General features: G+C 69.3%; 111 protein-coding genes and 6 pseudogenes (2 of these 117 only partly in view). 73 read left to right on the top strand and 44 right to left on the bottom strand.

From position 1 onward, the window contains the following. Together ABZ893_RS29475 and ABZ893_RS29470 are read right to left on the bottom strand one after the other, a co-directional pair. Window positions 1-802, bottom strand: partial view of an ABC transporter permease gene (locus ABZ893_RS29475; protein ID WP_361409573.1) — the 5' portion only. The gene continues 152 nt to the left of window position 1, outside the view; only the first 802 of its 954 coding nucleotides appear in the window; its start codon is at window positions 800-802; its stop codon lies beyond the left edge, outside the window. Continuing rightward, window positions 799-2,454: an ABC transporter substrate-binding protein gene (locus ABZ893_RS29470; RefSeq protein ID WP_361409570.1), complete on the bottom strand. Its 1,656-nt coding sequence runs from the start codon at window positions 2,452-2,454 to the stop codon at window positions 799-801. The genes ABZ893_RS29475 and ABZ893_RS29470 overlap by 4 nt, the downstream gene beginning before the upstream one ends. A gap of 299 nt (window positions 2,455-2,753) precedes the next feature. Here ABZ893_RS29470 and ABZ893_RS29465 point away from each other — a divergent pair, with 299 nt between their 5' ends. The 9 genes from ABZ893_RS29465 to ABZ893_RS29425 all read left to right on the top strand — a co-directional run bounded on the left by ABZ893_RS29465 (window position 2,754) and on the right by ABZ893_RS29425 (window position 15,024). Continuing rightward, window positions 2,754-3,434: a pyroglutamyl-peptidase I gene (locus tag ABZ893_RS29465; RefSeq protein ID WP_361409567.1), complete on the top strand. Its 681-nt coding sequence runs from the start codon at window positions 2,754-2,756 to the stop codon at window positions 3,432-3,434. Window positions 3,435-3,441: 7 nt separating this feature from the next. Continuing rightward, complete coding sequence (locus ABZ893_RS29460) at window positions 3,442-4,656, top strand: amidohydrolase family protein (RefSeq protein ID WP_361409564.1); 1,215 nt, start codon at window positions 3,442-3,444, stop codon at window positions 4,654-4,656. Next, complete coding sequence (gene allB, locus ABZ893_RS29455) at window positions 4,653-6,035, top strand: allantoinase AllB (RefSeq protein WP_361409561.1); 1,383 nt, start codon at window positions 4,653-4,655, stop codon at window positions 6,033-6,035. The genes ABZ893_RS29460 and allB overlap by 4 nt, the downstream gene beginning before the upstream one ends. Continuing rightward, window positions 6,023-7,093, top strand: coding sequence for an aminopeptidase (locus ABZ893_RS29450; protein ID WP_361409558.1), 1,071 nt, complete (start codon window positions 6,023-6,025; stop codon window positions 7,091-7,093). The genes allB and ABZ893_RS29450 overlap by 13 nt, the downstream gene beginning before the upstream one ends. Window positions 7,094-7,121: 28 nt before the next feature. Continuing rightward, window positions 7,122-7,883, top strand: a complete 762-nt coding sequence (allE, locus tag ABZ893_RS29445; RefSeq protein ID WP_361409555.1) for a (S)-ureidoglycine aminohydrolase — start codon at window positions 7,122-7,124, stop codon at window positions 7,881-7,883. Then, the gene (locus tag ABZ893_RS29440; RefSeq protein ID WP_361409552.1) at window positions 7,870-9,162 is read left to right on the top strand and encodes an amidohydrolase family protein; all 1,293 of its coding nucleotides are present in this window, start codon (window positions 7,870-7,872) and stop codon (window positions 9,160-9,162) included. Before allE ends, ABZ893_RS29440 begins: the two co-directional genes overlap by 14 nt. 119 nt (window positions 9,163-9,281) lie before the next feature. Further along, a complete protein-coding gene (locus ABZ893_RS29435) occupies window positions 9,282-10,313 on the top strand; it encodes a LacI family DNA-binding transcriptional regulator (RefSeq protein ID WP_361409549.1) in 1,032 nt (343 codons plus the stop codon). Window positions 10,314-10,408: 95 nt separating this feature from the next. Beyond that, a complete protein-coding gene (locus ABZ893_RS29430) occupies window positions 10,409-12,820 on the top strand; it encodes a PQQ-binding-like beta-propeller repeat protein (RefSeq protein WP_361409546.1) in 2,412 nt (803 codons plus the stop codon). Further along, window positions 12,817-15,024, top strand: coding sequence for a PQQ-binding-like beta-propeller repeat protein (locus ABZ893_RS29425; RefSeq protein WP_361409543.1), 2,208 nt, complete (start codon window positions 12,817-12,819; stop codon window positions 15,022-15,024). Before ABZ893_RS29430 ends, ABZ893_RS29425 begins: the two co-directional genes overlap by 4 nt. Before the next feature lie 6 nt (window positions 15,025-15,030). Here the strand turns inward: ABZ893_RS29425 and ABZ893_RS29420 are convergent, their stop codons facing one another. Beyond that, window positions 15,031-16,494: an MFS transporter gene (locus ABZ893_RS29420; protein WP_361409540.1), complete on the bottom strand. Its 1,464-nt coding sequence runs from the start codon at window positions 16,492-16,494 to the stop codon at window positions 15,031-15,033. A 60-nt stretch (window positions 16,495-16,554) separates the two neighbouring features. Here ABZ893_RS29420 and ABZ893_RS29415 point away from each other — a divergent pair, with 60 nt between their 5' ends. From ABZ893_RS29415 to ABZ893_RS29405, 3 genes are read left to right on the top strand one after another with little or no spacing between them, the layout of a single operon-like run. Further along, a complete protein-coding gene (locus ABZ893_RS29415; protein WP_361409537.1) occupies window positions 16,555-17,334 on the top strand; it encodes a helix-turn-helix domain-containing protein in 780 nt (259 codons plus the stop codon). A gap of 49 nt (window positions 17,335-17,383) precedes the next feature. Further along, a complete protein-coding gene (locus ABZ893_RS29410) occupies window positions 17,384-18,154 on the top strand; it encodes an SDR family oxidoreductase (RefSeq protein WP_361409534.1) in 771 nt (256 codons plus the stop codon). A gap of 26 nt (window positions 18,155-18,180) precedes the next feature. After that, the gene (locus ABZ893_RS29405) at window positions 18,181-18,552 is read left to right on the top strand and encodes a MerR family transcriptional regulator (protein WP_361409715.1); all 372 of its coding nucleotides are present in this window, start codon (window positions 18,181-18,183) and stop codon (window positions 18,550-18,552) included. A 25-nt stretch (window positions 18,553-18,577) separates the two neighbouring features. On the opposite strand, the gene ABZ893_RS29400 is transcribed toward ABZ893_RS29405, so the two are convergent. Beyond that, window positions 18,578-19,507, bottom strand: a complete 930-nt coding sequence (locus ABZ893_RS29400) for a LysR family transcriptional regulator (RefSeq protein WP_361409532.1) — start codon at window positions 19,505-19,507, stop codon at window positions 18,578-18,580. An 89-nt stretch (window positions 19,508-19,596) separates the two neighbouring features. Between ABZ893_RS29400 and ABZ893_RS29395 the strand changes: the two genes are divergently transcribed. The 3 genes from ABZ893_RS29395 (at window position 19,597) to ABZ893_RS29385 (ending at window position 22,443) form a co-directional block, all read left to right on the top strand. After that, window positions 19,597-20,520: a zinc-binding dehydrogenase gene (locus ABZ893_RS29395; RefSeq protein WP_361409529.1), complete on the top strand. Its 924-nt coding sequence runs from the start codon at window positions 19,597-19,599 to the stop codon at window positions 20,518-20,520. Next, entirely contained in the window at window positions 20,517-21,509 is a 993-nt protein-coding gene (locus tag ABZ893_RS29390) for an alpha/beta fold hydrolase (protein WP_361409526.1), read from the top strand. Before ABZ893_RS29395 ends, ABZ893_RS29390 begins: the two co-directional genes overlap by 4 nt. A 121-nt stretch (window positions 21,510-21,630) precedes the next feature. Next, the gene (locus tag ABZ893_RS29385; protein WP_361409523.1) at window positions 21,631-22,443 is read left to right on the top strand and encodes a MerR family transcriptional regulator; all 813 of its coding nucleotides are present in this window, start codon (window positions 21,631-21,633) and stop codon (window positions 22,441-22,443) included. A gap of 101 nt (window positions 22,444-22,544) precedes the next feature. On the opposite strand, the gene ABZ893_RS29380 is transcribed toward ABZ893_RS29385, so the two are convergent. Beyond that, the gene (locus ABZ893_RS29380) at window positions 22,545-23,168 is read right to left on the bottom strand and encodes a TetR/AcrR family transcriptional regulator (RefSeq protein ID WP_361409520.1); all 624 of its coding nucleotides are present in this window, start codon (window positions 23,166-23,168) and stop codon (window positions 22,545-22,547) included. 140 nt (window positions 23,169-23,308) lie between these two features. Here ABZ893_RS29380 and ABZ893_RS29375 point away from each other — a divergent pair, with 140 nt between their 5' ends. Both ABZ893_RS29375 and ABZ893_RS29370 read left to right on the top strand, forming a co-directional pair. Next, entirely contained in the window at window positions 23,309-24,070 is a 762-nt protein-coding gene (locus tag ABZ893_RS29375; protein ID WP_361409517.1) for an SDR family oxidoreductase, read from the top strand. Between the two features lie 81 nt (window positions 24,071-24,151). After that, window positions 24,152-24,673, top strand: a complete 522-nt coding sequence (locus tag ABZ893_RS29370) for a GNAT family N-acetyltransferase (protein WP_361409515.1) — start codon at window positions 24,152-24,154, stop codon at window positions 24,671-24,673. Window positions 24,674-24,767: 94 nt separating this feature from the next. Here the strand turns inward: ABZ893_RS29370 and ABZ893_RS29365 are convergent, their stop codons facing one another. Both ABZ893_RS29365 and ABZ893_RS29360 read right to left on the bottom strand, forming a co-directional pair. Continuing rightward, window positions 24,768-25,991 (bottom strand): family 1 glycosylhydrolase, encoded by a 1,224-nt coding sequence (locus ABZ893_RS29365; protein ID WP_361409512.1) that lies wholly within the window; start codon window positions 25,989-25,991, stop codon window positions 24,768-24,770. Window positions 25,992-26,055: 64 nt separating this feature from the next. After that, window positions 26,056-27,201, bottom strand: coding sequence for an MFS transporter (locus ABZ893_RS29360; RefSeq protein ID WP_361409509.1), 1,146 nt, complete (start codon window positions 27,199-27,201; stop codon window positions 26,056-26,058). Between the two features lie 228 nt (window positions 27,202-27,429). Here ABZ893_RS29360 and ABZ893_RS29355 point away from each other — a divergent pair, with 228 nt between their 5' ends. Further along, complete coding sequence (locus tag ABZ893_RS29355) at window positions 27,430-28,059, top strand: TetR/AcrR family transcriptional regulator (RefSeq protein ID WP_361409506.1); 630 nt, start codon at window positions 27,430-27,432, stop codon at window positions 28,057-28,059. Window positions 28,060-28,125: 66 nt separating this feature from the next. On the opposite strand, the gene ABZ893_RS29350 is transcribed toward ABZ893_RS29355, so the two are convergent. After that, window positions 28,126-29,430, bottom strand: a complete 1,305-nt coding sequence (locus ABZ893_RS29350) for an MFS transporter (RefSeq protein ID WP_361409503.1) — start codon at window positions 29,428-29,430, stop codon at window positions 28,126-28,128. Window positions 29,431-29,500: 70 nt separating this feature from the next. Here ABZ893_RS29350 and ABZ893_RS29345 point away from each other — a divergent pair, with 70 nt between their 5' ends. Further along, complete coding sequence (locus ABZ893_RS29345; protein ID WP_361409500.1) at window positions 29,501-30,052, top strand: CGNR zinc finger domain-containing protein; 552 nt, start codon at window positions 29,501-29,503, stop codon at window positions 30,050-30,052. 31 nt (window positions 30,053-30,083) lie between these two features. Here ABZ893_RS29345 and ABZ893_RS29340 read toward each other — a convergent pair. Both ABZ893_RS29340 and ABZ893_RS29335 read right to left on the bottom strand, forming a co-directional pair. Next, a pseudogene (locus ABZ893_RS29340) lies at window positions 30,084-30,701 on the bottom strand (SDR family oxidoreductase); the annotation flags it as partial. A gap of 121 nt (window positions 30,702-30,822) precedes the next feature. After that, entirely contained in the window at window positions 30,823-31,401 is a 579-nt protein-coding gene (locus ABZ893_RS29335; protein WP_361409497.1) for a TetR family transcriptional regulator, read from the bottom strand. Window positions 31,402-31,470: 69 nt separating this feature from the next. Here ABZ893_RS29335 and ABZ893_RS29330 point away from each other — a divergent pair, with 69 nt between their 5' ends. Next, on the top strand, window positions 31,471-32,064 hold the full coding sequence (locus ABZ893_RS29330) for a dihydrofolate reductase family protein (protein ID WP_361409494.1): 594 nt from the start codon (window positions 31,471-31,473) through the stop codon (window positions 32,062-32,064). 47 nt (window positions 32,065-32,111) lie between these two features. Here ABZ893_RS29330 and ABZ893_RS29325 read toward each other — a convergent pair whose 3' ends face one another. The 4 genes from ABZ893_RS29325 to ABZ893_RS29310 all read right to left on the bottom strand — a co-directional run bounded on the left by ABZ893_RS29325 (window position 32,112) and on the right by ABZ893_RS29310 (window position 35,818). Beyond that, on the bottom strand, window positions 32,112-32,489 hold the full coding sequence (locus ABZ893_RS29325) for a nuclear transport factor 2 family protein (protein ID WP_361409491.1): 378 nt from the start codon (window positions 32,487-32,489) through the stop codon (window positions 32,112-32,114). A 98-nt stretch (window positions 32,490-32,587) separates the two neighbouring features. Then, the gene (locus ABZ893_RS29320) at window positions 32,588-33,373 is read right to left on the bottom strand and encodes an alpha/beta hydrolase (protein ID WP_361409488.1); all 786 of its coding nucleotides are present in this window, start codon (window positions 33,371-33,373) and stop codon (window positions 32,588-32,590) included. A gap of 220 nt (window positions 33,374-33,593) precedes the next feature. Then, a complete protein-coding gene (locus tag ABZ893_RS29315; protein WP_361409485.1) occupies window positions 33,594-34,034 on the bottom strand; it encodes a VOC family protein in 441 nt (146 codons plus the stop codon). A gap of 113 nt (window positions 34,035-34,147) precedes the next feature. Continuing rightward, window positions 34,148-35,818: an FAD-dependent oxidoreductase gene (locus tag ABZ893_RS29310; RefSeq protein ID WP_361409482.1), complete on the bottom strand. Its 1,671-nt coding sequence runs from the start codon at window positions 35,816-35,818 to the stop codon at window positions 34,148-34,150. Between the two features lie 332 nt (window positions 35,819-36,150). Here ABZ893_RS29310 and ABZ893_RS29305 point away from each other — a divergent pair, with 332 nt between their 5' ends. From ABZ893_RS29305 to ABZ893_RS29280, 6 genes are all read left to right on the top strand, one after another. Then, window positions 36,151-37,017: an aldo/keto reductase gene (locus ABZ893_RS29305; RefSeq protein WP_361409479.1), complete on the top strand. Its 867-nt coding sequence runs from the start codon at window positions 36,151-36,153 to the stop codon at window positions 37,015-37,017. Window positions 37,018-37,213: 196 nt separating this feature from the next. Further along, window positions 37,214-38,377 (top strand): permease, encoded by a 1,164-nt coding sequence (locus ABZ893_RS29300; protein WP_361409476.1) that lies wholly within the window; start codon window positions 37,214-37,216, stop codon window positions 38,375-38,377. Window positions 38,378-38,425: 48 nt separating this feature from the next. Next, on the top strand, window positions 38,426-38,965 hold the full coding sequence (locus ABZ893_RS29295) for an AAA family ATPase (protein ID WP_361409472.1): 540 nt from the start codon (window positions 38,426-38,428) through the stop codon (window positions 38,963-38,965). A 45-nt stretch (window positions 38,966-39,010) separates the two neighbouring features. After that, on the top strand, window positions 39,011-39,721 hold the full coding sequence (locus ABZ893_RS29290) for a hypothetical protein (protein WP_361409469.1): 711 nt from the start codon (window positions 39,011-39,013) through the stop codon (window positions 39,719-39,721). A gap of 145 nt (window positions 39,722-39,866) precedes the next feature. Next, window positions 39,867-40,490, top strand: a complete 624-nt coding sequence (locus ABZ893_RS29285) for a DUF6232 family protein (RefSeq protein WP_361409466.1) — start codon at window positions 39,867-39,869, stop codon at window positions 40,488-40,490. Then, window positions 40,487-40,825: a hypothetical protein gene (locus ABZ893_RS29280; RefSeq protein WP_361409463.1), complete on the top strand. Its 339-nt coding sequence runs from the start codon at window positions 40,487-40,489 to the stop codon at window positions 40,823-40,825. The genes ABZ893_RS29285 and ABZ893_RS29280 overlap by 4 nt, the downstream gene beginning before the upstream one ends. A gap of 6 nt (window positions 40,826-40,831) precedes the next feature. Here the strand turns inward: ABZ893_RS29280 and ABZ893_RS29275 are convergent, their stop codons facing one another. Next, complete coding sequence (locus tag ABZ893_RS29275; protein WP_361409461.1) at window positions 40,832-41,440, bottom strand: TetR/AcrR family transcriptional regulator; 609 nt, start codon at window positions 41,438-41,440, stop codon at window positions 40,832-40,834. A 134-nt stretch (window positions 41,441-41,574) separates the two neighbouring features. Here ABZ893_RS29275 and ABZ893_RS29270 point away from each other — a divergent pair. Beyond that, window positions 41,575-42,164: pseudogene (locus ABZ893_RS29270) on the top strand (aldo/keto reductase). Window positions 42,165-42,346: 182 nt separating this feature from the next. Here ABZ893_RS29270 and ABZ893_RS29265 read toward each other — a convergent pair. After that, the gene (locus ABZ893_RS29265; RefSeq protein ID WP_361409458.1) at window positions 42,347-43,240 is read right to left on the bottom strand and encodes a hypothetical protein; all 894 of its coding nucleotides are present in this window, start codon (window positions 43,238-43,240) and stop codon (window positions 42,347-42,349) included. A gap of 73 nt (window positions 43,241-43,313) precedes the next feature. Between ABZ893_RS29265 and ABZ893_RS29260 the strand changes: the two genes are divergently transcribed. After that, window positions 43,314-43,481, top strand: a complete 168-nt coding sequence (locus tag ABZ893_RS29260; protein WP_361409455.1) for a hypothetical protein — start codon at window positions 43,314-43,316, stop codon at window positions 43,479-43,481. A 45-nt stretch (window positions 43,482-43,526) separates the two neighbouring features. Continuing rightward, complete coding sequence (locus ABZ893_RS29255; protein WP_361409452.1) at window positions 43,527-43,931, top strand: PPOX class F420-dependent oxidoreductase; 405 nt, start codon at window positions 43,527-43,529, stop codon at window positions 43,929-43,931. Between the two features lie 117 nt (window positions 43,932-44,048). Here the strand turns inward: ABZ893_RS29255 and ABZ893_RS29250 are convergent, their stop codons facing one another. Beyond that, entirely contained in the window at window positions 44,049-44,495 is a 447-nt protein-coding gene (locus ABZ893_RS29250; protein ID WP_361409449.1) for a hypothetical protein, read from the bottom strand. Window positions 44,496-44,606: 111 nt separating this feature from the next. On the opposite strand from ABZ893_RS29250, the gene ABZ893_RS29245 reads away from it, so the two are divergent. Beyond that, on the top strand, window positions 44,607-45,038 hold the full coding sequence (locus tag ABZ893_RS29245) for a DUF6188 family protein (protein ID WP_361409446.1): 432 nt from the start codon (window positions 44,607-44,609) through the stop codon (window positions 45,036-45,038). Between the two features lie 26 nt (window positions 45,039-45,064). Here ABZ893_RS29245 and ABZ893_RS29240 read toward each other — a convergent pair. Then, window positions 45,065-46,035: pseudogene (locus ABZ893_RS29240) on the bottom strand (aminoglycoside phosphotransferase family protein). Window positions 46,036-46,051: 16 nt separating this feature from the next. Beyond that, window positions 46,052-46,792, bottom strand: coding sequence for a hypothetical protein (locus tag ABZ893_RS29235; protein WP_361409443.1), 741 nt, complete (start codon window positions 46,790-46,792; stop codon window positions 46,052-46,054). Between the two features lie 373 nt (window positions 46,793-47,165). Here ABZ893_RS29235 and ABZ893_RS29230 point away from each other — a divergent pair, with 373 nt between their 5' ends. From ABZ893_RS29230 to ABZ893_RS29175, 12 genes are all read left to right on the top strand, one after another. Next, window positions 47,166-48,338: an alcohol dehydrogenase catalytic domain-containing protein gene (locus ABZ893_RS29230; RefSeq protein WP_361409440.1), complete on the top strand. Its 1,173-nt coding sequence runs from the start codon at window positions 47,166-47,168 to the stop codon at window positions 48,336-48,338. Next, window positions 48,335-49,294: an ROK family protein gene (locus ABZ893_RS29225; protein ID WP_361409437.1), complete on the top strand. Its 960-nt coding sequence runs from the start codon at window positions 48,335-48,337 to the stop codon at window positions 49,292-49,294. Before ABZ893_RS29230 ends, ABZ893_RS29225 begins: the two co-directional genes overlap by 4 nt. After that, window positions 49,287-50,327, top strand: coding sequence for a phosphotransferase (locus ABZ893_RS29220; protein ID WP_361409434.1), 1,041 nt, complete (start codon window positions 49,287-49,289; stop codon window positions 50,325-50,327). The genes ABZ893_RS29225 and ABZ893_RS29220 overlap by 8 nt, the downstream gene beginning before the upstream one ends. Window positions 50,328-50,542: 215 nt before the next feature. Continuing rightward, window positions 50,543-51,070, top strand: a complete 528-nt coding sequence (locus tag ABZ893_RS29215; protein ID WP_361409431.1) for a hypothetical protein — start codon at window positions 50,543-50,545, stop codon at window positions 51,068-51,070. Between the two features lie 104 nt (window positions 51,071-51,174). Next, on the top strand, window positions 51,175-52,533 hold the full coding sequence (locus ABZ893_RS29210; RefSeq protein ID WP_361409428.1) for an aspartate aminotransferase family protein: 1,359 nt from the start codon (window positions 51,175-51,177) through the stop codon (window positions 52,531-52,533). A 34-nt stretch (window positions 52,534-52,567) separates the two neighbouring features. Next, window positions 52,568-53,533 (top strand): inositol monophosphatase family protein, encoded by a 966-nt coding sequence (locus tag ABZ893_RS29205; RefSeq protein ID WP_361409425.1) that lies wholly within the window; start codon window positions 52,568-52,570, stop codon window positions 53,531-53,533. Next, window positions 53,530-54,468: a diiron oxygenase gene (locus ABZ893_RS29200; RefSeq protein ID WP_361409422.1), complete on the top strand. Its 939-nt coding sequence runs from the start codon at window positions 53,530-53,532 to the stop codon at window positions 54,466-54,468. Before ABZ893_RS29205 ends, ABZ893_RS29200 begins: the two co-directional genes overlap by 4 nt. Then, on the top strand, window positions 54,461-55,336 hold the full coding sequence (locus tag ABZ893_RS29195) for a hypothetical protein (RefSeq protein WP_361409419.1): 876 nt from the start codon (window positions 54,461-54,463) through the stop codon (window positions 55,334-55,336). Before ABZ893_RS29200 ends, ABZ893_RS29195 begins: the two co-directional genes overlap by 8 nt. After that, window positions 55,333-56,361: a nitronate monooxygenase gene (locus tag ABZ893_RS29190; protein WP_361409416.1), complete on the top strand. Its 1,029-nt coding sequence runs from the start codon at window positions 55,333-55,335 to the stop codon at window positions 56,359-56,361. Before ABZ893_RS29195 ends, ABZ893_RS29190 begins: the two co-directional genes overlap by 4 nt. A 1-nt stretch (window position 56,362) precedes the next feature. Continuing rightward, window positions 56,363-56,602 (top strand): acyl carrier protein, encoded by a 240-nt coding sequence (locus tag ABZ893_RS29185; protein ID WP_361409413.1) that lies wholly within the window; start codon window positions 56,363-56,365, stop codon window positions 56,600-56,602. Window positions 56,603-56,609: 7 nt separating this feature from the next. Continuing rightward, entirely contained in the window at window positions 56,610-57,125 is a 516-nt protein-coding gene (locus ABZ893_RS29180; RefSeq protein WP_361409410.1) for an MOSC domain-containing protein, read from the top strand. 88 nt (window positions 57,126-57,213) lie between these two features. Next, window positions 57,214-58,557 carry a sialidase family protein gene (locus ABZ893_RS29175; RefSeq protein WP_361409407.1) on the top strand — a complete coding sequence of 448 codons (1,344 nt, stop codon included), beginning with the start codon at window positions 57,214-57,216 and terminating at the stop codon, window positions 58,555-58,557. A gap of 24 nt (window positions 58,558-58,581) precedes the next feature. On the opposite strand, the gene ABZ893_RS29170 is transcribed toward ABZ893_RS29175, so the two are convergent. The 3 genes from ABZ893_RS29170 to ABZ893_RS29160 all read right to left on the bottom strand — a co-directional run bounded on the left by ABZ893_RS29170 (window position 58,582) and on the right by ABZ893_RS29160 (window position 61,543). Next, on the bottom strand, window positions 58,582-60,183 hold the full coding sequence (locus tag ABZ893_RS29170; protein WP_361409404.1) for a N,N-dimethylformamidase beta subunit family domain-containing protein: 1,602 nt from the start codon (window positions 60,181-60,183) through the stop codon (window positions 58,582-58,584). A gap of 169 nt (window positions 60,184-60,352) precedes the next feature. Next, complete coding sequence (locus ABZ893_RS29165; RefSeq protein WP_361409401.1) at window positions 60,353-60,844, bottom strand: MarR family winged helix-turn-helix transcriptional regulator; 492 nt, start codon at window positions 60,842-60,844, stop codon at window positions 60,353-60,355. A 69-nt stretch (window positions 60,845-60,913) separates the two neighbouring features. Next, window positions 60,914-61,543 carry a helix-turn-helix domain-containing protein gene (locus ABZ893_RS29160; protein ID WP_361409398.1) on the bottom strand — a complete coding sequence of 210 codons (630 nt, stop codon included), beginning with the start codon at window positions 61,541-61,543 and terminating at the stop codon, window positions 60,914-60,916. A gap of 99 nt (window positions 61,544-61,642) precedes the next feature. Here ABZ893_RS29160 and ABZ893_RS29155 point away from each other — a divergent pair, with 99 nt between their 5' ends. Continuing rightward, the gene (locus ABZ893_RS29155) at window positions 61,643-63,019 is read left to right on the top strand and encodes a cytochrome P450 (RefSeq protein ID WP_361409396.1); all 1,377 of its coding nucleotides are present in this window, start codon (window positions 61,643-61,645) and stop codon (window positions 63,017-63,019) included. Between the two features lie 46 nt (window positions 63,020-63,065). Here ABZ893_RS29155 and ABZ893_RS29150 read toward each other — a convergent pair whose 3' ends face one another. The 5 genes from ABZ893_RS29150 to ABZ893_RS29130 all read right to left on the bottom strand — a co-directional run bounded on the left by ABZ893_RS29150 (window position 63,066) and on the right by ABZ893_RS29130 (window position 66,629). Further along, a complete protein-coding gene (locus tag ABZ893_RS29150) occupies window positions 63,066-64,292 on the bottom strand; it encodes a PP2C family protein-serine/threonine phosphatase (RefSeq protein WP_361409393.1) in 1,227 nt (408 codons plus the stop codon). A gap of 331 nt (window positions 64,293-64,623) precedes the next feature. Beyond that, complete coding sequence (locus tag ABZ893_RS29145) at window positions 64,624-65,052, bottom strand: SRPBCC family protein (RefSeq protein ID WP_361409390.1); 429 nt, start codon at window positions 65,050-65,052, stop codon at window positions 64,624-64,626. After that, on the bottom strand, window positions 65,049-65,825 hold the full coding sequence (locus ABZ893_RS29140) for an SDR family oxidoreductase (protein WP_361409387.1): 777 nt from the start codon (window positions 65,823-65,825) through the stop codon (window positions 65,049-65,051). Before ABZ893_RS29140 ends, ABZ893_RS29145 begins: the two co-directional genes overlap by 4 nt. 161 nt (window positions 65,826-65,986) lie before the next feature. Then, window positions 65,987-66,418, bottom strand: coding sequence for a helix-turn-helix domain-containing protein (locus tag ABZ893_RS29135; RefSeq protein WP_361409384.1), 432 nt, complete (start codon window positions 66,416-66,418; stop codon window positions 65,987-65,989). Beyond that, window positions 66,381-66,629 (bottom strand): hypothetical protein, encoded by a 249-nt coding sequence (locus ABZ893_RS29130; RefSeq protein ID WP_361409381.1) that lies wholly within the window; start codon window positions 66,627-66,629, stop codon window positions 66,381-66,383. The genes ABZ893_RS29135 and ABZ893_RS29130 overlap by 38 nt, the downstream gene beginning before the upstream one ends. A gap of 3 nt (window positions 66,630-66,632) precedes the next feature. Here ABZ893_RS29130 and ABZ893_RS29125 point away from each other — a divergent pair, with 3 nt between their 5' ends. Further along, entirely contained in the window at window positions 66,633-67,379 is a 747-nt protein-coding gene (locus ABZ893_RS29125; RefSeq protein WP_361409378.1) for an MBL fold metallo-hydrolase, read from the top strand. 69 nt (window positions 67,380-67,448) lie between these two features. Here the strand turns inward: ABZ893_RS29125 and ABZ893_RS29120 are convergent, their stop codons facing one another. From ABZ893_RS29120 to ABZ893_RS29105, 4 genes and pseudogenes are all read right to left on the bottom strand, one after another. Further along, window positions 67,449-68,081 (bottom strand): M15 family metallopeptidase, encoded by a 633-nt coding sequence (locus ABZ893_RS29120; protein WP_361409375.1) that lies wholly within the window; start codon window positions 68,079-68,081, stop codon window positions 67,449-67,451. A gap of 55 nt (window positions 68,082-68,136) precedes the next feature. Then, on the bottom strand, window positions 68,137-68,931 hold the full coding sequence (locus ABZ893_RS29115; RefSeq protein WP_361409372.1) for a hypothetical protein: 795 nt from the start codon (window positions 68,929-68,931) through the stop codon (window positions 68,137-68,139). A gap of 28 nt (window positions 68,932-68,959) precedes the next feature. Then, window positions 68,960-69,061 (bottom strand): annotated as a pseudogene (locus ABZ893_RS29110) (IS5/IS1182 family transposase); the annotation flags it as partial. 106 nt (window positions 69,062-69,167) lie between these two features. Next, window positions 69,168-70,676: an MFS transporter gene (locus ABZ893_RS29105; RefSeq protein ID WP_361409369.1), complete on the bottom strand. Its 1,509-nt coding sequence runs from the start codon at window positions 70,674-70,676 to the stop codon at window positions 69,168-69,170. 39 nt (window positions 70,677-70,715) lie between these two features. On the opposite strand from ABZ893_RS29105, the gene ABZ893_RS29100 reads away from it, so the two are divergent. Beyond that, window positions 70,716-71,105, top strand: coding sequence for a helix-turn-helix domain-containing protein (locus ABZ893_RS29100; RefSeq protein WP_361409366.1), 390 nt, complete (start codon window positions 70,716-70,718; stop codon window positions 71,103-71,105). 26 nt (window positions 71,106-71,131) lie between these two features. Here ABZ893_RS29100 and ABZ893_RS29095 read toward each other — a convergent pair. Both ABZ893_RS29095 and ABZ893_RS29090 read right to left on the bottom strand, forming a co-directional pair. Further along, window positions 71,132-71,446, bottom strand: a pseudogene (locus ABZ893_RS29095) (transposase family protein); the annotation flags it as partial. Between the two features lie 102 nt (window positions 71,447-71,548). Further along, window positions 71,549-72,076 carry a DUF6584 family protein gene (locus tag ABZ893_RS29090; protein WP_361409364.1) on the bottom strand — a complete coding sequence of 176 codons (528 nt, stop codon included), beginning with the start codon at window positions 72,074-72,076 and terminating at the stop codon, window positions 71,549-71,551. 386 nt (window positions 72,077-72,462) lie between these two features. Here ABZ893_RS29090 and ABZ893_RS29085 point away from each other — a divergent pair. After that, a pseudogene (locus ABZ893_RS29085) lies at window positions 72,463-73,533 on the top strand (protein kinase family protein). Window positions 73,534-74,481: 948 nt separating this feature from the next. Next, window positions 74,482-75,141 (top strand): LysE family translocator, encoded by a 660-nt coding sequence (locus ABZ893_RS29080; protein WP_361409361.1) that lies wholly within the window; start codon window positions 74,482-74,484, stop codon window positions 75,139-75,141. Between the two features lie 77 nt (window positions 75,142-75,218). Here ABZ893_RS29080 and ABZ893_RS29075 read toward each other — a convergent pair whose 3' ends face one another. After that, complete coding sequence (locus ABZ893_RS29075; RefSeq protein ID WP_361409358.1) at window positions 75,219-75,452, bottom strand: hypothetical protein; 234 nt, start codon at window positions 75,450-75,452, stop codon at window positions 75,219-75,221. Between the two features lie 234 nt (window positions 75,453-75,686). Beyond that, a complete protein-coding gene (locus ABZ893_RS29070) occupies window positions 75,687-77,264 on the bottom strand; it encodes an MFS transporter (RefSeq protein ID WP_361409355.1) in 1,578 nt (525 codons plus the stop codon). 130 nt (window positions 77,265-77,394) lie between these two features. Here ABZ893_RS29070 and ABZ893_RS29065 point away from each other — a divergent pair, with 130 nt between their 5' ends. The 6 genes from ABZ893_RS29065 to ABZ893_RS29040 all read left to right on the top strand — a co-directional run bounded on the left by ABZ893_RS29065 (window position 77,395) and on the right by ABZ893_RS29040 (window position 82,991). After that, window positions 77,395-77,706, top strand: a complete 312-nt coding sequence (locus tag ABZ893_RS29065; protein ID WP_361409352.1) for a helix-turn-helix transcriptional regulator — start codon at window positions 77,395-77,397, stop codon at window positions 77,704-77,706. 270 nt (window positions 77,707-77,976) lie between these two features. Beyond that, window positions 77,977-78,909, top strand: a complete 933-nt coding sequence (locus ABZ893_RS29060) for a ricin-type beta-trefoil lectin domain protein (RefSeq protein ID WP_361409349.1) — start codon at window positions 77,977-77,979, stop codon at window positions 78,907-78,909. Between the two features lie 276 nt (window positions 78,910-79,185). Then, entirely contained in the window at window positions 79,186-80,424 is a 1,239-nt protein-coding gene (locus ABZ893_RS29055) for a hypothetical protein (protein WP_361409346.1), read from the top strand. Between the two features lie 152 nt (window positions 80,425-80,576). Beyond that, window positions 80,577-81,140 (top strand): dihydrofolate reductase family protein, encoded by a 564-nt coding sequence (locus ABZ893_RS29050; RefSeq protein ID WP_361409343.1) that lies wholly within the window; start codon window positions 80,577-80,579, stop codon window positions 81,138-81,140. A 154-nt stretch (window positions 81,141-81,294) separates the two neighbouring features. After that, window positions 81,295-82,389 carry a hypothetical protein gene (locus ABZ893_RS29045; protein WP_361409713.1) on the top strand — a complete coding sequence of 365 codons (1,095 nt, stop codon included), beginning with the start codon at window positions 81,295-81,297 and terminating at the stop codon, window positions 82,387-82,389. 59 nt (window positions 82,390-82,448) lie between these two features. Continuing rightward, window positions 82,449-82,991 carry a GNAT family protein gene (locus ABZ893_RS29040; protein WP_361409340.1) on the top strand — a complete coding sequence of 181 codons (543 nt, stop codon included), beginning with the start codon at window positions 82,449-82,451 and terminating at the stop codon, window positions 82,989-82,991. 69 nt (window positions 82,992-83,060) lie between these two features. Here the strand turns inward: ABZ893_RS29040 and ABZ893_RS29035 are convergent, their stop codons facing one another. Beyond that, window positions 83,061-83,897, bottom strand: a complete 837-nt coding sequence (locus tag ABZ893_RS29035) for an endonuclease/exonuclease/phosphatase family protein (protein ID WP_361409337.1) — start codon at window positions 83,895-83,897, stop codon at window positions 83,061-83,063. A 258-nt stretch (window positions 83,898-84,155) separates the two neighbouring features. On the opposite strand from ABZ893_RS29035, the gene ABZ893_RS29030 reads away from it, so the two are divergent. From ABZ893_RS29030 to ABZ893_RS29010, 5 genes are all read left to right on the top strand, one after another. Next, entirely contained in the window at window positions 84,156-85,388 is a 1,233-nt protein-coding gene (locus ABZ893_RS29030) for an ROK family protein (protein ID WP_361409334.1), read from the top strand. A 47-nt stretch (window positions 85,389-85,435) separates the two neighbouring features. Further along, the gene (locus ABZ893_RS29025) at window positions 85,436-86,809 is read left to right on the top strand and encodes an extracellular solute-binding protein (protein ID WP_361409331.1); all 1,374 of its coding nucleotides are present in this window, start codon (window positions 85,436-85,438) and stop codon (window positions 86,807-86,809) included. Next, window positions 86,796-87,788, top strand: a complete 993-nt coding sequence (locus tag ABZ893_RS29020; RefSeq protein WP_361409328.1) for a sugar ABC transporter permease — start codon at window positions 86,796-86,798, stop codon at window positions 87,786-87,788. Before ABZ893_RS29025 ends, ABZ893_RS29020 begins: the two co-directional genes overlap by 14 nt. Window positions 87,789-87,880: 92 nt before the next feature. Then, window positions 87,881-88,678, top strand: a complete 798-nt coding sequence (locus ABZ893_RS29015) for a carbohydrate ABC transporter permease (RefSeq protein WP_361409325.1) — start codon at window positions 87,881-87,883, stop codon at window positions 88,676-88,678. Between the two features lie 8 nt (window positions 88,679-88,686). Beyond that, entirely contained in the window at window positions 88,687-90,438 is a 1,752-nt protein-coding gene (locus ABZ893_RS29010) for a beta-N-acetylhexosaminidase (protein ID WP_361409322.1), read from the top strand. Here the strand turns inward: ABZ893_RS29010 and ABZ893_RS29005 are convergent. Beyond that, window positions 90,410-90,781, bottom strand: coding sequence for a hypothetical protein (locus tag ABZ893_RS29005; RefSeq protein ID WP_361409319.1), 372 nt, complete (start codon window positions 90,779-90,781; stop codon window positions 90,410-90,412). The two genes, ABZ893_RS29010 and ABZ893_RS29005, sit on opposite strands and share 29 nt — an antisense overlap. 187 nt (window positions 90,782-90,968) lie before the next feature. Then, window positions 90,969-91,418 carry a hypothetical protein gene (locus tag ABZ893_RS29000; protein ID WP_361409316.1) on the bottom strand — a complete coding sequence of 150 codons (450 nt, stop codon included), beginning with the start codon at window positions 91,416-91,418 and terminating at the stop codon, window positions 90,969-90,971. Between the two features lie 519 nt (window positions 91,419-91,937). On the opposite strand from ABZ893_RS29000, the gene ABZ893_RS28995 reads away from it, so the two are divergent. Together ABZ893_RS28995 and ABZ893_RS28990 are read left to right on the top strand one after the other, a co-directional pair. Beyond that, entirely contained in the window at window positions 91,938-93,308 is a 1,371-nt protein-coding gene (locus tag ABZ893_RS28995; protein WP_361409312.1) for a ferredoxin reductase family protein, read from the top strand. A gap of 8 nt (window positions 93,309-93,316) precedes the next feature. Then, window positions 93,317-93,760 (top strand): FMN-binding protein, encoded by a 444-nt coding sequence (locus ABZ893_RS28990; RefSeq protein WP_361409710.1) that lies wholly within the window; start codon window positions 93,317-93,319, stop codon window positions 93,758-93,760. A gap of 116 nt (window positions 93,761-93,876) precedes the next feature. On the opposite strand, the gene ABZ893_RS28985 is transcribed toward ABZ893_RS28990, so the two are convergent. The 4 genes from ABZ893_RS28985 to ABZ893_RS28970 all read right to left on the bottom strand — a co-directional run bounded on the left by ABZ893_RS28985 (window position 93,877) and on the right by ABZ893_RS28970 (window position 96,169). Beyond that, window positions 93,877-94,992 (bottom strand): hypothetical protein, encoded by a 1,116-nt coding sequence (locus ABZ893_RS28985; protein WP_361409309.1) that lies wholly within the window; start codon window positions 94,990-94,992, stop codon window positions 93,877-93,879. Between the two features lie 72 nt (window positions 94,993-95,064). After that, window positions 95,065-95,265, bottom strand: coding sequence for a DUF6193 family natural product biosynthesis protein (locus tag ABZ893_RS28980; protein WP_361409707.1), 201 nt, complete (start codon window positions 95,263-95,265; stop codon window positions 95,065-95,067). A gap of 71 nt (window positions 95,266-95,336) precedes the next feature. After that, a complete protein-coding gene (locus ABZ893_RS28975; RefSeq protein ID WP_361409306.1) occupies window positions 95,337-95,972 on the bottom strand; it encodes a TetR/AcrR family transcriptional regulator in 636 nt (211 codons plus the stop codon). Beyond that, the gene (locus ABZ893_RS28970) at window positions 95,969-96,169 is read right to left on the bottom strand and encodes a hypothetical protein (protein ID WP_361409303.1); all 201 of its coding nucleotides are present in this window, start codon (window positions 96,167-96,169) and stop codon (window positions 95,969-95,971) included. The genes ABZ893_RS28975 and ABZ893_RS28970 overlap by 4 nt, the downstream gene beginning before the upstream one ends. A 121-nt stretch (window positions 96,170-96,290) precedes the next feature. Here ABZ893_RS28970 and ABZ893_RS28965 point away from each other — a divergent pair, with 121 nt between their 5' ends. After that, window positions 96,291-97,877: an FAD-binding oxidoreductase gene (locus ABZ893_RS28965; RefSeq protein ID WP_361409300.1), complete on the top strand. Its 1,587-nt coding sequence runs from the start codon at window positions 96,291-96,293 to the stop codon at window positions 97,875-97,877. A gap of 235 nt (window positions 97,878-98,112) precedes the next feature. Here the strand turns inward: ABZ893_RS28965 and ABZ893_RS28960 are convergent, their stop codons facing one another. Then, the gene (locus ABZ893_RS28960) at window positions 98,113-99,282 is read right to left on the bottom strand and encodes a pyridoxal-phosphate dependent enzyme (protein WP_361409297.1); all 1,170 of its coding nucleotides are present in this window, start codon (window positions 99,280-99,282) and stop codon (window positions 98,113-98,115) included. 118 nt (window positions 99,283-99,400) lie between these two features. Between ABZ893_RS28960 and ABZ893_RS28955 the strand changes: the two genes are divergently transcribed. From ABZ893_RS28955 to ABZ893_RS28905, 11 genes are all read left to right on the top strand, one after another. Beyond that, on the top strand, window positions 99,401-100,306 hold the full coding sequence (locus ABZ893_RS28955; protein WP_361409294.1) for a LysR family transcriptional regulator: 906 nt from the start codon (window positions 99,401-99,403) through the stop codon (window positions 100,304-100,306). Window positions 100,307-100,407: 101 nt separating this feature from the next. Beyond that, a complete protein-coding gene (locus tag ABZ893_RS28950; protein WP_361409291.1) occupies window positions 100,408-101,166 on the top strand; it encodes a 5-oxoprolinase subunit PxpA in 759 nt (252 codons plus the stop codon). Further along, the gene (locus ABZ893_RS28945) at window positions 101,166-101,807 is read left to right on the top strand and encodes an allophanate hydrolase subunit 1 (protein WP_361409288.1); all 642 of its coding nucleotides are present in this window, start codon (window positions 101,166-101,168) and stop codon (window positions 101,805-101,807) included. Before ABZ893_RS28950 ends, ABZ893_RS28945 begins: the two co-directional genes overlap by 1 nt. Then, a complete protein-coding gene (locus ABZ893_RS28940; protein ID WP_361409285.1) occupies window positions 101,804-102,751 on the top strand; it encodes a biotin-dependent carboxyltransferase family protein in 948 nt (315 codons plus the stop codon). Before ABZ893_RS28945 ends, ABZ893_RS28940 begins: the two co-directional genes overlap by 4 nt. A gap of 242 nt (window positions 102,752-102,993) precedes the next feature. Further along, window positions 102,994-103,974: an LLM class flavin-dependent oxidoreductase gene (locus tag ABZ893_RS28935; RefSeq protein ID WP_361409283.1), complete on the top strand. Its 981-nt coding sequence runs from the start codon at window positions 102,994-102,996 to the stop codon at window positions 103,972-103,974. Further along, window positions 103,971-104,939: a CoA-transferase gene (locus tag ABZ893_RS28930; protein ID WP_361409280.1), complete on the top strand. Its 969-nt coding sequence runs from the start codon at window positions 103,971-103,973 to the stop codon at window positions 104,937-104,939. The genes ABZ893_RS28935 and ABZ893_RS28930 overlap by 4 nt, the downstream gene beginning before the upstream one ends. Further along, window positions 104,936-105,775 (top strand): CoA-transferase, encoded by an 840-nt coding sequence (locus ABZ893_RS28925; RefSeq protein ID WP_361409277.1) that lies wholly within the window; start codon window positions 104,936-104,938, stop codon window positions 105,773-105,775. The genes ABZ893_RS28930 and ABZ893_RS28925 overlap by 4 nt, the downstream gene beginning before the upstream one ends. Then, the gene (locus tag ABZ893_RS28920) at window positions 105,772-106,683 is read left to right on the top strand and encodes an FAD binding domain-containing protein (RefSeq protein WP_361409274.1); all 912 of its coding nucleotides are present in this window, start codon (window positions 105,772-105,774) and stop codon (window positions 106,681-106,683) included. Before ABZ893_RS28925 ends, ABZ893_RS28920 begins: the two co-directional genes overlap by 4 nt. Further along, window positions 106,680-107,177: a (2Fe-2S)-binding protein gene (locus ABZ893_RS28915; protein ID WP_361409271.1), complete on the top strand. Its 498-nt coding sequence runs from the start codon at window positions 106,680-106,682 to the stop codon at window positions 107,175-107,177. The genes ABZ893_RS28920 and ABZ893_RS28915 overlap by 4 nt, the downstream gene beginning before the upstream one ends. Further along, window positions 107,174-109,531, top strand: coding sequence for a xanthine dehydrogenase family protein molybdopterin-binding subunit (locus ABZ893_RS28910; RefSeq protein WP_361409268.1), 2,358 nt, complete (start codon window positions 107,174-107,176; stop codon window positions 109,529-109,531). Before ABZ893_RS28915 ends, ABZ893_RS28910 begins: the two co-directional genes overlap by 4 nt. After that, window positions 109,528-110,169: an SRPBCC family protein gene (locus ABZ893_RS28905; protein WP_361409265.1), complete on the top strand. Its 642-nt coding sequence runs from the start codon at window positions 109,528-109,530 to the stop codon at window positions 110,167-110,169. The genes ABZ893_RS28910 and ABZ893_RS28905 overlap by 4 nt, the downstream gene beginning before the upstream one ends. A 73-nt stretch (window positions 110,170-110,242) precedes the next feature. Here the strand turns inward: ABZ893_RS28905 and ABZ893_RS28900 are convergent, their stop codons facing one another. Then, entirely contained in the window at window positions 110,243-111,892 is a 1,650-nt protein-coding gene (locus ABZ893_RS28900; RefSeq protein ID WP_361409262.1) for a PucR family transcriptional regulator ligand-binding domain-containing protein, read from the bottom strand. 154 nt (window positions 111,893-112,046) lie between these two features. Between ABZ893_RS28900 and npdG the strand changes: the two genes are divergently transcribed. Further along, window positions 112,047-112,066 carry the start of an NADPH-dependent F420 reductase gene (gene npdG, locus ABZ893_RS28895; RefSeq protein ID WP_361409259.1) on the top strand. It continues 649 nt past the right edge of the window, so only the first 20 of its 669 coding nucleotides appear in the window; the start codon lies at window positions 112,047-112,049; its stop codon lies beyond the right edge, outside the window.

Here is a 112,066-nt window from a genome sequence, read left to right as displayed (position 1 = left end):
ACCCCATCCCGTTGAGTCCGAACGCCGTCTCGACCAGCGTCGTGGTGACCAGGAGGCCGGAGACCACGAGCCCGGCGAGGGTGACGACCGGTGCCATCGCGTTGCGGAAGGCATGTCGCCAGACGATTCGGCGCTCGGGTACGCCGCGCACCCGGGCGGTCTCGATGTACTCCTTGCCGAGCTCGGCGAGCATCGCCGAGCGTGTCGCCCGAGCCACCAGTGCCGCGGAGGAGAGAGCGAGGGTGACGGCGGGCAAGGTGAGGTGCCAGATCCGGCCGAGGAAACCGTCCCCGGCCCCGAACGCCGGGAACCAGCCCAGGGTGATGGCGAACAGCGATGTCAGTCCGATCGCCGCCACGAAGGAGGGCGTTCCCATGGCCACGGTGGTGGCGATGATCGCCGCGCTGTCCACCGTGCCGCGTTTCACCGCCGCGATGACGCCGATCACGATGCCGGATACGAGGATGAGCAGCGAGGCGTAGCCGACCAGGGCGAGGGTCGTGGTGATCCGGGACGCGATCAGACCGCCGACCGTCTGGCGGAACTGCAGCGACTGGCCGAAGTCCCCGTGCAGCAAGGAGCCCAGCCAGGACACGTACCGCTGCAGGAAGGGGTCGCTCAGGTGGTACTGGTCCCGGATCGCCTGGAGCGTGTCGGCGGTGACCGAGTTGCCCCGCGCGAGGAACGACTCCGGGGAGCCCGGCGCCAGGTACATCGCGCTGAAGACGAGGAACGAGGTCGCGAACATCAGCAGCACCAGACCGGAGAGCCGTCGGCCCAGGAGGGACAGCATTCCGGTCATGACGCCGCTCCCAGGTCGGCGGCCCATGGGTAGTGCAGCTGCATGTACGAGGCCGGGCAGCCCGTCAGCCGTTTACTGAGGAACAGCGTGTTGTAGGGCGCGTAGAGCGGGATCCACACCAGCTTGTCGACCACGATCTTCTGCGCGGAGGTGACGAGCCCGGCGCGGCGCCCGGGGTCCCCGGTCCGCTCCGCCTGGCCGATGAGGCGGTCGAAGGCGTGGTCGGAGAAGCCGGCGAAGTTGTAGAAGTGGCCGGTCTTGAAGTACTGGTACATCTGCAGAGGGTCGGCGAAGTCCGTTCCCCAGCTGGTCAGATACAGATCGATGCCCTCGCGGGCCTTCTTGTCCGTGTAGACGCTGTTGTAGCGCTCGGCGGGAAGGTTCTTGATCTGCACCTTGAGGCCGATCTTCTTCGCCGCGGACTGGATCTCCGACCCGATGACGGGGACTTCCGCCTCGGCACTGGTCGTCGCGAGAACGATCGGCTTCGCCGGGGCGCCTGCCTGCCCCACGAGCTTCTTCGCGGCGTCGACATCGTGCTTCGTGACCGTCAGGGCGTCCCAGGCCTTCTGGTACGTCTTCGCCGCGTAACCCCAGGACCCGGGCACGGCGGGCGCCCTCTGGGGCTGGCCCGCACCACCGATGACCGCGTCGATGATGCCCTTGCGGTCGATCGCCATCGACAGCGCCCGGCGGATGCGTACGTCGTGCAGCGGCCCGCCGTCGTTCATGACGATCGCGTTGAAACCCTGGGTGCTCCTGCCGTAGTAGACGCTGCCCTTGCCGCTGGAGGACAGGCGGCCCAGGGAGGACGGCGGCAGGGACCAGCTGCCGTCGATCGAACCGGACAGCATGCCGCTCACCGCGGCGGCCGGGTCATCGACGAACCGGAACACCACTTGCTTGGCCTTGGCCCGGTGCGCGGGATCGAAGTAGTGGTCGTCGCGCGCCAGGGTGATCGACTGGCCCTTCTCCCATGAGGCGAGGGAGAAGGGTCCGGCGCAGTTGACGCCGCCGTCGGGGGTTCCGTACTTCTTGCCCTTGGCCTGCACCGTCGCCTTGCTGTCGACGATCCCGGCGGGGCTGCTCAGGTAGGAGTTGAAGAGCGAGTCCGGCCGCTTGAGGGTGACCGTGACCTCCAAGGGGCCGGTGGCCTTCACGGAGGAGACGTTCTCGTAGGCGCCTGACCAGTAGGAACCCAGCTTGGGCTGGAGGTTGCGGTTCAGGCTGAACACCACGTCGTCGGCGGTCAGCGGGGTGCCGTCGTGGAAGGTCACCCCCTTGCGCAGGCGGTAGACCCAGGTCGTCGGCGTCGGGTTGGTGTAGGACGCGGCCAGCGCGGGCTGGAGGGACATGTCGGGGCCGAGACGCAGCAGCCCCTCACACACGTTGGCCATGATCTGGCCGGTCTCGAAGCTCGCGTTGTAGATCCAGTCGAACGACGCGGGCTCGGCGGAGACGGCCCAGGTGATCCGGTCGACGGGCCCGGACGCCTTGGGCGTCAACTCGGTTATTTTTACGCCCTGTTGACCTGCGCCTTGGGTCTTCTGTGGCGAGCCGGCACAGCCGGTGAGGGCCAGCGCTCCGGCGACCAGCGCGACGGCGAACCGGCCGGCGGGGCTGGTGCGGGAAGGCGCGGGGACGGCATTCAAGTGAAGTACCTCCGCTGGGATCGGAGTGACCCCGAAGCAGACATCGACGGGGGAGGGGTGCGGGGCAGCGGAGAAGTCATCCGGGCAGGGGTGTCGCCACCCTCTCGGCTGCGCCACGGAGCTGTCGTGGGCGGCAGTTAACACCCGGCCGATTTCGGGGGTCAATAGGTCGAGATGAACGTTTCTTTCATTGAAAGAAACGTTTCTTTTTTCTGCCTTGGGGGCCATGATGCTGGACCACAGCGAGGGCTACACCTCCGTCTGACGTTCTGTCGTTCCCACTCTGCGGAAGTTGAGCGATGACCCAGCCCTGGATTCTGGTGACCGGCAACGGCGCGTTCGGCACCTCGGCGAGCAGGACCGAACTCCGCTACGCCGCCAACCCCAGCTCCGCCGTTGCACACGCGCTCGACGGCGAGGTGATCGCCGATCACCACGTCGTCGGACGCAGCCTGGACTGGCGGGAACACCCCGAAGAAGCCCTGATCCCGCTGCTCCGAAACGGCGGACCGCCCGCCGCGGTCGTCTCCTGCGGCGTCTTCTCCGGCCGGAGCACCGTCACCGTCGAACGGACCGCCGTCAACGTCCAGGACTTCCAGTTCGACGAGGACGGACGGCGCCCGTGCGGCGAACCCCTTTACCCGGACGGACCGGCCGCCTACCTCTCGACCCTGCCCATCAAGGCCATGACCGCGGCCATGCGCGCCGCGGGCGTACCGGCATTGATCTCCAACTCAGCCTCCACCCACGGCTGCAACGCTGTCATGTACACCGCGCTGCACCTGGCGGGCCTGCACGACCTCCCCAGCCGGTGCGGCTTCGTCCACCTGCCCGATACCCCCGAGCACGTGGCCCGCATCGGACACAACGGGCCCAGCATGGACCTCTCGCTGCAGACGACCGCGCTACGGGCCGGCCTCGCCGCGATCGTCTCCCACCCGACCGACATCCGCGTCCCGGCGAACGAATGGGAGTGGTGACCCACCCATGCCACACACCCCCGACCTCCTCATCCGCGCAGGCCGCGTCCACGGCCGCGAGGACCTGGTCGACATCAGCGTCCACGGCGGGAAGGTGACCGCGATCGAACCGAGCGGTGCCCGGCCCGCCCCGGCCCTCGACACCCTCGACGCCGGCGGCGGCCTCGTCTCGCGCGCCTTCGTCGAACCGCACTACCACCCGGACAAGGCGTACAGCCGTGGCCTGGCGCCGATCGGCATCCAGGACCCCTTCGCGCGAGCCAGGGCCATCAAGGCCGGTTTCACCGTCGCCGACGTCACGGAGCGCGCCGCACGCGCCCTGCGACTCGCCTCCGGCAACGGTGTCACCACCCTACGAGCCAACGTCGACGTCGACTCCGTCGCCGAACTCAGGGGACTGCATGGCGTCCTCGCCGCCCGCGAACAGGTGGCCCACCTGATGGACGTCGAGGTGGTGGCCTTCCCCCAGGAAGGTCTCGCCCGGGACCCGCAGGCTCGGTCCCTGCTCGTCGAAGCCCTGAAATCCGGCGCCGACCTGATCGGCGGATGGCCCAATGTCGAAGAGGGCACACAGGCTCAACAGGCCCACGTTCGCGAGGTGTTCGACCTCGCGGAACAATTCGACGTAGACGTGGACATCCACGTGGACTGCATGATCGACGCGAACGAGGCCATGCTCGAGTTCGTCGCCGCCGAGACCGTGCGCCGCGGCTACCAGGGCCGCGTCCTGGCCAGCCACTGCTGCGGCCTCGAACTGTACGACGATGCCGACGCCGCACGAGTCGTCGCCGCCGTCGCAGAGGCCCGTATCAGCGTCGTCGTCGTGCCCCTCAACCTGGTCGACGGCGGCCCACGCGGGCTCTCCCGCCCCCAGGAACTGATGCAGGCCGGGGTCGTCGTCGCCGCGGGCAGCGACAACATGAACGACGGCTGGTACGCGCTCGGCACCCTCGACCCGCTCGACCGCGCACAGATGGCCTTCCTCGGCGCCGGCTTCCACGACGAGGGCTCTCTCGACACCGCCTGGAAACTGGTCACCGGACAGGCATCCGCCGCACTCGGCGGGCGAGACGGAGACATCACCGTCGGCGAGGACGCCGACCTCGTACTGTTCGACGCCCCCGACCGCAGCACGGTGCTTGCGGCCATGCCCGGCTCCCGCACCACCCTCAAGCGCGGACACGTGGTGAGCCGACGGAACACCCTCGAGGTGGCACCATGACCGCGCACGTCGAACTCGCCGTCACCGGAGGCATCCTCCTGCTCCCCGACGGCCCACGCACGGGCACCCTCCTGGTCGCCGACGGCCGGGTACACGCGATCACCCCGCCCCACACACCGTTCGACGCCACCCGGACCATCGACGCGACCGGCCTCCATGCCATCCCCGGAGCGATCGACCTGCACGTCCACTTCGACGTCCCCGGCATCTCACTCGAAGAGGACTTCCACACCGGCACCCGGGGCGCCGCGGCCGGCGGCATCACCTTCGTCGTCGAGCACCCCTTCTCCGATCCGCCGACCACGACCGCCGCCCGCTACGCCGCCAAACGCGACCAGGCCGCGAACGGAGCCGTCGTCGACTTCGGCCTGTGGGGCGCCCTGACCGAACCGTCCCTCGCGGAGATGGAAGGCCAACATGCCCTGGGTGCACCGGGCTTCAAGGCGTTCCTGCCCGAGAACGACATGGACTTCCCGCCCGCCACAGAGACGGATCTCCTCACCGGGATGGCGACCGCGGCACGGCTCGGCGCCAAGGTCCTCGTGCACGCCGAGGACCCGGGCGCGCTCGCCGACGGCGAAGCCCGCCTGCGAGCCGACGGGCGCACCGACCTCGCAGCCCTCCTCGAAGCACGCCCACCCGACACCGAAGTCACCGCCGTACGCCACGTGCTGCGCCTCGCCCAGCAGACCGGCTGCGCCGTCCACCTCGTGCACCTCTCCACACCCGAGGCCGTCGACCTGGTCACCCAGGCGCGTCGGCGCGGCCTCGACGCCACCTGCGAAGTCACCGCACACCACCTCCTGCTCGACGCCGACGACCTGCCACAGATCGGCGGCTTCGGAGTGTGCGCCCCGCCCCTGCGCGAGGCACACCACGTCGAACGGCTGTGGCAACAGCTCCAGGCAGGCCACATCCAGGCCATCGTCTCCGACCACTGCCCCTACGACCGCGCCGACAAGCTCGCCGCCGCCGACGACGTCTTCAACTGCCCGTTCGGCATCCAGAGCATCCAGGAATACGTCCCACTCGTCCTCGGCGAGGCGTTGCGCCGCGGCATCGGGCTGGAACAGATCGTCCCCCTGATGACCAGCGGACCGGCACACATTTGCGGCGCGGCAGGCTCGAAAGGCTCGCTCCGGCCCGGCATGGACGCCGACTTCGCCCTCCTCGACCTGAACTCTCCCTGGGAGATCGACGCCGAGAACCAGCAACATACCGTCGAGCGGTGGTCCCCCTACGACGGCCGTTCCTGCCGGGTGAGGGTGGCCCGGACCGTGGTGCGCGGCCGGACCGTCGCGATCGACGGCGACATCGTGGTGCCCAGGGGCGCCGGCCGCTTCATGGAGCTGTCGGAGGCGGCGGCATGGCGAACGTGACCACCGCCGGTGAGGACGGGGACGTATCGGGGCCTGACCCAGCGCCCGACGTCTCGCGGCTGGACCCCGTGCGCGGCGCCCACGAGCTGATCACCATCTGCCTGGCTGTCACGGGCACCGACCGGGTACTCGTACTGACCGACCGCGGGACCCGAGGCCTGGCCGAGATCACCGCCAACGCGGCGCGCGTCACTGGCGCATCCGTCGTCGTCACCGTCCTCCCTGACATCGCCGCCGGATACGCGATGGCCCGGCAGGAGATTCAACTCGCCCTCGACGCATACGAACCGACCGTCACCCTGTTCGCCGCAGCCGACCCCCAGGACCTGCTCGCCTGGGACCCGACGTTCTGGGCACACCTCGAACGCCTCGGCGCGCGCCACGCCCACATGCCCGCCCTGGACGACGTATGCCTCGGCATCGGGATGGCCGTCGACTACACGCGCGTCGCGCAATTCACCCTGGGCGTGCGCGACCTCCTCAGCGGCAGCCGGTCGGCCCACATCACCAGCCGGACCGGTACCGACCTCACCCTGACCTGCGACCCGGCCCGCCCGTGGACACCGTTCACCGGCCTGTACCAGTGCGCAGGAGAGGGCGGCAGGCTGCCCCAGGGCGAGGTGTTCTGCACGCCGCTCTCCGGCGACGGAATGCTGGCCGTCTCGGTGATCGGCTACCCGTTCAACGCCGAGTCCGGACTGCTCGACGAGCCCCTCCTGATCGAGGTCGCCGCAGGCCGCGCGATCGACCTGCGGCACCCCGACACCGACCTCGCGTCACGACTGCGCGACCACCTCACCCGAGCCCCGTCAGGACTGCGCCTGGCCGAACTCGCGCTGGGAACCAACCAGGACCTGCCCCACATCACCGGCAACCTGCTGTTCGACGAGAACGTGCCCGGCGTGCACATCGCCTTCGGACACCCCTTCCCCGAATACACCGGAGCCGACTGGGAGTCCCCGGTCCACGTCGACATGGTGGTCGAGCAACCCACCGTGCACGTCGATGACACCGCCGTACTGACCGACGGCCGCTACACCCACCCGAGCGTGCGATGAACACCCGCCCCGATCAAAGGAGTTGGCCATGGAAGGCCAGCCGCTCCGCGCCGACTACGTGAGCGCCAACCGCGGACGCGTCCGCAGCACATACATCCTCATGTGCCCGGACAACCTCGTCGAGAACGAGCTTCCCCACCTGCACGGGGTGGTCGCCAAACCACTCGCCACCCCGCGTGCGCTCCCGGCCCGGTTCGGTGAGTATCTGCTGGAGTTCGAACCCGGGGGCAGGAGTGTGCGACCCGTCGGCGCCGGCTTCGAGAACTTCCTCTACGTTCTCGACGGCCAGGCACGCGTACGGACCGAAACCGGCGCCCACAAGCTGGAGTCCGGTGGCTTCGTCTTCCTCCCCGACGGTGTCGAGTTCGACATCGACTCGCCCGGCGCCTCACGCGCCCTGTGGGTCAAGCGCCGCTACGAACGTGTGCCGGGAGTCGCCGACCCAGAGACCGTCGTCGGCCACGTCGACGAGGTCACGCATATCCCCGACGACACCATCGGCGGCACCTACGCGCCGCTGCTGCCCCTCGACGAACGCTTCGACATGGCGATGAACGTCATGCGGTTCGACATCGGGGCACGTTTCACCATGGTCGAGGTCCACCACCAGGAACATGGGCTCTACATGCTCGAGGGGCAGGGCCTCTACTACCTCGGCGACGACCACGTGGAGGTCGCGGCGGACGACTTCGTCTACATGGCCCCGTACTGCCCGCAGTCCTTCTACGCGACCGGATCGACCCGCGCCTCCTACCTTCTCTACAAGGACATCAACCGTGACGGCTTCTGATCTGACCGCCGACCTTGTCGTCGACAACGCCACACACCTCACCGAAGCCGGCCCGCGCACCGTCGACGTCGTGGTGCGCGACGGACGCATCGCGGCCATCGGCCCCCAAGCGGGAGCCGGCCTCGACGCCCGCGAGCGGATCGCGGCGAACGGCGGCCTGATCGCGCCACCCTTCGTCGAACCCCACAGTCACCCCGACAAGGCACTCAGCCGCCGCCTGATCAGAAGGCTCGGGCTGCCGGCCACACTCACCGAGCGTCCGCAGCTGATGCAGCGGCAACGCGACCTCAAGGCCGCCTTTACGCAGGACGATGTGGCCGAGCGCGCGGGGGCGTTCCTGCGACTGGCCGCGGCGCAGGGCGTCGGGACGGTCGCGGGACAGGCCGACATCGATACCGTGACCGGCCTGACCTCGTTCGAAGGTGTCATGCGGGCGCGCGCGGAACACGCCGGTCTCGTCGACCTCCGGGTGACGGCGTTCCCGCAGGAGGGGCTCGTCCAGGACCCGGGTGCGTACGACCTGGTCGCCGCTGCGCTCGCCGCGGGCGCGCACCGGGTCGGCGGCTGGCCCAACAACGAAAAGTCCTGGGACGACCAACTCACCCACCTGGACCAGGTCTTCGAGCTGGCCGAGCGATTCGGCGTCGGCATCGACATCAACATCGACTACTTCACCGACCCGAGCGAACGCCTCCTCGAGCCCCTCGCGGAGCGCACCATCGCCCATTCCATGCAGGGCATGGTCAACGCCAACCACGTGGGTGCGCTTGAGACCTACCCCGACGACGCCGCGCGGCGTGTCATCGACAAGGTCGCCGAGGCGCAGATCGCCGTGACCGTCTGCCCCACCAACCTCGGCGGTTCCTATCCCTACCGGGGCGTCTCACGGCCGAACGAGCTGCTCGCCGCCGGGGTGACCGTGGCGGCGGGCGCCGGAAACCTCCAGGACAACTGGGAACCGTTCGGCAACCTCGACCCGCTCGACACCGCGCGCCTCGCCTGGCACGCGTTCCCGCTCGGCGACGAGGACGACAAGGGCATCGATACGGCATGGCGGCTCGTCACGGACAACGCGTCCAAGGCCGCCGGAGTCCCGTACGGCGAACTGCGTGTCGGAGAGCGCGCCGACTTCGTCGTCCTGGCGGCCACGACACTCACGGACGCCCTGCGCAACGAGCCCGGACCCCGCCGGCTCGTACGCGACGGGCGCGTCGTCGCGGGCCGGGCGGGCGAAATCTGGACGCAGCCGGAACCGGCGCCTCGTCCCGTCGTACGGTAGACGTGTTGCGGAGGCACCACGCACACCGGACCGACCGCGTCGCTTCGTGTGTGACTCCATACTGATCCGGACAGATTCAGACAGGTTCAGGCAGGGATACGATTGACTCTGGTGGAATCGTGGCAAAACTGACCAAGGCCGCAGGCGGCCGGGTGACGATCCGTGACGTCGCCGCCGCCGCCGGGGTCTCGGTGACAACGGTCTCCGACGCCCTCAACAACAAGGGCAAACTCCGCCAGGAGACCCGCGACCGCATCCGTCAGACCGCGGAATCACTCGGCTACCGGCCCAGCCGCACCGCCCAGGCCTTCCGCCATGGCCGGACCGGCACCATCGCCCTGGTCCTGCCCCACCGCGACGTCAGCGGCAACGAACACGACATGATCGGCCTCGACTACTACATGTCGATCGCTTCAGGCTCCGCGCGAGCGGCTTTCGGCGAGGGATACGGACTGCTGCTGACGCCGCGGATCAGCACCCAGAACGAGTGGCGGCTCATCGGGCCCGACGGAGTCGTGCTCTGCGACCCGGCCGCCGACGACCCACGCATCGACATGCTCGAAGGCATGGCCATCCCCGTCGTGTCCATCGAGCGCGATCCGGCCCGCCCCGACCGCCCGTACTACGTCTCGGGTGACAACGAGCAGAACATGCGGGAACTCCTCGAGCACCTCCACGAGCAAGGAGCACGACGGATCGCGCTGCTCTCCGCCAGCTCCTCCTGGGCGTGGACGCTGGAAGGGGAGCACGCGTACGAAACCTGGTGCGCCGAGCACGACATGCGCCCGCGCGTCGTCCCCGTCGCGGTCGACCGGCTGGAATCCGACTCCTACCGAGCCACCTGCGCCCTGCTGGACACCGCCGAACCGCCGGACGCGCTCATCGCCTCCGCGGAGCAGTACACCGAGGGCGCCACCCGCGCCTGCTGGGAACGAGGCGTCCGCATCCCGCAGGATCTGATGCTCGCGGTCGGCATCGACAGCCGCTTCGCCCAGCAGTACAACCCGCCCATCACGGCCATCGACCTGCGACCGGTCGACCAGGCCGAGGCCGCGGTCCAGATGTTGCTCAAGCGACTGGGCGGCGAAACGGTCGATAAGCCGTCAACGGTCCCCAGTCAACTACGTGTTCGGACCAGCACCCGTCGCTGATCCCGAGGGTGACGTCAAGGTCATCCGGGAACTGCCTCCACTTCTTACCGCGTCCCTCTTACGCTGTGTCAGATTTCTGACAGACGGGGAGAGGCATGGAAGCTCAAATCCCGGGCGCCGGCGGGGAGTCGGCGTCCGAAGCGGAGACCACGATACTGCCCGCCACCATCGGCCCGTACGTGGTCATGCGGCGTCTCGGCGGCGGCGGGATGGGCGTCGTGGACCTCTGCCGGACCGTGTCCGGCCGCCTCGTCGCCGTGAAACAGGTACGCGAGGAGTTCGCCGACGACCCCGCGTTCCGCAGTCGCTTCCGCCGTGAAGTGGCCACCGCCCGACGCGTCAGCGGCGTCTACACGGTGCCCGTGGTCGACGCGGACACCGAAGGCCCCCGCCCCTGGATCGCCACCACCTACATCGCCGGCCCCACCCTCGACCAGGCACTCCGCACCGGCGGCACCATGAGGGAACCGGCTCTGCGCGCGCTGGGCACCGCCCTCGCCGAAGCCCTCCAGGTCATCCACGCCGAGGGCCTGGTGCACCGGGACATCAAGCCGGGCAACATCCTGCTCTCCTCCGACGGCCCCCGCGTGATCGACTTCGGCATCGCCAAGGCGCTCGGCGACACCCGGCTCACTCACACGGGCACCGTGATCGGCTCACCCGCGTTCATGGCGCCCGAGCAGATCGCCTCCTCCCACGACACCGGCCCCGAGGCCGACGTCTTCGCCCTCGCCGGCATCCTTGTCTACGCGGCCTGCGGCGAAGGACCCTTCGGGCCGGGCGACGAAGGCGTTCTGCACCGTGTCGTCACCGCCGAACCCGACATGGACGGCGTTCCGCCCGCCCTGCGCCCCCTGCTCCTGCGCTGCCTGGACAAGACGCCCTCCCGAAGGCCCACCCCGGAGCAGATCCTTGCCGAGCTGGCCCCCGCCCAGCCCGACGACCTCCTGACTCCCGCCCTGAGAGCAGACCTGGCGGCACGCGCCCAGGAAGCCGAACTCATGGCGGTCGTCCCGCCACCGCCCGGCACCCTCCCCGGCACCCGGCCCGGCACGGCCCAGCCGAGCCGCCGACGGGTGCTGCTCGGCGCGCTCGCCGCCGCCGGGGTACTGGCCGCCGGAGGCACCGCCGTACTCGCCACCAGAGGCGGCGGCGACGCGAAGAAAGGCACCGGCGGGGCACCACTGGGCACATCGGCACGCACCATCGAACTCACCGACCCGCCCAAACCCCTCTGGTCCACACCGCTCCCGGTCTCCGTCGCCCTCGGCCAGGCCACAGCCCTGGGCTCCACCGTCGTCGCGTACGACTCCGGGAGCACGGCTGTCGCCTTCGACGCGGCGAGCGGCCGCGTCCGCTGGCTCCACGGCATCGGCTCCGACGGCAGGCTGGTCACCGGCAACGACCCGTTCGGCGCCACCGGCCGGTTCCTCGGCACCCTCGGCTCCCGACTGCTCGTCACCGGTACGAGCACCCCCAAGTTCGACCCCAGCTCCGGCAAGGGCTTCGACTTCGGGCTCCACTCCTACGTGGCAACCGCGGACCCGGCCTCCGCACGCCCCGTCGGCAAACAGAATCTGCCCGTGAACGTCATGCCCGGCACGATGCTCGCCGCCCACGACCAGACCGTCTACTGCCAGATCACCACCCTGGCGGCCATGCCGTCGTACGGGGCCACCCCCGCGCCCACCGCCACCGCCGACACGGGCCAGAAGGTCGCCGCCATCGACCTGGCGACCGGAAACGTGCGCTGGACGCAGCCCCTCGACGCGGGCGGCTCCCTCTTCGGCATCCGGTACTCCGCCGACCGCCACGGCTTCTACTTCACCCAGGACACCGACAGCGGGCTGACCGTGCACGCCCTCGACGCCGCGAGCGGCCGCACCCGCTGGTCCGTGAAGGTTCCCGCCGACCCCGACAACAAGCTCCCGCCGTACATGCAGGCCGGCGGCGGGGAGCTCAACTCCTCGCTCACCGCCGCGGGCGACCTCCTGATCACCGTCAACATCAAGGGCGGCATGACCGCCTACGACGCCGCGACAGGCCGCCGCCGCTGGTCGGTGTCCATGACCGCGGCCTCCGCCCCGACCGTGGTGGGCGACCTCGTACTCACCAACGAACTCAACCGCGTACAAGCCGTCGACCTGCGCGACGGTTCCATCCGCTGGCGCGTCCAGAGCCCCGTGCAGCTGTCCTCCATCGGCATGGTCCGCACCCTGGCCGCTTCGAAGCAGGTCACCGCCGTCGTCTTCAGTCCGCTCACCCTCGATTCCAAGGGCGCGAGCGTCCCGGGCACCGCCGGCTGTCTGGCGCTGCGCACCTCCGACGGGCGAGAGCTGTGGGCGCTGCGCGAGAAGCCCAGCGCCGGCGCCACGGCCTCGCCCAGCCCGCGGGTCATCGGCAGCCTCCCGGCGGGCATCGACCTGTGGTCCGTCGCGGTGGACGAGAACAACGTGTACATCACCGGCGGCAACCGGGTCCGCGCCTACCGGGCGGACGCCGGATGACCCAGCCGGCCACCCCACCCGCCCTCAACTCACCCACGCCGCCGCCCTCGTTCATCGGCCCGTACCGGGTGATCCGCCTGCTCGGCTCGGGCGGCATGGGCCGCGTCTACCTGGCCTCGACGCGGGGCGGACGCCCGGTGGCGGTGAAGGTCGTCCGCGAGAGCTACGCACAGGACGAACGCTTCCGGGAGCGGTTCCGCGCCGAGACCCAGGCGGCGCTCAAGGTCAGCGGCGCGTACACCGCCCCCGTACTCGCCGCCGACCCCGACGCCCCGCAGCCGTGGCTCGCCACCGCCTACCTGCCCGCGCCCTCCCTCGCCGACGCCGTCGCCGCGCACGGCCCGATGCCTGAGGACACCGTCCGCTCCCTGGCCATGGGCCTCGCCGAAGCCCTCACCGCCGTACACGACGCGGGCCTCGTCCACCGCGACCTCAAGCCGTCCAACATCCTGCTGACCGCCGACGGACCCCGCGTCATCGACTTCGGCATCGCCCGCGCTCTGGACGCGGCCGGGCTCACCGCCACCGGCCAGATCCTCGGCACCGCCGGCTACATGCCGCCCGAGCAGGTGTCCGGCCGCACCTGCACGGCCGCCGGCGACGTCTTCGCGCTGGGCGCCACCCTGGTGTACGCGGCCACCGGACACGGGGCGTTCGGCGACGGCAGCCTGCACATCCTGCTGTACCGCACCGTCCACGAGGAACCCGTACTCGACGACGTGCCGGACGCGCTGCGCCCCGCACTCGCCGCCTGCCTGGAGAAAGAGACCTGGAAACGGCCCCAAGTGCCGGATCTCGCCGAGCTGTTCGGGGCACCGCGGGCGCCCGGCGCGGGCTGGCTGCCGGAGTCCGTCCAGCGGGAGGTGGAGCGCCGCCGCGCGGACACCGTCCGCGAGACGACCGCCGCCACCCGGCTCCCGCGCCGCCGGATCCTCGCGGCGGCCGGCGGTGCCCTCGCCGCGGCCGCCGCCACCGGCTGGTACCTGACCACCCGGGACGCGCCGGCCGCACCACGGCAGCTCTGGCGCAAGACACTCCCCGGGGACTTCACCACGCTCTGGGCCGCGACCGGCGACCGGCTGCTCCTGACCGGACGCAACAAGGCGGGCGCCGCCGCCCTCGACCCCGACACCGGCCGCACCGTGTGGCACCGCCCGCCCATGGGTGTCCAAGCCTCGGCCCGCGACGGGCAGCACGTCTACACGGTCGAGTTGGACGGCGCCGTGCACGCCCGCGACCTCACGACCGGCCGGGAACGCTGGCGCTTCACCCCGCCCGGCGTCCCGGAGCCCGACATCTCCGACCTCACCCCACAGGCCGGCGGCGACGGCTGGGTCCACATCACCTCCCGCGGGACCGGCCGACTGTACGGCGTGGACGGCGGCGGCACCATGCGCTGGCAGCACGCCGCGCCACTCACCGCCGTCCATCCCGTCGGCCAGGTCCTGCTGTGCGTGGCCCCTGCCGAATCCGGCCCCGACGGCCAGAACACCGCGTACGCCCTGAACCCGCACACCGGGCGCGAGGTGTGGCGCTACCGGCCCGCCATCTTCGGGGTCGGCACGGAACCCGGCAGCCGTATCGCGCTGGCACTGCGCCGGGACAGCGCTGACCTCACCGCGCTCCGGCTGTCCGACGGCAAGGAGCTGTGGCGCGTACCTAGCGGCATGGAGCCGGGCGACAGCATTCAGGACGAGTTCCTCGCCACGGTCATCAGCCTCACCGCCGACGGCCGCACGGTTCTGCTCCAACAGAGCCTTGCCAACGGCTCGTTCGCCGCGCTCGACGCGGCGGACGGCTCCACGCGCTGGCGGGCGCGGCCGCCGGCGCCGCAGCAGCTCGCGCCGTTCGGCGACACCGTGTTCACCGCGGCCGCGGCATCGGTCGGCAGCGACCCCACGGCGGGACACGGCCCGCTGACCGCGTACCGGCTCCGCGACGGCCACCGCCAGTGGGCCACCGGCGACCTGGGCCGCGGCTTCACCCAGATCCTGCACGCGACATCCGACCTGGTCCTGACCGGCACGACGGGCGGCACCCACCCAGGCCTGACGGCGTACGCCCGCGCGGACGGCCACCAGATCTGGCACCTCCCCGCGGAAGCCACGGCGACGGACACGTTCTGGACGGCGGCCGCGCGCGGCAAGCGCGTGTGGGTAGCCGGAGCCGGCACGCTGCTCGCGTTCGACCTCTCCGGTGGATGACGGCGCTCAATTCGCGCCGTGGGCCTTGGAGTTGCGCCAGGAGGAGAGGGCGAGCAGAGCTGCCGTGAGGAAGGCCGCGGAGGCGATGAGCGCCGAGGTGTGCAGACCGGAGACGAGGTCCCGGCCTGAGGCGAGGTCCTGGTCCGAGGCGAGGTCCTGGCCTGAGGTGAGGGACGCGAAGAGAGCGACGCCGAGCGAATTGCCTATCTGGCGGGCCACGTTGAACACCGCTGATGCCACACCTGCGTTCTCGTCGGGGGCGGCCTGCATGATGCCGGCGGTGGCCGCCAGAACGGTGCCAGGGGTGGCGAGGCCGGTGGCGATGAGGGCGGGCAGCAGGATCCAGTACGGCGTGTGGGGACCGGCGAGCAGCCAGCCGGTGAACCCGGCGGCACCGAGGAGCAGAGCCCCGGCCATCGGCAGGTACGGGCCGAAACGGGCGGTCAGACGGCCGGAGAGCGGCGCCGCGACGACGGCCATGCACACGGTCGGCAGGAGAGCGAGACCGGCGTCCATCGCGTCGTAGCCGCGCTCGTTCTGCAGATAGAGGGTGGCGAGGTAGAGCATTCCGTAGTAGCCGAGGTTCAGCAGGACGCCGACGGCGGCGGTGGAGGCGAAGCCGGGGGACCGGAAGAGCGACAGGGGCAGCAGCGGCGGATTCGCCCTGCTCCCGCGCGCTTCCTGCCGGCGCTCGACCAGCACGAAGAGGGCGACCGCGACCGCGCCGAGGGCCCCGGCTCCGAGCGCGACTGGTGAGGCCCATCCGCTGGTGCCAGTCACATTGAACATGCCTGTCAGCGTCAACAGGCCTATAGCGCCGAGGAGTTGGGCTAGCGGGTCCAGGCCGCGTGCCCCCACCTGACGGACGGGTGCGGGAACGTTCTTACACGTCAGCCAGGCGGCCAGTAGGGCGATCGGTAGGTTGATCCAGAACGCGGCGCGCCAGTTCAGGCCCGCCACCAGCAGGCCGCCCACGAGAGGGCCCGCCGCGAACGCGATGCCGGAGATGCCGGCCCACACGCCGAGCGCCTTGGCCCGCATCGCCGTGGCCGGGTAGGAGGTGGTCAGGAGGGCCAGGGAGGTGGGCACCAGCAGAGCGGCGCCGGCGCCTTGCGCGAGACGTGCGGTGATGAGCGCCGTCGGGGTGGTGGCCAGGGCGCAGCAGGCCGAGGCGAGGGCGAAGAGACCGAGGCCGGTGAGGAACACCTGCCGGTGCCCGAGCCGATCGCCGAGACCTCCGCCCATGAGCAGCAGGCCCCCGAAGACGGCGCTGTAACCGTCGACGACCCAGGCCATCGCCGAGGCACCGGCACCGACCGAGTCATCGATGACGGGGACGGCCACGGTGACGACGGTGACATCCAGCATCACCAGGAAATAGCCGAGGCTGAGGGCGACGAGTGGGGGCCACGACAGCCGCTGAGTCGTGGAGGCCCGGTTCGCTGCTTCTGTTGGGGTCGTAGTGGTCATGCCGGTGATCCTCGATGCCCGATACTTAGATGTTTGCCTAACTGTGTTTGTATGTCACACATGGACGAAGCCGCAGACCATCCCATGGAAAGTAGCGAGCCTGAACTGGCGCGTGCGGCACGCCTGTTGGCGAGTGCTTCCCGGGCCCGGATGCTCAAGGCGCTGTCCGACGGCCGGCCCCTGTCGGTCACGGTCCTGGCGGCCGAGGCCGGGGTGAGTGTGCCGACGGCGAGCGTGCACCTCACTCAGCTGGCCGAGGCGGGACTCGTACGGGCCGAACACGCCGGACGCCACCGCTACTTCCGCCTGTCCGGCCCCGACGTCGCCGCAGCCCTGGAGGCGCTGGCCGTCATCGCGCCGCCCGACCCCACACTGCCGACCACCTTGCGCGAGCACAGCCGCCACAACGCGCTGAAGCGGTCACGCACCTGTTACGACCACCTCGCGGGATCCCTGGGTGTGGCGCTCATGGAGGCATTCCTCGACCAGGGCCTGCTCCAGCCCGAGCCGAACGATCTCGCCTCCGGCGTCCGCCCCGACCAACCCGCCTCCTACGGCAGACACTCGACGTATCGCCTGACGCCCCAAGGCGCCGATCACTTCACGGAGTTCGGCATAGACGTGGACATGTTGGGGAGGGGGCGACGCCCGGTGGTGCGCTACTGCGTCGACTGGAGCGAGCGCCGCCATCACCTCGCGGGCGCGCTGGGCGCCGCGCTGACCACGCGGTTCTTCGACCTGGGCTGGCTGCGGTACGGGGTCTCGCCTCGCGTCGTCCATCTCACGGAGGCGGGGAGGGGCGGGGTGAGGGACGCGTTCGCGGTCGAGATCCCGAACTAGGCCGTATCTGAAGGCTGCTTGACCTTGCCGCTGGCGTCAGGGTTGAACGATGGCCGGCATGAACAGCACCGCACCGCAGAGCAGCAGCAGGGTCGTCGCCATCACCGGGGCCGGTACCGGGATCGGACGGGCCACCGCCCGCGCCTTCGCCGAGGAGGGCGCTCACGTGATCGCGATCGGACGTCGCTCCGAACCCCTCAAGGAGACCGCGGCCGGGCACACCCGGATCACCCCGTTGGTCGCCGACATCACCGCCGAGGGTGCGCCGGAGCGCATCATCGAAGCCGTACGGGAGACACATGGCCGACTGGACGTGCTGGTCAACAACGCCGGCATCGTGCGCAGCGGTGCCCTCGGCACCTTGACGCCGGAGATGATCACGCCTCAGCTTGCCACCAACCTCATCGCCCCCATCCTGCTGACCCAAGCCGCACTGCCACTTCTGACCACGTCGCGCGGGGTGATCGCCAATGTCAGTACGTCGGTTGGGCAGCGCGCTTGGCCGGGCAACTCGGTCTACGCCGCCACCAAGACCGCTCTGGAAACGCTGACCCGCAGCTGGGCGGTCGAGCTGGCACCCCGTGGGGTCCGGGTCGTGGCGGTCGCCCCCGGCGCGATCGACACCCCCATCGGTGAACATCAGGGGCTGACACCGGAGCGTATGGCAGCAGTGCGGGAATGGCAGTTGGCGCGTACCCCGCTGGGCCGGGTCGGCCGACCCGAAGAGGTGGCGTGGGCGATCACCCGGCTTGCCGCACCATCGGCGTCGTTCGTCACGGGAGTAGTACTCCCGGTCGACGGGGGAGCGGTCGTGGCGTGATAGGAGTGGCCCGGGAGGTGGGACGTGTGCAGATCGGCGAGCTGGCCAAGGTGACCGGGACAACTGCCCGTGCGCTGCGGCATTACGAGCAGGCGGGCCTGATCTCCTCCGAGCGAGCCCCCAACGGGTACCGCATCTACGACGAGGCGGCGGTGGTCCGCGTACGCAACATCCGCTACCTGCTGGCCTCCGGCCTCACCCTGGACGACGTGCGGGTGTTCCTGCCGTGCCTAGACGGGGATGTGGCCGCCGCGACGCCGTCGGACAAGGGGCTGCGGGTCGCATGGGAACGGCTGGCCGTACTCAACGAGCGGATCGCCGCCCAGACCGAGGCCCGGGACAGGCTGGAGGCCGCGCTCCGGGAGGAAGTCGACGGTTGGGTGCCAACTGGGGCCTGACCGGAAGGCAGTTCGGCCGGGCGTCTCATGACAGGGGCTTCGGCGGTTCGGGCATCCAGTCGCGTACCGGGTCGTACTCCAGCCATCGGCTTCGCGCTGCTTGTGCGGCACAGGTGGCAGTGAGGTGATGCAGGCCTGGGTGCTCGTTGCCGGTGCGCCACAGAAGTGACCAGGCATACAGCGGAGTTGGGTTGATCAGCGGTACGGAGCGCAGCCCAGGGATGTCCGGGAGAGGGACGTCGGCGGGCAGGAGCGAGAAGCGTTGCGGGTCTGCGGCTATTTCGGCGAGGAAGTGGGGAAGCCCGAGGTTGATGCTCGTCGCCCTGTCGGGGATGTCGAACCGCTCGGCGAATTGGTGGAGGAAGTCGAGGCGGTCGAGCGCGCCGGGTGCCCACAAGATGCTGTCGTGGAGTTGGTCGGGCCGCAGAGCTTGTTCGGATGCGAGCGGATGGTGGGCGCTCATTATGGCGTCCACGGGTTCGAGGCGGATGAGCCGGTGTGTCAGTCCCGTGTGCAGCGGGGGATGGACCCGGCCGAAGGCCGCGTCGATGTCACCGTGGAGCAATGCCGTCGTCACCGAGGTCAGGTCGCGACCGTGCCCCAGCATCAAATCCCCTGCGTGTGAGGCCACTTGGGTCAATGTCCGCATCGGTGCGTAGAGGTGGCCCCAGACGTCGACGCGCAGCGGACGGTTGGTCCCGGCCACCGCCGCGATCGCGGTGTCGGCGGCGACGATGGTGTGGCGGGCCGGGGCGAGGAAGCGCTGACCCGCCTCGGTGAGGCTGACCCCTGTGCCTCCGCGGTGGAACAGCTGCGTGCCGAGCAGGGATTCCAGCCGCGCGATCCGTTTGGAGAGTGCCTGCTGAGAGATGCTGAGGGCTCTGGCCGCCCGTCCGAAGTGCAGTTCCTCGGCGGCGCACACGAAGGCGCGTAGTTGCGCGACGTCGAGATCCATGGCTCTCACCATAGGTGACAACCGTTGGCTGTCGATCTCGCGCGTTGGTTGTTGGATCAACGAGCGGCTGCGAAGGTTGCATCCTCGGTATGCGAAGACTGATTCCCACGGGGGATGCGAGGCGACCGGTCGAGTTCTCCGATGTCGCCCAGCCTGGCCCGGCGCCGGATGAGGCGCTGGTCAAGGTCGAGGCGTTCGCGCCGAACCGCGGCGAGACGTTTCTGCTCGAACAACCTGCGCCGGGGTGGCTTCCCGGCAAAGACATCGCCGGCCTCGTCGTGCAGGCCGCGGCGGACGGCTCGGGCCCCGGCATCGGCACCCGCGTGGTCGGGCATCCGGCGCAGGGCGGCTGGGCCGAGTACGCGGCCGTACCCACGCATTCGCTCGCGGTGCTCCCGGACAGTATCGACAGCGTACGGGCGGCGGCCCTGCCGCTGGCCGGGATCACGGCTCTGCGCCTGCTCCGCACGGCCCCTTCGCTTGCCGGCCGACGCGTTTTGCTTACGGGCGCCTCGGGCGGCGTCGGCCACTACGTCACCGAGCTGGCCGTGGGAGCCGGAGCGGAACTCACCGTGGTGACGGCCACGCCGGAACGCGGCGAGCGGCTGACGGAAATGGGCGCGCGGGTGGTCCATGAAGTCGCCACGGCTGAAGGGCCGTTCGACGTCGTACTGGAGTCCACGGGTGGCACCGCTCTGCCGGCCGCACTGTCCAAGGTGTGTCCGGGTGGCGTGCTCGTCTGGTTCGGACAAGCCAGTCGCACCCCGGTCACCCTCGACTTCTTCGACCTGCTGAGCGGACCCGAGCGCGCCACGATCCGGCACTTCCACTACGCGGGCGCCCCCTACGGGACCGACCTCGCTGCGCTGGTGCGCCTGGTGGCACAGGACCGGCTGCACCCGGAGATCGGCCGGATCGCCGACTGGGCGCGGACCGCCGACACCCTCATCGACCTGCGCGAGCGCCGCATCCGCGGCAAAGCCGCTCTGCTGACCGGAGCAACCACACGATGAACGCCCAAGAGTTTTCGGCCGGCCAGTGGACACGCGCCATCGGCACGGGAGTTGACCCCCACGAGTACCGTCGCGTCACCGACGACCTCACATCCGTTGCCGACTGGGGCCCGTCCTTCGCCCGCACCGCACACGCCCACGTCACACGTGCGGAAAAGGCAGCGTCGTCCGTCTCCGCCGGTGAACACCTCCTGATGGCGGCCCGATGGTTCCACCTCGCCACGCTCGCACCGTACGAGGAGTCGGCTCGCGCCGCCGCCGAGGCGGACGATGCTCTGAGTCGAGCCTTGACTGCACTGGAGCCCGGTGCGCGACACGTGAGCGGCGACGGCTTCACCGGCTGGCTGCGCGGCCCGCGCGACGCGTTCGGCACCGTGGTCGTCGTCCCCGGCCTGGACTCGGCCAAGGAGGAGTTCCTCGACCTTGCGTCCGCGCTGCTGGCCAGGGGCCTGGCGGTATTCGCGATGGACGGCCCCGGACAGGGCGTACTCGCAGCCACGACAACCCTCCAGCCGGACTACGAGCAGGTGATCAGCCGGGTCATCGACGTACTCGGCGTCCCACACATCGGCCTCGTAGGCCTCAGCCTGGGCGGCTACTTCGCCGCCCGCACCGCAGCAATGGAGCCACGCGTGACGGCGGTCGCGACGGTCAGCGGCCCCTTCCGCCTCGACTGGGAACAACTACCCCCGCCAGTGAAAGCCCTCATGACCAGCCGCACCGGAGGAGCCGACGCTGCCCGCGATTTCGCCAGGGACGTAGACCTCTCCACCCTGGCACCTCGCATCACTGCCCCGCTGCTGGTCGTAGACGGAGAACAGGACGCCATCCCCGGCGTCACGAACGGCAGCCCACTGGCCCACCTCGCCCCGCACGGCACCTACCTCTCAGTCCCACACGGAGACCACCTCCTCGGCAACGCCCGATCCGACTGGCTGCCTCACCTCTCCGACCACATCGCGCACACGCTGAGCGGAACGGGGGCTTGAGCCGCGATACAGGTAAGCCACGTTCGCCGCCAGTGCAGAAGGGACGCGGTTCAGCCTCCGTGGCGGAACAACTAGAGTTCTTGACCCTTACACCGTGTCAGGCGGTCAACTCGGAGACATCATGTTCACCATCGGAGACTTCGCCCGGCACGGTCGCGTTTCAGTCCGGATGCTGCGTCATTACGACGCGACCGGTCTGCTGCGCCCGGCCCACGTGGACCCGGCCAGCGGCTACCGCTACTACACGGCGGCCCAACTGGCCCGCCTCAACCGCGTCATCGCGCTCAAGGACCTCGGCTTCACCCTCCAGCAAGTCCAGGAGATCCTGGACGAGCAGGTGACCACCGAGGAACTCCGCGCCATGCTGCGGCTGCGGCGCGCCGAGCTGGAGGCGGCGATGACGGCCGCCGCGGCCCGGCTGGTCCAGGTCGAGGCGAGGCTCCGCTCGATCGAGAGCGAGGGGCAGATGCCCAGCAACGAGGTCGTACTGAAGAGCCTGCCGAGCGTACGGGTGGCCGAACTGACCGGTGTAGCACCGGACTTCGACACCATCAGCCCGGTCATCCAGCCGCTGTACGAGGAGCTGTTCCGGCGTCTGGAGGCGGCAGGTATCGCCCCCTCCGGCCTTGGCGTCTCGTACTACGAGGATGCCGAGGACGGCGGCATCCTCGTCCACGCCGGTGTCGTGGTGGCCGCGCCCGTCAGGGAGGACGACGAGCTGAGGATCGTAGACCTGCCGCCCGTAGAACAGGCGGCGACCATCGTGCACCGCGGCTCGATGGAGGCGGTCCTGCCTTCCATTCAGACGCTGGGCCACTGGATCGCCACCAACGGCTACCGCTCGACCGGCTACCCGCGAGAGATCAACCTGGAGTGCCCCGAAAACCACGACGAGTGGGTGACCGAGCTCCAGGAACCGGTGACCAAGGTTTGACGAGTGGGGGGCAGCTGAGCACCTCGGCTGTCCCCCTCTAGCTCTAGCCGAGGCGTCCAGGCAGCCTCCGCAGGGCCGGCCGGGCCGCACGGCGCACGGACTCAGTCCGCAACCCGGTGAGCAGGCGCGGCCAAGACCTCCCAAGCCGCCATGGCCCCGTCGACGGTGTGCTGCAACTGCGCGGCCGAGGCGCCGTCCCGAGACTGGATCGACAGCCCGTTCAGCACGGTGCCGTAGAAGGACGCGATGGCCTCGGCGTCAGCGTCCCGCCGTACGTCGCCCTCCTCGATGCCCCGCCGCACCCGTTCGCGGATCAGGGTGTGGATCTCGCCCCGCATACGTGCGAGGGCCTCGGGGACCGAGGCATGCTCCGATACGGATAGGGGTGCGGCCAGCACGATCAGGCAGCCGGTCGGAGTGGCGGGGTCCGCGTATGCCGCGGCGTTGTCGCGCAGCATCGCCTCCACCGCGGCGCGGGCGGTCGGTTCCTCGGCCAGGGCGCGCTGGGTGTGAGCGCCCTCGGTGCGGGCGTAGAGCTCGACGGCCTCGTTGAAGAGCTGCTCCTTGGAGCCGTAAGCCGCGTAGATGCTGGGGGAGTTGATACCCATGGCGGCGGTGAGGTCGCTCATGGAGGTCGACTGGAAGCCGCGTTCCCAGAAGACGCGCAGAGCTCGGCGCAGGGCCTCGTCCCGGTCGAACGCGCGGGGCCTGCCTCTGCCTGCCATACCACCACTCCTTTTTGTGTCGCCCGTTAAATATAACCCTTGACCTGCGCCGGAGGTGGAGTACATGCTCTTTCTGTGTTGGTCGGCACGGAAATGACGCCGACGCCTTCCCCCTGCCCGCGATATCAAGGAGATCCATCATGTCCGCCTCATTCCACGGCAAGGTCGCGCTCGTCACCGGAGCCGGCTCCGGCATCGGGCGTACCAGCGCTCGCGCCTTCGCGGCCCGGGGTGCCACGGTCGTCGCCGTCGGCCGCAACGCCGAGAACGTCACGCAGACGATCAAGCTCATCGAGCAGGACGGCGGTACGGCGAGTGCGGTCATCGCCGACGTCACCGACTCGGCCTCGGTGCAGGAGATGGTCGACACGGCCGTTTCCCGGCACGGCGGACTGCACATCGCGCACAACAACGCGGGCGTCTTCACCGCCGCCGGCCCGCTCGGCGATCTGGACGAGGAACAGTGGCACGCGCAGCTCGCGGTCAACCTGACCGGCGTGATGCTCACCATGAAGTACGAGATCCGGCACATGCGTGCCCACGGCGGCGGCGTGATCGTCAACACCGCCTCCAATATCGGCGACCACGTCCGTTACCCCGGCACCGGCGCCTACGCCGCGACCAAGGCGGCCGTCTCAACGCTCACCCGAACCGCCGCCCTCGACCACATCAAGGACGGCATCCGCATCAATGCCGTCAGCCCCGGCGCCGCCAACACCTCGATGACCTTCATGCCCGGAGAAACGGAGGCCGACCGTGCGGCCCGGCTGAACGGCACCATCCCACTCGGGCGACTCGCGGAGACTGACGAGATCGTCGCGTCGGTTCTGTGGCTGGCCTCCGAGGAGTCGAGCTTCGTCGTCGGCCACGACCTGGTCGCGGACGGCGGGGCAAGTGCGTGACGTTCAGATGGATGTGGCGGTCGTCGTACGGACCTCGAAAAGAACTTGGCCCGGCACGCGGCGCCCAGAAAGATGGCGGGCATGAGGATTCGGCAGGCCTGGCCTGAAGATGCGGCAGCTGTCGCCCGCGTCTACGTATGTTCCTGGCAGTCGGCCTTTGCCGGTGTCGTTCCGCAGCCTTACCTCGACGCGATGGACCCTGACCGGGAAGAGCCCGGATGGAGGAGGCGCATCGCGGAGACACGGTGGCCCTCGTCGGGAGTTCTGGTAGCCGAAAGAAAGGCGGGGGTAGTCGGATTCGCGAGTTTCGGCCCGGCTGACGAGGATCCTGCAGTTGCCGAGATCGGCACGCTCTATGCGTTGCCGGAGGTCTGGGGCACCGGCGCCGGCAGCCGGCTGATGGTCGCGACCTTGGCGGCTCTCGGGCACGCCGCCTACAGGCGCGCCACCTTGTGGGTATTGGAGGACAACGTGCGCGCCAGGCGTTTTTACGAGGGCTCTGGTTGGGGTGCGGACGGCACGGCCGTGGAGGACACCACCGGCGGGGCCTCACTCAACAAATTGCGTTATCGCCATCCTCTTGGTCAAGGCTCGCCCGTGTGAGGGCATGAGTTGCTGGTGTGCGCCCGGCAAGGCGGGGTGCTCGTGCCCGAGGCATTGGGCACGAGCACCCCAAGGGCTTGCCCGAAACCGCTCGTCAGGCCGTAGGCCAGCGGCGGTCGCGGCCACCCCCGCCGAGCCACGCAGCGGACGGCCTCGGGGTGCGGGCGAACGTGGTGCGGTCCACCGCGATGAGGCCGAACGTTGGGCGGAAGCTGCCCCATTCGTAGTTGTCGAGGGCTGACCAGTGGAAGTAGCCGCGTACGTCGACGCCGTCGGCCATCGCGTTGGCCATGCCGGACACCGCGCCGGCCGTGTAGGCGACGCGGCGGGTGTCGTCGTCCGTGGCGATGCCGTTCTCCGTCACGATGAGTGGCACGTCCGGGGCGACGGTCGAGACGTGTCGCAGTGTCTCCCCTAGTGCCTGCGGGTAGAACTCCCAGCCGGTGAGGGTGCGTTCGACCTCGTCGGGAACGGGCGCGAGGCCGTCGGGGCCGATCCGGGTGCGGGTGTACGTCTGCACGCCGAGCCAGTCGTCGCCGTGTGCCGCTTCCAGGAAGACGTCCTGACGCGGGCGGCCGTAGGCCTTGGCGGCCTGCTCCGCGCCCTCGATCGCCTGCACGGCCTGAACTGCGACCGACCAGCCCGTGCGCACATGTGGGGCGCGCGACTTGACGGCCTCGGCCGCGCGGCGGTGCGCACGGATCATGGACTCGGTGAGCTTGGCGTCCGGTTCCGGAAGCCCATGGTTCGCGAGTTGCTCGGTCGCACCCCCGTCCCCGGTGAGCATCTCGACGAGCGCGGGGAAGAGGGCCACCATGTTCGGCTCGTTGATGGTGCACACGTGGTCCACGCCATCCGCGTAGACCGGGGCGGCGGCCTCGACGTAGCGGGCGAACCGGTCGGCTGCGTCCTCGGCGTACCAGGAACCCCGGTGGGCGAACCAGCGTGGTGCGGTGAAGTGGTGCAGTGTCACCAGCGGGCGCAGGCCGCGCTCGTGGGCGCCTTCGACCATCCGGCGGTAGTGGTCGATCGCGGCGTGGGAGATCTCGCCCGGTGCCGGTTCGATGCGGGCCCATTCGATGCTGAACCGGTAGTCGGTGAAACCGAGTTGGGCGAGCAGGTCCATGTCCTCGGGCCAGCGGTGGAAGCTGTCGCAGGCGTCGCCGCTGGACTCCTGGATGGGGCCGCCGCCCTCTGCCAGGACGTGCTGCTCCATCTCCCACCAGTCGCTGTTGTGGTTGCCGCCCTCGATCTGGTGGGCGGCGGTGGACGCTCCCCAGAGGAAGCCGGCGGGCATGGTGGTGCTCAGGTCGGTCATCGTGTGCTCCGAGGGGTGGGTTGGTGGTGGCGTGGTGCGGTGGTGCGAGACATACGGCTTGACGTCAGGTGACGCGGCGTAGCGGCAGGATGCACAACCCGCCCGCGAGCGTGAGCACGATGGCCACGGCGAACAGGGTTCGGTATCCGAAGGCGGGTACGAGCAGGCTCGCCGCGACCGGGGCGATCAGCTGCGGGACGGTGTTGGCGACGTTGAGGAAGCCGAGGTCCTTGGCGCGGTTGTGCTGGTTGGGCAGCACCTCCGAGACGACGGCCTGGTCGACCGCACTGAGGCAGCCCCAGCCGAGAGCGGCGGCACCGGCGAAGACGTAGAAGGACCAGCGGGCCGGGGCGAGTGCCAGCGGGACGATCGAGGCGGCCATGACGATCGCTCCGGCCACGATGAACACCTTGCGCCGCCCGAGCCGGTCCGACAGCGGCCCGCACACGGCGATGGCTAGGCCGGAGGCAGGCGCGGAGATGATCGCGCCCAGGGCGATCACCGATCCCGCCTGTGCGGTGGAGAGGCGCAGGTGATCGGTGAGTACGTAGAGCTGGTACACCAGGACCAGGTTGACCCCGAGCAGCGCGATCAGCCGGCCCGCCAGAGCCCAGAAGAAGTCGGTGTCCTTCGGTGGTAGGAGGTTGCGGCCCAACTCCCTTACAGAGAAGGGTGGTTGTGGCAGATCTTTGGAGGACGTGTCCGGGGCTGTGAAGAAGAACAGCACCCCACCCACCGCGGCGAGCCACGGCAACCAGCGCAGCCCCACGCTCGGCGAGGTGACGAACGCGCCCGCCGCGACCGCCCCCAGGCTCTGCCCGACCAGCACGCCGAGCCCGACCCAGGCCGCGGCCTTGCCCATCCTCCCGGACGGGACACGGTCCGGCAGCACCGCGTACAGCGGGGCCAGCATCGCGTTGAGGGCGACCTGGAAGGCCGCGACCAGGGCGAGCAGCCCAGGGAAGCTGTCGGCGAAAGACATCGAGCTGATGCAGCCGGCGGCCGCGAAGCCGCCGACGGCGATCCACGGGTTGCGCCGGCCGTAGCGGGACCGCGTCCGGTCCGAGAGGAGGCCGAACGCGATGTTCGCGGCCAGCGCGGTGACCGCTCCGACGGTGGACAGGACGGCGAAGCGGGTGAGCTTGGTGCCGGTGTCGAGTTGTCCCAGGCGGGCTTGGAGCAAGGTGAGTGCGGCTGCGGTGGGCAGCATCCAACTCAGGTGCGTGGCCGCGAGTACAGGGCCCAACCGGCGGGATCTCGCGGGGGACTTCTCGGTTTCGGTGCCGCCTGCGACCGAGGCCGGACCGAGGGGTGAGGTGTGGGGCACGGACGGCTCCTAAAGGGCTCCTGATGCCGTGTCGCGTCGAGGTTGCCTCACCGTAAACTTCAAAACATTGATGGTCAATGTTTTGGGCTCCCGCTTCGTTAGACTCCGCTCATGACCACTCCCCGGGGCCCGTACGCCAAGACCGCGGCGAAGCGGCAGCAGATCATCGAGGCTGCGCTCGCGGCGTACGCGGAGGCGGGCAGCCGCAAGGTCTCGGTGCGGGACATCGCCCAGCGCGTCGGCATGACGGACGCGGGGATCCTGCACCACTTCGGCGGCCGCGAGGCCCTGCTCACCGCCGTGCTCGCGGCCCGCGACGCGGCCGGGACCGAGGTGTACGGGGACTTCGAGAAGGCCGACGCGGGCTATGCGGACATGCTGGCGCAGAACGCGGAGACGCCCGGCCTCGTCAAACTCTTCGTCGACCTGGCCGCAGCTGCGGCCGAACCCGACCATCCGGCCCACGACTTCTTCGCCGAGCGCTACGACCGCTTCCGCTCGGAGCTGGCGACGGCGATCGAGCGGAAGGCGGCCGCGCCGGCCACTGGTTCCGAGCAGCCTTCGGAGGGCGGTGTTCCACCCGGGCTCACCGATCCGGCCTGGGCGGCGCGCATCCTCATCGCCGCGACCGACGGGCTTCAGTTGCAGTGGCTGCTCAATCCGGAGATCGACATGGCAGCGGACGTCAGTCGGCTGGCTGAGCTGCTTACGGCGGTTGCTGTGCGCCCTGCGGTGGATTGAGGGGGTGGGGGGTGTCGGTGGGAGTGGCCGGCGCCCGCCGCGGACATCGCCGCCCGAGCCACCTCCTTACGCGGCATCCGGGGTGTGGAGCCGAGCCGCCCGCGCGACCTCGCGGCCTCCGGGCGACTGCGGTGTAACCCGGAGGTGGAGCAGGGCGAGCAGCAGGCAGAGTGCGGCCATCGTGGACCACAGCGTCGTGGTGCCCGCGCGGGCGAGTAGTTGGGTGCCGAGGACGGGGGCGAGCGTCGCGGCGACGCCCCAGCTGGTGCCGAAGACGGCAAGGTAACGGCCGCTTCCGCCAGTTGGCGCAAGGTCGGTGACGAGCGCGTAGACGCGGCCGATGACCAGCAGGTCGCCGAGACTCCACACAGCCGCTGAGGCGAGGAGCGCAGGGAGGGTGTGGGCGAGAGCGTATGCGACCAGCCCCGCGGCCAGGAGGAGATGGGCGAGGGCGAGCGCGACGGGTGTCGTGAGGCGGCTCGTCCACGGGAGCCGGATCAGCGGCTGGGCGAGCACGGTGGTGGCTGCGGCGGCGGTGAACAGCAGCCCGGCGTCGGCAGCGGGACGGCCCTGCTGTGTCAGCGCGAGCGGCAGGGTCATTACGGTCTGCTGGTTGATCAGGGCATAGGCGGTTCCGGTGGCCAGGACGCTCAGCAGAGCTCGGTCCCGTAGTGGCCGTACGGCGGTGTCGTCGCCGTGGTCCGGCCCGGTCTGTGTCGGACGGTCGTGGTGGTCCGTTCCGGTCCGTGCCGGACGGCCGTGATGGTCCGTTCCGGCCTGTGTCGGACGGTCGTGGGGGAGGGCCAGCCGGATCAGCAGGGCGCAGGCCAGGCATGTCACGGCGTCGGCGACGAAGAGCCAGCGCAGGTCCCAGCGCCCGAGCAGGGCGGCGAGCAGTCCGGCGCCCATGCCGCCGGCCGCGAGCGCGGCGCTGAACAGGCTGAACGCACGCACCCGTTGCCGCGCCGGCACGGACTCGCCGATGATCGCCTGGCTGGGTGGCTCGTAGAGCTCGAAGGCCAGGCCGAGCAGTACGGCTCCGGTGATCGCCCAGGTGAGAGACGCGGAGGCCGCGATCGCCAGCTGCGCCACGGCGCATCCGCAGAGCCCGAGCACGATGGTCGTGCGCCTGCCGATCCGGTCGGCCAGCCCTCCGCCGGCCAGCCGTGAGGGGATCGTCGCGAGCCCGAACGCGGCGCTGACCAGCCCGGCGGTGGTCAGGCTCGCGCCATGGTCGGTACGGATCAGCGCGGTGAGGAAGGGCAAGGAGAAGGCTCCGAGCCGGTTGACGACTCGGGCGAGCAGTAGCAGACGGACGGCGCGGGGCAGTGGTTCGGAGCGCAGCACGTCACCTCTCCCATCACTGGTCAATCATCTATTGTCAGTGACAGGAACCGTAGGCGGGCGAGAGGTAACTGGTCAAGTGCTATTCGACAGTCACATGAGGGCCCTGCTCGATGCTTCGGTGGCGCTCGTCAACGCGCTGACGGACGGTGAGGCGCGCGGCCGTTCGTACGTCGCCCCCGAAGGCGCCGAGCGGATCGGGGCCGTCCGCGCGGCGCTCTCCGCCGGGGTGGACCTGGAACTCGGTGAGGCGGACCGCTTGGCCGACACCGCCCGCGCCCTGCGTACCGTGTTCGAGGCAGTGGCCGCCGACAGCCTTGACGACGCGGCCCCCGCCCTCAATTCACTGCTGCGTGAGACCGGCGCCCGCCCTCAACTCGACCGAACTCCCGGCGAACCGTGGCAAGTTCACTTCCACGGTTCCGACGACTCCTATGCCATCGGCTGGATCGCGGGCTGCGCCACCGGCCTCGCCATGGCCCTCGGCGGCGACTACGCCGGCCGCCTCGGGGTCTGCGCGGCCCCCCGCTGCGACCGGGTCTACGTGGACACCTCCCGCAACGCCGGCCGCCAGTTCTGCTCGACGGCGTGCCAGAACCGGGTCAAGGCGGCGGCGTTCCGCGCGCGGCGTGCGGGGGATGAGGTGTGACGCTCGGTGGCCCCCAATCAAGGGGTAAGGCTCACAACCCGGACCCACCCGTCGCATCAAGCACTCGCCCGGTCACCCAGCGCGCATCGTCCGAGGCGAGGAAGGCCACGATGCCGGCCACGTCTTCCGGCTGCCCGACCCGGCCGAGCGCGGCCAGGGAGGCCGCGTGGGCCTCGGCTTCCGGATTGCCGCGCAGCCAGCCGGCGTTGACGTCCGTGTCGATGACGCCGGGCGCCACCGAGTTCGCGGTGATGCCACGGGGGCCGAGTTCTTTGGCGAGATTGAGGGTGAAGGTGTCCAGGGCGCCCTTGGTGGCGCCGTAGGCGATGATCTCCGGCATGGCGATGCGGGCCGCACCGCTGGAGATGTTGATGATCCGTCCCCCGTCGCGCAGTCGTTTCAGCCCCTCCTGGACGATGAAGAACGGCGCACGCACGTTCACGGCGAAGACCTCGTCGAAGTTCTCCTCGGTCAGTGAGGCCAGGTCCGTGCTGCGCCCGATCCCGGCGTTGTTGACGATGATGTCCACGGCCCCATCAGGCGCGTAATCGCCTATCTGGGTGTCGAAATCGGCCCACAGTGACACCGCATCGCCGTGTCGGCCGAGCTCGGCTCGCAGCGCGAATGCGCGACCCCCGTTCTCTCGGATGTGCGGGTGGCTGTCGAGGCCGTCCGGTCCAACTCGCTGCCAGCCCATCGGACTTGAGTCATCCGGGGAGGGGCGGGGCGGGGCGGGCCTGGGCTGGCCTGGGCTGGGCGGGTCTGGGCGGCTACTCCGCTGCCACGATGCGCTCCACCGCAGCCGTCACCAGTTGGTCACGCTCTGCCTCCGTGAAGACGTCCGGCAGGGTGAGCTGTTCGACGATCAGCCAGTTCAGCGTCAGGATGAGCAGCTTGACGGCCGTGGTGTCGCCGGGGAGACCGGAAGCCTCGTGATAGGCGACGTTGGCATCCACGTCGGCCCGGACTCGCTCCGTGAGGACCTTGCGCAGTTCGGGGCGGCGCGTGGCTTCCAGGCGGAGTTCCAGCAGCGCGAGGTAGCCGGTGCGGAAGGAGGCGACGCGGCCGACGAGTTCGCGCATCAACTCCACGTAGGTGTCCCGGTCGCGGCCGGCCGTCTGCTGGCGGGCGATGGTGGCTTCGTCAGGCTGGAGTCGCTCGTAGACCCGGGCACCGGTCTGAGTGAACAGCTCGTCGCGACTGGAGAAGTAGTTGGACGCCGTGCCGGCGGGAACGGCTGCCTCGGCATCCACGGCCCGGAACGTCAGGCCGCGTGCGCCTTCCCGGGCCAGCACCTCGATCGCCGCGTCGACAAGGGCGGCGCGCCGCTGGTCATTCCGTCTCACCATTGACACCACTCCAGGTGTAGTACTACGTTCAAACCACTTCAAGCAGAGTACTACGTGTGGGGGACTACTGTGCGAAAGCTCGTGTACTACGTCGGCGTCTCGCTCGACGGCCGCATCGCCGGTCCCGGCGGCGAGTTCGACTTCTTTCCGCAGGGCGACGAGCAGCAGGCCGCCGCCTATTTGACCTCGATCAACGCGCTGTACCCGGAGACCGTCCCGACCGCGTATCGCGCGGTCGCCGGCGTCGCCGACGCACCCAACCGGCGTTTCGACACCGTCGTCATGGGCCTCGGCACCTACCGCCCCGCCTACGACAACGGGATCACCAGCCCGTACGCGCACCTGCGCCAGTACGTGGTGTCCAGCACCCTCAAGCCCGACACCGACCCAGCCGTCACCGTCGTGCCGAACGACCCGCTCGCCCTCGTCCGCGAGCTCAAGGGCGAGGCAGGCGCCGGCCTGGACGTCTGGCTCTGCGGGGGCGGCCGGCTCGCCGGTACCCTGCTGCCGGAGATCGACGAGCTACTGATCAAGACCTATCCGGTCATCGCCGGTACCGGAATCCCGGTGGTCGACGGCGCCTTCGACCCCACCGCCTTCGACGTCGCCGAGCGCACCACCTTCCCCAACGGGGTCACCTTCACCCGCCTCATCCGCCGGTAGACGGGTTCGGTTCATCAGCGGGCGGACCGGAGGAACACGAAAGGCCGTCAGATGCGCTCGACGTACGGAGCCCGCCATTCCGGTGACGGGTCCGATCCCAACTCCGTCCAGTATTCACGGCCGTTGACTACCAGGCCGTTCCGAACAGTCCAGAACGATGCCACCCGGTGGACGCCCATCGCGTCGTGAGGAACCTCGACCTCGGACACCACCTCGCTCCCGGACGACAGGACACGAAGGACGTTGATCGACCATCCCTCCGGATACTCCGCGTTGATACGTACGTAGTTCTCCCGGCCGCGGATGCGTTCACCGCTGACCGGCCATTCCACCGTCACGTCGTCCGCCAGCAGTTCACCGACGCCTGCCCAGTCACGGGCCTGCATACGGGACCAGAGCAACTGAATCGTCTTTGAAGGCTCCATGGCCACATCCTGCATGGCACCACTGACAGCGGGGGACATTCGGCCTGGAACAGCTGGCGGCGCCCGATGGTCAGATCGGGCGCCGCCAACGCTCACCTTCAGGCCGCCGAGGTCACCGCCTCGCCGAGGTGCCTCGCGAGGAATCGGGCCGCGCTGTCGGCCTCGACGAACCTGGGGTAGTCGAAGTGCTTGCCCGCGTTGGCGTGCAGCGTCTTCTCCTTCGAGGCGAAGGCGTCGAACAGCGCGAGGCACGCATCACGAGGGATGCGCTCGTCGTCCCACTGCATGGCGAACTCGACCGGGACGGTGATCCGCTTCGCCGCCTCGACCAGGGCATCGGGCCACATCAGCCCGAAGACCGCGGCAGTGATCCTGGGCTCGGCCGCCACCAGCGGCACCCCGATCGCGGTGCCCATGGCGATTCCGGCGTAGCCCACCGGCCCGTCGGCTCCGATTTCCGGAAGCTCCTGAAGAGCGTCCAGGGTCGCCTGCCACTCGGGCACGGCGATTTCCGCCAGGCGGGCGTTGTAAGGAACGACGATCGGGCGTTCCGGCTCGCCCGCCGCCTGAGCCGTGCGCAGCTCGGCGACGGCCTGCTCGTCCTGCGCGCTGCGCGGTCGGTCGCCGTGGCCGGGCGCGTCGATGACGGCGACATGGAAGCCGCAGCCGGTCACGAGTCGCTGGGCGCGGCCCAGCATCGACGGGTGCTTCTTGTGGGCGCCGCCGCCGTGGCCCATCAGGACCAGAGGCGCGCGGTCGGTGCCGGAGGCCGGCGACCAGAGAACTCCGGGTACGTCGCCCACGGTGAAGTCGCGCTCGTGCATACCGTTCGACGACGACTCAGCGGTGAACTGCAAAGAGTGCGGAGAGTGCAGAGAATGCATTGGTGTTGCCTTTCGGGAGTGCCTTGATGTCGAGGCGCTCCCGGCGACACCTACGTCAGTCGCCGGCCGTGACGGAAAGGGGGAGCACCCACGTCGATACAGCGTTCATGGGTCTCACCTCCTCGGGCGGCGTCACGGTCAATCGCAAGCTACAAGCCGGATCGGCATCCCGTCCAATCCTTTTTCGTACCTGAACGAACTGAAGAAGGAAACCGCCTTCTCATCCCAATTGCTCGGCCAGTCCCACGATGATGCCCTCCGGGCCGCGGACGTAGCAGAGCAGGTAGCTGTCCTCGAACCGGGCGATCTCGCCGACGAGTTCGGCACCGTGCGGGCGCAGGCGGGCAACGGTGTCCTCGAGATCGTCGACGGCGAACATGACGCGGTGCGTGCCCAGGATGTTGTGCGGCCGGTTGCGCGGCCCGTCGCTGATCACCGCGGGGCTGCGGTACTTCGACAGCTCCAGCCTGCTCTGACCGTCCGGGGTCCTGAGCATGGCGATGTCGCAGTGGACGCCGTCGAGTCCGGTGCACTGGTCGGCGAAGCGGCCCTTGACCTCCGCCCGGCCCTCCAGCTCCATGCCGAGTTCCTCGAAGTACGCGATGGCGGCGTCCATGTCCTCGACGACGATGCCGACGTTGTCCATCCGCTGAAGCGCCATGCTGGTTTCTCCCTCTTTGTTCTTTGTCGTACGGCCTCTGGTGGCGTGGCCGCCTGTGTTCCTGGGACGGAGCCGGTTACGCGTTCTCGACATTCGCAGGCCGCCCGCTGCGATCACGGAATTTCCGCCCCGTCGGCCCGCCGCCGTTCGAAGACGAGCCGAACGGCCGCGGAGCCCTCACCGACCGCTGCCGCGACGCGCTTGACGCTCCCGCTGCGTACGTCTCCGACACAGAAGACGCCGGCCATGTTCGTCTCGAAGGGGAACGGCGTTCTCGCGTCCCCTGGCAGGCTGGTGAGATCGCGGCCGGTGAGAACGAAGCCCTTGGAGTCGGTTGCCAGTTGGTCACCGAGCCATCCCGTGCAAGGAGTGGCGCCGATGAACACGAAGACGGCGCCCACCTCCAGACCGGAGCGCTCCTCGGTGGCGCGGTCGACGACCTCGATCCCCGTGACCGACGAATCGCCCATGATGCCGACCGCCTCCGTACGAACCCGGACCTCGATCCTCGGGTTGGAGCGGATCGCATCGATCAGGTACCGGGACATCGAGTGCTCCAGGTCCGCTCCCCGGACCAGGAGATGCACCCGGTCGCAGGACCGGGACAGGAACATCGCGGCCTGACCCGCCGAGTTCGCGCCGCCGATCACGGCCACCGGTCGTCCGCGCGAGTGTCTGGCCTCGGTCACGGTGGCGGCGTAGTAGACACCGTTGCCCTCCCAGGCTTCGATGCCGGGGATGTCCAGGCGCCGGTACTCGGCCCCGGTGGCGATGATCACGTCGCGAGCCCTGAAGACCCGCCCGTCGTCGCAGGTGACCATGTGCAGGCCGGCGCGGCTCGCGAAGGCCGTGGCCCGGGCGTTCCGGTGGAGTTCGACCCCGAACTTCGTGGCCTGGATCGTCCCGCGGGCGGCCAGTTCGGCGCCGGAGAGACCGGCCGGGAAACCGAGGTAGTTCTCGATCCGAGAGGAAGTTCCCGCCTGGCCGCCGAACGCCGCCGCATCGATGAGTGCCGTATCGAGACCTTCCGAAGCGCCGTACACCGCTGCCGCCAGACCGCCCGGGCCGCCGCCCACGACCAGCAGATCGCAGATGTCGTGGTCGGGGCCGGTCGCGCTCGGCGGCTCGCCGAACTCGGCGGCGAGGTCGGCCGGGTCGGGGTTACGCAGCAGTGGCCGGCCGGGGACGAGGACGATGGGGAGGTCCGATACGGGGACCTTGAGCTCACGCAGGAGCGCCTCGGCGTCCGAATGCTCCTCGAGGTCCATCCAGCGGACAGCCGTCCTGCTCAGCGAGAACGCCTGCAGCAGCCGACGGCACCGCTCGTCGTACCGGGAGCCGATGACGGTCAGGCCCGTGCCCCTCCGCAGCAGATTCGCCCGGCGCTCCAGGAAGGTCCGAAGGATGTATTCGCTCAGCTCGGCGTCCTGCGCGACGAGCGTCTGGATCTGCTGCACCGATACGCGGAGCAGCCGGCCCGGGGTCCGCATCACACCGTAGAAGCGCGAACGCTCGCCCGTCAGCATCCCGATCTCGCCCAGGAACTCCCTCGGTCCGAAGGACACGACCAGGCGCTCGTCCGCCGTGCCGAGTCGTTCGACGATGTCCGCACTTCCCTCAAGCACGACGAAGAAGTCGTACGTCGGATCGCCCGCCGAGAAGAGGACGTCGCCCTCGACAGCCGAAAGCTCCTCCCCGACTGCCCTCAGCCGCGTGAGGTGATCGCCGGAGAGCGGCGCGATCGGGGCCCACCCGGGGTCCCTGCCTCGTTCGACGTCGGCCATGTGAAGCCTTCCTTCAACTGGGCGGCAAGCAGAATCTGTCCTTGGAGCAACTCTTTGAAGCAACTCCTTGAAGCAACTCCTTGGAGTAACCGATGCTCCGACGGGCCCGGCAACCTGTCCCTCGCCTGAAAAGGTGAGGGGGTTGCGGCAGCGCCGGCCGGATCGCCTGAATAGGTGAGTGTCCGGTAGGCGGTCGAGGTGGAAGGTTGAGCCCACAGCGGCTCGGCGACCGTCGTCGCCCGCCTCGGGACGGACCCTCAGACACGAGTGCACGAGCACACGCGGACACGAGCGCACGCGTGCGCTCGTGCACGAGGAAAGAAGGAAACCCAGTGACCAGCACTCCTTCCCCGGCAGCGGCCTCCGGCACCTTCCGGCTCGGCGGTGACCTGCCGGTGCACCGCCTCGCCTTCGGCGCCATGCGCATCACCGGACCCGGCATCTGGGGCGAGCCGGAGGACCCCGACGAGGCCGTACGGGTGCTGCGGCGGCTCGTCGACCTCGGGGTGACGCTCATCGACACCGCGGACTCCTACGGCCCTGACGTCAGCGAACGACTGATCAAGCAGGCCCTGCACCCCTACCCCGAGGATCTGGTCATCGCGACCAAGGGCGGCCTGACCCGCCCCGGCCCCGAGATGTGGCACGCGAACGGACGACCCGACCACCTGCGCCGACAGGCGGAGCAGAGCCTGCGCCACCTGGGCGTCGAGCGGATCGACCTCTACCAGTTGCACCGCATCGACCCGCAGGTTCCGGTCGAGGAGTCCCTCGGAGAGCTGGTTCGCCTCCAGGAGGAGGGCAAGATCCGTCATATCGGCATCTCCCAGGTCTCCGTCTCCGAGCTCGAACAGGCCCGCCGGACGGCCGACATCGTCTCGGTCCAGAACCTCTACAACCTCGCCGACCGCGACTCGGAGGACGTACTCGACCACTGCGAGCGCGAGAACATCGCCTTCATCCCGTGGTACCCCATCGCCACCGGCGCCCTCGCCGAACCGGGCGGCCCGCTCGCCACGATCAGCAAGGAGCACGGCGCGACTCCGTCCCAGCTCGCCCTCGCCTGGCTGCTGCGCCGGTCCCCGGTGATGCTGCCCATCCCGGGGACGTCCTCCGTCGCCCATCTGGAGGAGAACGTCGCCGCGGCGGCGGTACGGCTCACGGACGAGGAGTTCGCGACCTTGGAGCGAGCTGTCTGAGCCAGGCCTGCGGAGGCCGGACCTCACACGACCTGAGGACCTGAATCCGCCGGACCTCAGACCGGGCCGGCGGCCACCGCCCACGCCCCGGCCGTCACCCACGCCTCAGCCGCCCCCACGCCTCGGCCGCAGCCCACGCCTCCGCCGCGCGCGCCCCTCCGACACAGCAGCCCCAACCCCTCCAGGAGCACCACCCGTGCCCGCCGTCGACGCCGTACTCCACGCGCTGTCCATCGCCGGAGCGATGACCTGGGAAATCACCTGGGCGCTGATCCTCGGCTTCCTGCTCTCGGCCGTGGTCCAGGCGGTCGTACGCAAATCCACCGTCGTCCGTCTCATGGGCGACGACCGCCCCCGTACGCTCACCACCGCCTCACTGCTCGGGATGGCTTCGTCGTCCTGCTCGTACGCAGCAGTGGCCCTCGCCCGCTCACTGTTCCGCAAAGGCGCCGATTTCACCGCCGCGATGGCATTCGAGATCGCCTCGACCAACCTGGTCGTCGAGCTCGGCGTGATCCTGGCGCTGCTGATGGGCTGGCAGTTCACGCTGGCGGAGTTCACCGGCGGCCCCGTCATGATCGTGCTGCTCGCCGTACTGTTCCGGCTCACGCTGCGCACCAAACTGCTCGACGAGGCCCGGCGCCAGGCGGACCGCGGTCTGACCGGCTCCATGGAGGGGCACGCGGCGATGGACATGTCCGTACGGAAAGAAGGCAGTTTCCGGCAGCGCCTCCTCTCGCCCGAGGGATACACCTCCGTCGCACACGTCTTCGTTATGGAGTGGGCGGCCATCCTGCGCGATCTCGTACTGGGCCTGCTGATCGCGGGAGCCATCGCGGCCTGGGTGCCCGATTCCTTCTGGCAGAACTTCTTCTTCCACGGCCACCCGCTCGCGTCCAAGATCTGGGGCCCGATCGTCGGACCGGTCGTGGCGCTCGTCTCCTTCGTCTGCTCGATCGGCAACGTGCCGCTGGCAGTGGTCCTCTGGAAGGGCGGGATCAGCTTCGGCGGCGTGATCGCCTTCATCTTCGCGGACCTGTTGATCCTGCCGATCCTGAACATCTACCGGAAGTACTACGGCACCCGGATGACGCTCTACCTGGCCGGAACCTCCTACCTGGTCATGGTGGCGGCCGGCTACGTCGTCGAGCTCGTCTTCGGCGGACTCGGCCTGGTACCGGACCAGGCAGACGCGAAGATCCCGACGGGCGGGGTGAGCTGGAACTACACCACGTTCCTCAACCTCGCTTTCCTGTTACTGGCGTTGGCCTTGCTCATCCGCTTCTTCCGCACCGGCGGCCGACAGATGCTGACGATGATGGGCGGGGCGCCGGAGGGGGCGCATCCTGGTCAAGGCTGAACGGACCATGAGCCAGTGCCGGCAGCAGCCTCTATCGTGCCGAGTGTGGTGGGAACCGAAGAAACGCGATTGGTCGTCGTCCGAGGCAACAGTGCCTCGGGGAAGTCATCCGTTGCCGCCGGCCTGCGTGACAAGTTCGGCCGCAACCTCGCGATCGTCGGCCAGGACAACCTCCGCCGGATGGTCCTGCGCGAACACGATCTGCCCGGCGGCGCGAACATCGGCCTCATCGACCTGACAGCCCGTTACGCCCTGGACAACGGCTTCCACGTAGTCATCGAGGGCATCCTGTACGCCGACCGCTACGGCGCGATGCTTCAGGACCTGGTGCACGCCCACCGTGGTGTCACCCGCTGCTACTACCTCAACGTGCCTTTCGAGGAAACGCTGCGCCGCCACGCGACCAAACCAGATGCCAAGTACCTGGCACAGGTCACCGAGGACCACCTACGCGACTGGTACCGCCACCGGGACCTCCTGCCCGACGAGACGGAAACCGTCATCGACGCAACCAGCACCCTGGACAAGACAGTTGAGAAGATCCTGCGCGAGACAGGCTTGGACGGCGTGCCACCGATCGACCGCTGACGACATGACTTCCTCGGTGCGGACTGTAAAGGTTGTACGAGCGGCGTGATCAATTCCGTAACCGGCACGGCGCTCGACTGCGCACGTATGCAGGTGGGCGTCTTCGTGTTCACCCCGGCCGAGCCGCTGTCCGGCCAGGTGGACCTTCAGAACGCCCGGGCCGTCACCGTCCACGACCGAGAGGACCGCTGGCCGGACACCGTACGGCTTCAGGGTTTCACCTACGGTTCCCTCCACGACAACGGTGATCTCCAGTCAGTGTCGGTGGAGCGTCGCCTGGCATGGATACGACGGCATCCCACCTACGCCGCCCAGCCCTACGAGCAACTGGCCGCGTGGTACCGGCAGATCGGCCATGACGACGACGCGCGACGCGTCCTGCTGGCCAAGCAGCGCCACCGCAGAGCAACCCTGGGCCTGCCCTCCCGCCTGTGGGGCCACCTCCTCGATGCCACCGTCGGCTATGGCTACCGCCCCTGGCTGGCGGGCATGTGGCTCACGGCGCTCGTCCTGCTCGGCACCACAGTCTTCGCCACCCACACACCCCGACCGACTCAGCCCGGCCAAGTACCGCCGTTCAACCCGTTCGTCTACACACTCGACCTGCTGATCCCGATCGGAGGTCTCGGCCAACGCACGACCTGGTACTGGCCGGGAGGCACCACCGCTTGGCTGTCCTACGCCCTCATCGCCGCCGGCTGGATCCTGACGACTGCGGTACTCGCCGGGATCACCCGCACGTTGAAGAGGAACTGACGATGTCTAGGGGTTAGGTGGCGGGGGAGTTGTAGTGCGGTGTAGCGGAATACTGTCCTTGGGAAGACCTGAACTCACCTTGTGCAGCGCACAGTTCGGGTACGTAATAAGGCCCACGCCAAAACCGCTACATCTCGGGGGAAGCATGGGAACGTCCGAAGCACCGCCACCGAAGCCGTCACGTGCCCCGTCTCCGCCACCGCCTGCCGCGCCGGGCGTCCCGCCGCGCGGCGGCCTCGTCATCAGTAAGCGGCTGCTCTGGGTGCACGGCGCCGCGTACCCGCTGGAGAACATTGTCCGCGTCTACACCTTCGAGCTGACGCCGCGCCGCGGAGCGGCGTTCGCGCGGTTCCTGAAACGAGGCGGGATCACCCTGCTCGTGATCCTCCTCATGATGTGGGTCTCGGATTCGTCGAGCGGGTCGTACGAATACGGATCCTCGTCCGGTCTCGACGGCGTGTTCGGGTTCTTCTTGGTGGTCGCCATCGGCGCCCTCATCTACTTCTTCGCCGAAATGGTCAGCGTGGTCTTCGCCGCGTCCCATCCCGTCCTCGCGGTCGAGACGAACGGCCGCTCCACTGCCCTGGTGACGGGTAAGCGCGAGTACCTGAACGGGCTCGTGTACTCGATCGCAGAGGCGATCGACCGGCCGGACGCGGAGTTCCACGCCGCGGTGACGACCCTGGCGATCACCAATTACGGCAATTACCATTTCGGTGACTCGGTGAACATTTATGGCGGTAGCGGTCACACGGGGGTGTCGAAGTGACGGGTGGTGACTTCCAATTCGGCGACAGGGTCGTCATCAATGGCGGCGACGGCCACACGGGCATCGTCCATAACCATCACGCCCCGCAGCCCACCTTGGAGGAGACGCTGCGGGCCGTCGTCGAACTGGCACGGGCGCTGCGTGGTGACGTACCCGAAGAGGACCAGGCCTCCATCGACGAGGTGCTTCCCGTCCTCGCGGCCGGCCCGTCGGCCGAGCCGGCCACCCGGCGCCGGTCCCTGATGGCCCTCGCGGCTATCGCCTCCACCATCGGGGCGATCGGCCAGCCGCTTCTGGACACCGTCCGGTCCGCGCTCGACCTGCTGGGGCGCTAGCTCCTGTCACATTCCGGCGATAGCGGCCGGAGTCCCGGCGCCGCGCAGCAAGGTGTCCACGACGCGAGTGGCGAGGGCGTCGGGGTCGGCGCCGGCCACCACTCCCTCCTTGGCTGCTTCGTGGATGAGCGCGTAGTAGACGCGCCGGGTCCAGTCGAGGTCGATGTCGGGGCGGAGTGCGCCGCCCTCCTGGGCGCGGCGGAAGAGCCGGATGCAGGTGGCGCGTACGTCGGCGTGGATGCGGGCCGCCTCTGGGTGGCTGTCCTCCGCCGCGCGGTTCATGGCGAACGACCAGTCCGTCTTCACGCGTAGGACGTTGGCGGTGATCTGGTAGAGGGCGACGAGTGGCGGGGCGGCGTCCGGGCGAGCGGCATCGACGGCGTCGGCGAACTGGCGTGCGGCCCAGCCGGTGAGTTCGTCCAGGAGCGCCTCACGGGTGGCGAACCGGCGATGGACCGTGGTCCGGGCCACGCCCGCGGCCTTGGCGAAGTCCTCCATCGTCGCCGCCGGGTTGGCGGCCAGGACACGCTCGGCCGCTTCCAGGATGGTCCGCACGGTCCGCTCGGAGTCCGCCCGGCGGGGCCGTGGCGTCTGCTGCTGCTTGTGCACCGTCACATCGACACGCTACATCAACAGTCCCTCATTCTGGCTACTTGCAACATCAATGTTGCAAATACTAACTTCATGGCGTCGGGGGAGTGGCAACTCAGTGGCGCGACCCCGTGGGTGACGACGTCAGGGAGGCAGTCATGCAGCACCGGATTCTCGGCCGTACCGGCATCTCCGTCAGCAAGTTCTCCCTGGGCGCCCTGCATCTGGGCGCCTGGGGCAACAGCGACCACGCCGAGGCGATACGGCTGATCCACACAGCGCTGGACAGCGGCATCAACCTCATCGACACCGCCGACCAGTACTCGGGCGGCGAGGCGGAAGAGATCATCGGCAAGGCCCTGCGCGGCCGCCGCGACGACGTCGTACTCGCGAACAAAGGGCACTTCCCGGTCCGGATGGGGGGACCGCGGCACTTCCCGGCAACCGGCGCAAACTCGACGCCGTCGAGGAACTGCTCGCCCTGGCGCGGGACGCGGGGATCTCACTCACGCACATGGCGCTGGCGTTCGCGGCGAACCACCCGGCCGTCACCTCGGTGATCCTCGGCCCCCGCACCATCGACCAGCTGACCGACCAGCTCGCCGCTGCCGAGGTCCACCTCGACGACGAGATCCTCGACCACATCGATAAAATCGTCCCGCCAGGCGTCACCCTCAACCCCTCGGACGCCGACTACCGCAGGCCCGCGCTGGCCGCCGCGGAACGGCGCCGCACAATCGCGTCCTGAAAGAGGATTCGCGGCGCACCGTTGGTGGGTGAGTGCGCTGTTTCGCCCCGGCGCCCAGTCGCTGGTGCCGGCAACGCACGACGGCGCGGGCCTGAGTCCGCCACTCGTGCGACGTCCGGCCCGCGCCGTACATGGCGAGGTGTCCTACGACCCCGGGCGCGCCCCCGGAGCGAGATTCACGGTCAGGCCGTCTGCCCGTTGACCTGGGCCGCGGCGGCAATCCGGCGCTCCCGCACCTGGGCGTAGCCCATCATCCCGAACAGGACGGCCAGCAGGACGGCGGACGAACCCGCGGTGCCGAGATCCAGGCCGCCCTTGGCGACCGGCTTGGTGAGGAAGTCGCCCGCGGTGGCGCCCAGCGGGCGGGTGAGGACGAAGGCGATCCAGAACAGCAGCACGTTCGGCACCATGGGCGCCTTCATGAGTGCCGCGAGTACGAGGAGTACCCCGGTCACCAGCAGTGCGCCGCCCGCGTAGCCGAGGCCGGAGCTGTCGGACAGGAAGTCGCCCATTGAGGTGCCGAGCGTGTTGGACACGAGGATCGCCGACCAGAACAGGGCCTCGCCCTTGAAGGTGACGATGTCGCGGATCTGGAACGTCATCCCGCTGATCTTCCAGGCGACGAAGATGACCGCGAGGATCGAGATGAGGATCGCCGCGCCGGTCGGATAGCCGAGACCGAGGCCCTGCGGACCCCAGCCGAGCGAAGTGGCCCCGTCCGTAAGGAACTTGGCGCTGGCGTCGCGGTTCATGAAGTCGGACATGGTGGTTCCGGCCATGCTCGTCGACAGGATCACGGTCCAGTAGAGGAACGGGTTGTAGCGGCGCGAGCACAGCTGAACCACCAGCGTCACCACGAAGAGCAGGAACAGCGCGATGGTGGTGAGGAAGTAGCCCAGCTTCAGGGTCTGCGCGAAGAGGTCACCCGCCGTCTCGCCCAGGGTCGTCGCGGCGGTCTTCATGATCCAGAACGCCAGGGTGACCTCGGGCAGCTTCTTCATCACCGATTTCGCCGTACTCGACGTACCCGCCGTGTTTTCCACGTCGAGATCGGTGAGGACTCGCGAGTTCTGCACGGCGTCTTCTCCAGTCTGGTGGCATGTCTGGTGGCATGACAAAGTGCTCGCCCTGAAGCGAGTGAGCACCCCGATGGATGAACCGACCGCGCACGGCGGCCGCGATCATCGACTCTGGCACCAAGATCCTGAACAAATCCTGAACGCGAGCGGTTCGGCGGGCCCGGCCGGGAAGCGCGCGGCGGGCGGCGCCACGGCGACCGTCTACCGGGTGCCGTTAAAACGCGGCGAGATGAGGTAGTAGGGAAGACGACATCCGTACCCACCCCGCCCGGAGGGACTCATCGTGTCTGCTGAGCTCAGCGACAAGCTCAAAGAACTGCTCGACAGCCCCGTCTTCGTCAACATCGCCACCATCCAGCCCGACGGAAGCCCCCAGGTATCCCCTGTCTGGGTGAAGCGCGACGGCGACGACGTTCTGATCTCGACGACCGTGGGCCGGCGCAAGGAGAAGAACCTGCGCCGCGACCCGCGCGTCACCGTGCTGCTGCAGCGCTTCGACTCCCCGTACGAGTACGCAGAGATCCGCGGCATCGCCGACCTCAGCACCGAGGGCGGGCAGGAGCTGATCGACGAGCTCTCGATGAAGTACAACGGCAAGAAGTACATCGAGTTCAACCCGGGTTCGGTCAACGACGCCGAGCGGGTGGTGGTCCGGATCAGTCCGCGGAAGGTCGTCGGGTCGATCTGAGGGGGCGGCGGTCGCCCGTTCTGCGGCGTGCCCTGTGTCCCGTTTCCTGGAGGGGCGTGGGGAAGCAGAACGGGCGACCCGGCGACCCATCGGAACCAGATCCGGGACGATACGGATTTACAGCGCTGTCCCCTTCACGCCCTTGAGATCGATGATCAACTGGCTGAGTTCGGGAACCGGAAAGCGGGACATGAGCTTGCGCAACGCTGTGGCCTGCTGCCCAACGCGCTTGAGGGTGGACCGTCGGTTCGGGGCTTGACCGGGAACGTCTTGGGCGGGTCCGCATCCGGCAGAGACGTAGAGTTTGTCCAGTCCGACGTGCTCGCGCAGGGCGCCGTCTGGTCCCACCACGGTCAAACCCGTAAAAACCTCCGGTTCACGCATGTCGAAGAACTGCACCTCCACGTCCAGCCCAGGGCTGCGGAAGAGTAGTCCGGTAGAGCTGAATCGCTGATCCTTCGTCATCACCGGTTGTGCGAACCCCGCTTGCTCGGACAGAAACGAGAACGCCACAGCGACCTCGTTCCGGAACTCTGTCTGCAGATCTGAAGCGCGACGACTCATGAACCGATCATCCGCCCACCGGGCCGTGGCTGGAAGCCCCTCAACTTCGGTCTGTTGTAACCCACTTGCCCGGCGAGGGCGAAAGCTGTTCCATTCCGCCAGACCCTCGTGGTGAGGATCGAATTGGAATCGCGGCGGGAGGGTGTGGTGAAAGTACCGACGGAGCTGATCGGAGCTTGTGCCACGCGTACGGCCTTCGACTACCAGGTTCGCATCAGCTTCACTGATCAAGGTCCAGGCGGCAGCGTTCGCGTTCAAGGTGAACTCGTCATCGAGACGCCGATTGCGCTGACGGACGCTGCTGGGAACCGGGCCTTCTTGGCGCCAGGATGCGGGGCTGCCTTGGCGCCGCTGCTCGACCTGTTCACCAGGGTCGTCACCGAAGTTGAAGTCACCGGGCTCGGCACACTGCTTCTCGGCTTCGACGACGGCACACGGCTCCGAGTCGACCCGGACCCCGACTACGAGTCCTGGAACCTCACCGGCTCTGGGCTTGATCCCGTGCTGGTAGGGCCAGGAGGGGAAGTGGACTGGCATCACTGACCACAGTGTCAGCCGTCGGTGGGCCCTCAGCCGTACTGGCTGAGCAGTGCGTGGAGGTAGTCCTCCAGGCGCTGTTCGAGAACGGGTGATGTCAGGTCTTGCCTCCCGAGTTCCCGCCACGGAGCGGCGACCTTTTCCGCGTCCGGTGCGAAGGCCAGGGCGTCGAGGACGCGCCAATAGAGGTGATCAGCGGGGTCATCGCTCAGCGTTCCGCCGGCTGCGATGTAGTGGTCGGCAAGTCGTATGCCGACGTCCACTCCGTTCAGGAGAGCGAGCGCGGTGGAGCAGTGGGCCACGTCCAGGTCCGCGGGTCCCCAGGATGTCTCGACCCAGTCCACGACGCCCGTGATCGCCAGATCTGCTCCGTAACCCGTGAACAGCACGTTCCCGGGGTGGAAGTCGCGGTGCAGGAAGCACGGGTGATAGGTCGGGGGTGTGCGGCGGATTACGTCCACGGCGCGTCTCCACACCTCAGGCTGTTTCGGGTTCCTGGGAAGACGTACGTGATCTGGGCTGGTCCATGCTTGGTAGGTGCGAGGCCGGGCTTCTTCTGGAACCAACACCCCGTGAATCGCGACCAGTTGTCGGGCAAGGAGTTCCGTCCTTCGGTCGATGTCCTCCACGTCCAGCAGGGACATCAGGAGCGAGGGATGGTCGCAGTGCTCGGCTGCCGCATCGACGGCATGAAGGCGAGCGGCGGGCACGCTAGTGCCGGCGGCAGTCGGAGGACGTCCGCTTCCCGGGCGAGCAGTCCGTGCGCGTGCTTTACGAAGAACGGTTTGACGAACGACCGAAGTACGAAGGAATGCCGGCCGCCATCCCCTTCGACTTCCAGGCGGCGCATCTGCGACGTCCAGCCGCCTCGCAGAGGTGCCGCGGAGTGGATGCGGTCTCCAGGACGGAGGCTGTGCTCCACCCAGGCGCGGGTGTTGGACCAGCCCACGTGATCGAGATCAGCCTCGACAACTGCGCCCTCGCCGCTCTGCTCCTCAGTCATGACAACAGCCTAATGATCAGGGGAAGTTCGGGTCTGAAGTGGCTGGTTCAGGCGACCTCGGCCCCAGGGCGGAGCCAGACGGTGCAGCGCCCCACGCCAGTTCCAGGCGGCGAGTCGACATCGCCGTGCCGCACACTCCCGTCGCTTCGTCCACCCAGGTCAGCGACCAGCGGTCGCCCTCCCAGATGGGGGTGGTGGATCGGGGGATGATCCAGGGCCGGGGTTTCAGCGGATCGGGGCTTCCCGTTGTCCAGGACGACGCCACGTCGCCCCACTTGACCCTGCACTCGTGTCGCGTCCATCGGAGCGTGGCCGTCTCGGCGGGGTCCGAACCGGCCGCCGCCTGCGTAGGCCCCAGTAGCCGGTCCACCGCGGCGAGCCCCGACGCGTTCGCGATGGTCGGTTGGACATCGACTGCCACGCGTTCGGGCCCCGCCAATGCCGCAACCGTTCCGGCCGTGTGGCTCAGGCTTACCGCCAGGCCGGGGAGCTCGGGAATGCGCGGGCGGCCGTGGTCGCCGCTGCCGCAGTCCGGGCAGTGCTGGGCATACGTCAGGCTCGCCGCCGAAACCCCCGCGGCCTCGGCGGCGCAGGCGCGTACCAGCAGGTGCGCGGCGATGTAGGCGTCACGGTCGAGCGGGGAGGGCAGACGCGCCGCCCGAGCGCGCTCCGTCTCCGTCAGTGCCTCGCGTAGCGGGTGCAGCGCATCCAGCACCAACGTAGCTGCAGCCGTGCGGACTTGAACGATGCCAGGCATACGGAACAGCATCCTGTGCTGCCGCCCCTTGCGCCATGGTGCCGACGGTCGCTCCGCACATGACGTGCCTCCCAGTACGTAGACGCCCGCCCACCTGACGGCTCAGCGCCGCCCCCGGACCCACGTCGTCGCCGTCCAACCCATACCCCCGCCCCCACCCAATTTCGGTCGCACACATCGCATGGACGCGACCAAATTTCAGGAACCGGACAAGTCCCGACACGCGGCCCTGACCAGTCAAGACATCAGCCCGGCCAGGAGGAACCGGCGGCGGGCCGTTTCGGCCGTGAGGCGCGATGTGGCTCAGAGGCGCCATGTCCGGTCGCGTTCCGCTGGGTTAGCGTCGCCCTCCCAACTTCGATGGGGAGGCTTCGTGCGCGCTCTCGTCTATCTGGGTCCGGGCTCCGCAGAGTTACAGGACCGGCCCGCCGCACGGCTCGTGAACGGTGACGATGTCGTGGTCGAGGTCGTCGGTACGGGGGTCTGCGGAACGGACCGCAAGATCCTGCTCGGCAAGTTCCCGGCCCGGCCGGGCGTCGTGCTCGGGCACGAGTCGGTGGGCGTGGTGCGGGAGACCGGGCCACAGGTGCGTTCCGTCGCGGTCGGCGACCGCGTGGTGGTCAACCCCACGCTGTACTGCGGCTGGTGCACCCCGTGCAGCAGGGGAGCGACCAACCACTGCCGCCACAAGACCGGGACCGAGATCGGCGTCGACCGCGACGGCACGTACGCGGAGGCCGTGACCTTGCCGGAACGTTTCGTCGTACGGGTCCCCGCCGGGCTCTCCTTCCGCAGCGCGGTCCTGATCGAACCACTCGCCTGCGTCCTGAACAACGTCGAGGCCGCAGCCGTCTCCTTCGACGACACCGTGGTGGTGCTCGGCTCGGGCCCGATCGGGATGCTGACCGCGATGGTCGCGGCCCGCCACGCGCGCCGGGTCACCGTCGCTGAACCAGACGTCTATCGGCGGGAGTTGGCACGCGAACAGTTCGCGCATGTCGTGGACGTGACCGGAACGGACGCGGCCGAAGCCGTGGTCAAGGCGTCCGGTGGCGAACGCCCCTCCGTCGTCTTCGACACCACCGGGGTCGGCCTGGACGCGGCCCTGCGGCTCATCGACGACGGCGGCCGGATCGTGGTGATGGGCTTCGACGACACCTACGCCACGCCGCTGCGCCCGCTCCAGCTCACCAACCGGGGCATCCGGCTGATCGGCGCCGGTGACTACCGGGCCGACACCTTCGCGGTCGCCGTTGACCTGGCCGCCGAGTTCGTCGGCCAATCAAAGCCCGCTACGAGTACGGGAGTTGGCCAAGGCGGCGCATCATTCCTGGAGCGCCTCGTGACCCACGAGTTCCCGCTCGAACGGTACGGGGACGCCTTCACGGCACTCGGCGGACTGGCCCAGGGCAACGCCGCCGACGGGCCCGAGGCGGCTGACAGTGACACCGCACCCGCACCATCCCCCCGCTACGACGCCCTGAAAGTAGTCATCCGCTCGCACCCCGGCCCCGCCGGCGCCGACGGCTGGCCGGTGGACGCGTGAGCGCGCCTCGACTCGGGGCGATCGAGTCCGGCGGAACCAAGTTCGTCTGCCTGATCGGTTCGGCCCCCGACCGGATCGAGGCCGAGATCCGGTTCCCGACGGGGGAACCTGCCCCCACCCTGACCCGGGCCATCGACTTCTTCCAGGAGCGGATCGCGGTGACCGGGCCGTTGGACGCGGTCGGCATCGCCTCCTTCGGCCCCCTCGAACTACGGCCAGGCCACGCGGAGTTCGGCCACCTCGCCGCCACCCCCAAGCCCGGCTGGTCCGGTGTGGACGTCGCCGGTCCCGTCGCCGCCGCGCTCGGCGTGCCCGTGGGCATCGACACCGACGTCAACGGCGCCGCCCTGGGCGAGGGCCGCTGGGGTGCGGCGCGGGGCCTGGACACGTACGTCTATCTCACCGTCGGCACCGGCATCGGTGGCGGCGCGGTGATCGGCGGCAAGGTGGTCAGGGGCCTGGTCCACACCGAGATGGGTCACCTCACCGTGCCGCGTATCGCCGGCGACACCTTTCCGGGCTCCTGCCCGTACCACAGCGACTGCTGGGAGGGTCTGGCCGGCGGCGAGGCGATGGGCGCCCGCTGGGGGACACCGGCCGAGGAACTTGCCGGCGACGCACTGCGTGAGGCGTTACGCCTTGAGGTGGCCTACCTGGCCGCTGGGCTGCGCAACATCGTCTACACGACCGCGCCCCAGCGGATCGTCATCGGCGGAGGGGTCGCCGAACTCTCCGGACTCTTCCCGCTGCTCCGCGCCGAACTGTCCGCGACGCTGGCCGGATATCCCGGGCTGCCCGAGCACGCGGCCGAGGACTTCGTGGTCCCGGCACAGCTCGGCGGGCTCGCCGGTCCGGCCGGCGGACTGGTGCTCGCGGCCGAGGCTGCCGCCGCCGCGAAGCACGCGAGGCATCGGCAGCGCTCCGGCGCTGGGCCATCGGGGGGAACGTATGCATGAGGAGGGCCCCGGGCCGGGCAGCCTGGCCGATGTGACGCGCCCCGAACCGGTGGGCCTCCTCGACCCGGCCACGCACACCTGGCTGACCCGGCACGCCCTGCCCGGAGCCCGCCTGTACGAGGTGGAGCCGCTGCCCGGCGGGTTCACCAACGACATGACCCTGCTCCGGGCCCGGCCCGCCGGAGCGTCGGACATAGAGCGCTACGTGCTGCGCCGCCACAGGCCCGGCGGCGGCCGCGTCCCGCGTAACACCTGCGCCGTTGAGGTCGCCGTCCTCGGCCGGGCGGCGTCCCGCACCGTCCCCGTAACCGCGGTGGTGGCGGCCGATCCCCATGGCCGGGCCACCGGCCGGCCCACCCTGCTCTATCGGTTCGTGGACGGGCTCCCGCTCAGCCAGGTTCTCGCGGACGGCCCGGCGAGCGGTGAGGCCCGCGACCTCGGCCGGGCCGTCGGCGCGGTCCTGGCGCGGATCGGCGAGGTCAGGCTGCCTCGCTCGGGCGCCTTCGGCGACTCATCTCTGGTTCCGGATCCGGACGGCGCGGCCCCGCTCGGCGACCTGCCCGGGTTCGTCGACCGCTGTCTGGCCACGGCCGCGGCGAACGGGCCTCTGGACAGCGCGGACGCCGCCGTACTCGGCGACCTGGCCAGGCAAGGACCCCAGGTGCTCGCTGCCGTGGCGGGTGAACGCAGCCTGGTGCACTGCGACTTCAACCCGAAGAACCTCCTCGTCGAGCGGCGCGCGGGGAGGTGGGAGGTGGCCGCCGTGCTCGACTGGGAGCTTGCCTTCAGCGGCTCCCCGCTCTTCGACGTCGGGAACATGCTGCGCTTCTCCCACGAGTACCCGCCCGCGTTCGCCGCCGGCTTCGTCGACGGGTTCCGTGGCGGGAACGGTCGGCTGCCGGACGACTGGCTGCGGATCAGCCGGACCCTGGACCTCTTCGCGCTCGCGGACATCCTCACCGCACCGCCCGACCCTGCCTACTTCGCCCGCGCCCGCGCCGCGCTGCACCGGGCCGCAGCCGACGGGTACTGAGCGTTGCCGCGCGGCTGCGTCGCTGAGCAATCCCAGTCCAGCCCACATAAGGCCAGGCCTCATATGTCACCCCAGCCCGCATAAGCCAACGTGCGCTGCTAAGCCAAAAGAATGGCGAATAGGTGACCCAGGGCTCTCTTCTCAACGTCGGAAGCGCGAGCTAGCCTGCCTGAGGCAAAGCGAAAGATGATCCTTCAGCAAAGGAGAATTCCGCTATGGCGAACGGAAGTCCGGAAGATGTCCTGAAGGCGATCACCCCGACCGTTCGCTGCAATGGGACTCCGCCCACGCCCGCGTTGCGCGAGGGCCCGTTCTACAAGCCCGACACTCCCTCACGGACCAGCTTCCGGGGCGATGTGGAAGGGGGCACCCCGATGCTCCTGCACGGCTCGGTGCGCAGCCTCGAAGGCAAGCCGATCGGTGGCACCCTGCTCGACTTCTGGCAGGTCGGGGACGAGGGGGTCTACGACGACGACGGTTTCCGGCTGCGCGGCCACCAGTTCGCGGACGCCGACGGACAGTGGCGGCTGGAAACCGTACTGCCGGCCATGTACCCGGGCCGGACGCGGCACGTGCACGTGAAAGTGCAGCCGCCGGGCGGCACCGTACTGACCACGATGCTGTATTTCCCCGGCGAACGCAGAAACCACCTCGACAAGTATTTCCGGCCGGAATGCCTGATGGATGTACGGGAGACACCGGAGGGCTGGGACGCCGCCTACACCTTTGTTCTGGACGTGTGAATTCCGGACCAGAATTCCTCGGGTTGAACCTTCTGCTCCGCTGCCCGGAGAAATCATCATGCGCCGTCCGTCCTGTCCGCGGGACGGAAGCCGACAGGAGACACATGGCCGACCTGATACGTGCCCAGCGCGACCCCCACAGCGAATCCCGTGGCGACGCGGGAACCGGCGCCCACGGCAATGTCCGGGGCGAAGCCCTGAGCTACGTACAGAACCACCTGTACTACCCGGTCACCGAGTACGAGATGGACCACGGCGAGGGCGTCCACCTGTACGACACCGAGGGCAACGAGTACCTCGACTGCGCGTCCGGCACCTTCAACCTCAGCCTCGGCTACGGGCACCCCGAAGTGGTCAAGGCCATGCGTGACCAGGCCGAACGGCTGGTGCACACCACCTCGACGTTCCAGACGGCCCCCATCAACGAACTGGTCCGGCGGCTCGTCGAAGTCACCCCGCCGAACCTGACCAAGGTGCACCTCAAGGTGTCGGGCGGCTCCACCGCCAACGAGGGCGCGGTCAAGATGGCGCAGATCGCCACCGGCCGGCGCGACGTCGTCACCCTGTTCCGCAGCCACCACGGCCAGACCATGATGACGACCTCCATGTCGGGCGAGTCCTTCCGGAAGTCCCCCTTCCCGCACCTGATGCCGGGTGTGCTCCAGGTCCCCGACCCGTACTGCCTGCGCTGCTTCTACCGTCAGGCCGGTCCCGACAGCTGCGGCATGTTGTGCGTCGAGAACATCAACGACTTCCTCGACCACGCCAGTTCGGGCAGCGTCGCCTGCATCGTCGTCGAGCCGGTCTCCGGCAGCGGCGGCAACATCGTGCCGCCCGACGGATACCTGCCCGCGCTGCGCGCCCTGTGCGACGAACGGGGCATCGTCCTCATCTTCGACGAGATCCAGACCGGCATCGGCAGGGTCGGCCGGATGTTCGCCGCCGAGCACTACGGGGTCCAGCCCGACATCCTGACCACCGCCAAGGGCCTCGGCGGCTCCGGTGCGCAGGTCGCGGCCATCGTCGCGGACGAGCGGATGTCCGGACTCAGCAGCGACCACCACTCCTTCACCTACGGCGGCAACATCCTCGCCGCCGCCGCGGCGGTCGCCACCCTCGACGTGATCGGCCGCCCCGGCTTCCTGGAGAACGTCCGGGAGGTCGGCGCCCACATCATGGAACGGCTGCGCGCGCTGGCCGCCCGGCACCCCTGTGTCGTGGACGTACGCGGTCTCGGCCTGATGATCGGCATCGAGATCGGCGACGACGAAGGGCGCCCGCACAGCGATCGGGCCCAGGCCCTGGCCCGGCGCGGCATGGACCACGGCCTGATCCTGCGCACCTCCCGCTACGGCCGTGGCAACGTGATCAAGATCCGGCCGCCGCTCATCCTCACCCGCGCGGAGGCCGATCTGCTCTGCGACCGGCTCGACGCACTCTTCGCCGAGGAGGCCGGCGCATGACCGCCTTCATGTACGCCGCCGAGGAGGCCACCGCATGACCGCCCCCACGTACGACGACCCCGCACACGCCGAGGCCATGCGCGCCTACGTGACCGGCCTCGCCGGCGCCGTCCGCGAAGCCGTACTCGCCGCCCAGTACCAGAACGGCAGCCGGCTCGTACGCGGCCATTCGCCGGGCGGGGACGCCCAGTTCGGGCTTGACGAGGTAGCCGAAGCCACCGTCTGGAAGTACGTCGTCGGCCACGACCTGCCCGTCGCCGTCTACTCCGAGGACCGCGGACTCCAGTACCACGGAGCGGACCCGGCCCACTTGCTGGTCGTCGACCCCATCGACGGCACCAGACCCGCCGTCGCCGGCCTGGAATCCGCCACCGTCTCCGTCGCGGTCGCCCGCATGAGCGACCGCCCGCGCATCGCCGACGTCGAACACGCGCTGCTGATGGAACTGGGCACGGGCGCCTACCTCTACGGAGACCTCGCCACACCCGGCATCACCGCGCACGGCTACGACCACCCCGTCCCCGCGCTGACCAGCACCACCGACCCCGCGCGGATGTTCTGGTCCCTGGAGTTCAACGGCCACCCAGCAGGCCTGATGACCGAGGCCTACGGCCACCTCATCGACCTCTCGGCCAACACCGGCGGAGTCTTCGTCTTCAACAGCGCCACCTGGTCGATCTCCCGGCTCCTCACCGGCCAGCTCGACGCCTACGTGGACATCGGCAACCGCCTCCTGCGCGACGACCCGGCGCTCCTGCCCGAGTTCGAACGCGTCGGCAACGGCCGGGTCCTGCACCTTTTCCCGTACGACATCGCGGCGGCCGTCTTCCTCGCCGAACGGGCCGGAGCGGTCGTCACCGACGCCTACGGACAGCCACTCGGCGACACCGTCCTGACCGACCTCGGCATCACCAACCAGCAGTCCTGCGTGGCCGCTTCCACCCCAGAACTCCACCGGGCCCTGCTGTCGGGCGTGCGATGGAAGGGCGGACGCTCATGAGCACCCAGAGCACCCAGAGCACCCAGAGCACCCAGCGCCCCCAGAGCAGCCCGCCCGGCAAGGCCGCCGACACCACCACCGACGCGGAGTTCAAAGCACTGCTCGACCGGCTCTCCGACAAGGCCACCGCGGACTACTACAACCCGTTCACCACCTTCGACTGGCCGCCCGAGATCCCCGCCGACGGGCTGTGGATGTCCCCCGAACTGCTCTCTGTACACGGCACGGACGTCATGGACGAGCTGAGCCCCGCCCAGCTCCATGCCCTGAGCCGGTGGGAGAGCGTCAACTTCTACAGCCTCAACGTGCACGGCATCCGCGAACTGCTCATCGAGGTCACCCGGCGCATCCACATGCCCGGCTTCGAGCTGCCCTCCGAGTTCTTCCACCACTTCGTCGGTGAGGAGAACGACCACATGTGGTTCTTCGCCACCTTCTGCCTCAAGTACGCCGGCAAGATCTACCCCGACAAGTCGATCAAACTGCCCGAGGCCCCGCGTGACCCGGCGGTCGAGAACTTCCTCGTCTTCGCCCGGATCCTGATCTTCGAGCAGATCGTCGACCACTACAACGTGCACCTGGCCGCCGACGGCAGGTTGCACCCGACCATCCGGCACATCAACAGGCTGCACCACCAGGACGAGTCCCGGCACATCGCCTTCGGCTGCCGCCTGGTGCAACTGCTGTGGGAGCGCCTCCTCGACGCCGGTCTCGACGACGCCGCCCGGGACGACCTGCGAATCTACCTCGGCCGCTACCTCACCACCAGCATCGCGTCCTTCTACAACCCCGCCGTCTACCGCGACGCCGGCCTCCCCGACGGGCTCGCCCTGCGTGGACGCCTGCTCGCCCACCCAGCGCGGCAGGCCGCCCACGCCAAGGTCCTCCATAAGACGAACGGGTTCTTCCGCCGGATCGGGGTGTTCGATGCCTGACACCGACCACGTGACCATCAGGGAGACCGGAAACAGCTGGTCGGTACGGGACGGACTGGTCACCCTCGACGAACCGGCCGTCGTACTGAAGGACGCCCTGGACGCGGTGTTCACCCGCTGGGGCACCGAGACCGGAGCCCGTCAGCAGAGCTACCCACCGCTGTTACGCGCCGACGACCTGCGGACCCTCGACTACTTCCGCAATTTCCCGCACCTGGGCAGCCCGGTCACCCGGATCCGGGCCGACCGCCTGGCCGATCACGCGGCGGCCCCCTCCGAGGCCAGTGCGTTGCCCGCCGCCGACCTCGCCGACGCCACCCACCTCCTGCCCTCCGCAGCCTGTTACGGCTGCTTCGTGCACCTCACCGGCACCACCGCCGACACCCCCGTACTGATCAGCACCCGCGCGCAGTGCTTCCGCAACGAGGACCACCACGACGGACTGCGCAGGCTCTGGGGCTTCACTATGCGGGAGATCGTATGCGTCGGCTCCGCCGAAGCCGTACGGGCCCACCTCGACCGGCACCGGGAGCGGATCCTCGCGTTCGGTGCGTCGCTCGGCCTCACGCTGGACCGGCAGCCCGCCACCGACCCCTTCTTCCAGAAGGACGGCGCCCGCACCGTCATGCAGCTGCTCGCCCCGGTCAAGGAGGAGTACCTCCACACCGACGGCACCGCCATCGCCTCCACCAACAACCACCGCAACTTCTTCGGTGAGCGCCGCGCGATCGGCCACGCGGGCCGTCCCGCCTTCACCGGTTGCGTCGCCTTCGGCCTGGAACGCTGGGTGCACGCCCTGAATGAACTCTTCGACGGGGACCTGGCCGCCGCGCACCACGCGGTACGGCGGGCGGGGGAGCGCGCGTGACCCGGCTGGCCACGCTGCTCGGGCTCGAACTGCCTTTGCTGCAAGCCGGAATGGGCGCGGTCGCCGGTCCCGCCCTGTGCGCCGAAGTGTCCCGGGCCGGGGCGGGCGGCACCCTCGCCCTGTACAGGGAACCGCCCGCACGGGCCGTCCGGCTGGTCCGGCAGGTGGCGGCTGCCGTTGGCGGCCGCCCGTTCGGGGTGAACGTGATTCCCGAGGTCACCGGACCGGCCGGCTGCCTGGACCAACTCCGGGCCGTCCTGCCCGAACTGCCCCGCAACGGCTTCGTCACCGCCTTCGGACTCCCCGAGGCCGACGTGTTCGACGCCGTGCGGGCCACCGGACACCCGCTCGTGGTCCAGGTGGGCACCGTCCCCGATGCCGACACCGCCCTCGCGCGGGGAGCGGACGCCCTGGTGCTCCAAGGCACCGAAGCCGGCGGCCACTTGCTAGGCGCGCAGCCCGTGGACTCCGTGCTCGCCGCTGTCCGAGCCCGCCACCCGCACGCCGTCCTCGCCGTCGCCGGCGGGATCGCCACCGGCGAGGACCTCGCCGACGCAGTGGCTCGCGGCGCGGACGGAGCCATGGCCGGAACCCTGTTCGTCCCGACCGTGGAATCCACCGCGCACCCGGACTTCAAACGGCGCGTGGTCGAGGCGGTGGCCGAGGACACCCTCATCACCTCCCTCTTCGAGATCGGCTGGCCACACCGCCCGCACCGCGTCCTGCGCAACTCCCTTACCACCACGGCGGATCGCGCCCCGGCCACCTTCATCGCCACCACCCGGGTGGACGGCCGGCCGTACCCCGTACCCCGCTACAGCGCGGCGGCCCCGGGCGCCGGCACCACCGGACGTATCGAGGAGATGGCCATGTACTGCGGCCGGTCCTGCACCCGCGTCACCGCCCCGCACCCGGCAGCCGTCACCGTGGCCCGGATCCGCCAGGAGTACGAGAGCGCCCGCGCCCTCCACACCGCATCGCACACGCGCAAGTCCCCAGTGCCGCACCGGATCCAGGAGAGATGACATGGACGCCGACGCCGTCACCCAGCCGCTCGTGGACTGGCTGCGCGAACGCAACCCGACCGTCGAGGACATCCCGGAAGACTTCGACCTGATCGAGAACAGGCTGATCGACTCGCTGGGCTTCATGGAGTTCGTCCTGCTCCTCGAAGACCTCATCGGCCGGGAACTGCAGCTCGACCAGATCGACGTGGACCAGTTCCGCACGCTCCGCTCCCTCACGGAGCACTTCCTGAAGGGGTGAACCGCCCGTGGCACAGAACCCGCCGCCCACCGCATCCGGCCGGGTCACCTCCCTGCACCTCGCCGCGCGTACTGGTGATCCGACGTACGAGGTCGTGCAGGCCGGCGCGGTCACCGGCCGAGGCCTGGAGGGGGACCGCAACTACTGGGCCGGCGAAGGCCCCAGACCCCGGCGTCGGGGGCAGGGCCGGGCGTCCGGGGTCTGCGACGTCACCCTCATCGAGGCCGAGGCCCTCGACGCCCTGGCCCACGAACACGGCATCACACTCACCCCCGCCGAATGCCGCCGCAACCTGGTCTGCCGCGACATCCGGCTCAACCCGCTGGTGGACCGGCAGTTCCAGATCGGCGCGGTGATCCTGCGCGGACTCAAACTCAGCGAACCCTGCGCCCGCCTCGAACAGTTGGTACGCCCCGGCCTGATCCGTGGCCTGCTGCACCGCGGCGGGCTACGGGCCGAGGTGGTGCGCGGCGGGACGATCAGCGTCGGCGACCGGATCAACCCGCTGCCGTACGACGTGTGAAGCGCATCAACGTCCATGTCCGGCTCGGGGCGGCTCTCGTCGACGTACCGATCCGTCCGGGCCACGACCCAGCACGCAGGGAGACACCATGACGATCGAAGGCACCGCCCCCGGGCGGCACAACAGCACGGCACCAGCCCCTTCGCCGCAGGCCGTCCACCGGGCAGAACAAGCGGCCAAGGAACTCGCGGAGCTGGGGGCGGCCGCCTCCGTCCGCCTGCTGGACTGGGGCTTCGCGCTGCGTCTCGACCAACGCTCCGTAGACCACCTCACACCCCCCGCCACCACCGCGTTCCCTGGCCTGTTGAGGGATGTGCTCGCCGGAGCCCTCCCCGCCGACGTCGCCGAAGCCGTCGCCGCACGACTGCCCGCACGCGCCGATCGGATCCGGGCGACGGCCCAGGGCGCCGGCTGCGAACTCGTCTCACCGTGGTCCGCCCCCACCCTCCTCGCTCCCACCGCCCTCGACGCCCCGCCACGCGAGACCGGCCTGTGGTTCAGTGTGTACGAGCCGGGCGCGGGCTGGGGAACGGAACGCCCCCTGACCTCCCGCTACGCCTCCGAGACACCGGCCCTGGCCGTCTTCCGCGACGACCTGTACTGCGTGTACCAGGGCGAGGGCGACGACCCCGCCCTGTGGTGGACCGCCCACCACGCGGACGGCAGCTGGACCGACGACCAGCCTTTCCCCTCCCACCACACTCTGGGCAGCCCGGCCCTGGCGGTGTACAAGGACCGGCTGTACTGCGCACACCGTGGCGGCTCGGGCTCCTGGGGCATGGCCCTGACCTCGTACGACGGCAGCACCTGGAGCCCGGACCAGCCGATCCCGTACGCCGAGAGTGTCTACGGCCCGGCGCTGGCCGTCTACCAGGACACCCTGCACCTCGCCTATGCCGAAGCCGGCCAGCAGATCATGACCACCACCAGCCAGGACGGCCACACCTGGACCACCCCCACACCCGTCCCCGGCGGCGCCACGACGAGGTCCCCGGCACTGGCGGTGTACGACGGCGCACTGCACCTGCTCCACAGCAACCCCAAGGACGGCGCGATCCACTGGAGCCACCTGCGAGGCACAACCTGGACCTCAGAGGGCGCATTGCCGGGTCACCGCACCCGCAGCAACATCGGCCTCGGCGAATTCGACGGCAAACTGATCTGCGTCCACCGAGACCCCGCCCGCCAACAACTCTGGTGGTCCTCCTTCGACGGTACCAATTGGACGGCGGATGCCGAACTCCCGTCCCACAACAGCAAATACGGCCCGGCCCTGGCCGTACACCGCGACCGAACCGCCACCCGCACCCAACTCCTGTGCGTCCACCGAGGCCACGCCCAGCGCTTCGTCACGGCGACGGGAGAGATCCTGGCCGACGAGAACCCGGCGGGCCTGCACGAACTCGACGACCCGGACGCGGTCACCCACTGACCATGTGCCTCGGTCCCGCATGGGTCAACGGCCCGCGAGATTGCTGTCACGCGTCGGCTTGTACACCTCCGTCACATTGCCTCGCGGTGCTGGTCGGTGGCGGGCGGCCGGGCCCTCGGCGAAGGCGCGGAACAGGTTCTCTGTTGTGCGGGTGACGAAGTTGCGGGTGCGGGTGTCCATGCCGTGGGAGCGGCCTCCGTCGGGGGTGCCTGCCATCAGGCCTTCGACCCAGCGCATGGTGCCGGTCGCGAATACGCCGGCGCCACTGGGGAGCGTGTAGTAGGCCGAATCGGCGTGGCTGCGCTTGCCCTTGCACGTCAAGGGGGAGTGGGCCGTGATCTCCAGTCGTTCCGGGGTGGGCGCTTCAGGGGTGACGCGGTCGTACTCCACGCCGACCAGATGGTCGAAGCCCTCGCCGGCGCGCGTGCCCGTTCCCTCGTAGAGCCAGTGGTTCGCCGAGTGGACGACGTACGGCGCGTCCGTCGGGTAGCCCTCGTACAGGACTCCCGTCAGGGACGACTCCGGGTCGGGTGCCGGAGATTCACGGAAGTCGGTGGTCACCAGGGCGGGTTGCTTCGAGTAGGAGGGGTCGGACTGGAAGGACGACTTGTAGCAGACCACCTGTCGGTCGGTCCGTGACCCGTCCTGCTCCAGGCGGACCCGGCGGAAGCAGGTGTTGGCTCCGAGGAAGGCCACGTTGGTGCCGGCGTCGCGGGCGCTCGTGACGTGCTGACGTTGCTGAGGGGTCCAGTATTCGTCGTGGCCGAGGCAGATGACGGCGGTCGCCCCGTGCAGGAGGTTCGGGTCGCGGTGCACGTCCATCCCGGTGGTGTAGGCGAGCGGGATGCCGAGCCGTTCGGCCAGGACGACCGCCGCCCGCTCGTACACCCTGAACTTCTCCGCGCCGTCCGCGTCGTAGGGCCGGTCGAAACTGACGGCGAGGGACCTGTTGTCGTAATCGCCGGAGGGCCCCGCGTAGAGGCTGTAGCCACCCCAGTGGTTGTACGCCTGCCAGGTGGCGGGGGCGTGCATCAGGACCGTACGGCCCTTGACCTGCGTGGAACGGACGATGAGCGGGATGTAGCGCTGGTGGCCGTCCTCGGTGTCCAGACGCAGCAGGTACGCGCCCTCCGGCCATCCCTCTGTGCTGAAAGCCGTCGTGCGCGGCCACTGGGTGCGGATCGTGCGGGTGCCGGACAGGAGACGGGATTCGGGCTGGACGCGGCCCCTGATGCGCTTGGACGACCAGACGAGTCTGGCCTGGGTTCCGCCGTACCAGCCGACGCGGAAGGCCGAGACGCGGAAGGACGGCGCGGTCGTGGAGACGTGCAGACCGACTTCCTCGCCCGGGGTCACGCTCACCTGGTCCGCGTAACCGACGATGGCCATGTCGGCGCCGCGCGACCGGATGCGCCAGTCGGCCGTCCCGGTGAGTTCCCGTTCCGCCTCGGGCAGGTGAGAGGCGGCCGCCCGGGCGGTGTCACGGGCTGAGGAGGAGGGGGCGCAGGCGGTTGCCGTGGCTGTGGCAAGTCCCGCGCCGGCGCAGGCTTCCAGGAAGGTTCTGCGCCCCAGCCTCGACGGGGTTTCCGTCGCGTGCCGCGAGGTGTCTGGCTGGTCGGGTTCCACATCGCCTCCCGTGCGTCCGTTTCTGCGCGGCACCTCTCCTCGGGACCAAGCCGGCACGGCGGACCAACCCACGCGCCCTGCCATCGGCCGCCGGGCTAACGGGAGACTCAGCCCCCAGCACACGCGGCACCACCCACACCACGGTCGCAGGCCTACGGTGACGAAGCGGCTAGGACTCGCCCGGTGCCTCGACGTTGGCGAGCATTCGGCGTAGCACCTTGAGCGCGGCCACGTACTCCTCGTCGCTGATGCCTCTGTGGACGTCAGCGCGCAGCTCCGTGGCGATCGCGCGCAGCCGGACTCTGGCAGCCTCCCCGGCGTCGGTGAGGTGCAGGTCCTTTCCGGTGTCGCTCCGTAGCCAGCCGCGGTGGAGCAACTGGTCGATGACGCGGGCGATTTCATGTGGCCCGTCCGCCAGGGGAGTCAGTTGGGCGATGACCTCTTCGCGGCTCGGCGTCGTGGGGCCGGCGTTGACCCGGTTGAGGACCCAGTACTGGGGTTGGGTGACATCGATCCTGGCCATGGCGTCACGCAGATGCCGAGTGACAGCCTCATGGACGAGACCGCTCCAATAGCCGATGGGCTGGTTGGCCAGCATGTCCTCTGTGGCGGCCGGATCGGCCGGGGCCTGGTCGGTGATGCTGTCGTTCGACGGTTTCATGATCGTGAACCTACAGGCCTGCCGTGCGGGCGAGTGTGGGGAGCGACCTCCATCGGTGACAGGCCGGCGTCAGTTCCGGGGATGGTTCATCTCGCCCAGGACTGACGCTAGTTGGTCCGCCGTGAGCGGGTCCGTGGGCAGAGTGTGGGCGCCCTCGGCGCGTAGGCCGTCGAGGAGGAGCGCGAGTGGGCGGCGCCATGAGCCGGGGACGGCTGTCTCCAGTGCGGGTGCGGCGCGGCCTAGTGCGGCGAGGGTGAGCAGCAGGTCCTCGGTGACGACGTCCGTGCGTACGAGGCCTTGGTGGTGGCAGCGCTCCAGGAGCACGCGGTGGGTCTCGGCATTGTGGACGTGCAGGCGTTCCAGGGTCGGTACGCCTTGGATGCCTGTCGTCATGAGGTCGTTGGCGCCCCGGTCGGCGGCGAGCACGGTGAAGACGCGGTCGAGGTAGGCGCTCAGGCCGGCCCAGGGGTCCTCGGCCTGACGTGCCTCCTCGCCGGCGTCGATCACGGCGCTCAGCGTCGCGTGGAAGACGGCTTCGATCAGGGCGGCCCGGTCGGGGAAGCGGCGGTAGAGGGTGGCGTTGCCGACGCCGGCGCGGCGGGCGATCACGTCGAGGGGGGCCTCGACGCCCTGCTCGGCGTACACCTGTCGGGCGGAGGCGAGCACCAGCTCGCGGTTGCGCTGCGCGTCCTTTCTCACGTACCGAACCGTACAGGGTCTGGGGAGCGGTCCCCGGTTCCTGTTAGGGTCGCCCGGACGATGAAACGGGGAGTAGTCCCCACTTCAGAGGAGTTCTCCATGCCTGCTCAGCCGTCCGGTCAACCGTCAGCCGAGCCGCCCGTTCAGCACACCGAGGAACTGGCGGCCTGGACCGCAGACTTCGCCGTCGACCCCTACTCGGCCTTCCGCGCCCTGCGCGCCGAGGGACCCGTCCACCACGTCCGCTTCCCGACCGGGGACACCGCGTGGATGATCCTCGGCCACGAGGAGGCCCGAGCCGCCCTCGCGGACGCGCGGATGTGCCACGACGTCCGGCACTCGGCCGAGTACGACAGCGATGGCTTGTACTCCATTGGCCGCAACATGCTGCAGACCGACCCGCCCGACCACACCCGGCTGCGTTCGCTGGTGGCGCGCGAGTTCACCGCGCGCCGCATCAAGGCGTTGCGGGCGCGCGTCCAGGAGGCTGCGGACGAACTCCTGGACGCCATGGGCCCGTTGGGCCGCGCCGACCTCATCGACGCCTTTGCCTTCCCCCTGCCGCTGACCGTCATCTGCGAACTGCTCGGTGTCCCCGGCGTCGACCACGACACCTTCCGGGCCTGGACCGCGAAGATCCTCGCCATCGGCGAACCGGAGACCTCGGGCCTGGCTGCCCAGGAGATGGCGGTCTACCTCGCCGGCCTGATCGAGGAGAAGCGCCACGTCGAGGACGCCGCGGAAGGCGATCTGCTGCACGCACTCGTGCGGGCCAACGCCGAGGGCGGTGACCACAACAAGGGAGACCACGCCGAGGGCGGCGACCACGCCGAGGGCGGCGACCACAACAAGGGCGGCGACCACAACAAGGACGGCGACCACGACGAGGGCGGCCACCACAACAAGGACGGTGACCACGCCGAGGACACCGACCACCTCACCGACGAGGAACTGATCGGCATGGCCTTCCTGTTGCTCGTCGCCGGGCATGAGACGACGGTCAACCTCATCGCCAACGCCGTCCATCTCCTGCTCACCCACCCCGCCCAGCTCGCCGCCCTGCGCGCCGACGGGGCCCTGGTGGACAACGCCGTGGAGGAGACACTGCGCTTCGAACCGCCCACCCCGGCCGGCACCTACCGCTACACCGCCGAACCCGTCACCATCGCCGGCACCCACATCCCCAAGGGCGCGCGCGTGGTCATCTCCCTCGCCTCCGCCAACCGCGACCCCGCCCGCTTCCCCGACCCGGAACGCTTCGACATCCACCGGGACCCGGCACTGACCCGCTCCCACCTCGCGTTCGGCCACGGCATCCACCACTGCCTCGGCGCGCCACTCGCCCGCCTCGAAGCGAACCTCGCGCTCCGCGCACTCCTCGACCGCTTCCCCGACCTGGCCGTCGAGGGCGACCCCACGCCCGACTGGCGCCCCAGCCTGCTGCGCGGGCTGAGCCGACTGCCGGTGCGCTGGTGATCGGCGATGCCGTGCGCCACGGACACGGCGCCCCAGAACGGGTCGCTCAGTCGACGACCGCGAGGTGGTCGGCGGCGCCCCCGTGCCACTCGATCATGAACAGGGTGGCGTCGTCGCTGGTGCTCCCGCCCCGTTCGGCCTTCAGCGCACGAGAGAGCCGGCTCACGTCCGCCCGCACCCGGCCGGGCGGCTCCTCCGCGAGGCGGTTGACGCACTGGATGAGGCGGTCCTCCCCGAACGGCTCTCCGCCGGCGATGTGTTCCTCGATGATGCCGTCGGTGTAACACAACACCCGGTCGCCCGGTCGGAGCACGTGCTGTCTGATCTGGGGCAGCTCACCTCCGAATCCGACGGGCAGTGTCGTCGCACTGTCCAGCTGCCGTACGACCCGGCCGTCACGGATCAGCAGCGGCGCGGGATGGCCCGCGTTGACCATCTCCAGCTCACCGTTGGCGATGTTGAGATGCATCAGCTGCGCCGTGACGAAGTGGTCGGGCCCGAACTGCCGGGAGACGGCGCTGTCCATGAACGCGTACTTCTCCTCCAGGCTGACGAACACGCGCCGGGCATGGCGGTAGGCGCCGATGGCGACGGTCGCCATCGTGGCGGCGTCCAGGCCGTGGCCCATCGCGTCGATGACAGCCATGTGCAGGATGCTGTCGTTGAGGGCGTAGTCGAAACTGTCACCGGCCACGCGGTACGCGGGTTCGAGGATGCCGGCCACCTCGACCTGCGGCACGGACATCGCCAGAGGCGGCAGCAGGCTCCACTGCATCTCCGCGGACAGGCTCATCGGCTCCCGGCGCCGGGCCTGGAAGAACTGGTCGGTGTAGGCGTTCTTGGTGATCAGCATGTCCGCGACCAGCCCGGCGAGCCGGCGCAGCAGCCGCCGGTCGTCGTCGCCGACCGTGTCCAGGGTCAGGACCAGCACACCGACGTGGTCACTGCCGTCCAGCAGCGGCAGATACATCCGCACGCCGCCATGGGCCTGCGGAACCTCGACGACATCGGCGAGAAGGAAGGCCCGTCCGGCGGAGGAGTCGGCCACCGGCTGGGGCTGGCCGACGTGCAGCTTCCGCCCCGGCAGAGGCACCAGCAACTCCTGCGCGTAGTCCTGGAGCAGGATGGAGACGTCGCGGCCGCCGATCCTGGCGACCTCCTCAGCGATCAGCGGCGCGATCAACTGCGGCGACATCAGCTGTGCCCTGTCCAGCAGCACGCCGAGCAGCCGCTCGCCGAAACCCTCCGACCGGTCCACGCTCGCCTCGCCCATGACCCGTCCCGCCACGCCCTTCCCGCTGCCCGCGCGCCCTTCAACGCCTCCGCACAAGATGACGTGAACCGCCGGCTGAGCGGCTCATTACGCCATAGACGGCATGTCAGCGGATGCCGTCGGCCGGTGTGGAGGGGCGGGGCGGCAGGTGCTCTGGTGGGCGGAGGCCGTCGTGACGGCTGGTGGCGTGTACTGGCTGCGCGTGCCGGCCGGCTTCGGCTGGTTTCCGTAGGCCGCGTACATCGCTCCCGCCGCGCACGACCGGACGGGTATGGCCACGGTGGTGGGTACGGCCGGCCGGGGTATCCCGGCCGACCGACACCCGGGCGGCTCAGCCGAACTTCGCCTGCAGCGCTGCCAGTCCCGTGCCGTACGTACCGTCACCGAAGACCGCCTCGACCTGGACCGCAGTCTCCTCGGTGGCCCGATACCGGGCCGACCAGACGACCTCGGAGCCCTCGCCGTGCGGCCGAACGGCGAGGGTGGCCACGTAGTCGGTGATCGGCAGCATCGGGTCGAGGACGGTGTACGTGTAGGAGGTGTGGCCCTCGGAGCCGGACCCGAGCAGCTTCTCCCGGGCGACCACCTTGCCCTCGACGCTGAACACCCGGACGTCCGGGTCGTCGGTGTCGACGGTGGACTCGGGTACGTACGGGTGCCAGTGGCCGAGCCGGTGGAAGTCACCGATCACCGACCAGACGTCGGCGGGGGCGGCCGGGAGCACGACGGAACGCGTCAGGGTGTGCTGTGCGAGAGTCACCAGGCACCGTCCCCACGCAGCACCGCGTCGGCGCCGCCGTCGATGAAGACGACCTGTCCGGTGACATGTGTGTTCTCCGGCGAGGTCAGCCACTCCAGCAGCGGCGCTACCTGCTCGGGCGTGGCGTGCCCGTGCAGCGGCATGGGCACGCTGGCGTCGACGACGGCCCGCATCTTGGGGTCGTCCAGCATCGGCTGGGTCATGGGCGTGACGATGGTGCCGGGTGCGATGGCGTTGAGCGGGATACCCGCGCCCGCCCACTCCTCGCTGACGGCGGTGCGGCGCAGCCAGCGGGCGACGGCCTGCTTGGACGAGCCGTAGATCATGTGGCCCTCGCCCCGGTCGGCGGCGGCCTGGGCGGCGGCGACGGCGGCGTCCTCGTCATCGGCGAGCACGGCGTCGACGATGGCCTGGTCGGCGGGGTGCACGGAGGCGACCGAGGAGATCACGACGGCACGCGGATCGGTACCGGCGGCGAGCAGCGGGCGGAGCCCGGTGAGGGTCGCGAAGGCGCCGAAGCAGTTGACCCGCACGGTGAGCGGGTTGAACTGGGACAGACCGGCGCAGGCGATCACGGCGTCGAGCCGTCCGCCCGTCAACTCGGCAGCCTGCTCGGCCAGTTCGGCTCGCCCTTCGGGGGTGGCGAGGTCGGCCGAGATGTCGGTGCCCTTGAGGTCGGCGCCGATGACCCGGTGCCCCGCGCCACGCAACCGCTCCACGGTGGCCTTCCCTATACCGGAGGCGGCTCCGGTCACCAGATGGGTACGAGACATGTCGATGCGCACTCCTCGATGGCGGGATGCGCCGCCGGACGATTCCCGCCACGACGGCCGTACCCGGCAACATATGCCTGGATGACAGAACGTGCCAAGGTGTGTGAACTGTCGGGCCGAGAGAAGAGTCAGGCCGTTGAACCGTCGGGCTGAGAGGAGGATCAGGCCGTGCTCGGCGAGTCTGGCGACTGCCCGAGGGCGTCCCGTCGCGCAGTGCCCCACTCCCACATGCTGCGCACCACCGGTTCCAGCGCCCGGCCCTGGCTGGTCAGAACGTAACGGACACGGGGAGGCCAGCCCGGAGTGCGGTGACGCTCGATGATTCCCGCGCGAGTCAATTGGGCCAGCCGGTCCGAGAGAACCTTGTCCGAGAGGGCGGGCAGGGCGGCGGACAGCTCGGAGTATGAGGCCTGATCGCGACGTAGGAACTCGCGGACCACCAGCGGCGTCCACCGGCCGCCCAGTGCGGCGAGGGTGATGTCGATTGGGCAATGCGGTTCATGGCCGGGCGGAACGAGGGCGCTGTCCGGACAGTCGGCCAGCGGGCCGCCCTGATCACCGGCTGGTGTGTGTCCAACGGTTTGGTGAGTCACGAAGGCCACTCCTAACGTCGGTCGAGAACACCCCACCAGCTCGCCTCCAGGGGGCCTTGTGCGTATCCATCACCTCAACTGCGGTTCTCTCCGCGAGATTCCACCGCTCGACGACGAACTTCCGGTCGGCGACGAACTTCCGGTCGGCGACGAATTTCCGGTCGGAGCCGCGAATCGTGAACGGGCCGTTGCCGTTGCTGTTGCCTGCCATTGCTTGCTCATCGAGACGGACTCGGACGGACTGATCCTGGTCGATACGGGCATCGGCACCGCCGACCTCCAACACCCCGACCGGTCGCTGGGCGCGGACTGGGTCGCGTACGCCCAGCCCGCGCTCAACCCCGAGGAGAGCGCGCTGCGCCAAGTCGCAGACCTCGGGTACGCGCCTCAGGACGTGCGGCACATCGTGCTCACCCACCTGCACCGCGACCACACGGGCGGACTGCCGGACTTCCCTCACACCCAAGTACACGTCCACCCCGACGAGTACCGGGCCGTCACCGACCCCACGGCAGCGCACCACCGGCACAGCCTCGACCGCTTCATGCCGGCACACCGGGCGCACAACCCGCGCCTCACACCTGCACGGGCCGCGGACCGCGCGGAGTGGTACGGCTTCTCTGGCCTGTCGCAACCCCAGGGGCTGACAAGCGAGTTGCTGCTGGTGCCGCTGCCTGGTCACTCGGCAGGACACGCGGGTGTCGCCGTGCGCGACAGCGACGGACGGTGGCTGCTGCACGCGGGCGACGCGTACATGTATCACGGCGAACTCGAGCACACACCGCCCTGTTCCCATCCCGTCCTCGAACCGGTCCAATTGGGAGCACAGACCGACGTCACAGCTCACGACGCGACCCGAGACCGACTGCGCACCCTCCGCCGCAACCACGCGGATGAGGTCACGGTGTTCAGCGCACACGACCCATGGGAGTTGGCCCGCTTCACGGCACGCAAAAGCTAGGTTGGAGAGGAGGAGATGTCGGCGGTTCGCAGACCGCGGTCCGCGCTCGCCACGAGTTGGCCAAACGGGTCAACGCGGTCCGTAGATGGCGTTATCGGCCTTGGTGATCAGTGCCCAATAGCGGTCGCCGTAGGACCAGTGCCACCACTCGGTGGGGTAGTTGATGAATCCCGCGCTCCTCATGGCCTGGGCCAGGAGATCGCGATTGCGGCGTGCTGTGCTCGAGATCCCTGGAGTGTCCATTGGGCAGTGTTCATCGTCTCCGGTCCGGTGGCCGTTGACGGGGCCACCCATGTCCAGCTCGACGCCCTGGGCATCAATGAGCGTCAGGTCGAGCGCCGCGCCTGCGCAATGCGGGGCCACTTCCAAGGGGGAGACGAAGGCGCTGGCGCGGCGCCGCAGTTCGGCGGGGTCGGTGATGCCGTATCGGCGGAGACGGTCTTCCTGAAGGGCGAACCGACGGCTCTGCTCGGCACTGCTGCGGTGACCTTCGATGACGAGGAACCCGACGCCGTCGGAAAGGTGCCGGGAGGCCAGGCTCAGACGCTCGAGTACGCCGATCCTGACCCGGCCGTATGCGCCGGCTTCATCCCGTTCCCGCGCGTCGAGCGAGATCTCCCGGAACGACGTGATCTCCACGAGTGGCTCGCCACAGTCCTGCACCGGGATGTTGATCACTCGGGGATCGCTCAGCAGGATCATGAACCCTGAGCCTAAATGTCGAGGTCCCGAAACGAGGTGCGTTGGCGCAGTCGCGTCACGTCCGGCCTTCGGCGCCCCTCCGCAGGCTGCGGTACATCACTACCGCCACGCACACCACGACCGGTATGGCCACGGCAGGCACGGTCGGCCAGGGAATCCCGGTCCACACCGTCAGGAGCCCCACCCCGATGCAGACGCCGGCGATGGTGAAGGCCATCCGCCGTCCGTACGGTTCCCAGGTGAAGGGCGCGAGAGTACGGGGCCTGACCATGCGCACCGCGCCGAAGACGAACGTCAGGCCCGCGAGAAGCCCTGCTGCCAGCCCCAGGCCGGCGTTCATCTGAAGCTCGTCGCGGGGCGCTCTGGAGGTGTTCTGCCGGACGCCGTCCTTTCTGAGCACCACGATGGTGCCGCGCCAGATGGTGCCGGTGACTTTGTCGCCGGGTTTCAGTGTCTCCAGGAGCGGATCCGGGTCACCGAAGTCCACGACTCTGTGCGAGGAGGGTCCGCCCTTGATGGTGGCCTGATACGTAGAGCTCTTCCCGCCGTGCTTGATCACCGTCTTCTCGACGGTGTACTGCCAGGTGCCCAGGCAGTCCGTCTCCGCCCGGACCTGATCGGTCGCATGAGCGGGACACGGCCGGGCGGCCTGGAAGTCCCGGAAGCGCTCACGGTCGGAGGGCAGCCACTGGGTGAACGCGAGGTAGCAAAGCGCTGCCGAGATCACGGACACCACGATCAGCAGAACGCCCAGAATCCGAGTCCACCCGGGCGACACCCGGCGCACACGCTTCTTCCGCGCCTTGCCCGCACTCTGCGCCGTAGCCATCGCTCGCTGTGCTGCATCCATTGCACACCCCCCTCAGCCCCCCGATCTTCTACCCACTACGGACGGGGGTGCGACTGGTGATGATCGCAGCGGAGAGGGCGATGAAGAATTCGACGCAGACACGGCGACGTTCGGTGCACCGGCGAAGCTTGTCCGCTACGAGGCTTCCGCCCAGGCCGACGGGGCTCTTGCCCGCGCACATGCCACCCGCGGGGGCCATGGTCCGGCAGCAGTCGGCGCTGAGCCGTTCCAGTCCGTCAGCGAGCGGCGTTCTCGGCGACCGGCTTCGTCTCGGCCGCCGGAGGATGTGCCGTGGCGGAGGATCGCAGCAGGGTGGCGGAGAGGAGGAGAGCGACGGCGACGAGGCCCGAGCCGATACGGAAGGCAAGCTGGTAACCACCCGTGAGTGCCGAGGCGGTGCTTGCGCCGTGGCCCAGCAGGGCATCCGTGTGTGAGGTGGCCAGCGCACTGAGGACCGCAAGGCTGAACGCGCTGCCGATCTGCTGCATGGTGTTGAACATGCCGGAGGCGATCCCCGAGTCCTGGGGCGTAGCCGCCGACATCGCAAGTGTGGCCAGCGACGGCATCGCTAGACCGAAGCCGATGCCGAGCGGCAGCAGCGCGGGCAGGACGTTCACGATGTAGCTCCCGTCTGCCGGTACGCGGCCCAGCGCGGCGAGACCCGTCGTGATGAGGGCGAGTCCTGGCAGGAGTACGGCACGGGGGCCGAAGCGCGCGATCAGCTTGGGCGAGAGGCCGAGGGACAGCGCGCCGATCGCGACCGAGACCGGGAAGATGCCGAGGCCGGTGTGTATCTCGTCGAAGCCGAGCACCCTCTGCAGGTAGAGGACACACAGGAACTGGAAGCTGAACATGCCGGCCACCATGAGGGCCTGGATGCCCATCGCCCCCGAGACGTTGTGCGACCGGAACACACGCAGCGGCAGGAGCGGGTGACTCGCCTTCGCCTGGCGGGCGACGAATGCCAGAAGCAGGGCGAGTGTCACGGCGCCGAAGCTCAGCGTGTGCGCCGAAGTCCAGCCGTAGTTCGTCGTCTCGACGATCGTGTAGACGCTGAGCATCAGTGCGGAGGTGACCAGGAGCGCGCCCACGGCGTCAGTCCCCTTGTCGAGGCCGACACCGTGCTCGGACGCGAGTACGCGTGCGGCCATCGTGGCGGCCGCGATGCCGATCGGGACGTTGACGAAGAAGATCCAGTGCCAGCTGATGGTCTGCGTCAGGGCGCCGCCGGCGAGGAGGCCCATCGAGCCGCCGGCGGACTGGACGAAGCTGTAGACACCGATGGCCTTGGCCCGCTCCTTCGGCAGCGGGAACAGAGTTACGACCATGCCGAGCGTGACGGCAGAGGTCACCGCGCCCCCGATGCCCTGGGCGAAGCGAGAGGCGAGCAGCATCGCCGGGTCCTGGGACACACCGCACAGCAGCGAGGCAGTCGTGAAGATGCCCAGGCCGGCGACGAAGACGCGCTTGCGCCCGATGAGGTCGCCGAGCCGTCCGGCAAGCAGCAGCAGGCCACCGAAGGGGACGAGATAGGCGTTGACCACCCAGGCCAGGCCCGACGAGGAGAAACCGAGGTCCTGCTGGATGGTCGGCAGCGCCACGTTCACGACGGTCCCGTCGAGGATGACCATCAACTGCCCGGCGCAGAGCACGGCCAGTGCCGTCCAACGCGATGTCTGTGCTGATGAGTTGGTTCGCCGCACGGGAACCCCTTCCAATGGTGCACGACTTGTTACAGCAGTCATCGTCTGTAACCATGACGCGCGGCGGAAGGAGGCACTTTCATGTCACGCAGTCACACCGATGTGTCCGGCCAGGTCAGCAACGAGGCGTGCCCGCTCACCGAGGTCCTCGACCACGTCGCGGGCAAATGGAGCATCGGAATCCTCGTCGCCGCCGCACATGGACCCATCCGGTTCACCGAGTTGGAACGCACCATCACAGGCATCAGCCGGCGAATGCTCACCCTGAACCTGCGCAAGCTGGAACGCGACGGCCTGCTCATCCGGACCGTCTACCCCACCGTGCCACCCAAGGTGGAATACAGCCTCACGCCCATGGCCCGCGAACTCCACGCAACCCTCACCGGGCTCGTCGGCTGGGCGGAACGCCACCGAGCCGACATCACCACCGCCCGCGCCACCTACGACGCCGGCACTGCACCAGCTCCCTGACGCTTGCGAGGGACCCGGCAGGCGTTGAGCACGGTGTCCTTGGCGAACCGCTTGCGGGGTTGGCGCGCGAGCAGCGGTCCGAGGTGGTCGATGATGAGGTTTGCTGCCGATTGGGACGCCCCGAAGAGCGGGGAGAGCTGACGCATCGTCAAGTTCGTGCGCCAGTACGCCGCGACCAGTAGAGCCCGGTCCTCCAACGGGAGACTCCACGGCCGGCCCTTGCGGACCGCATCAGTACCCTTGTGCCGCAGTACGGTCACCAGCTTGCCGAATAGGCGAGGACTCAGCCCGGTGAACGGGGCTGTCCAGGACGGCTCCGAAACCGTGATCACACCAGACAACGCGAGATCAGCTCACTCGTCACCGGGTGTCCCGTTCACGGCAGTTCTGGACGGTCTCACCGAACCTTCAGCGGCGCTCCTCACAGGCCCCGGTGACCTGAGTCAGCCGAAGAGGGCAACGAGTCCATTCACCCAGATCGCGAGGAACACAAGCGTCGCCACCAGACAGCCGACGCCCGCCAGTACGCCGCCGACCGTCCACGGCTCCGAGGACGCCGCGTGCTTCCCTTCCAGGTCGTCCCGGTAGGAGGCGGGGTCGTCCCAGTCTGCGGGGTGCCCCAGCTCCTCGGCGCAGCCGGTCCGCACCGCGGCCAGTTGCCCCTCCGCGAAGGCGGTGGCGGCCTCCGCCTCGGGCCCGTGCCAGGCGAGGGCTTTCATCCGCCGCCCGGGAGACCCGTACCGCGCCTCGAAGGCGGCGGTTTCGTCGGCGTTCCGATCATCTTCGAGGTACATCCAGCGTCCAGCCTCGGCGGCGTCGCCGTAGAGCCGGTACACCTCGGCCAGACGACGGCGGAGTGTCAGGTCGTGCGGGAAGGAGGAGATGAGACCGCGCAGCCGCTGGCGCGCGACGGGAACCCGGCCGGCGGCCAGGTCTGCATCGACTCGGGCAAGGGTCTCTCTCAGGGGCATGAACGCCTGATCGGCTACCGCACTGAACTACGTCGACCTGGTTTTTTCGCTCAGCACGCGCTTGCTCTAACGGCATCGGCCTTCGCCGGGGTGCGCGCTATGGCGGCGCCAGAGGGGAACGTCCCCTGCGCTTTCAAGGTCCACATCGCAACAACACGGCTGCATTAGCTTCGCCTCAGGCGGCGCGGCCGTCAGACGAGTGAGGGAGGGGCACCAGTACCTCAGCGAATAGCCCTGCTGACTCAGAGAGTTGGTGGAGGGCATCGGCGCCGGTGATCGTTGCCAAGCCAACCAATCCTTGCCCTCGACATGAAAGTGTGGCAGTAACTCCCGCCCGGTTTCAGTGAGGTTGTTGTACGGAGGCGGGTGTCCGGCTGGAGGCATATGTGCAGCGTCCTGACAGGTCCCGTAGTGCTCGACTGGCTGCTTACGCTACGGCTTCGACATCGCTGTCCTTATGCAGTGATCGCCGGCTGCGAGAGCTCGTGGACGGTGGCACGCCGATCGGCTCCGGGATCGGCGGGAAGACCGTGCTGCTGGACGTCGACGGTGCCTCCGTCTTCGTCAAGCAGATACGTCTGACCGATCTGGAACGACGGCCGGACAACCTTCACTCCACGGCGAATCTGTTCGGACTTCTGGCCTTTTGTCACTACGGCGTCGGCCGTATCGGCAGCCCGGGGTTCGGAGCCTGGCGGGAGCTGGCCGTGCACACCATGACGACGAACTGGGTGATCGCGGGGGACTACGAAGGTTTTCCCCTGATGTACCACTGGCGAGTGCTCCCAGATCTGGGCCAGCCACTTCCCGAGGAACTGGCCGATGTGGAACGAGCTGTCGCCTACTGGGGAGGTGGAGCGGCGGTACGCAGCCGGATCGAGGCACTCCAGCAGTCCTCGGCGAGCCTCATGCTGTTTCTGGAGTACATCCCGCAGAACCTGCATGACTGGTTGGGCGTCCAGATCGGCGCCGGTGACGAGGCGGCCGAGCGGGCCTGCGCCATGGTGGACGAGGAGCTGAAAGCCGGCATCTCGTTCATGAACGCCCGCGGGCTCCTGCACTTCGACGCGCACTTCGAGAACATCCTGACCGACGGCCAACGGCTCTACTTCGCCGACTACGGCCTCGCCATCTCCTCACGTTTCGAGCTCGCCCAGGACGAGGTCGACTTCTTCAACCGGCACCGCACCTACGACCAGTGCTACGCCGTCACGCACCTGGTGAACTGGCTGGCCGTCGCCCTGTACGAGTACGAGCCTGAAGAACGCAGATCGTTTGTGCGCGCCTGCGCCCAGGGGGTTCCCCAGAAGGAATCCCAGAGGCGATCGCGGCAGCTCTTGTTCGTTACGGTCCGGTCGCCGCGGTAACTGGGTGACTTCTATCGCCAATTCCAGCAGGAAAGCCGGACAACTCCCTTCCCGCTGGGGGCGATCCGCCGGATTGAAGAGGGTCGATGAACGTCGTAGTCCAACCATTGAAGGCTCAGTGGAGGCGGCCTGCTCAGCGGATGCCGCGAGGCTCTACTGGTGCGCCCGCTCCCACGCCTGCCGAGCTTCTGCCGGAAGGCGACCCCGCATCGGAACGTCGTACCCGTTCGCGCGTGCCCAATTGCGGATTTCGGCCGTCGGGATGGACGGAGTCGTCGCGGGTGGCAGGGGCGGAGTCCATTGGTCCAGGCGGGAAGGCCTGAAGTCGATCGCACCTTGCAAGAGGTCCTTGGGGAACTGCGGGACGGACGCGGTGCCACTGAGTACGGCGACCAAAAACTGCGTGAGGCTTCCGGCGAAGGTGTACCAGCGTGGCCCGCACGCTTCGTTGACGGCGATGGTCCAGGCGGCCGGATCGTTCTGAGGGTCGGTGATCCAGAAGAGGCACTCGCCGTTGTCTGTGCCACCGCACGGAAGCAGGAGTTCCGGAGCGACGGGGGAGGGGTGGTGTTCCGGGCGTAGTCGTAATGGATCTCCGTTCCGTTCGGGTGTCGGGTCAGCTGTTCGGCCCAGCCATTGGTTGTGGGTTCGAGTCCTACCGGGTCTACGTGTGTGGGGGAGGGGAGGTGCCTGAACTGCCATGAAGCGACGGGGACTTGCAGAGATACTGCTCTGATGCTGTTGACCTGGATTGCTGAGGTGGCTGACGAACCCCTCATGTTGGGGCCAACGGACCGGCCGGTGGAGTGGGAGACCCATACCTGGTCGCTGGGGGCGACGGACGAGGACAGGAGGTCATTGGCTCGTCCGACCTGGATGACGTGCGCAGCCAATCGGAGCAGGCCGGGGACGAGTTGCAGGTTGTGCCGCTCCACGTCTGGGCCAGCAGCAGCGGGTCCGCACACTGACCTGGTCTCCCTGTGCGCGCCAACGAGCCTGAGGTGGGAGCTGAGAGGTTGAGCGCTGCAACCGTCTGACATGCTGGTGCGCGTGATCATCTCATCGGCGGCAGCCAGCGGAATTGCTCTGGTCGAACTAGGAATGGCGCTGACCCCAGGCCCGAACATGATGTACCTGGTGTCTCGGAGCATCAGCCAGGGCCGCACGGCCGGACTGGTCTCGCTGGTCGGCACCGCGGTCGGCTTCGTCGTCTACATGGTCCTTGCCAACGTGGGGTTGGCGGTGGTCTTCGTCGCCGTCCCGTGGCTTTACATCGGTTTCAAGGCCGCCGGCGCGGCCTATCTCGCGTACCTGGCGTGGCAGGCGCTCAGGCCCGGAGGGCACGGGTTGTTCGAGCAACGTACCCTTCCGCGTGACTCGCACTGGAAACTGCTGCGGACCGGGCTGATCACCAACCTGCTCAACCCCAAGGTCGCCATCCTGTACCTCGCGCTCATCCCCCAGTTCATCGACCCCGCACGCGGCCGCACCACGGCCCAGGGCTTCGCGCTCGGCGCCGTACAGATCGCCGTCGGCGTCACCGTGAACGCGCTGATCGTGCTGGCGGCCGGATCAGTCGCCGGCCTGCTCAAGCGCCGGCCGTCCTGGGTCAAATGGCAACGCGTGATCACCGGCACCCTCCTCGGCGCCATCTCGATCGTCCTCGCCCGAGAGGTGCCTGCCCGGGCGAGTGCCTGACCCTGCGTCTCCAGAGTGGCCGCCCCACCTTGATCTGCAGAGCTGGAGAGGTCCATGCGCTATCTGCTTGCGTGGCCTCAGGGGAACAGAAGGTTCTCGTCGCCGTTGAGGGTGAGGGTGAACCGTGGAGGGTCGTGCGCTCCGCGCAGTGCGCCTCCGATCGCGGTCAAAGCGCCCTGGATCGCTTGGACGCCGTCCACGCCGAAGACCCGCATCCGGTGCTCCTCGGCAAGCCCGCTGATGCGGTACTCGCACGTCCAGTCGCCGCCCGACGCCGCGTCCTGCACCGGTCTCCCGATCTCCACGATCACCCGGTGAACACCCTGAATGCCTTCCCCCGTCGCCTCTAACTCCCGGGTCGCGACGACGTCGAAGTCAGAGCACAAAGCCGGGCCCTCCTCTCGTTGACGGGACAGGTACAGATCCGTACCTGTCGGCATCATCTCCTCGATGTCCCAGGTGCGCCTGCGGGGCGCTTCATGCCGAATGCCGAATGCCGAATGCCGAATGCCAAATGCCGAATGCCGGCGGGGGCAGACGCCCTGTCAGTGGTGGGACAGGGCGCGCTTGTCGGCGGCGCTGCCACGTAGAAGGGTGGCGATCACGACGCACAGTACGAGGCAGACCGCGGCCAGTCCCCACAGGACGGCGTGGAACGCGGAGTCGTAGGACTGGGCCAGGAAGCGGGTGAAAGCCCCGGCGTTGGTTGCACCGGACAGTTCGGTGGCGCGGGTGAGGTCGCTGCCTGCCGCCTGGTCAGTGACCCGGTCGGCGTGCGAGGCGCCGTGGTGGCCGCCGATGCCGTCCTCGATCCGGTTGCCGAGCGCGGTCGCGAGGGTGGACCCGTACACCGCCACGGCGACGGCCTCGCTGCCGAGCCGCAGCGTGTTGAGGAAGCCCGCCGCCATGCCTGCCTTGGCCGGATCGATCAGCTCCAGGGCTTGCCCGTCCACGAGTCCCGCCGACAGACCCATACCGGCTCCCGTCACGAGCATCGGCAGGGCGACGACCAGGATCTTGACGTCCGGGGAGAAGAGCATGAGCGCCAGGTCGCCGACGACCAGGCAGGCGAGGCTGAAGTAGATGAGGGCGAGCGGGGTGATCCCGCGGCCGACCAGCTTTGCGGCGAGCATCGGGCACACGAGTACGGGTGCCGTGAGCAGCAGCATGATCAGGCCCGCCGCCCCGGTGCCACGTCCGGTGACCGCGGTCAGGTAGCTCGGCAGGTAGGTGAGCATGGTGACGAAGCCGAAGGACGCGGCGACCGGCACCAGGCACAGGCCGACGAACCGTCGGTTGCGCAGCACGCTCAGGTCCAGCATCGGGTGTTCCCGACGGTTTTCGACGACGGCGAAGACAGCGAGGACGACGAACGCCCCCGCGAACAGTCCGAGGTCGCCGGCACTGCTCCATCCCCACTGCGATCCCTGCACGATGGCGGTGGTCAGCAGCACCATGGCGATCACGAACAGCGCGCTGCCCAGTACGTCGATACGCGCGCCGCTGCCGCCGTCGGCCGGCATGGCCTTGGCGATGGCGGGGACCGCGAGCAGTACGAGGATCAGGGCGACGGCGTGTACGGCGAACACCCAGCGCCAGCCGAGGCCCTCGACGAGCGCGCCGGCCAGCGAGGGGCCTATCGCCACGCCGACGCCCGCGACGGTGCCGAACAGTGCGAACGCCTTCGCGCGCGCCAGGCCGTCGAACACCGTCGACAGGATCGCCGAGCCGCAGGAGAAGATCGCCGCGCCACCTATTCCGGCGAGCGCGCGTGCGGCGTCCAGCCACAGCACGTTGGTGGCGACCGCGCTTGCCAGCGAGGCCACGGAGTAGACGGCGGCACCGGCCGCGAAGGCTTTGACCCGTCCGACGATGTCGGCGACGGAGCCCCAGGCGAGAGTGAAGCAGGCGAAGGCGACGTTGAAGCCGTTCACCACCCATTGCAGGGGGACGAGGCCGGCGTGGGTGTCGGCGCCGATGCCGGGCAGCGCGACGGCCGTGCCAGAGATCGACATCGGTACGACGAACACCGCGAGGAGTACGGCGGCCAGGGCCAGGGAGCGGCCGGGCCGCAGTTGCGCGTCCATCGGTGGTGCGGCCGGCGACGTGGTCTGCGTACTCATGAGGGCACAACTCCAGGTTCGGTCCAGCCGCTTGTGCAGCCAGGTACGAATTTGATCGAACCTCAAGGTGACATAGAAGAAGGTACGATGCAATCCGTACCTGATGAGGATGACGCGAAGGAGGGCGATCATGCCCGACGAAGACGGTCACCCCTCGCTCGAGGAGATGGACCTGCGGACCGTGCTGAGCGCGCTGTCCGACCCGCTGCGCTACGGCATCGTGGCCGCCCTGCTTCGCGAACCGGAAGGCACGGCGCGCACATGCGCCTCCTTTGATCTCCCGGTCTCGAAGTCGACGACGACCCACCACTTCAAGACCCTGCGCGAGGCGGGCCTGGTCCGGCAGGTGAACCGCGGCAACAGCAGAGCCGCCACCCTGCGCCGAACAGAACTGAACCAGCGGTTCCCCGGCCTGCTGGACCTGATCGACGGCAACCCCTGACAGACCTCACACGCCACGTCGATACGGCAGCACATCTCCAGGTGCACGGGGCGCGCATCGAACCTTGAGTGGCCTGGCCGGCGGCTTCCCGTTCACCGTTCAGCCTGACGTGTGGTCGTGATCGTCCGAAGGGGTGGCCAGGTTCTGAGTGTGTGCATTCTTGTGCACGGCCGCAGCGAAGATGATCACAGCCTCTCCGGGCGCGGACTGCGACCGTACGGCCATCGGCCGGGCAGAGGCACTCCATCCTTGAGTGAAAGCAGCTCTGCGATGTCCTCTTCACGTCTCCGGCTCACTCAGGCGGCCGGCGTCGCCGCCACCACGTTCGCCCTGGCTTGCACCGCGATTACCACCGCTTCGGCTGCCGACGTCCCCAAGACGGTGGACATCGACCGCGGCGCGACCGCCGAGGTCCCCTTCACCTACCAGAACACCGGTGGCGACAACATCATCGCCCCAGCCGGTGCCTCCGTGGTCTTCACCGCGCCCGAGCACACCACGTTCGCCGAGCAGACCACCGTGCCGAGCCTCTACAGCGCCAACGGGCAGAGCTGGGGCTACACCAACGTGGGCCTGCGCAACTGCCGGCGCAGCGACAGCGACCGCACCCTGACCTGCGACGCCTACAGCAAGGACGGGGGCAACAGCCTCTGGAACATCTACACTTATCGACAGTTCCGCCCCAAGGTCACCGTCGACGTCGACGCCCCCTTCGGCAAACTCCCCGCGGGCAGCGGGACCTTCAACTTCCGCCACCCGCAAGGCGCCCGCTACAGCCCCAAGGGCACGCTGAACGTCAACGTCCCGGTCCCCGTCATGTGCCTGGTGGCACCGAAGGACGCCAAGCTGCACGACCCGGTGCGGATCTGGAAGTGCAGCGACATCGACAAGGCGGAGTACGCCTCGGAGTGGCGCTACGCCAACAATCGCCTGGAGTCCACGGACAGTACGTCCTCCGAGGGCATCAAGTGCGCGTACAACTGGCCCACTCAGCGGGACCAGGTGCAGATGTGGATGTGCCAGAGCGACACCCGCGTGGACTGGACCCGTCAGGGCTCCCAGTTCGTGCACAACGACACCGGCAAGTGCCTGGACGCCGGCAGCGGTCGCAGGAACGGGGACATCGTCACGCTGCAGCCGTGTGTCAGCGGCGACCCCAACCAGCAGTTCACCTGGTCGGGCAGCACGCTCGTGGTGCGATGACCGCGCGCTGAGCCGACGCTCGGGGCGCACACGCGGCGTCCGGGCCACCCAGCCGCCCTGCCCCAGGGCAGGGCGGCTGGGTGCGCGACATCGCACGGCAATGGGCTCCCGGCAGGTGGGGGTGAACAGCTTGGCGAAATAGGGTTGTTGCCGACGACGCTGAGGATGGGTACGGAATCGACGGGCGGCGGCGGTGTACGTCACCGGGGCTGCCCGTACACGGAAGCAGGGTGGAATCGGCCTCGAGTGGTGCGGGCCTACGGGGGGGAGACGGGCATGACGACGACCGGGTCACCGGACGAGAGAGCGGAGCCGCCGCAGCCGGGCGGAGCCGACGGTGCTCTCGCGGAGCCGCAGCCGGATGGCGCCGACGGTGCTCTCGCGGATCCGCAGCGGGGCGGCGCCGACGGCGGCCTCGCCGAGCCGGCCGCACAACCGGCCGGGCAGAGCGGGGACTTGGGCGGCGGGCAGTCGGCCGTGGCCCCGCGGCCCCCGCGAAACAGCGACGCCGACGAGGGCGACGGACGACCTCGCGAGAGCTTCGCGTCGATCGTCGGCGAGACACTCGGCCTGGCGCCCGGTTCTTCGCGGCGGCGACGAGTGGTGACCTTGCTGGTGATGCTGTCGATCGCCTTCGTGGCCGTCTTCCGGGACACGCTGACCGACTACCTCATGATCAAACCCAGTGTGGCCAGGGAGAACGACTCCAACACGGAGTACGACGCCGACAAAGTGCCGTTCACGGTGTCCGTGCGGCCCGTGGAGGACGAGCCCGAGACATGGTCGATGGTTCTCGATCGGACGCTGACTCCCGACGAGATGCGGAAGTTGGTGGACCTCGGCGAACGCGCGGCCTCCTTCTCCTACCTGAAGAAACTGGGCGGCCGCCCGCTCGCGGACGAGGCCACGCTGGAGGATGCTCCCGAGCGGTACAAGGAGCAGCTGAGCTCGCGAACCATCGGAAGGTTCTCCGACGCGTTCCTGATGAACGTGATGAGCACCCGGTCCACCTCGGTGGTCATCAACCGCTGGAAGGTCACCGACGTCGCCTGCCGCAAGAGCACCGGGCGCACCGTCGTCATGCTTCCGGAGCAGGGCGGAGCGTCCTACGAAGGTATCCAGCTCCACATTCCGCCCTTCGCCGGCGAACCAGTGCTGGCCGATGAGACCAAGGGACAGGGCCAGTCATACTTCGGCACCCATGTCATCGAGGTAGGAGGCGGCCAGCCCTCGGGCAGCTTCAAGGTGCAGGCGATCGCGCCAAGGGGCAAGTCGTGCACGTGGGGCATCAAGCTCCGCTACACCGACTCGTACCAGACCACGCGGTGGGTCCAGCTGAAGGACGGCAAGGGCAAGCCCCTGCGCATACGCACCGAATCCGTCCCCATGGACGCGCAGCAGTGGTGGGTTTTCATTGTCGACCCGTGGAGACTGTGTGAGCAGTCGAAGTCGCACAGATGCGTCATCAAGTCGGGCGAACGGGCTGAAGGTAGCGCCGGCGCTCCGGGACAGTAGCGTCGGGCTTCGGAAAGTCGCTGAGCTTCTCAACGGATGATCTCGTGCGGCGTCTAGGCACAGGGCACCGGGGGGGGGCACCCCGCGCGTCGCACGAGTCCGGCCGGGGCCCGCGGTCGTACGGTCGATCCCGTTACCGAGGAGGGCTTCTGATGCGCAGCGTGACGTATTCGATGAACGTCTCACTTGACGGTTACATCACCGGGCCGGACGGCGGCATCGACTGGTCGGTGCCCGACGCGGATGTCTTCCGCTTCTGGATCGACGAGATCCGGGGGGTCAGCGTCCACCTGATGGGACGTCGGCTCTACGAGACGATGCTGTACTGGGAGACCGCCGACCAGGATCCCTCGCTCGACGACGACCAGCGCGAGTGGATCGCGCTCTGGAATCCGCTGCCCAAGGTGGTGTTCTCCAGGACCCTGTCGGAGGTTCAGGGCCATGCCCGCCTGGCCTCGGGCAGCGTGGCGGAGGAGATCGCGCGGCTGCGGGCCGAGCCGGGGGAGGGCGAGATCGCGATCGGCGGTGCGACGCTCGCCGCCGAGGCGGCCGCGTCGGGTCTGATCGACGAGTACCGGGCCATGGTTCACCCGGTGCTGGTGGGTGGCGGCATTCCGTTCTTCCCGCAGCAGGAGCGCCGGGTGGATCTCGAACTCGTCGAGACCCGCACTTTCGGTTCGCGGGTCGTCTACGTCGGCTACCGCGTGAAGCGGTGACCGCACCTAGCCACACCCCACCCATCGACAGTCGAGCGTGAGCCCGCCCTGACCACAGTGACGGTCCTGGAGCCCAGCCGTGCTGTGTGATCATGCAGGCCAGAAGACCGGTCCTGGGAGGGGCCGGGTGGGCCAGGAGAGGGTGGGACCCGTTGTGGGGCAGGGTGAGGAGTCCATACCGGACGCGGAGTGGGAGAAGTTCCTTCGCGAGGCCGAGGCCGGGACTCAGGGGGCGCCCAAGGAGCCGTCGGCGCGGGCCCGGATGGTGACGCGGCGGCTGCAGGAGGAGAGCGCGCGGCCGGAACCATGGCGAGGCCATCAACCGCCCCGGCGGCGAAAGGGCAAGGTCTGGTACGTGGTCGGCCTGCTGGTTGCGGCCGCCCTGGTGGTCGTGGCGCTGGCTCCGGGGCGGGTGGCTGGATGGTTCACGGGCGGCGGCGACGCAAGTGTGCCGCTTGCTGCGGAGACGAGACGTCCGACGCAACCGCCGTCGGCGGAAGGCGCATCCCTCGCCCCCACTGTGGCGCGCCCGTTCAGAGGCTCACCGGCGGTGCGGTGGGCTGATGGGGCGGCGGGGATCAACCTTCCTGAGGCGCGGGCGACCGGCTGGATGAGTAAGGCGGAGGTCACGCGGGCGCTGGAGAAGAGCCGGGACTTCCTCGCCGCGTCCAATCTGGATCCGGGTGTGCTGCGCGGCGAGCGGCCGGGGAATGCGATCGCGGCCGTCAATCCTCATCAAAGCGACGTCCAGAAGTACCTGACCACCGCGTTCCGAGAGCCCAGCGAAGAGGATGATCCGCTGCGACTGTTCAGCCGGTTCGACACGGCGAACGTCCGGCTCGTCGGGGACGTGGTGAAGACGCGAGGACGGATCACGTACCGGGAAGGTGCGCGTGGTGCGGTCGAGGTGAGCGCCGACGTCACGTACGTGTATCCGGTCGTCCGCGCCGAGGCGGGGAGCGACGAGGTCGTGCGGACCATCGTGCGCCGTGAGGTCGTGATGAGCTGGGACGATCCGGCGAAGATCGTCATCGAGCCGGGTACGTTCTCCCTCGTCTCCTACAAGACGGACACCACCAATGGTGGCTGCGGCCCGTTCACCGGCTACCTGACTCCCAAGTTCGGCGCCGAACGTGCCTCGGAGCGGGGAGAGGGCCCAGGCGTGGACCCGTACGACCGGAGTACGTCGATGGAAAAGCGTATGCGGAAGGCCGGTGATGCCGGGTGCGGGTGGGCCACTCGGTCGTAAGGGCCGGGTGAGCGGTCACCGTTGAGGAACGTTGGGCGGGGTGCGATAGGTTCCCCGCCATGACTGAACTGGGTTCTGTCGCTTGGCCGCCCGTCCCGATACGGACTGAACGGCTGGTGCTTCGCGAGCCGTTGGCCCGGGACCGTGCCGCGTTCATCGAGCTGCTGGCATCGCCGGAGGTGCACACCTACCTCGGCGGCGCCCGGCCGCGTGACGAGCTTGAGCGCGAGATGCCGGGGGTGCCCGAGCAGTGGCCGGGGAGTTTCGTCGTTGATCTCGACGGGGCGATGATCGGCCAGATCCTGATCAGGAGGGCGACGGAGCACCGCCGCCCGGCTGCCGCGGGCAAGGCCGATCTCGGCTACCTGTTCCTGCCGCGAGCGTGGGGATTCGGGTATGCCGCCGAGGCGTGCGCGGCGGCACTCGATTGGTTCGACGCCGTCCTTCCCGGCGAGCCGGTGGTGCTCACTACCCAGACCGCCAACGCCAACTCGATGCGCCTCGCAGCAAAGTTGGGGTTCACCGAGGTGGAGCGGTTCCGGGCGTGGGACGCCGAGCAGTGGCTCGGCCTGCGGCGGTCCCCGGTCGCGCCGTCCGCCTAGGCGCTGCCAGGCGGCGCGACGCGGGGCCCCAAGCCGCGCCGCGCCCCGCGCCACCCGGTCCTCGTACCGTTACGGCAACCTCAACTCCGCCCGCACCGGCCGATGGTCGGACGCCGTCGCGTTCAGGACCTGCGCGGCGCGGGCCTGAATACCGGGTGAGGTGAGCACGTAGTCGATGCGCTCCGTCGGGTTCACCGCGTCGAACGTGAAGCCGTCGCCCTTGCCCACCGCCGGCCATGTGTCCTTGAGGCGTGAGGTGAGTGTGCCGACCTCGGGGGTGTCCGGCGTCGCGTTGAGGTCGCCGACGAGGACCGTGGGGCGAGTGGACGAGGCGACGATCTTGTCGATCTCCTTGACCTGGGACAGCCGTTCGGCCTGGGACGTGTGCTCCAAGTGCGTGTTGAGGAACCGGAGTTCGGTGCCGCGCACCATGACGTCCGCCTCCAGGAGGCCGCGCTGCTCGCCCGTCGCCGAGCGCGGCAGCAGCGTGTTGTGCGTCTCCAGGATCGGGTAGCGGGACAGGATCGCGGTGCCGTACTGGCGACGGGGGTCGCCGGGCTTCAACGGGTCCTCGTCGAGGTTCGCGGCGTAGGCGACATGTAGGTCCAGGCGGTCGGCGAGCCACTGCGCCTGGTCGACGAAGTCGCTGCGGGAGGACCAGTGCCGGTCCACCTCCTGAAGGCCTATCACCTCGGCGCCGGAGTCCCGGATCACGTCCGCCGTCCGCGCCAGGCCGAGGTTGTCGTCCGGGTCCGCGCCGTGATGGATGTTGAACGTCAGGACCGTCACATCACGGTTCGGCACCGCCGCTCCCGACGTCGGGGCGACACCGACGCCTGTCAGCGCCACCGCCAGGAACACCGCGCATCTGCCCCAGACGCGGGACACACGAGATCTACGAGCCACAGCACACCCTCCGAATCAAACAGAACCCAAGAGACCGAACACGTTTGACGGGGAGTCATTGAACACAATCACGCTCGGTCAAACACTCGATCAGCGTCTTGTCCGTAGATGTTCCGTTCGTTCCAGGTGCCCCGCCCTCGAATCCGGATCAGCGGCGGATCCGTACGCGCACACCTCTTGACGGCACCGGCCGCAGCCCTCGACGCTATCCAAACTCCTTTAACTAAAGGGTATTTACTTAGTCGGAGGCATCCCCCTGTGACCGAGCTGTCCCCGCAGCCGGAACCGTTCCCGCACCCGGACCCGCACCCGTCCCCGCAGCCGGAACCGTTCCCGTCCTCGGAGCGGCCCCCGTCCGCGCCGCACGGCATCCCGCGTCGCCGGCCGGCCGAGCGGACCAAGGCGAGCGCCGCCGACAGCCGGGTCCACAACCGCACGCTCGTCCTGTCGACGCTCTACCACCAGGGCGCGATGAGCCGGTCCGAGATCGCCCGCGCCGTGGGACTGACCGCGCCCACCGTGTCCGCCCTGGTCGCCGACCTCGAAGGCGACGGGCTCCTCGCCGACATCGGCCCCCGCAAGGGCAACCGGCTGGGCAAGCCCGCGAACCTGATGGCGATCGACGACGACGCGGCCCACGTCCTGGCGCTCGACCTGTCCAACGTCGGCCAGTTCGAAGGCGCCGTCCTCAATCTGCGCGGCAAGGTCGTCGCACGGGCCCGCACGTCCTACGCGGACGCCGTCGGGGAGGACGCCGCCGCGCGCGTGACCCAACTGGTGGCCGAACTGGCGGAGTTGGCGCCCGGTCGCGTGCTCGGCATCGGCGTAGCCTCGCCCGGCATCGTCGGCGACGACGGCGTGATACACCTCGCCGGACACCTCGGCTGGCGCGAACTGCCCCTGGCCGCCCGGCTCTCCGAGCGTTTCGGGGTCCCCGTCCACGTTGGCAACGATGTCAACGTCGCCGCCCTCGCCGTACTGCACTTCCGCGAGGCCAAGACGCAGAACCTCATGGTGATCACCATCGAGCACGGTGTGGGCGCGGGCCTCGTGGTGGGCGGCGAACTGGTCGAGGGCGAGCAGTTCGCCGCCGGCGAGATCGGGCATGTGACCGTGTTCGAGGACGGCGAGCCGTGCGCCTGCGGCCACCGCGGCTGCCTGGAACCCCTCATCGACGCGGCCGAGTTGCGCGTACGCCTCACTGGTCGGGATGCGGCAGGGCGGGCCGACGTGCTCGCCGCCGCCGGCCGGGCGCTGGGCACCGTACTCGCCCCGATCAGCAGCGTCCTCAACCTCAACGAGATCGTCCTGCTCGGCCCGCCGGACCTCGTCGAGGGCCCCTTCGTGGAGTCCGCCGCCGCGACCGTCCGGGCCCGTACCTTCGCGCCGATCAGTGCCGCGCTCACCATGCGGTCGCTGGCCGGCGACTCCGATCTGATCCTGCTCGGCGCCGCCTGCCTCGTCCTCTCGGGCGAGCTGGGCGTGTGGTGACACCGCGACATCGCGACACCCCGTCCCGACACATCCCAGGAGTTTCCATGACTCGTACGACATGCATGACTCGCGCCTCCCGCAGACAGCGTGGGCGGATACCGTTCGTCGGCCTCGCCGCGCTCGTGGTGGCCGTCTCGCTCGGGGCGAGCGCCTGTTCCGGATCGGCCGGGCGGGACGCGGGCGGCGACGGCAAGCAGCGCGCTGTCCCCGTCGTGAAGGCCGAGGGCAAGACGCTCACCGTGTGGGTGATGGACGGGGACTACTCCGAGGCCACCCGCAAGGCGATGAAGGATCAGTTCACCCGGCAGACCGGCGCCGACGTGAAGATCGAGGTCCAGAACTGGGACGGCATCACCACGAAGATCACCACCGCGCTCGCCACGTCGACGCCCCCGGACGTCATCGACATCGGCAACACGCAGGTGGCCAGCTTCGCCGCGAGCGGCGGCCTGATGGATCTCTCCCCGTACGCCAAGGACCTGCGGCAGGGACAGACCTGGCTCGGCGGCCTGGAGGAGCCGGCGACGGTGGACGGCAAGCTGTACGCCGCGCCGTCCTTCGCGGGCGCCCGCGCGGTCATCTACAACAAGAAGATCTGGGACGCGGCCGGGGTCAAGTCCGTGCCGACCACGTACGACGAGCTGACGAAGGACCTGCGCCAGGTCCGCAAGGCGCACCCCGCGAAGGAGTTCTCGCCCTTCTATCTGCCCGGCCGGTACTGGCACACGGGGATGCAGTTCGTGTGGGACGCGGGCGGTGACATCGCCGCGAAGCAGGGCTCGAAGTGGAAGGGGACGCTGGGCGACACCGCGGCGCAGAAGGGTCTGGCCGAGTACAAGGCCTTCCAGAACGAGTTCTCCGCGCCGTCCACGCGCACCATCGACACGCTGAACCCCGACCAGACCCGGGTCTTCGCCGACGGCAAGGCCTCGGCGATCAGCATGACGAACGTGACGATCGAGCTCATCAAGAAGGCCAACCCGGCCATCAAGGACTCCGACCTCGGCACCTTCCCGTTCCCCGGCAAGTCGGGCAAGGCCCAGCCCGTCATGCTCGGCGGCTCCGACTGGGGCATCGCCGCCAAGAGCACGCACCAGGACCTCGCCCTCCAGTGGGTCAAGATCGCCACGGATCCGGCGGTGCAGACCAAGTGGGTCGCGGGCAAGGACGGCTGGATCCCGAACAGCGAAGGCGCGGTCAAGACGGCCGGGCAGAAGGTCAGTCCGCTGTTGCGTCCCTTCTTCGACGCCGCGCTGCGCTCGAAGGCCACGCCGGCCTCGGCCGACTGGGCCCAGCTCGAGGGCAACAAGGACATCGACAAGGTCTTCTCCTCCATCGCCTCCGGTTCGAGTACGCCGAAGCAGGCGGCGGACACCTTCGACGCGACGGCCGGCAAGGTGCTCAATGCCGGGAACTGACCAGGCGGTCGGCGGGCACCACGCGGTGCCCGCCGCACCCCGGCGGGCGGTGACCGGTCCGCCCGGCAAGACACGCAGGTCCGTACAGGGCCGTGGGCCCCTGGTGGCGTGGGCGCTGCTGACACCCGCGGGCCTGGTCATGCTCGCCGTGACCGTCGCGCCGATCGCCTTCCTCGTCTACGCGTCGTTCACGGACTACGACCAACGCTCCCTGTTCACCGGCGCGTTCGACGTCGTCGGCGTCCGTCAGTACACGGACCTGCTGGCCGACACCGAGTTCTGGCGCTCGCTGGTGCGCACGGTCGTCTTCACGGCGGCCATGGTGGCGGGCAGCGTCGCGATCGGCGCGGGCGTGGCCCAACTCCTGACGCGCCTCGGATCGGCGCTGCGCATGACGGTCACGGTCGTACTGATCCTCGCGTGGGCCATGCCGACGGTCGCCTCGTCCATGGTGTGGAAGTGGCTGTTCCAGCCCGGGTACGGGGTGGTCAACTGGCTGCTCACACAGCTCGGCCTGTTCGGCGACATGACCGACACGGACTGGTCGAACAGCGCCCCGCTCGCGTACACCTCGATCTGGCTGCTGATCGTCTGGCAGGCGGTGCCCTTCATCGCGCTCACGCTGTACGCGGCCCTGATCCAGATGCCGGCCGAACTCCAGGAGGCCGCCCGGATCGACGGGGCGAGCGAGTGGCGCGTGTGGTGGTCGGTGACGCTGCCGTTCCTGCGGCCGACGCTGACGCTCATCACGCTGATGTCGGTGATCTGGGACTTCAACGTCTTCAACCAGATCTGGCTCGTCTCGGCGGGCGGCCCCGACTCGGCGACGACCACGCTCGGCGTCTTCGCCTACCGCACCGCGTTCGTCGCGTTCCGCGTCGGCCAGGGCGCGGCCCTGTCCGTCATCACGACGGTACTGCTGCTCGCGATCACCGCGCTCTACGTCCGGCGGCTGCTGCGGTCCGGGGAGGACCTGTGACGACTGGGACGACTGTGACGACTGCGACGACTGCGACGACGGCCAGGGTCCGGCGGGGCCGAGGCCGAGGCAGGGGCCGGATCGGCAGCAACGTGCTGGCGATCGTGTTCTGTCTCGTGTGGCTGTTCCCGGTGTACTGGATGATCAACACCGCGTTCAAGCCGCGCTCCGAGGCGCTGACGGCGACCCCGCGCTTCTGGCCGAGCGCGCCGACCCTGCACAACTTCGACGTCGCGCTGAACCGTACGGGCTTCTGGACGAACCTGACGAACAGTCTGCTCGTCGTCAGCCTGACCGTGGTGATCTCCATTGTGCTCGGCATGTTCGCCGCGGCCGCCATGACCCGGTTCCGCTTCAGCGGCCGGCGCACGGTGATGGTGGCCATCCTCGTCGCCCAGATGCTGCCGGGCACGGCGCTGCTCGTGCCGACGTTCCTCGTCTTCAACGAGGCCGGGCTGCTCGGCACGTACACCGGTCTGGTCCTCGCGTACCTCGCGCTCGTGCTGCCGTTCTCGATCTGGGTGATGCGCGGGTTCTTCCTGACCGTGCCGGTCGAGGTGGAGGAGGCGGCACGTATCGACGGTGCGTCGACCTGGCAGGTGCTGTGGCGGATCCTGTTTCCGCTGGTGCTGCCGGGCGTGATCGCGTCGAGCGTGTTCGCGTTCATCGCGGCCTGGAACGACTACCTCATCGCGTACACGTTCATGAAGGAGCAGAGCCACTACACCCTGCCGGTGTGGCTGGCGTCCTTCACGAACCCGGCCACGGGCACCGACTACAGCGCGCAGATGGCCGGGTCGGTCGTCTTCTCCCTGCCCGTGGTCGTGTTCTTCCTGCTCATCCAGCGCAAGCTCGTCTCCGGCATGTCGGCCGGAGCGGTGAAGGGATGATCCACCCAATGCTCCTGCCCCGTCCCACGTCGGTCCGTCACGGTGACGGCTCGTTCCTGCTCGACGACACGACGGCGCTGGTCGCCGCGCCAGAGGTGCGCGCCGAGGCCCGCTGGTTGCAGTCGGCGCTGCGGCCGGCCACCGGCCTCGACCTCCCGCTCGTAGAGGGTGGGGGCCGCGCCGTCGAGCTGTGCCTCGATGATGGGCTCGGCCCGGAGGCGTACCGGCTCGACGCCACGCCACAGGGGGTGGTTGTGACGGGCGGCGACCGGGCCGGTGTCTTCTACGGCTGCCAGACGTTGCTGCAGCTGCTGCCCGCTGAGGTGTTCCGGCGGGCGGAGGTGCCCGGGGTGCGGTGGGCCGTGCCGGAGGTCGCGGTGACCGACGCGCCGCGGTTCGCCTGGCGCGGCACGATGCTGGACGTGGCACGGCACTTCATGCCCAAGCACGACGTACTTCGCTTCATCGACCTGATGGCGATGCACCGGCTCAACACCCTGCACCTGCATCTCACCGACGACCAGGGCTGGCGCGTGGAGATCCTGCGCTACCCGCGGCTTACGGAGATCGGCGCGGGCCGGCGCGAGTCGCAGCGCGGCGCCGACCCCGACGCGCCGGGCGACGGCCGGCCGCACGGCGGCTTCTACACCCAGGACGACATCCGCGAGATCGTGGCGTACGCGGCCCGGCGGCACATCACGGTCGTGCCCGAGATCGACGTACCGGGGCATTCTCAGGCAGCGATCGCCGCATACCCCGAACTCGGTGTCGGGGGCGGCCCGGCCGAGGTGTGGACCCGCTGGGGCGTCAACCCGCGCGTCCTCAACATGGAAGACTCCACCGTCGCCTTCTACCGGGGCGTACTCGACGAGATCATGGACCTGTTCCCGGGCCCGGTCGTCGGCGTGGGCGGCGACGAGTGCCCCACCACCGAGTGGCACGAGGATCCGCGCACGCAGCGACTCATGCGCGAGCGCGGACTGCGGTACGAGCATGAGCTGCGGTCGTGGTTCGTGCGGCAGCTCGGCGCGCACGTGACCGCGCGCGGGCGGCGGCTGCTCGGCTGGGACGAACTGCTTGAGGACGATGTGCCGCCGGGCACGGTCGTCGCGTCGTGGCGTGGCATGACGGGCGCAGTGACGGCGGCCCGGAGGGGCCTGCACGTCGTCTCCTGCCCGGACGACCAGGTGTATCTCGACTACCGGCAGTCCGACGGCCCGGACGAGCCGATCCCGGTGTCGATCCCGATCACGGTGGAGAAGGCGTACGCGTTCGATCCCGTGCCGGCCGGGTTGACGCCGGACGAGGGCGCCCATGTGCTGGGCGGCCAGGCCAACATCTGGACCGAGCACATGGATTCGCCGCGCACTGTGGACTACTTCGCTTTTCCGCGCCTGTGCGCGGTCGCGGAGGCGCTGTGGTCGACGGGGGAGCGCCGGTACGAGGAGTTCCGGCCGCGCCTCGACCACCATCTGGCCCGCCTGGACGCCGTCGGCGTCGAGTACCGCCGGGCGGCGGGCCCGCACCTGTGGCAGACCCGCCCGGGCATCCAGGGCCGCCCGTCGACGGAGGCGGACCGGGAGGCGTTCATCGAGATGCTGGTGGCGGGGATCAAGGACGCGGCCACGGAGTCGGAGCTGGACCCGGAACCGGAGCTGGACCCGGCCTCGGATCCGGACCCGGCCTCGGACCCGACGTCGGACCCGGCCGCGCAGCAGACTTCGGAGCCGGTCAGCCGGCCGAGCGGATCCGGTAACTGACCGCGAGGTAGGGGAAGTTGCCCTGCCCGAGAGTGCCGGTGCGGAAGTAAAGGTCGCCCGTCCGGCCAGGGGCGCCGGTCACGCAGTCCGCGTTGAAGAAGACGTCGACGGCCTGGTTCGAGGCGGCGAAGAAGGAGCGGGCCGGGGTGGTGAGTTCCTGGCACACCCCGACCTTCTCCAGGTCGAGCGGGACGGCCGTCCCAGTCCGGCCGGCGCCGGTGTAGAAGGTGACGCTGCCGAGAGGGGCGGCCTGCGCCTGGCTTGCCCCGGCAAGGCACAGGGCCGCTGCGGCGGTGGCGATGGCGGCTCGGGTGATACGGCGGTGGTTGGTCTTCGTCTTCATACTGGTTACTTGACTCCTCATCAAATGGGTCGGCCCGCCAGCTGGACGTCCGGGACAGCCCGAGCCACATTGCTTGGCCATTCAACGAGGAGGAAGAGGTATTCCGGTCAGGAGTGTTCACCTGAGATCAGATTCTGGCCGGTGAGCGTTTTCTGTGCCTGTGTGTCCGTGTGCCGGTGGGCGCGAATCACGACGCGTCGGGGGCGATCGCGGCGGTCAACGCCAGCAGGGCGTCATCGTATTGGTGACGTTCGAACTGGAACGGGCCGAATGCCGTGTAATCGCGGGTCTCGCGATGGGGTTGCTCGAAGGAGTCCCAAATCACGAGGTCGGCTGTCGTAGAGATGCGGGCCATGAGAGGCCAGCATCCCCACTCGCCGCATTCACAACCGAGAACGGGTGTCTTCGGCCCCATCGCATTGGCGGACCTTCCGTGGAAGTGGTCCTGCATCGGGCCGAACCGGTAGAACCCCGGGATAAGACCACCGTAGGCGTCGCCTGCGGGCCGCATCCCGGAGGCGATCTCGAAGCTGTCGATCAACTCGGTGAGTGGTGCTCCGTCGATGAAGGGACGGACGACGAGCGCGCCGCCATCACCACGTTGCTGGCAGTCGAACCGGATCTCATTGCTGGGCATCCGCTGATTGTCTCAGCGCAGAGTTGGCGGCTGCGAGCCTCCGGCCCGGAACAGTGTGGGTGTCAGTGCCTGCACGTACGGTCTGCCCATGGATGGTCCCCTTTGTAGGAGCACGGGCATGAGCGAAACGGTGCCGAGCATGAGGAAGGGATGTGCGACAGGCGTGGGGCCGCGTCACAAGGTGGCTAGAAACTCTTGGCGGCCCAGACAGCCCGAAAGCCATCAGTGACGCTGAACAACGCATGGGCGTGAAGCTGCCGAAGGAGCTGTGGCAGTGGCTTTTGGCGAACGATGTCTGCGCTGGGAGGCGGGCCAATGCCGGCGCGTGGCCGAACCCGGCATCCCGGAGAACCTCTGAGCTTCCGCGGAGGGCATTCATGGCTTCACGGAGCCGGTCGCACGGTAAAAGCGTAAAAGCCCAGTACAGCGCCGGTACGAGCAGCCCGCGCGCGGCCGCTCAGAGCTTGCTCAGAGGTTTCCGCACCACAGTGAGATGAGCCCAGTCCTGAGGAGACCGTCATGGCTTCCGCGACTCATCGCCTGCCGCCGGTGACACACCGCGCGCCCGGTCCGCCACGGCACCGGGTGACCGCCGCGCTGCTGCTCGCTGCCGCGTTGGCCGGCGGCTTCGCCGTGCTCGCCCTGTGGTGGCGGAACACCGACGCCGTCGTCGGCGCGGCCGGCTGGCTGACCGGCGTAGGCCGGCTCACCGGCCTGATGACCGGCTACATGTGTGCCCTGCTCGTCGCCCTCATGGCCCGTGTGCCCTGGCTGGAGACCGGCGTCGGCAGCGACCGTACCGCCCGCTGGCACGCCGCGGCGGGCCGCTGGACGATCAGTCTGCTGATCTGCCACATCGTCTTCATCACCCTCGGCTACGCGGCCCAGGCACACACCGGCCCCGTGTCACAGCTCGGCACGATCGTCTTCGACATGCCCGACATGCTCAAGGCCACGATCGGCGCCGTCATCCTGCTGGCCGTCGGTTACACCTCGATGCGCGTCGTGCGCCGCCGTATGCGGTACGAGACCTGGTACCACCTGCACCTGCTCACCTACATCGCCGTGTTCCTGGCCTTCTTCCACCAGCTGTCGACCGGCGCCGACTTCGTCAGCAGTACCGGCGCGCGGGCCGCCTGGTACACCCTGTACATCGGCGTCGCCTGCCTGGTCGTCTGGTTCCGCGTCGTCACCCCGTCGCGGCTCAATCTGCGGTACCGCATCCGCGTCGACTCCGTCGTGTCCGAGGCACCCGGGGTGTACTCCGTCTGGCTGCGCGGGCACCACCTCGAACGGATCGGCGCCCAGCCGGGACAGTTTCTGCGCTGGCGCTTCCTGACCTCCGGCAGGTGGTTCGCCAGCCATCCGTACTCCCTGTCGGCCGTGCCCCGCGGCGATCTGATGAGGATCACCGTCAAGGAGCAGGGCGACCACAGCGGCGCCGTCGCGGGACTGCGGCGAGGCACGCGCGTCTGGGCCGAGGGCCCCTACGGCGCACTCACCGCGGGACGGCGCAGCCGTGACAAGGTGCTGCTGATCGCGGGCGGCACCGGGATCACTCCGTTGCGCACCCTGTTCGAGACGCTGCCCGCCCGGCCCGGCGACCTGACCCTCCTCTACCGGGCCCGAACCGAGGAGGAGCTGGCTCTGCGCGACGAGCTGGAGGCCATCGCCGCCGGGCGCGAGGCCCGACTCGTGTACGCGCTCAACGCCCCCGGAGGCCGCCGCGCCGAGATCACCGCGGACCGGCTCCGCGCGTTGCTGCCCGACATCGAGCGGCACGACGTGTACCTGTGCGGGCCGCCAGGGCTCTCGCAGACCGCGTTCGACGCGTTGCGGGACGCGGGGGTCCCGGCATCCCACATCCACCACGAGTCCTTCGAACTGTGAGCCCCGCCATGCGCGCCCACCCGCTCCGCCGCACCGTGCTGACGGTCGTCGGGACCGTCACGGTGACGGTGCTCGCGCTGTCCCTCAAACCGCACCACGTGACCTCCGTCGCCGCGCCCACCACGCCGCGGCCGTCGAGCTCCAGCAGCGGTACGGGCCCCGGCTCGGCCTCCGGCACCCGGACCGTCACCGGTTCCACGGTCCAGACCCGCTACGGCCCCGTCCAGGTCGAACTCACCCTCAACGGCTCGAAGATCACCGCCGCGCGGGCCCTGCAGCACCCCGACAGCGACCACCGCAGCGTGGAGATCAACTCGACCGCGATACCCACCCTCGTCCAGGAGACGGTCAAGGCACAGAACGCACACGTCGATGCCGTCTCCGGTGCCACGTACACGAGCGAGGGCTACGTCAGCTCGCTCCAGAGCGCACTGGACCAGGCCCATGTCTGAACCGGGGGCTCAAGGACCCGGTGAACATGCCGGCGAACGTCCGCGCCGAGAGATCGATGCGCGAATGCGGTGCCCATCGCTGAGACGGAGCCGGTCGGTCCCGACCAAAGTTCAGGTCACTCCCCGTTACCTCCGTCAGGGGCAGCGTCGGCCTTCAGCGTGGCCAGCATCGTGGTGTGCAGCCGGCTGTAAAGCTCCTCGCGCCAGGCTGCGAGGACCGGAGATCTGCCTGGTTGTGATGCTCGATGCGCTTCCCAGCGGGCTGCCAAAGCCTCGCGCCTGGCGGCGCGAGCCGTTTGCAAGGTGCGGGCCAAGGCGTCCCGCAGGTCGCCGATGCCCATCTCCGCACCCGTGAGGTCAAGGAGTTCGTCCAGGTCCCAGCGGACCAGCGTGCCCGTTCGTGCCAGATATAGAGCGGCGCTGTCCAGCTGGTAGATGTCGTCGTAGTCGAGCAGCGCGTACCCGATGAGTTGGTAGAGCTCCGCGCGGCCGATGCGGTGTGGGCGGATGGTGGCTTTGCAGTCGACGATCATCCCGCCGAGTATCAAGTCGGCGTCGGCGCCGCCGACGTCACGCGATCCCGTGAAGAGCGGGGCAGCGACTTTCCGTTCCGCAGGCAGGGCGACTGCGAGTGGGGCGAACACTGGCGCGGCGAGGCCGGCGAGCTGCACCAGGTCCTCCACTGCTGCATCCGGCACGGCTGCGGCCCAGCTATCGAGCGTTGTCGCGGCCCCGTCGCGCAGCAACCAGTCGATCGTGGGCTCGATGCCGCCGCGCACGTCGAACATGGCGGCGAGATAACAGTGACGAGCGAGTACTTCCTCGTCCTGCGCACCCGTTCCTTGACGGGTGTCGAGCGACGCGGCGAGCGCTGCGGTTGCGGCCTCAACTGCCGTGCGCACCTCGTCGGAACGATGGCGCAACGCGGCGCGGAGAAAGGACAATACGTAGCCGAGTTCAGCGCGCTGGAGGCGCGCGCTGTGCCGGTCGTCGGGTCGCAAGAGGACGGTTCGGGTGGGTCCGGTCATGAGCCGGATGCGTTCGTCTATGCCCCGTCCGATCAGGCCCCAGGGCGGTTTCACACCGTCGGGCCACGGTGGCCGGACAGGGGTGGGTGCCTTGCCGAGGGTGCGGCGCAGGTGGGCGACGGAATCCTGCCAGTAAGGCAGATGGTCCTCGAAGAACAGTGAGAGCGGGGACGAACGATCGGCTATCTGGGATGTCAACGACACGGCCGCATGATGCCGGATCTTTAAGAACGCGTCACTAGATGGTGCGAGGCGAGACATTGCGTGCGCACACACCTAGGCGCTGCCCTGTGCCTTCTCGTAGGCCGCCAGTTCGTGCGCGTTACCGATGAAGGCCGGGCCGCAGTGAGGCGGGAGGCGGTCGATGACCAGCGCCACGGCGACTTGTGCAGTGTTTGTCTCGGCGATCCTCGGGCTGCTCCGAGTCGGGCCTTCGGCGTAGTAGCGGCCGTCCCTCAGGGTGCCGATGTAGGGGATGGCTGCTCGACGGTGTTGGTCATGACCCTGATTGTGTGGTCAACCTGCGGTCCTGTCATCGAAGTCGGCCGTCACGACACCCTCGGCCCCTGTGCCGTGATCGCCGTCAGTACGCGTTCGCATCGCGCCGTCATTTCCGCTGCCGAGCGGTCAGGGTGGCGTAGCCACCAGTTGACGACGGCCGTGACCGCGCTCATCCATACCTCCGTGAGTACGGCGAGGTCGTCGGGGTCCTGCAGGGCCGTGAGGTCGCGTAGGCCTGCGACGCCTCTGCTCGCCTGCGCGGCGATCGTTCGGTGCATTCGGCGGACGACCTCGGCGCCGGCGCCGGGCGGTACGGTGCGGTCGTTGAGGACGTTCCAGTCGTGGAGCCGGCCCTCCAGACCGCTGAACATCGCCGCCAGCGTGGCTTGCGCCAGGTCGCGTGGAGGGCGGGCCGGGGCGGCGAGCACCGGTTCGATGCGGCTGATGAGATTGGTGCCCGCACGGCCGGCGCAGGCCGCGTACAGGCCGTCCTTGGAGCCGAAGTAGGTGAGCACCAGGGCCTTGCTGACTCCGGCCCGCTCGGCGATGCGCCCCAGTGACGCGCCGGCGTACCCGACCGCTCCGAACTCCTCGGTCGCCACGTCGAGGAGCAGTTCTTCACGGCGTGCCCGGGGAAGTTTGCTGGTTCCCCCTGCGCGGCGGACCGGGTCAGTCGGCGTCATGGCTGTGACCGTACCTCGGTGAAGGCGGTCGCCTTCGCGGCCAGGGGCCAGCCCGGCGGTCCGAAGACGTGACCGAGGCGCTCGCGCCAGGTGGTCGCCGTGCGTACCTCTGTCGCGATGCAGACGGCAGACACCAGCAGCGCGTACGTGATCGGGTTCTGGACCGACTGCCGGATTTCGGACAGGACGTCGCCCATAGACCTTTCCCTCTCTTGACCGATCGGTTAATTTACCGATCGGTCAAGTTACTGATCGGTCGGGTAGTGGTCAATGCTCACGGCGAAGGCGCGACGTGGGTGCGAGAGGGAGATGGTGGCTATGGCACGTTCATGGTGGGGTTGGGGCAACGCCGAGGAGGCGTTGAACGGTGAAGAGGCCGCGGCGCTGGTCGGCCGGGTCCAACTGCTGCTTCCCGACCATGACTTCAGCGTTCACCGCGCCCCGGATCCGGCCGCGCTGAACCTGCCGGCCCCGCGCGTGAAGCCGCCGTCCGCGCTCGCCGCGCTCTGCTCGGACGACCCGCAGGACCGGGCCGGGCACGCTCACGGCAAGGCGTTCCGGGACGTGGTGCGGAACCTGCGGGGAGAGCTGAGGCACGTTCCGGATTGGATCGCCCGGCCGCGCGACGAGGCCGACCTGGTCAGCCTGCTCGACTGGTGCGCCGAGGCCGGCATCGCGGTCGTCCCTTACGGCGGCGGCAGTTCCGTCGTCGGCGGCGTGGAAGCCCGTATCGACGGACCCGTCGTCACCATCGACCTCGCACACCTCGACCAGGTGAAGGAAGTCGACCCGGTGAGCCGCGCCGCCCGGATCCAGGGCGGGGTGTACGGCCCTCACCTGGAGGAACAGCTGAGGCCGCACGGCCTGACTCTGCGTCACTACCCGCAGTCGTTCCAGTTCTCGACGCTCGGCGGCTGGCTGGCCACCCGCGCGGGCGGGCACTTCGCCACGCTCTACACCCACATCGACGACCTCACCGAGTCGCTGCGCGTCGTCACGCCGACCGGCATCAGCGAGTCCCGGCGCCTGCCGGGCTCCGGCGCTGGCCCCTCCCACGACCGGCTCTTCCTGGGATCCGAGGGCAGCCTCGGCATCATCACCGAGGCGTGGATGCGCCTCCAGGACCGGCCGACGTACCGGCTCACGGCCTCCGCCGAGTTCGACTCCTTCGCTCAGGCCGTCGATGCGACCCGAGCGATCGCGCAGTCAGGGCTCCACCCGGCCAACTGCCGTCTCCTCGACCCCGCCGAGGCACTCATGAACGCCGGCATCGCCACTGGCGGCGGGGTCCTCATCATCGGCTTCGAGTCGGCCGACCACCCCGTCACGGCATGGATGAACCGCGCCCTGGAACTCGTGGCCGATCACGGCGGACGCATCCGCGACACCAAGCATCGCGGGGCCGAGGCGGACACGGCGGGGGGCGCCTCCGACTCCTGGCGATCCTCGTTCCTGCGGATGCCCTACCAGCGCGACGCCCTCGCCCAACGCAGCATGATCGCGGAGACGTTCGAGACCGCCTGCACGTGGGACCGGTTCCCCGCCTTCCACGCCGCGGTGACCTCAGCCGCCCAGCGAGCCCTCGACGAGATCTGCGGAACCGGCGTCGTGACCTGCCGGTTCACCCACGTCTATCCCGACGGGCCGGCACCGTACTACGGCGTCTACGCGCCCGGACGCTGGGACGGACTGCTCGCCCAATGGGACGAGATCAAGGCGGCGGTCTCCGAAGCGATCCTCGACAACGGCGGCACCATCACCCACCACCACGCCGTCGGACGCGACCACGGCCCCTGGTACGAACGCCAGCGCTCCGACCTCTTCGGACGCGCCCTCACGGCGACGAAGAAGGCGCTGGATCCCGCGGGCATCATGAATCCCGGCGTACTGGTCGATGTCCGGTGAAGCCCTGGAACCCGTGTGCTGCTAGCGGAGTTTGAGTGGATGTCAGAGCTCGCTCTCGCCTGGTTACCCCCGACGGGGAATTAGGAGGCGTGGCATCTCGCCCACTGGCTGCCCGGCGCGGTCCGCCGGGCCCTCTGGGACCTGATGAACGACGAGTCGGCGTGCATGTAGCCGAGGCTGTACACGCCGATCCACCCTGAACCGGCGAGACACCTGAATGTCGAACCAACCAGCCTCACTCGGGCAAAACACCTTTCCGCGGAGCGGCCTCCGTGTTGAGCAGCACGACCGTGCGGCCAGGCGTGAGCAAGTGCTCCGCGCCCGCCGCCCCCTTCAAGTACTGCAACGCAGCCAGCGACGCCGCCCCGCACGGCCCCGAGTCGATGCCCGCCTCGGCCAAGCGCGCGCCGGCCTCCGCCGCCTCGGCGTCAGTCACCCAGATCCCGCCGTCCAAGGTTGCGAGCAAGTCAGGGAACGCCAGCGACGAAGGGGTGCCGCAGTTGAGGCCAGCCATTGTCGTCGTGCTCGTCGGTGTGGTGACCGAGTGGCCGACGGCGAGGCTGGCCGCGATGCAAGGTGCCGCCTCCGGTTCGACGGTGACCGCGCGCCAGCCGACGTAGCGCTGACAATGCAGTGCCGCCGCGTGGGCGAGCGAGCCCACCCCGGCCGGGACCACCAACAGTGCTGGGCCGCTGCCGAGTTGCGCCATGGCCTCCTCGAAGAGCGTTGCGTACCCATCGACGATCCACCGGGGCACCGTCTCGTACCCGGGCCAGGACGTGTCCTGCACCAGGAGGCGGTCGGCGGAGTCCTCGCACAGCCGGGCGGCGGCCCGCACCGTGTCGTCGTAGCCCTCGGAGAGCACTCGCACGTCGGCGCCCTCGTCGCGGACCGCCTGGATCGCCGCCTCCGAGACGACGTCAGGGATCAGCACCATGGCGTCGAGAGCAAGCAGCGACGCCATCCGCGCCACTGCGCGCCCGTGGTTTCCGTCCGTGGCGGTCACCAGCGTCACCGGCGCGTTGCCCTCGATCCGGGCGCGGAGCGCCTTGAGCGTCGGCTCCTCGGGCTCGCCGTAACGTGCCGCCAGCGCGCGGTACGCCGCCCAGGACGCGCCGAGCATCTTGAAGGCGGGCAGGCCGAGCCGCGACGACTCGTCCTTGACCGCGACCCGGGCGACCCCGAGGTCCGCGGCGACCGACGGCAGGTCATGGAGTGGTGTGACGGCGTAGGACGGCAGCTGCCGGTGGAACGCCAGCCGGGCAGGCCCAGACGCATCGGGGGCCGGTCGGCGAGATGCGACGCCGCTGCGATGCCGGTTCGGCGTCCACCGGTCCGGGACCGGAGGCACGGCGCCGGATACCGCTCCGGGCAGGGATGACAGGGACGCACGTGAATTGGTCACGGGAACGAAGTTAGGCAGTCCGGAGCCAAACGTTAAGCACCAGCTTGTGGACTCGACCCGGCATGTTTGATGCCGATTGGGCCGGGGGCCAGGATGGGTGCGGAGATCGGGAGGGCACATGCTGGACATGCGGCGGGTTCGCCTGCTGGTGGAGCTGGAGCGTCGGGGCAGCCTCGCCGCGGTGGGCGAGGCGCTGCACCTGAGCGCGTCGGGGGTCTCGGCGCAGGTGAGTCGGCTTGAGCGCGAGGTCGGCACAACCCTGGTCGTCAAGATGGGCCGCGGCCTACGGCTGACAGAAGCGGGCGCCCGCCTGGCTGGGCACGGTCGGCGACTCCTCGCGGAGATGGAGCAGGCCGAAGCCGACCTGCGCGGCCTCTCCGGCCAGGTCGCCGGGACGCTGCGGCTGGCCTCTTTCCAGAGTGCCGCGCTGCTCCTGTTGCCCCAGGTACTGGCGAACCTGGACTCGCACGCAGGGCTGCGGGTCGAGCTCGTCCAAGCAGAGCCGGAGCGTTCGGTGCCCGCCCTCCTCGCAGGCGACTTCGACGTCGTCGTGGCCGAGGAATATCCCGGCGTACAGCCGTGGATCCCGGCCGAGACCCACCGGCACGAACTCGGCCACGACCCCCTGTCAGCCGTCGTGGCCGAATCGCTCCTCGAAGGCCGCGCGCTCAGCGTCGAGGGTGGACGGATCCCGTGGGTGATGGAGTCACGGGGGAGCGCGTCGCGGGAGTGGGCGGAGCTCACCTGCCGGCGGATGGGCTTCGAGCCGGATGTGCGCTACGAAAGTGACGACCTTCTGGTCCACCTGGAGCTGATCCAACGCGGGCTCGCCGCCGGCATGTTGCCCGCCATCGTCGCAGACCGCGCACGAGACGACCTGCGGTGGCAGCCGACAGGCGCGGCGCGGACCCTGTTGACCCTGACCCGCCGCGGAACCGAGCGGCTCCCTTCGCTGCGGCTCGTCCGGCGGGAGCTGCGGTCGGCCTTCCGGACGCTGCATTCAGCAGTTCCGATGCCGGATTGAGCGCAGTCACGCGTGCTGTTCCTCGACCCTTCCGTCGGTTCATACTCGGCCTCGTAGCAGTGCAGTTGGCCGCATCACAGGACCGAAACGGGAGATCGCCCATGGCTCAGGTAGCGCTCACGACCGACATCGGCGAAGGCTACGGACGGTGGGAGCTGGCCGATGACGAGGCGCTGCTCGACGTCGTCACGGCCGCCAACATCGCCTGCGGCTTCCACGGCGGCGACCCCGGCATCATGCGCCGCACCTGCAAGCTGTCGGTCGCCAACGACGTAGCCATCGGGGCCCAGGTCAGCTACCGCGACCTCCACGGCTTCGGGCGCCGCTTCATCGCGTATGGCCGGCAGGAACTGACCGACGACCTGCTGTACCAGATCGGCGCTCTCGAAGTCTTCGCCCGTCTGGCCGGCGACAAGATCAGCTACATCCGCGCCCACGGCGCCCTCTACAACGCGGCCGCCACCGTGACCGAGCACGCGCAGGCCATCGTCGACGCCACCCGTGAGTACAACGCGGACCTGCCGCTGCTCGCCCAGGTCGGCACCGAGACCTGGCGCCTGGGGGAGGCGGCCGGGCTCAACATGGTCGCGGAGGCGTTCGTCGACCGCGCCTACACCCCGCAGGGACTGCTCGTTCCGCGCACCGAACCCGACGCCATGCTGTCCGACCCGGCCCAAGCGTCGGCCCGCGCGGTCGAGATGGTCACGGAGGGCGAGATCACCGCGATCGACGGCAGCCGGATCCCGATCCGTGCCGAGGCGATCCTGGTGCACTGCGACACCGCCGGATCCGTCGACATCGCCCGAGCCACTCGCAAAGCCCTGGAGGCGGCGGACGTCGATCTGGTGCGTATCGGCTGATGCGGGCAGTCGCGACGCGGACGACGCCCACCCTGCGTCCCTGCGGTGACACGGGGCTTCTGCTCGAACTGCCGGACAACCGCCTGGTGCACGCGTACGCCGCCGCCGTGCGGGCGGCGCGGGTCACGGGCGTCGTCGACATCGTCCCGGCCCTCGACACGCTGCTCGTCCGGATCGACCCCCGGGCGGGCGCGATGGCGGACGTCGAGGCACGGCTGCGTGAGATCGACGTGCCCGACGCCGCCGAGGAGTCGCCGCGCGTGGTCGAGCTGCCCGTCCGGTACGACGGCGAGGACCTCGCCTGGGTTGCTGAGCATTGTGGCATGGAGGAACGCGAGGTGGTCGCGGCCCACACCTCGACCCCCTGGCGGGTGGGTTTCTGCGGCTTCGCACCGGGGTTCGCCTACCTCGTCGGCGGGGATCCGCGGCTGCACGTGCCGAGACGGGCGGAGTCGCGGGTGACCGTACCCGCCGGGGCGGTCGCGCTGGCCGGACAGTTCTCGGCGGTCTACCCCCGGCGCTCGCCGGGCGGATGGCAGCTCCTTGGACACACCGACGTCCAGATGTGGGACACCGGCGCCGAGCAGCCGTCGCTGCTGATGCCTGGCGATCAGGTCGTCTTCCGGGAGGTCGCGGCGTGAGCAGCCTCGCGCAGCCCGGCCCGGACAGCCTCGCGCAACCCGCGCCGCCCGGCCGGGGCAGCCTCGCCCAGCCCAGGTCCCCCGGCCGGCTCACGGTGGTCGAGCCCGGAATGCTCTCACTCGTCCAGGACCGAGGACGAACCGGCTACGCCCACCTCGGCGTCGGGCGCGCCGGCGCCGCCGACATCCCGGCGATGATCCTGGCCAACCGGATCCTCGGCAACGACGAGTCGGCTCCCGTTGTCGAAGTGACCAACGGCGGCCTGGTCTTCACCTGCGACACCCCGTCCTTCGTAGCTGTCACCGGTGCCCCTTTGGCGGTCAAGGCCGGCGCCCGGCGGCGGTGGACCCACGAGGTCGTCTCCGTGGCCGCCGGCGAGATCGTCGCGCTGGGTATGCCGAAGCACGGCCTCCGCAGCTATGTCGCCGTCCGCGGGGGCATCCACGTGCCACCGGTCCTCGGGTCGTGCTCGACCGACCGCCTCTCGGGCCTGGGGCCCGAGAGGCTGCGGGCCGGCGCCACACTCGGCCTCGGGCCCGCCCAGGGCCGGCTGCCGGTCGCCGACCTCGTGGTCGCGCCACCACCTCCCGACCCGGCCGAAGACGTCCGGCTGCCGGTCCGGCTGGGGCCGAGGGCGGACTGGTTCGAGCCGGAGGCACTGGTGACCCTGCTCAACAGCCGCTTCGAGGTCACGCCGGATTCGGACCGGGTCGGCGTCCGGCTCGCCGGGCCGGCACTGCCGCGGCGGATCCTCACCGAACTCACCAGCGAGGGCGTGGTGGAGGGGTCACTCCAGCCGCCGCCCGGTGGGCGGCTGACACTCTTCGGCCCCGACCACCCGGTGACCGGCGGATACCCCGTGATCGCCGTCGTCCGGGAAGGGGCGATGTCCGTCGTCGCCCAGTTACGCCCGGGTCAGGGCGTGAGGTTCGTACGCGGGTGAGGACATCGAGCCGACGCCCGACGGGCAGGTCCGTCCGGCGATGGCAGCGAGGAACGGGATGGCCTCCGGTAACCCACTTGGGCCCGCGCCTCGCGTTCGTATCTCGTGACAAGGAAGCCGACAACCCTATGTCAGTCGATGCCATGTCCTCGGTGATCTCCCGCACATAGCGTGTCGCCCGAGCGGGCGTCCCAGCCGCACCACGCGTAGCTCATGACGAGCCCAAGACGAGGGAGCACATCATGTCTGTCAGGTTCGGACTGGCGATCGAGAACTTCACCTCGGCGGAGAAGGCCCCCGACCTCCAGCACCTCGTCGAGTACAGCAAGCGTGCCGAGGAGCTCGGTTACACCTCCTTGTGGGCCTGGGACCATCTCTTCCTGGGCAGCAAGCAGCCCTTCCCGCAGCTCGAGGCGCTGACCACCCTCGCGGTGCTCGCCGCGAACACCTCCACCGTGACGCTCGGCACGGGCATCCTGGTGCTGCCGATCCGCGACCCGGCGCTGCTGGCCAAGACCGCCGCGACCATCCAGGACTTCTCGCACGGGCGGCTCTGCCTGGGCGTCGCCGCCGGGTGGTACGAGCGGGAATTCGACGCGACGGGCACGCAGTTCAAGGGGCGCGGCCGGATCTTCGAGCGGACGCTGGAGATCTGCAAGCGGCTGTGGACCGAGGACGAGGTCACCGGCGACTGGGACGACCTGTCCTTCCGCCGGGTGAAGATGCTGCCGAAGCCGCAGCCCCGCCCCGGTCTGCTCATCGGCGGCTACGTCGACCGGGTGCTGCGCCGGGTGGCGACCCTCGGCGACGGGTGGCTGACCTACTTCTACACACCGGAGGCGTTCGCGGGGTCCTGGGCCAAGATCCGCCAGTACGCCGAGGCGGCCGGACGCGACCCCGACGAGCTGCGCAACGTATCCCAACTGCCGCTGTGCATCGGTGAGTCCAAGGAGGCCGCCGTCGCGCGGTCCGGGCCGTGGCTGGGGTCGTACTTCGACACGCCGGCCTGGAGCGACGCCACGCCCGACAGCGCGATCGTCGGCACTCCGGAGCAGTGCGCCGAGCAGCTCCAGGAACACATTGACGCCGGGGTGCAGGAGATCTGCCTGATCCCGCACGGCTACGAGCAGGAGCAGGTCGAGCGGTTCGCCGCAGAGGTAATGCCGCTGCTGGGCGAAAAAGCGCAGTTGGTCGCGGCCGCGGCCCGAGGAGCGCGGTCATGACCCTGCTGTCGGCGGCGGGCCCGGACACGGTCGGGGCCCGCGAGGAACTCGAACGACGCGCCCGTCCCAGGGTCGACAAGGTCGTTTCGGCGCAGGCTGCCATCGGCGAGTACGTGGCCGACGGCGACGTGATCGCCGTAGGGGGCACCAACCACGCCCGTACACCGATGGCGTTGCTCATCGAGGTGCTCCGCCAGGGACGGCGCGGGCTCTCGCTAGCCCGGCCGCTGACATGCTTCGAGGCGGAACTCTTCATCGCCACAGGGATGGCCGACCGGCTGATCACCAGCTGGGTGGGCATCGGCCACGGCTGGGGCCTTGCCAAGGTGCTCAGGGAGTACGCCGAGACCGGCCGGGTCGAGTACGAGGAGTGGAGCCACCTCGGCCTCGGCCTCCGCTACAAGGCCGGCGGCATGGGCATCCCGTTCCTGCCGTCCTACTCGATGATGGGCTCCGACATCGGAGACCGGCGCAACGTCGAAGAGGTCACCTGTCCGTACACAGGGCAATCCCTCAACGCCGTACCGAGCCTCAACCCCGATGTCGCGCTCATCCACGTCCAGCGCGCCGACGTACACGGCAACGCGCAGATCGACGGCTACGAGCTCATGGACGCCGACATCGCGCGCGCCGCACGACGTGTCGTCATCTCCACAGAGGAGATCGTCGGTACGGAGGTCATCCAGCGGGACCCGGCGCGCACCGTCATCCCGGCGTTCGCCGTCGACGCCGTGGTGCACCAGCCCATGGGCGCCTACCCGCATGAGTGCTACGGACGCTATCTCGCCGACGAGGACGCCTTCCGGGACTACGCCGAGCGGGTCCGCGCACAAGGCGCGGCAGGCGCACGCGAGTACGTCACGAGCCTCGTCGAGCACCCGCACCACGACGGTTTCGTCGGCTCGGTGCCGCCGGAGCGACTCGACGGCCTCGTGCTGGGCGCGAAGGGAATGATGCCGCGATGACAGCCACGAACGACCAGGTCGCGCACGATGCGCAGCCGCTGCGGCCGTCACCGTCCGAAGTGATGACGGTCGCGGCGAGCAGGATTCTCGAGGACCACAAGGTGATCTTCGCCGGGATCGGGCAGCCGCTGGTCGCCGCGGCACTGGCCCGACGGCGTCAGGCACCCGACCTGACCGTCGTCCTCGAGGGCGGCATGATCGGAATCGACCTCATGCCGGGCGAACTGCCCGACTCGACCAACGAGATGCGGGCCGCGGTCGGCGCCGAGATGGTCACCTCCGCGACCGACATCTTCCTCCTGGCGCAGCGCGGATTCTTCGACTACGGCTTTCTGGGCGCCGCCCAGGTCGACATGTACGGCAACGTCAACACCTCGGTGATCGGCGACCACGACCGGCCGTCAACTCGCCTTCCCGGCCCGGGCGGTGGCAATGACATCGCCTCCCTGTGCAACCAGACCGTCATCGTGACCAACCACGAGCGACGGCGCTTCGTGGAGAAGGTCGACTTCGTCACCAGCCCCGGATACCTGACCGGCGGTGACAGCAGGCGATCCGCCGGTCTCAGGCACGGGCGACCGAGCTGGGTCGTCACGGACCTCGCCTGCATGGACTTCGACGAGGAGACCCGACGCATGAGAGTGCGCCACCTGCAACCGGGGGTGACGCTCGCTCAGGTCCGTGCGGCCACCGGTTTCGAACTGCTCGCGTCCGATGAGGTCACCACCCTCGAGCCGGTCACCTGGGGCGAACTCTCCGTGCTGCGACAGCTCACCGGCGACCCGGTCGCCGACCCCCGGCCTGCCGCGCCCACCAAGAACGGAGCTCTCCGGTGACCACGCAAACCAGCCTCTGGCAGCCTCACGGCGACCGTGTCCAGCCCACCTCTTTCGAGTACCAGCGCGCCGACTCCTGGGACGAGGCCGTAGAACTGCTGCAGATCTGGCAGGGCGAGGCGAAGATCATCGCTGGCGGTCAGAGCCTGGTCCCGATGATGAACCTGCGCCTTACGCAGCCCGCCGCGCTGATCGACATCAACGGCATCGGCGACCAAGGCGGGCCGCGGATCGAGGGCTCGGCTCAGGCGCCGGTTCTGGTCATCCCCGCGCTGACCCGTCACGCCACGGTCCTCACCTCGCCGGTCATCGCGGAGCACGCATCCCTGCTCCAGCACGCGGTGCACCTCGTAGGCAACGTACGGGTCCGCAACCGAGGCACGATCGGAGGCAGCGTGGCCCACGCCGACCCGACCGGCGAGATCCCGTGCAGCGTGCTCGCGCTCGGCGGCGCCGTACGGATGCAGAGCCCGCGAGGCGTGCGCGACGTCCCGGTCACGGAGTTCTTCCGCACCTACCTGACGACGGCCGCCGAGGACGACGAGGTGGTCACCGAGATCCGCCTCCCGAGCTCCGCGGGCGAGCCGTGGGCGTTCGACGAGGTGACGCAGCGGTTCTCCGACTTCGCGACCGTCGCCGTAGCGGTGCAGACCAGGGCTGGCCAGCCGACCGTCGTGCTGGGCGGCGTCGCCGACCGGCCGCTCCAGGTCGCCGATGACCTCGTCGGCGGCGTCGACGCACGCGACGAGGCAGCGCTCGACAGCGCGGCCGGAGCCGTCGCCGACAGCGTGAACCCCGAGGGCGACGTCCACGCCGGTGCGGACTACCGCCGCCGGCTCGTGCGCGTCCTCGTCCGACGGACCCTCACCACGGCGCTCGCGCCCCAGGACAAGGGAGTTGGCGCATGATGCGCACACAGGTCCGGCTTCTCGTCAACGGCGAGGAACACGACCTCTGGATACGCACCGACCGCACCCTGCTCAACGCCCTGCACGACGACATCGGCCTGCCCGACGTGCGCTACGGCTGCAACGAAGGGGTCTGCGGCACCTGCACGGTGCTCATCGACGGCGAGCCCACCAGCGCCTGCCTGATGTACGCGGTCCAGGCCGAAGGACACGAGGTCACGACCCTGCACGGGCTGGCGGACCCCGCAGGCGAACTCCACCCCCTCCAGAAGTGCTTCCTGGAGCGCGGCGGCGCCCAATGCGGCTTCTGCACGCCCGGGATGATGCTGACCGCGGCCGCGCTGAAGGAACGCACACCCGACGCCTCCCGCGAAGACATCCGCTACGAGCTGGTGGGCAACCTGTGCCGCTGCACCGGTTACACAGCGATCGTCGACTCGGTCGAGGCATGGATGCACGGCGAACACTGCGGCGACGCGGGGGAGCGGGAATGACCGAGACGACCGGGCGCAAGACCTCCACCCACGGGCAGAAGACTGCGCCTTCCTTCAACGTTGTCGGCACTTCGCCGGGCCACCACGACTTCGTCGACAAGGTGCGCGGCACACTGCACTACGCGGCCGACTGGAAGCTCCCGGGGGTGCTCCACGGGAAGATCGTGCGGTCCGAGATGGCCTCGGCCCGGATCACATCGATCGACGTCAGCGCGGCGCGCAAGCTCGACGGCGTCGTCGCGGTGCTCACCGCCGACGACGTCCCGCACAACGAGATCGTCGAGCACGCCAGCGGCGGCCTCGGTGAACTCATCATCGCCCAGCCGGTACTGGCGAAGGACCGCGTGCGCTACGTCGGCGAGCCGGTCGTGGTCATCGCCGCGGTCGACCAGGAGACGGTGGACGAGGCGGCCGACCTCGTCCACATCGAGTACGAGCCGCTCCCCGGCGTGTTCTCGCCCCACGACGCGCTGCGCGACGACGCACCGCTGGTGCACGACGCGGGCAACGTCCTGGTCAACTGGCGTCTGGAGCGCGGCGACGTCGACGCGGCCTTCGCCGAGGCCGACGTGGTCGTCGAGGACACCTACCAGACCCAGCGCGTCGAGCACGCGTACCTCGAGACCGAGGCGGGCGTCGGGTGGGTCGAGAACGACGTCGTCACGCTCCGGGTGTCCACGCAGGTCATCGAGCACGCCACTGAGATCGCCGACATCATCGGGCTGCCGCACCACAAGGTGCGCGTCATCGCGTCGTACATGGGCGGCGGGTTCGGCGGCAAGGAGGACATGACCGTCGAGCCCTACCTCGGCCTTCTGGTCTGGAAGACGCGGAAGCCGGTGCGCATGGTCTGGACGCGCCAAGAGTCACTGATCGCGAGCACGAAGCGGCACCCGTTCACGATGCACTACCGCACGGCGGCCACTCGGGAGGGCCGCATCCTGGCGATGGAGGCCGACATCGTCGGCGACGCCGGCGCCTACCCCTGCCTGAGCGCACGCATCCTCTTCGCCGGAGCGGCACTGTCCACCGGCCCCTACAAAGTCCCGGCGCTGCGCACACGCTCCCGGGCCGTGTTCACCAACAATGTGCCGACGAGCGCCTTCCGCGGCTTCGGCGCGATGCAGGTCGTCCTCGGCTACGAGTCCCAGCTCGACCGGCTGGCCGACGCCGTCGGCATGAGCCGCACGGCGATCCGGGACCTGAACTACGTCGAGAAGGGCGACGTGATCACCTCCGGCGAGCCGATCACCACGGCGGTGGCGGTGACCGAGACCCGTGAGAAGGCGCTCGCCCGGCTCGGGCCGCCGAGCCCATCCTCCGGGCCCGGCAAGGTGGTTGGCCAGGGCTTCGGCAACAGTATGCAGCCCTACGGCCGCACCATCTGGTTCCGCGACCACGCCTCGGCGTGGGTGACCCTCCAGGCGGACGGCACACTGCTGATCCGCAGCGGTGTCACCGACCTCGGGGCAGGCCAGGCCGCGAGCCTGTGCCAGCTCGCGGCCGAGGTACTGGGCGTGCCGCTCGAAGCCATCAGCGTCTACATCGGCGACACCGCGCTCAACCCACCGGCCGGCGGCACCTTCGCCACCCGCCAGCTCTACATGTCGGGCAACGCCATCGTGAGAGCGAGCAACGCGCTGCGTGACCAACTCGCGCCGGTGGCAGCCACGTTGCTCAGCGCGGAACCGGACGATTTGATCTGGAAGGACGGCAAGGTCGCCACGGCCACACGCACGGGCGAAGTCACCCTGGCCGACGTGGCCCGCGCCGCTCAGGACGCAGCGGTCGACACCTCCGTCCTCTCCACCTGGCGGGCACCCTCAGGCCGGTTCGATCCCGAGGTCGGCCAGGGCGGAACCTTCCCCGACTACACCTTCGGCACCCACGCTGCCGAGGTGGAGGTCGACCTGGAGACCGGCGTCGTACGCCTCACGAAGTACGCCGCCTGCCACGACGTCGGACGCGCCATCAACCCGGTGCGTGCGACGGGGCAGATCCAAGGAGGTGCGATGCAGGGCATCGGCTACGCGCTCACCGAGGAATGTGTGCTCGTCGACGGCAACCCGCTCTCGAACCTGTTCGCCAACTACCTGATCCCGGGCTCGATGGACGTGCCGGACGTGCAGGTCGACCTCGTCGAGAGCGGCGAGGGCCGTGGGCCGTTCAACGCCCGTGGCATCGGCGAGCCGCCCATCGGACCCCCTGCCGCGGCCATCGCCAGCGCGATCGAGAACGCCATCGGTCGCCGCCCGACCACCCTTCCGATCACTCCCGAGCGCGTCCTCGCCCTCCTTGACGACAAGCAGGCCGAGGAATCGACTTCGAACGCTGAGGAGGCGTTGGGCCGATGAAACTCCACCACACCACGACGGTGCAGGCCAGCCCGGCGGAGGTCTGGCAGTTCCTCCAGGACACCCGGGCGGTCGTCGCCTGCCTGCCGGGCGCGGAACTCACCGACGAGCTCGAGAACGACCGGTACGGCGGTGTTCTCCACATCGCCATCGGACCGCTGAAGATGAACTACAACGGTGAGGTGGACGTGCTCCGGCGCGATGCCGAGGCCCGCGAGCTGGAGTTCGCGGCGTCGGGTCGCGACCGCCGCGGTGGGGGATCGGTCCGGGCCGATGTGCGTGTGGGCGTCGCGAACGCCGGTGACGGAACGAGCCAGTTGGAGTCGGTGACCGATCTGCAGCTGACCGGGCGGATCGCCGCGCTCGGACGCGGCGTCCAGGATGTCTCCAACTCGATGTTCACCGACTTCTCCCGTCGTCTCGCGGACCGCATCGCGAACGGGATGGCCGAGGTGGGAGAGGCCCACGCTGCCACCGCTGTTTCCCAGCAGCACGGACCCGCGCCGGCGAGCACGACGCCGGTCGCCAACCAGCCTTTGGTATCAGGCGAGATCAAGCTCACGACTCTGGTCGTGAGTGTGGCTCGTCAGCGGCTCGCCGACATGTTCGCGCGCTGGAGCGAGAAGCTGCGTCCGTAAGGGACGCGACCCAGATCGTCGGGTGGGGGCCACGGCCGGCTGCCGCAGCGGCTCCCACCCGGCTTGGCTCCAGCTAACTCTGATTCGTGGACGTGATCGTCGGCATCTGGCGGATCTGGAGGGCGATGAACACCTTCACCGCGGTCGCCGTGCTGCTGCTGAAGGGGCCGAGAAGGCGCTCCAGTTTGACGAGCCGATAACGCAGAGTGTTGTAGTGGAAGTGCAGGTGCCGCGCGGTCTCGGCCATGTTCATGTTGAACTCGACCAGCGTCTCAAGGGTCTTGAGGAGTTCGTTCCGCTCCTGCTCGGGAAGCTTGGTCAGCGGTCCCAGGACCTCGTCGACGAAGGTCTGCAACTCGGTCTCCTCGACCTGGGCGAGCAGCTTGAACAGCCCCAGATCGTCGTACGCGGCCACAGCGCCCGGGCCGCCGATCTTCCGCCCGACTCGGAGGGCGGAGCGTGCCTCCTGGTAGGCGACCGGAATGCCCAGCGGCCCGCGGTGCACACGGCTCACGCCGATCGCGTACTCGCCCTGGACGAACTGGGCCACGTCGGCCTGAACTGAGCGCACGGCCTTGGGAGTTCCGTGCTCGGCGCCGACGACAGCCACGAGTTCGGCGCCGAGGCCTGCGGCCGCCGCCTTACGGTCCTTGCCGTGCACGGCCGAGATCCAGAACTCCAGGGCACGCTCGTTCGCGAGCCGTTCCTGTGCGGCGTTGCCGTGGTCGTCGTCGCCCTCCCTGCGGCTGACCAGGACGACGACCTCACGATCGAGATCCCAGCCGAACCCGAAGCCACGCGCGGCCGAGTCCGCGATCTCGGACTCGGCGCCCGTCATCAACTCGTAGAGAGCGTTGGAGGAGAACTGCCGCTCTATCGCGCTCACGGCCAGGTCGCGGGTGAATTCGAGCGCGGCGATGACGGCGGCCTGGTCGACGGCCACCCGGTCGAACTCGCCGAAGGAACGGCTGGTCTCGATGGCGACGACGAAGCCGTGCTGGAGGGAGCCGGCACGGATCGGCCGGATCAGCCGACCCTGCTCGTCGCACTCGTTCCGGCCGGCCGGAACGACGCGCAGCCGCTCGATGTTCAGGCGGCCGTCGCGGACCAGGTCCAGCTCGTCGGCTCGGGAGACGTCACCGACCTGGGCACGGACGACGCCGTTCTGGTCGCTGATGAACACCCCCGCGTCACCCAGCAGATGGGAGAGTTTGCGAGCGAGCTGCTCGAGACCGCCACCGGAGAGCGTCACCGAGAGGAACGACTGGTGGAGTTCGTGCGCGCGCTCCAGCGCTGCGGCCTGCCGGTTCACGATGGTCGAGAATGCGTGACTGAGGACGTCGTCGAACCTGATGCGTTCCGGGATCACGACCAACGGCAACCCGAGTTCCTCGGCGGTGGCGACGGCCGTCGTACTGAGGTCGGGCAGGTACCGGTCGATCTTGACCCCGATACCGGCGAGCCCGAGCCGGCGCAGGCCGCGCAGCAGCTCCGCCTGGCCGACGTCGTCGCGGGGCAGGGGGTACCCGGTGGCCAGCAGGAACTCATCGGGCTTCACCCACGGCCCGATGTCCGGCACCGTCATGACGTTCAGCGCGCAGATGCCGCGGTCGAGGCCCTCATGGCCGGCGACCAGCTCGGCGCCCTTCATCACCTCGTGGCTCAACAGCTCACGAACGGTGAGGCCTTGTCCGAAATCGCCCGACGGCGCGCTCCCGGTCATGCGCGCAGTTTAGGGGCAGGAGCCAAAAGATGCCCCGGATGTTCGTAATAATTGCCATTCTCCGCGAGTCGCCCAACTCATAGGCTCCACAGGGCCGGTGACGGCTGGACACCTGTCGCGCGGGCCATGTCGTCGGGACACCGGAGGTAGCACGATGAGCACTGTCGCGGTCGT

Origin of the sequence: Streptomyces sp. NPDC046821 (genome assembly GCF_040645335.1) — a bacterium.
GTDB lineage: Bacteria > Actinomycetota > Actinomycetes > Streptomycetales > Streptomycetaceae > Streptomyces.
The sequence above is the reverse complement of the archived record's forward strand: the minus strand, read 5'-3'. Positions and strand labels throughout refer to the sequence as shown.

What these genes read in the sequence shown, in the direction of transcription:
- ABZ893_RS29465 (WP_361409567.1), top strand. Translation starts at nt 2,754, where the DNA reads ATGACCCAGCCCTGGATTCTGGTGACCGGCAACGGCGCGTTCGGCACC.
- ABZ893_RS29460 (WP_361409564.1), top strand. Translation starts at nt 3,442, where the DNA reads ATGCCACACACCCCCGACCTCCTCATCCGCGCAGGCCGCGTCCACGGC.
- allB (WP_361409561.1), top strand. Translation starts at nt 4,653, where the DNA reads ATGACCGCGCACGTCGAACTCGCCGTCACCGGAGGCATCCTCCTGCTC.
- ABZ893_RS29450 (WP_361409558.1), top strand. Translation starts at nt 6,023, where the DNA reads ATGGCGAACGTGACCACCGCCGGTGAGGACGGGGACGTATCGGGGCCT.
- allE (WP_361409555.1), top strand. Translation starts at nt 7,122, where the DNA reads ATGGAAGGCCAGCCGCTCCGCGCCGACTACGTGAGCGCCAACCGCGGA.
- ABZ893_RS29430 (WP_361409546.1), top strand. Translation starts at nt 10,409, where the DNA reads ATGGAAGCTCAAATCCCGGGCGCCGGCGGGGAGTCGGCGTCCGAAGCG.
- ABZ893_RS29425 (WP_361409543.1), top strand. Translation starts at nt 12,817, where the DNA reads ATGACCCAGCCGGCCACCCCACCCGCCCTCAACTCACCCACGCCGCCG.
- ABZ893_RS29420 (WP_361409540.1), bottom strand. Translation starts at nt 16,494, where the DNA reads ATGACCACTACGACCCCAACAGAAGCAGCGAACCGGGCCTCCACGACT.
- ABZ893_RS29415 (WP_361409537.1), top strand. Translation starts at nt 16,555, where the DNA reads ATGGACGAAGCCGCAGACCATCCCATGGAAAGTAGCGAGCCTGAACTG.
- ABZ893_RS29410 (WP_361409534.1), top strand. Translation starts at nt 17,384, where the DNA reads ATGGCCGGCATGAACAGCACCGCACCGCAGAGCAGCAGCAGGGTCGTC.
- ABZ893_RS29400 (WP_361409532.1), bottom strand. Translation starts at nt 19,507, where the DNA reads ATGGATCTCGACGTCGCGCAACTACGCGCCTTCGTGTGCGCCGCCGAG.
- ABZ893_RS29395 (WP_361409529.1), top strand. Translation starts at nt 19,597, where the DNA reads ATGCGAAGACTGATTCCCACGGGGGATGCGAGGCGACCGGTCGAGTTC.
- ABZ893_RS29390 (WP_361409526.1), top strand. Translation starts at nt 20,517, where the DNA reads ATGAACGCCCAAGAGTTTTCGGCCGGCCAGTGGACACGCGCCATCGGC.
- ABZ893_RS29385 (WP_361409523.1), top strand. Translation starts at nt 21,631, where the DNA reads ATGTTCACCATCGGAGACTTCGCCCGGCACGGTCGCGTTTCAGTCCGG.
- ABZ893_RS29380 (WP_361409520.1), bottom strand. Translation starts at nt 23,168, where the DNA reads ATGGCAGGCAGAGGCAGGCCCCGCGCGTTCGACCGGGACGAGGCCCTG.
- ABZ893_RS29375 (WP_361409517.1), top strand. Translation starts at nt 23,309, where the DNA reads ATGTCCGCCTCATTCCACGGCAAGGTCGCGCTCGTCACCGGAGCCGGC.
- ABZ893_RS29370 (WP_361409515.1), top strand. Translation starts at nt 24,152, where the DNA reads ATGAGGATTCGGCAGGCCTGGCCTGAAGATGCGGCAGCTGTCGCCCGC.
- ABZ893_RS29365 (WP_361409512.1), bottom strand. Translation starts at nt 25,991, where the DNA reads ATGACCGACCTGAGCACCACCATGCCCGCCGGCTTCCTCTGGGGAGCG.
- ABZ893_RS29360 (WP_361409509.1), bottom strand. Translation starts at nt 27,201, where the DNA reads ATGCTGCCCACCGCAGCCGCACTCACCTTGCTCCAAGCCCGCCTGGGA.
- ABZ893_RS29355 (WP_361409506.1), top strand. Translation starts at nt 27,430, where the DNA reads ATGACCACTCCCCGGGGCCCGTACGCCAAGACCGCGGCGAAGCGGCAG.
- ABZ893_RS29345 (WP_361409500.1), top strand. Translation starts at nt 29,501, where the DNA reads ATGAGGGCCCTGCTCGATGCTTCGGTGGCGCTCGTCAACGCGCTGACG.
- ABZ893_RS29335 (WP_361409497.1), bottom strand. Translation starts at nt 31,401, where the DNA reads ATGGTGAGACGGAATGACCAGCGGCGCGCCGCCCTTGTCGACGCGGCG.
- ABZ893_RS29325 (WP_361409491.1), bottom strand. Translation starts at nt 32,489, where the DNA reads ATGGAGCCTTCAAAGACGATTCAGTTGCTCTGGTCCCGTATGCAGGCC.
- ABZ893_RS29320 (WP_361409488.1), bottom strand. Translation starts at nt 33,373, where the DNA reads ATGCATTCTCTGCACTCTCCGCACTCTTTGCAGTTCACCGCTGAGTCG.
- ABZ893_RS29315 (WP_361409485.1), bottom strand. Translation starts at nt 34,034, where the DNA reads ATGGCGCTTCAGCGGATGGACAACGTCGGCATCGTCGTCGAGGACATG.
- ABZ893_RS29310 (WP_361409482.1), bottom strand. Translation starts at nt 35,818, where the DNA reads ATGGCCGACGTCGAACGAGGCAGGGACCCCGGGTGGGCCCCGATCGCG.
- ABZ893_RS29285 (WP_361409466.1), top strand. Translation starts at nt 39,867, where the DNA reads ATGGGAACGTCCGAAGCACCGCCACCGAAGCCGTCACGTGCCCCGTCT.
- ABZ893_RS29260 (WP_361409455.1), top strand. Translation starts at nt 43,314, where the DNA reads ATGGATGAACCGACCGCGCACGGCGGCCGCGATCATCGACTCTGGCAC.
- ABZ893_RS29250 (WP_361409449.1), bottom strand. Translation starts at nt 44,495, where the DNA reads ATGAGTCGTCGCGCTTCAGATCTGCAGACAGAGTTCCGGAACGAGGTC.
- ABZ893_RS29235 (WP_361409443.1), bottom strand. Translation starts at nt 46,792, where the DNA reads ATGCCTGGCATCGTTCAAGTCCGCACGGCTGCAGCTACGTTGGTGCTG.
- ABZ893_RS29220 (WP_361409434.1), top strand. Translation starts at nt 49,287, where the DNA reads ATGCATGAGGAGGGCCCCGGGCCGGGCAGCCTGGCCGATGTGACGCGC.
- ABZ893_RS29215 (WP_361409431.1), top strand. Translation starts at nt 50,543, where the DNA reads ATGGCGAACGGAAGTCCGGAAGATGTCCTGAAGGCGATCACCCCGACC.
- ABZ893_RS29210 (WP_361409428.1), top strand. Translation starts at nt 51,175, where the DNA reads ATGGCCGACCTGATACGTGCCCAGCGCGACCCCCACAGCGAATCCCGT.
- ABZ893_RS29205 (WP_361409425.1), top strand. Translation starts at nt 52,568, where the DNA reads ATGACCGCCCCCACGTACGACGACCCCGCACACGCCGAGGCCATGCGC.
- ABZ893_RS29200 (WP_361409422.1), top strand. Translation starts at nt 53,530, where the DNA reads ATGAGCACCCAGAGCACCCAGAGCACCCAGAGCACCCAGCGCCCCCAG.
- ABZ893_RS29195 (WP_361409419.1), top strand. Translation starts at nt 54,461, where the DNA reads ATGCCTGACACCGACCACGTGACCATCAGGGAGACCGGAAACAGCTGG.
- ABZ893_RS29185 (WP_361409413.1), top strand. Translation starts at nt 56,363, where the DNA reads ATGGACGCCGACGCCGTCACCCAGCCGCTCGTGGACTGGCTGCGCGAA.
- ABZ893_RS29175 (WP_361409407.1), top strand. Translation starts at nt 57,214, where the DNA reads ATGACGATCGAAGGCACCGCCCCCGGGCGGCACAACAGCACGGCACCA.
- ABZ893_RS29165 (WP_361409401.1), bottom strand. Translation starts at nt 60,844, where the DNA reads ATGAAACCGTCGAACGACAGCATCACCGACCAGGCCCCGGCCGATCCG.
- ABZ893_RS29155 (WP_361409396.1), top strand. Translation starts at nt 61,643, where the DNA reads ATGCCTGCTCAGCCGTCCGGTCAACCGTCAGCCGAGCCGCCCGTTCAG.
- ABZ893_RS29150 (WP_361409393.1), bottom strand. Translation starts at nt 64,292, where the DNA reads ATGGGCGAGGCGAGCGTGGACCGGTCGGAGGGTTTCGGCGAGCGGCTG.
- ABZ893_RS29140 (WP_361409387.1), bottom strand. Translation starts at nt 65,825, where the DNA reads ATGTCTCGTACCCATCTGGTGACCGGAGCCGCCTCCGGTATAGGGAAG.
- ABZ893_RS29130 (WP_361409381.1), bottom strand. Translation starts at nt 66,629, where the DNA reads ATGGCAGGCAACAGCAACGGCAACGGCCCGTTCACGATTCGCGGCTCC.
- ABZ893_RS29120 (WP_361409375.1), bottom strand. Translation starts at nt 68,081, where the DNA reads ATGATCCTGCTGAGCGATCCCCGAGTGATCAACATCCCGGTGCAGGAC.
- ABZ893_RS29115 (WP_361409372.1), bottom strand. Translation starts at nt 68,931, where the DNA reads ATGGATGCAGCACAGCGAGCGATGGCTACGGCGCAGAGTGCGGGCAAG.
- ABZ893_RS29105 (WP_361409369.1), bottom strand. Translation starts at nt 70,676, where the DNA reads ATGACTGCTGTAACAAGTCGTGCACCATTGGAAGGGGTTCCCGTGCGG.
- ABZ893_RS29100 (WP_361409366.1), top strand. Translation starts at nt 70,716, where the DNA reads ATGTCACGCAGTCACACCGATGTGTCCGGCCAGGTCAGCAACGAGGCG.
- ABZ893_RS29090 (WP_361409364.1), bottom strand. Translation starts at nt 72,076, where the DNA reads ATGCCCCTGAGAGAGACCCTTGCCCGAGTCGATGCAGACCTGGCCGCC.
- ABZ893_RS29080 (WP_361409361.1), top strand. Translation starts at nt 74,482, where the DNA reads ATGCTGGTGCGCGTGATCATCTCATCGGCGGCAGCCAGCGGAATTGCT.
- ABZ893_RS29070 (WP_361409355.1), bottom strand. Translation starts at nt 77,264, where the DNA reads ATGAGTACGCAGACCACGTCGCCGGCCGCACCACCGATGGACGCGCAA.
- ABZ893_RS29065 (WP_361409352.1), top strand. Translation starts at nt 77,395, where the DNA reads ATGCCCGACGAAGACGGTCACCCCTCGCTCGAGGAGATGGACCTGCGG.
- ABZ893_RS29060 (WP_361409349.1), top strand. Translation starts at nt 77,977, where the DNA reads ATGTCCTCTTCACGTCTCCGGCTCACTCAGGCGGCCGGCGTCGCCGCC.
- ABZ893_RS29055 (WP_361409346.1), top strand. Translation starts at nt 79,186, where the DNA reads ATGACGACGACCGGGTCACCGGACGAGAGAGCGGAGCCGCCGCAGCCG.
- ABZ893_RS29050 (WP_361409343.1), top strand. Translation starts at nt 80,577, where the DNA reads ATGCGCAGCGTGACGTATTCGATGAACGTCTCACTTGACGGTTACATC.
- ABZ893_RS29040 (WP_361409340.1), top strand. Translation starts at nt 82,449, where the DNA reads ATGACTGAACTGGGTTCTGTCGCTTGGCCGCCCGTCCCGATACGGACT.
- ABZ893_RS29025 (WP_361409331.1), top strand. Translation starts at nt 85,436, where the DNA reads ATGACTCGTACGACATGCATGACTCGCGCCTCCCGCAGACAGCGTGGG.
- ABZ893_RS29020 (WP_361409328.1), top strand. Translation starts at nt 86,796, where the DNA reads ATGCCGGGAACTGACCAGGCGGTCGGCGGGCACCACGCGGTGCCCGCC.
- ABZ893_RS29010 (WP_361409322.1), top strand. Translation starts at nt 88,687, where the DNA reads ATGCTCCTGCCCCGTCCCACGTCGGTCCGTCACGGTGACGGCTCGTTC.
- ABZ893_RS29005 (WP_361409319.1), bottom strand. Translation starts at nt 90,781, where the DNA reads ATGAAGACGAAGACCAACCACCGCCGTATCACCCGAGCCGCCATCGCC.
- ABZ893_RS29000 (WP_361409316.1), bottom strand. Translation starts at nt 91,418, where the DNA reads ATGCCCAGCAATGAGATCCGGTTCGACTGCCAGCAACGTGGTGATGGC.
- ABZ893_RS28995 (WP_361409312.1), top strand. Translation starts at nt 91,938, where the DNA reads ATGGCTTCCGCGACTCATCGCCTGCCGCCGGTGACACACCGCGCGCCC.
- ABZ893_RS28990 (WP_361409710.1), top strand. Translation starts at nt 93,317, where the DNA reads ATGCGCGCCCACCCGCTCCGCCGCACCGTGCTGACGGTCGTCGGGACC.
- ABZ893_RS28975 (WP_361409306.1), bottom strand. Translation starts at nt 95,972, where the DNA reads ATGACGCCGACTGACCCGGTCCGCCGCGCAGGGGGAACCAGCAAACTT.
- ABZ893_RS28970 (WP_361409303.1), bottom strand. Translation starts at nt 96,169, where the DNA reads ATGGGCGACGTCCTGTCCGAAATCCGGCAGTCGGTCCAGAACCCGATC.
- ABZ893_RS28965 (WP_361409300.1), top strand. Translation starts at nt 96,291, where the DNA reads ATGGCACGTTCATGGTGGGGTTGGGGCAACGCCGAGGAGGCGTTGAAC.
- ABZ893_RS28955 (WP_361409294.1), top strand. Translation starts at nt 99,401, where the DNA reads ATGCTGGACATGCGGCGGGTTCGCCTGCTGGTGGAGCTGGAGCGTCGG.
- ABZ893_RS28950 (WP_361409291.1), top strand. Translation starts at nt 100,408, where the DNA reads ATGGCTCAGGTAGCGCTCACGACCGACATCGGCGAAGGCTACGGACGG.
- ABZ893_RS28945 (WP_361409288.1), top strand. Translation starts at nt 101,166, where the DNA reads ATGCGGGCAGTCGCGACGCGGACGACGCCCACCCTGCGTCCCTGCGGT.
- ABZ893_RS28935 (WP_361409283.1), top strand. Translation starts at nt 102,994, where the DNA reads ATGTCTGTCAGGTTCGGACTGGCGATCGAGAACTTCACCTCGGCGGAG.
- ABZ893_RS28930 (WP_361409280.1), top strand. Translation starts at nt 103,971, where the DNA reads ATGACCCTGCTGTCGGCGGCGGGCCCGGACACGGTCGGGGCCCGCGAG.
- ABZ893_RS28925 (WP_361409277.1), top strand. Translation starts at nt 104,936, where the DNA reads ATGACAGCCACGAACGACCAGGTCGCGCACGATGCGCAGCCGCTGCGG.
- ABZ893_RS28915 (WP_361409271.1), top strand. Translation starts at nt 106,680, where the DNA reads ATGATGCGCACACAGGTCCGGCTTCTCGTCAACGGCGAGGAACACGAC.
- ABZ893_RS28910 (WP_361409268.1), top strand. Translation starts at nt 107,174, where the DNA reads ATGACCGAGACGACCGGGCGCAAGACCTCCACCCACGGGCAGAAGACT.
- ABZ893_RS28905 (WP_361409265.1), top strand. Translation starts at nt 109,528, where the DNA reads ATGAAACTCCACCACACCACGACGGTGCAGGCCAGCCCGGCGGAGGTC.
- ABZ893_RS28900 (WP_361409262.1), bottom strand. Translation starts at nt 111,892, where the DNA reads ATGACCGGGAGCGCGCCGTCGGGCGATTTCGGACAAGGCCTCACCGTT.